The sequence below is a fragment of the Sulfitobacter sp. TCYB15 genome, assembly GCF_040435955.1.
In the GTDB taxonomy this organism is placed as follows: domain Bacteria; phylum Pseudomonadota; class Alphaproteobacteria; order Rhodobacterales; family Rhodobacteraceae; genus Sulfitobacter; species Sulfitobacter pontiacus.
Genome location: NZ_CP159193.1, coordinates 1,252,256 through 1,367,168, shown reverse-complemented (window position 1 = coordinate 1,367,168; position 114,913 = coordinate 1,252,256). Strand labels below are relative to the sequence as shown.

Below are 114,913 nucleotides of genomic sequence, written 5' to 3'. Positions count from 1 at the left end.
CAAGGGCTTCGTTGATGACCAGCATCGCGTCATAGTCGGCTGGATCAAAGGGGTCGTCTACCGCGACGACCTCGCGACCAAAGAGCCAAGACAAACGGCCCGCGTCCAGATTGCCCCTTTCGAACGGCTGGTCGCCAAAGGCTTCCCACAGCGCGCGCATAAAGGCCGTGTCAACGCGACGGTCCGCCGCCTTGCGGTCGGAACGGCGTTCGCGACGGGTCAGCGGGGTGACCCCACGCGGATTGGCGCGACGGATAACGAACTGATAGTCTGATCCGGGCATACGCCCCGGAAAACCGCGATGTTTCAGCATGATACCCCCCAGACTGCGAGGGCGATGCGCGGTGCTACCCCTGCGTTACATGCCGCAGAGGGGTTGGAGACAGGCGCAGAGGCCTGTCCCCGACAAGCATTACTTGTACTTGCCTGTGTACACGGGCTCAACCGAGATGGGCTCGGGTGCGACCACGACATATTCTTCTTGCTGCTTGGGTGCGCATGCCGCAACGGCTGCGATAAGGCCGAATGCGGCCAGCATTGTGATGCTCTTGGACATCTAAGTCTCCTGTCACTGTTTAAAGGGCCCGGCACTGCCTCATGCCAATCAGACCCCGATGTTAAAGTAAGAAATACGTCGGTATTCCCCGCCGCGACATTATCGCAGTTCATTGGCGTTGCATACGGTGTGCTTTCCAATGCGGCCAGATGTGACGCCAAAGCCGCAGTTCGGCGCGCTGGTGCCGCAGCGCTCGCAAGATGTTGTGGGTGCATCAAAGGCCCTCCCAGATACAGGTGTCGTTGCTCAGGCGAAATGCCTCGAAAAACTGTGTGGCATCGGGGTCGGACACCCCGAATTCCGTGACGCGATCAGCCAAAGAGATCACGATGACCTCTCCGTCCAGCGCATGTTGCGCCATGTAGGGAATGGCCAGCGCGTCGCACAGATAGGTCATATCGGCCCCAACCTGCGCAAAGTCCACAGCGCCCGTATCGCGCGCGATATAAGGGGCCACAAAACGGAAGCGCAGCCATGTCTGCACCCCCACCTCGTCTATCAGCACCTCTTGCAATTCGATGCTTTCGCCCGACGGCACCTCGACCGGCTGCGCCGCGGCAGAGGCCGTGGCGAAAGCTGCGCAAACCGCAAGCCACTTCAGTGCCGCACCCGCTGGATGCAGCCCGAAGGGCAATGACGCGGAAAGAGAGGGGTGATCGGTAACCAAAGCGGTCTCCTGCCCCTCGCGGTGCCCGCAAAGGCCCCGCGAGGGATATGGATTAAACGACGTTAGAGCGGGATGTTGTTATGCTTTTTCCAAGGCATCGCGGCTTTCTTGTTGCGCAGTGAGGCAAAGGCGCGGGCAATCCGCTTGCGCGTGGTGCGTGGCTGGATCACCTCGTCGATAAAGCCACGCTCTGCCGCGACAAAGGGGTTCGCGAAACGCTCTTCGTAATCGGCGGTATGGCGCGCGATCTTTTCGGGGTCGTTCAGATCGGCACGGTGGATGATCTCTGTCGCGCCCTTGGCCCCCATCACGGCAATCTCGGCTGTGGGCCACGCATAGTTGAAGTCGGACCGCAGGTGCTTGGACGCCATCACGTCATACGCGCCGCCATAGGCTTTGCGGGTGATGACCGTCACCATCGGCACCGTCGCTTCGCCATAGGCGAACAGCAGCTTGGCACCGTGTTTGATCACGCCGCCATATTCCTGCCCCGTACCGGGGAGAAAGCCGGGCACGTCCACCAGCGTCAGGATCGGAATTTCGAACGCATCGCAGAAGCGCACAAACCGCGCCGCCTTGCGCGAGCTGTCGATATCGAGGCAACCCGCCAGCACCATCGGCTGGTTCGCGACCACACCCACGGTGCGCCCTTCGATACGGATAAAGCCCGTCAGGATGTTCTTGGCAAAGTCCTCCTGAATTTCGTAAAAGTCGCCTTCATCCGCAAGCTTGTGGATCAGCTCTTTCATGTCATAGGGCGTGTTGGCGTTGCTGGGCACCAATGTATCAAGCGACGCCTCGATCCGGTCGGGTTCGTCAAAGAACGGGCGCACAGGCGGCATGTCGCGGTTGTTGGCGGGCAGGAAATCGACCAGACGACGCACCTCGGCCAGTGCTTCGACGTCATTTTCAAACGCGCCATCCGCAACGGAGGATTTGCGCGTGTGCGTCGTCGCGCCGCCCAATTCCTCTGCGGTGACCTGTTCGTTGGTCACGGTTTTGACCACGTCAGGGCCTGTCACGAACATATAGGACGTGTCTTTAACCATGAAGATAAAGTCAGTCATCGCAGGGGAATAGACCGCACCGCCCGCACATGGCCCCATGATCACGCTGATCTGCGGGATCACACCGGAGGCTTCGATATTGCGCTGGAACACCTCGGCATAACCCGCGAGGCTGTCGACGCCTTCCTGAATACGCGCACCGCCGGAATCGTTGATCCCGATGACAGGCGCACCGTTCTGGATCGCCATATCCTGAATCTTGCAGATCTTCTGCGCGTGGGTCTGGGACAGCGATCCGCCAAAGACCGTGAAATCCTGACTGAAGACATAGACCAGACGGCCGTTGATTGTGCCCCAACCGGTGACAACGCCGTCACCTGCGGGTTTTTGCTGCTCCATCCCGAAGTCGGTGCAGCGGTGGGTAACGAACATGTCGAATTCTTCAAACGACCCATCATCAAGCAACAGGTCGATCCGCTCGCGGGCGGTCAGCTTGCCACGGGCGTGCTGCGCATCAATGCGCTTTTGCCCTCCGCCCAGTCGGGCGTCGTCGCGGCGGGTTTCAAGCTGTTCCAGAATATCTTTCATCACGCACCTCTATAAGATTTCCGCCACCGTAACGCCGCCCCCGCGCGAACCAAAGCGCATTTTTGCAAATTTGCAAAAACTATACACCCATCTCTTTGCTAATTGAAAACTTGCAAATCGTTTGGTTACCGTATGGTTCTGGATAGACAAGATGCAACCGCAGGCATACTGATATGCAATGATCAAGGATAACCCCGTCCGTTTTCTGGATAAAACATCCCCCCCGCATATTTCCACGCTGATCCTTCTGTCGGGGATCGGGGCGCTGGCGATGAATATGTTCTTGCCAAGCCTTCCCGCAATGGCTGAATATTTCGACGCCGATTACGCTGTGATGCAGCTTTCCGTCCCGCTTTATCTACTGTGCAGCGCGGTATTGCAGGTGCTGATCGGCCCGATTTCGGACAATCTGGGCCGCCGCAATGTGCTGCTGTGGGGGCTGGCGATATATATGGTCGCGACGGTGGGCTGTATCTATGCCCCCACGACGGCTGTGTTTCTTGCCTTCCGCTGCGTGCAGGCCATCGTCGCCGTGTCGATGGTGCTGAGCCGCGCCGTGGTGCGCGATATGTTTGCCCAAGACAAAGCCGCCTCGATGATCGGCTATGTCACGATGGGCATGGCGCTGGTGCCCATGATCTCCCCCGCTGTGGGCGGGTTGCTGGAACAATCCTTCGGCTGGCAGGCGACCTTCTGGGCGATGTTCTGGATCGGGGCGCTGGTACTGGCGATCACATGGTTCGACCTTGGCGAGACCCACGTCGCGTCAGGGCGCACGCTGACCCAGCAATTCGCCGAATACCCCGAGCTGCTCGGCTCTCCGCGGTTCTGGGGGTACTCGATGGCGGCGGCCTGCTGCTCGGGTGCGTTCTTTGCCTACCTTGGCGGCGCGCCCTTTGTGGGCAGCGTCGTTTTCGGCATGGAACCGGCCGAGCTTGGCATCTATTTCGGCGCGCCCGCCGTGGGCTATTTCCTTGGCAACTTTATCACGGCCCGCAAGGCGACCGTGGTCGGCGTCAACACGCTGGTGCTTTGGGGCTGTCTGGCCAATGCGATTGGCGGGTCGGTGTCGATGATGATCTTCCTGCTGGGCTATGGATCGCCGCTGTCGTTCTTCGGGATGATGACGCTGGTGGGCCTTGGCAACGGGCTGTGCATCCCCAACGCCACCGCGGGCCTGTTGTCTGTGCGCCCGCATCTGGCGGGCACGGCATCCGGGCTTGGCGGCGCGATCATGATTGGCGGTGGTGCGGGGCTGAGCATTTTGGCCGGTGCCCTGCTGAGCGAAGAAACCGGAGCCTATCCGCTGCTCTGGATCATGCTGGCTACCGCCGTCGCGGGCGTCGCGTCGATCTTGGTCGTGATCCGCCGTGAACGGGCGCTTGGCATTGCCTGACGGGCCTTGCCGCCGTTAGTTTGCAAAGATACGGTTTGCAGAACTAGAAACTTTGCAAAGGCCCCACCCCGATGGCGATCCAAAAGCTATACGCTGGCGCAAAACTGCGCGAGCTGCGCACCAATCTGGCTCATACCCAGAAAGAATTCGCCGCGCGCCTTGGCGTATCCCTCCCGTACCTTAACCAGATGGAGAACAATAACCGACCCGTCAGCACCACGGTCGTGTTGGCACTGGCGTCTGAATTCGGGATGGACGTCACCGAACTGTCGAGCGGGGACAGTGAACGGCTTGTCAGCGACATGCGCGAAGTCCTGTCCGATCCGGTGTTCGAGGGCGATGTGCTGCCACTGGCCGATGTGCAGCTTGCGGCCTCCAACGCGCCGGGGTTGGCGCGGGCGTTCATCAAGCTGCACCAAAGCCACCGCCAGACCCAGGAACGGCTGGCCTATCTGGACGAAGCCTTGGGCCGCGAAGATGCCCGCCCCTCCCCCAGTCCGTGGGAAGAGGTGCGCGACTTCTTCCATTATTGCGACAATTATCTGGATGCCGTGGACCGCGCCGCCGAGTATTTCGCCCGCGACACCGGCACCGGCCAAAGCCTGCGCGACACCACGCTAGAGGCGCTGTCCAGCGCAGGGATCACCGTCGCCTTCGACGAGACAGATGCCCTGCGCCGCTATGATCCAGCCAGCGGCGTGTTGCATGTCTCGGCCCGCGCCTCGCAGGCCACTCAGACGTTCCAGATGCTGCTGCAAGTTGCCCTTGTGCGCCAGAACGACCTGCTTGAGGCAACCTTGGATTTCGCGCGTTTCAACAGCCCCGCGGCCCGTGACATCGCGAAGATGGGGCTGGCGAACTACTTTGCCGGGGCCGCGCTGATGCCCTACGCCCGGTTTCTGGAGCGCGCCCAAAGCTGCCGCCACGACCTCGAGGTGCTGGCCTCTGATTTCGGGGCTTCGATCGAACAGGTCGCGCATCGGCTGTCGACGCTGCAACGCCCCGGGTCAAAGGGGATTCCGTTCTTCTTTGTCCGTGTGGATCAGGCGGGCACGATCACCAAACGCCATTCGGCCACCCGTCTGCAATTCGCGCGGTTTGGCGGAGCCTGCCCCCTGTGGAACGTGCACAGCGCCTTTGAAACGCCGGGCCGCTTCCTACGCCAGCTGGCCGAAACGCCGGACGGGGTACGCTATATCTCGTTGGCGCGGGACATCTCGAAACCGGCGGGGCGGTTTGGCGCGCCGGTGCGGCGCTATGCGATTTCACTGGGGTGCGAGGTGCGCCATGCGCCCGCGCTGGTCTATGCCGACGGGATGGACACCACCCGCGCCTCTGCGTTTGAACCCATCGGTATATCTTGCCGTATCTGCGAGCGTAAACATTGCCACCAGCGCTCTGTGCCGCCGCTGGAACGCCAGCTGGTGGTGGACCCGAACCTGCGCGACGTGCTGCCCTATCAGGTGGATTGACCGCTCACCGCCTGGCCGCCCGCCATCCGGCGGCACGCGCTTGCGCCGCGCTGCAGAACCAGCGTTCGCCCTTGTCGGTGCGGATCACGGTCCGGTCATAGTCGTGCTGTCCGGGCATGTGAAAGATCCGCGTGCCCTTGCTGCTGACATTCCCCTTGATCACACATCCGCCCGGCCCCGATGACGCAACGGGCTTTGGCGCTGCTTTAGAGGCTTTGCGATAGGCATCGGGGCGCTGCGTTTCATAGGCATGTACCCCGCGTCCCGCCCGCTTGGCCGCCGCTTCATGCGCGACATAGGCGCGGCTGTAGCGCGCGTAGGAAAAGGCCAGCCCCGACGCGACCAAAGCTTGCCCCATATCCTGCCCCAAGGCGGCACAGCGCGCGACAATCCGGCCATAGCGGTCGGTATCCACCCGCTGGCAGTCAGCCCGCTGACCGTCATAGCTGGCGCGCACCTGCGCCGTCACCCAAGCGCCGCAGTTCAACACGCGCCCATCCGAGCCACGGCAAGGCTGGTCCCCTTCGACCGCATCGATGCCGAAAAGCCGGATCCGCGTCTCACCCAATGCGATCGTATCGCCGTCGATCACCCGGATCTCGCCCGTCAGGCGCGGTTCGACCGCCGCAGCGGGTTGCGTGAAAACGGCAAGCAAAGCCGCTGCGAAACATGAATGAAGGATGGGTTTCATATCCCGTTGATTGGGGCGTTTCCACGCCCCAATCAACCAGAGATATTAACCAAGGTTAACTTTCGTTAACACTTGTGGCCTCTCGACCAACGGGGCAGCCCCTTAGCGCTGCGCGGTTTCCCAGTCGGGGTGGATCCAGGGCACGTCATTCGCCGCGGCCAATGGATCAAGCCCCAGCACATGGTCCGAGATTTTCTCGCCCACCATGATCGACGGGGCGTTCAGGTTGCCATTGGTGATCCGCGGGAAGATCGAGCTGTCGGCGACGCGCAGCCCCTCTACCCCGATCACACGGCCCTGCGGATCGACCACCGCCTGCGGGTCGTCGGCGCGGCCCATGCGGCAGGTACCACAGGGGTGATAGGCGCTTTCGGCATGTTCGCGAATGAAGGCATCAAGTTCCTCGTCGCTTTGCACATCGGCCCCCGGCTGGATTTCGTGTTTGACGAAGGGTTTGAAGGCGTCCTGCGCAAAGATCTCCCGGGTGAGGCGAATACAGGTCCGGAATTCCTCCCAATCCTTGTCTTGCGACATGTAGTTGAAAAAGATCTTCGGCGCGTCGGCCGGATTGCCCGAGGCCAGCGTGACAGACCCGCGCGAGGTCGACCGCATCGGCCCCACATGCGCCTGAAACCCGTGGCCTTCGGCGGCGGCCTGCCCGTCATAGCGCACGGCAATCGGCAGGAAGTGATACTGGATATCGGGATATTTAATCCCCGCCTTCGACCGGATGAAAGCCGCGCTTTCAAACTGGTTCGACGCGCCCATGCCGGTTTTGGTAAACAGCCACTGCGCGCCGATCACGGCCTTGGAAAAGATGTTCCAGTGCTTGTACAGCGTAATCGGCTGGCTGGCGGCCATCTGGATATACAGTTCAAGGTGGTCTTGCAGGTTCTGGCCCACACCGGGGCGGTCCGCGATCACCTCGATACCATGCTCTGCCAGATGGGCCGCAGGGCCGATGCCCGACAACATCAGCAGCTTGGGCGAGTTGATGGAGGACGCCGCGACGATCACCTCGCCGCTGGCACGCAGCACCTCGGTCTTGCCACCGCGCAGCACCTCGACCCCGACAGCGCGACCGTCTTCGATCACGATCCGCTGCGCCAAGGCGCGGACGAGTTCGACGTTGCCGGTCTTTTGCGCGGGCCGCAGATAGGCGTTGGCCGCGGACCAGCGACGGCCCTTCCAGACCGTCTGCTCCATCGGGCCGAAGCCTTCCTGTTTCTCGCCGTTATAATCGTCGGTCGCCTCATAGCCCGCTTGTTTGCCCGCCTCGACAAAGGCTTCGAACAAGGGGTTTTCACGGGGGCCACGGCTGACATGCAGCGGACCATCGGTGCCGCGCCAGTCGGGGTCGCCCCCGTGGCCGCCATCGTGCCAGCTTTCCATGCGTTTGAAATAGGGCAGCACATCGGCATAGCCCCAGCCGTCGGCCCCCTGCTCTTCCCAGTGGTCATAGTCCATCGCGTGCCCGCGCACATAGACCATCCCGTTGATCGACGACGATCCGCCGATCACTTTGCCACGCGGGGTCGCCAGACGACGGTTGTTCAGATGCGGTTCGGGTTCGGACTGGAACCCCCAGTCGTAGGTTTTCATGTTCATCGGATAGGACAGCGCCGCCGGCATCTGGATGAACGGGCCCGCATCGCTGCCACCATGTTCGATCACCATCACCTTGCGCCCTGCCGTGGCCAGGCGGTACGCCATCGCGCAGCCCGCGCTGCCCGCCCCTACGATAATAAATTCAGCTTCCATCCTATCGCCTTCCTTCCGTGAGTCTTGCGCGGGTCAAGGAGGCCGCAGGCCCCGCGCCCCCGGCGCGGCGTGTCCTTGACGCGCGCAAGTCTCGCATCCCAACATTGTCGAGGTGACTTGAGGATCAGACCGATCCCTCAAGCACCTCTCAGCATATTCCGGCACGCCCTGCCCAAGCCCCCTTTGTTGCCGAAGGAAAGCTTGGGCCGGATGCGCGCCCATCTATCGCATGCGCGTCAGCGCAGCGTTGGATCAGCGCCCTAGAAAGGCGCTTCCATATCGCCCATGCGCACATAGACGGTTTTCAGCTGGCTATAGTGATCAATCGCCGCCTTTGAGTTCTCGCGCCCCACGCCCGAATTTTTCATGCCTCCAAAGGGGGCCTCTACCGGGGCGTCGTTATAGGTGTTGATATAGCAGGTGCCCGCCTCGAACCCCGCCGCGACGCGGTGCGCGCGCGACAGGTCTTTGGTGAACACACCGGCGGCGAGACCGAATTCGGTCGCATTGGCGCGGGCCATCACCTCTGCCTCGGTCTCGAAATCCAGCACCGACATGACCGGCCCGAAAATCTCTTCGCGGGCGATGGACATGTCGTCGGTCACATCGGCAAAGACGGTGGGCTGCATATAGAAGCCATCGCGGTCGATTGCTGCCCCGCCATAAACCAGACGCGCGCCTTCGGCCTTGCCCTTTTCGACATAGCCAAGCGCGATCTCCATCTGACGTTTTGACACCATCGGGCCAAAGCTGGTGTCAGGGTCCATCGGGTCGCCGATCACGGCGGTGTCCAGACGTTCGGCCAAGCGTTTCAGGAACGCCTCTTTGATGTCGCGGTGCACGAAGACGCGGGTGCCGTTCGAACAGATCTGGCCCGAGCTGTAGAAATTGCCCAAGATCGCGCCGCTGATGGCGTTTTCGATATCGGCGTCCTCGAACACGATCATGGGGGACTTGCCCCCCAGTTCCATCGTGACATGTTTGATGCCTTCCGCGGCCGCGGCATAGACCTTGCGGCCCGTGGGCACAGAACCGGTGAGAGAGACTTTGTCGACGCGCGGGTCGGTCACAAGGGAGGCCCCCACTTCGCCCATGCCTTGCACAACGTTATAAAGACCGGCGGGCAGCCCTGCCTCTACCAGAATTTCCGCGACTTTCAGCGCGCAAAGCGGCGTCGTCTCGGACGGCTTGAAGATGATCGAGTTCCCGCAGGCCAGCGCCGGTGCGCCTTTCCAGCAGGCGATCTGCGTCGGATAGTTCCATGCGCCGATGCCGACACATACACCCAGCGGTTCGCGGCGGGTATAGACCCAGTCTTCGCCCAGCTGGATATGCTCCCCCGTCAACGAGGCCGCCAGACCGCCGAAATATTCCAGCGCATCGGCACCACTGGTCGCATCCGCAACCGAGGTTTCCTGATAGGGTTTGCCGGTGTCATACGTCTCGAGGATCGACAGATCGTGGTTGAGTTCACGCATGATGTCAGCAGCGCGGCGCAGGATACGGCCCCGTTCGGTGCCGGTCATCGCGGCCCAAGCAGCCTGCGCGTCCCGCGCGGCGGTGATGGCTTTCTCGACGATCTCCGGCGTGGCGGCATAGACGGTCGCGATGACCTCGCCCGTGGCCGGATAGATCACCTCGATCGGGGTGCCGTTGGTATCTTCGACATATTCGCCGTTGATGAAATGGCTGGCGGTGGGTTGCGTTTGCATAGGTCTCTCTTTTCGGTTGGGCCCCGCCCGTATGGCGGGGCCGCTTAGGTTTAAGGGTTATTCGGCCGGGATATTGGCGTTGCCATCCAGCCCGTGCAGGTGACGGCGTTTGACAAAGAACATATAGCCAAGCGCCAGCAGGTAGATGCCGATCACGATGGTCCCGACCCACTGGATCTGCAGCCATTGGCTTTGGAACAGCAGGGTCAGCACAAACAGGCCGATGGCGTTGGCCAGCACGTAAGACACCGTGCCAAAGCGTTCGGTCGTGAAGTTGAGGTTATCGGTGTAGAGCCGGATCAGACTGTCGAAAGAGTTGATCACGAACACGATGCCCACGATGGTCATGGCCCAATTCGGGAAGCCCGCGGTGCCGATGCCGTTCAGGTGGTAGTAATACAGCACCGAGAACCACAAGCCCAAGGGGATCGACGGGAACACCAGCAAGGACGCCAGCAGTTGCCATGTCTTCAGCCCGCCGACAAAGCGGCTGACGAACTGCCCGATCATGATCGACCAGGCGAACCACCAGAACAGGTAGAATTCGTGGTAATCCGTCAGCGGGATGATGAACTTGTGGATATTCGCGAAATAGCCGCCAAGGTTGCTGGCGCTAGAGGCAAATTCGCCCAATCCCATGCCGGCGTTCAGCCACATGTAAGCGATCAGCGCCAGAAACAGCAGGGTCGAGCTGACCGACAGCACACGCACGAACTTCAGATCGGTGGAGCTGAAAGCCGCAATCAGGATCACGAGGAAGCAGATCAGGTAGAAGACCGGCAGGATCGTCTCTCCGTCGCCGACCTCGGCGATGTAATAGGGCATATAGATCAGGAACAACGCACCGGTGAAGGCACAGGTGGTGATGATGACGATGTTGTTCAGCAGTTTGATCGCGGGGATCTCGAAGAACTTCACCCGCGGCTCGATAGCGCAGAAATAGAAGGTCGTCAGGAAGTAGAACGTCCAGATCAGAAAGCCCCAGAACCCGAATTCAAGCGCCAGCGGGTTGGTGAACCCGTAGGCTGGCTCGGTCGCCGTATCCGCATAAAGCGGAAAGTCGAAGGCCAGCGGGAACATGATCAGCCCCACGTCCAGCCCCGACGTGAAGAGGATCGCGATAAAGGTGAACAGCGGCACCGGCGTCACGCCGGTCAGCGGCAGGTTCCACCACTTGATCGTACAGAAAATAGTTAAGCCCAAAGCCAGTATGACCCCGAACGAAATGATGGTCGTTAACATTGTGTCCCTCCGTGTTGGGGGTGCATTATTGGTTTGGTTGCCCGCACCCCTTGGGCAGTCGTTCTATTCGCCGCGCGGAAAACGTTTGTTCTCTTCCAGCACGTTCAGATCCATGTGGTTGCGCATGTATTGCTCTGACGCATTGCGCAGCGGCTGGTGATCCCACGGATAGTACCCGCCCTTGCGCAGCGCCTCGTAGACGACCCAGCGGCGGGCCTGGCTTTTGCGCACATCGGCATCGAAGGCGGCCAGATCCCAACGGGCGTCGGCCTTGGCCGACAGGGTCAGCCGCGTGCCCTGATGGGCAGGTTCTTCGGCAAGGTTGGTCAGCTCGTGCGGATCGGTTTCCAGATCGAACAGTTGGTCAGGATCAAGGGCGCAGCGGTTGAACTTCCACTTGCCGTAGCGCAGTGAGACCATCGGCGCGTAAGACGCCTCTGCCGCGTATTCCATCGCAACGGGTTCGGTGCGTTCCACCCCCTGCCCCATGGGCACCAGCGATTGCCCCGTGGTCCATTCCATCACCTCGTCCATGGACACGCCTGCCAGATCACAGACGGTGGGGCACACGTCGATATTGCTGACCGGCGTGGTCTGCAAACCGGGTGCCATCTGCGGGGCGGCGATCATCATCGGGACGCGGGACGACCCTTCAAAAAAGCTCATCTTGAACCAGAGCCCCCGCTCGCCCAGCATATCGCCGTGGTCCGAGCAGAAGACGATGATCGCCTCTTGGCGCGTGTCTTCTAGCGTTTGCAGGATCTCACCGATCTTGTCGTCAAGATAGCTGATGTTGGCAAAGTAAGCCTGACGCGAACGTTTGATGTCGCGTTCGGTGATGTCGAAACTGCGCCAATCGTTCGCGTCAAAGATACGTTTCGAATGGTTGTCCTGATTTTCATACCCCAGATCGGGCACCTCGGGCAGCAGGTGGTCGCAATCGTTGTACAGATCCCAGTACTTCTTGCGTGCGACATAGGGGTCATGGGGGTGTGTAAAGCTGGCGGTCAGACACCACGGGCGCGGATCCAGACCGCGGGACAGGTCGTAAATCTTGCGCGTCGCCTCATAGGCCACGGCGTCGTCATATTCCATCTGGTTGCTGGTTTCCGCCACACCTGCGCCGGTCACCGACCCCATATTGTGATACCACCAGTCAATGCGTTCCCCCGGCTTGCGGTAGTCCGGCGTCCAGCCGAAATCGGCGGGGTAGATATCGGTGGTCAGGCGTTCCTCGAACCCGTGCAACTGATCGGGGCCGACGAAATGCATCTTGCCCGACAGGCAGGTCTGATAGCCCGCACGCCGCAGATGGTGGGCGTATGTTGGCACGCTCGACGCGAACTCTGCCGCGTTGTCATAGACGCCCGTAGCCGACGGAAGTTGCCCCGACATGAACGCCGCCCGCCCCGGCGCGCACAGCGGGCTGGCGGTATAGGCGTTCTTGAAGCGCGTCGACCGCGCCGCCAGCTTTTTGAGGTTCGGGGCATGCAGCCAGTCAGCTGGGCCGTCGGGAAACAGCGTGCCGTTCAACTGGTCGACCATCAGGATCAGGATATTGGGCTGGGTCATTCTTTGGTCTCCACAAGCATATGAAGCACCGACAAGGCGCGGTCACTGGCGGCGCGGGCGCTGCCCTCGTCCGACAAGGCGGCACGCAGGTAAAGCCCGTCGATCAGGGCGGCCAGCGTATCGGCATCCCCTGCCGGATCATCCGAGATCGGGCGCAGCGCATAGGTCAGGTTCGACCGCAGCCGCTTTTGATACACCACCAGCAAACGGTAGGTTTCGGTATTGGTCCGCGAGGAGGCATAGAGCGTCATCCAGGCGCTGACCGTTGCCGGATCGAAATAGCTTTCGTCAAAGCTCGCGCGGATAATCGCCTCGGCCCGTCCCAGCGGGGATTTGTTCAGACGCAGCTCGCGGCGGACCTCGGCGCTGTATTCCGTCAGGATATAGCGCATGGCCGCCAGAAAGATCTGGTCCTTACCGCCAAAATAGTGATGCGCCAGCGCCGAGGACATCCCCGCGCGGCGCGCGATCTGGCCGACCGTCACATCCAGTGACTGGGCAGCACCGATTTCGGCAATCGTCGCTTTGACCAAGGCGTCGCGTCGAATAGGCTCCATTCCGACTTTGGGCATAAAGAATCCTTAGTGGTTTGATAGCGTCTGGCCATCAAACCTACGTTCATTGACTGACAAGTCAATAAAAACCTGAGAGCGGATCAACTCAGGGTATAGTCATTTTCCAGCCGGCGGCGTCGCTAGAATTTCGTCGCCGGCGTAGCGGGGGTAATCTGACGTTTCAGCATCGCCTCGCGCCATGTGATAAAGGTCACCGACCCCAGGATCACCGCCCCGCCAAGAACGACCCAGATATCAATGGGTTCAGCAAAAACGACAGCACCTAGCGCCGTGGCCCAGACCAGTTGCAGGAAGGTCACCGGCTGGGTCACCGTCAGCGGTGCCGCGGCAAAAGCCAGCGTCATGGTATAGTGGCCTGCGGTTGCAAAACAGGCGACAGCGGCGAGGATTCCGATCTCTTCCCACGTGGGGGTGATCCAGTTGGCAAGCGCGAAGGGGGCCAGAAACAGCGTCACGAACAGCGACATCATCGCGACGACGACCGACGGGCGCACCTCATCCGCAAGCACCTTGGCCAGCAGATAGGCCCCGCCAAACACCACCGCTGCGATCAGCATCGCGAAATGCCCGCCGGTCAGCTCTCGAAACCCCGGTCGCAGGATGATCGCGGCCCCGACGAGCCCCAGCACGACCGCAATGATCCGGCGCAGGGCCAAGCTCTCGCCCAGAAACAGCGCGGCCCCGATGGTGACATAGATCGGCGCAAGATAGTTCATCGCCGTCACCTCGGCGATAGAGATACGGGTCATGGCGTAGAACCACAGGATAACGCCCACCCCATGCAGCCCGCCGCGTACCGAAAAAAGCGCCCATTGGCGGCGCGACAGCTTCGCCTCGCGCAGCGCGCCAATCGCGGGCAGCAGGAACACCAAGCCAAAGCCATAACGGATAAAAGCAGCTTCGGAGGACGGCAGGCGCGGGCCCATATGTTTGACCAAGGCGGTCACGCAAATGAAACACAGGCCGGTCACGACCATCCAGAAGATACCGGTGACGGGGCGTTGGGGATGTGCAGTTGTCATGGGCGCAACATTCCCCAACCCTTCCCCAAGGGCAAGGTCACATCAGCAGAAGTTTCAAGGCAATTGCCCACATGGTCAGCGCAATCACACCATCCAGAATTTGCCAGCTGCGCGGCTTGCTGAAGAACGGCCCCAACAGGCGCGCGCCGTAGCCCAGGCTGAAAAAGAAAACAAAGCTCGCCGTGACCGCACCTGCCCCGAAGGCAAGGCGGCTGTCATATTGCGCGGCGATAGACCCCAGCAGCACGACGGTATCAAGATAGACATGCGGGTTCAGCCAGGTCAGCGCGAGCAGGGTCAGGATCGTGCGGCGCAGGCTGGTTTGCGCGGCCCCGTCAGCGGCGAGCGCATGTCCGCCCTGCCAAGCCGATCGCGCATTCTGGAAGCCGTACCAGATCAGGAACGCCGCCCCGCCGTAGCGCATCAGTGTTTCGAACCACGGCACCGCCGTGGCCAGCGCACCGAACCCCGCCACCCCTGCGGCGATCAGCACGGCATCCGACAAGGCGCAGGTCAGGCAGACCCAAAAGACATGCTGCAACCGCAAGCCTTGGCGCAAGACAAAGGCATTCTGCGCGCCGATGGCCAGAATCAAGGTCAAGCCCAAGGCAAAGCCGGGAAAGAAGGCGGTCATATGTCAAAAGCTCCGTCGGGAATCTGGGCCGGTCTCGGGCAAGATGCACCGCCGGACCCCACCCAAAAATAAATTTTCATCCCCTGCAACCCCAACTTTATTGTTGCGGCCGCGAAACATTTGCGTGATTGGGCCCGTTACTACTAGCGAACCACAGATACAGCGCCTATCTGACCCGCATACAACCAAGGAATAATGTCATGTTCGACGACAAACAGAAGCTGGAAATCAGCCAAGATGAATTGGCGCTTATCGAAGCAGCCCTGCACACACAGTCCAAGATCCTGAGCGTTCAGGCAAGCGCAGGCGGATCAAAGGCCCTCGGGCACCTGAACGAGGTCAAACGCGTCCTCGCCTCTATCTCGCAGCAACGCGTGCGCGACACCACGGCCAAACCGGCCTGGGGTGGTCTTTTTCGCATGGCGCGCCTTTTGGGATAAATTCGGCCCCAAACGCTGACACAAAAAAACCGCCCCGCTGCTAAGCCAGGGCGGTTTTTTTGTGTCTCGCGGGCGCGTGACGCACCCGCCCCTGCCAAAGCAAAGCCCCGCCGCGACGTGGGTCGCTGGCGGGGCGTAAATGTTACAGCTGCTCCATCACCTCGTCAGAGGCTTCGAAGTTCGCGGTGACCCGCTGCACGTCGTCGTCGTCTTCCAGGGCGTCGATCAGCTTCATCAGCTTTTCCATCCCTTCCAGATCCATTTCGGTCGTGGTGGTCGGACGCCAGACCAGCTTGGTGCTGTCGGATTCGCCCAACTCGGCCTCCAGCGCGGTGCTGACATCGTTCAGGTCGGTATCCATGCACCAGATCACATGCCCGTCATCCGAGCTTTCGACGTCTTCCGCGCCCGCTTCGATGGCGGCCATCATCACGGTGTCGGCATCGCCAACGCTGGCGGGATAGGTGATTTCGCCCTTACGGTCGAACATGAAGCCGACGCTGCCTGTCTCGCCCAGATTGCCACCGTTCTTGGTGAAGGTGGACCGCACGGTCGACGCGGTGCGGTTGCGGTTGTCGGTCATCGCCTCGACGATGACGGCAACACCATTGGGGCCGTAGCCTTCATAGCGGATTTCTTCGTAATCCTCGCCCTCGCCGCCGACGGCTTTCTTGATCGCGCGTTCGATGTTGTCCTTGGGCATGGACTGACCCTTGGCCTCTTTCACCGCCAGACGCAGACGCGGATTCTTGTCCGGATCGGGTTCGCCCATCTTCGCCGCGATGGTGATTTCTTTGGAGAGCTTGGAAAACACCTTGGCGCGCAGTTTGTCCTGACGGCCCTTACGGTGCTGGATATTTGCCCATTTTGAGTGACCTGCCATGGTGACCTCACATGCTAAAATTCTCGGTTGGCTCTCTATACGGCAGCCCACGCGCCTGAACAAGCCACCGCGCACGACCGCGCACGCGGGCGGTATGGCCGGGTTTGGGGCAGACAGGCGCGCGGGCGGCTGCTAGGGCTTTGGTCGCAGTTCACGCAAGGTACGCCCACATGACCACCGATCAAATCATCCTGTTCACCCTGTTTGCCGCCGTGTTCGGCATGCTCTTGTGGGGGCGGTTCCGCTATGACCTTGTCGCCTTTGCCGCGCTGATGGTTGCCGTGGTCCTGGGTGTGGTCGACAGCAAGGATGCCTTTGCGGGCTTTGGTCACCCTGCGACGCTGGTGGTCGCGCTAGTGCTGATCGTATCGGCGGGGCTGACGCGGTCTGGCGCGGTGTTGCTGATCACCCGCACGCTAGTCGATGCCTCGCGTAGCCTTGGCGGGCATATCACGCTGATGGGGGTCATCGGCGGGGTGCTGTCAGCCTTCATGAACAACGTCGCGGCCCTCGCGCTGCTGATGCCGGTCGACATCCAGACCGCCCGTAAAGCGGGTCGGTCACCGGGGTTGAGCCTGATGCCGCTGAGCTTTGCCACGATCCTTGGCGGCATGGCGACGCTGATCGGGACGCCGCCCAATATCATCATCGCCTCGATCCGACAGGAATCCCTTGGCGAACCGTTTCGCATGTTCGATTTCGCCCCTGTGGGCGGGATTGCAGCGGCGGCGGGGCTGGCCTTTGTCGCGCTGATCGGCTGGCGTTTTATCCCGCAGCGCGAAAACAACGTGCTGGGCCCCGAAGACCTGTCCCCCTATCTGGCAGAGCTGACAATTCCTGAAGGCAATGCCCAGATTGGCAAACGTCTGGCAGAGCTTCAGGACGCTGCCGAGAAGGCCGATGTCGCCATGCTGGGGGTGATCCGGGACGGCAAGCGCCGCTACGGCCAGTCACGCAACCTGCCCCTGCGCGCAGGCGACGCGCTGGTGCTTGAGGCAACACCCGACGCGCTGGACGAATTTCGCAGCACGCTGGACCTGCATGTCGCAGACGCCGACCGCGAAGACCGCCTGCGCGCCGATGGCGAAGGGGTCGAGATCATCGAGGTCGTGGTCACCAGCGATTCCCGTCTGAACGGCCGGTCGGCTCAGGCGGTTGGCCTGTCGTGGCGGCAGCGCTCCGTGCTGCTGGGGGTATCGCGGCGCGGCAAACGCATCACCTCGCAACTGCGCAAGACCGAGCTGCAGGTGGGGGATATTCTGCTGCTGCTCGTGCCCCGCGATACCGCGTCCCATGTGGTCGAATGGCTGGGCGTGCTGCCCCTTGCTGACCGCGGGTTGGCAGTGACCGAAAACCACAAGGTCTGGCTGGCGATCGGCCTGTTTGGCGGCGCGGTCACGGCGGCGAGCTTTGGGTTGATCTACCTGCCCGTCGCCCTGGGGCTGGTCGTCATCGCCTATGTGCTGGCGCGGATCGTCCCGCTGTCGGAGCTGTACACCCATATCGAATGGCCGGTCGTCGTCTTGCTGGGGTCTATGATCCCGCTGGGGGCGGCGCTCGAAAGCTCTGGCGGGACGGAGCTGATTGCCGGTGCGCTTGTCGGATTAACCCAAGGGCTGCCCGCATGGGTGGTGCTGACGGTGCTGATGCTGGTCACCATGACCCTGTCGGATGTGCTGAATAACACCGCCACCACCATCGTCGCCGCCCCCGTGGGCATCCAGATGGCGGCAAGCCTTGATGTCTCGCCCGACCCGTTCCTGATGGCGGTCGCCGTCGCCGCATCAAGCGCGTTCCTGACGCCCATCGGGCATAAGAACAACACGCTGATCCTTGGTCCCGGGGGCTATAGCTTTGGCGATTACTGGCGCATGGGCCTGCCGCTCGAGATCATCGTCGTCGCGGTGTCCATTCCGGCTATTCTGGTCTTCTGGCCGCTTTAGAGGCAGAGCCAAGGAAAGGAGCCGGGGGCCAGCCCCCGGACCCCCGGGATTTTTGCCATTTGGAAGCGCGGGTCCGGCGCTACCAGAAGAGCGGGATCATCATGGAGACGAGCAGCGACATCGACAGGTTGAGCGGAATGCCGATGCGCATGAAGTCGGTGAAACGGTAGCCGCCCGGCCCATAGACCAGCGTGTTGGTCTGGTAGCCGATGGGGGTTGCAAAGGCGCAAGACGCCGCGATCATCACCGCCACGACCAAGGGGCGCGGGTCCATGCCAAGTGCGGACCCCAGGCTGATGGCAATCGGTGTCATGATCACCGCCACCGCGTTGTTCGACACGATCTCTGTCAGGGTTGTCGTCAGCAGGAACACCGCGAAGATCACATAGAAAGGCGACAGCGTGCCGAGGAAGGGTGCGATATTGTCAACGATTAGGCTGATCGCGCCGGAGTTTTGTAACCCTGCCCCGACCGCAAGCATCGAGAAGATCAGTGCCAGCAGCCGGCCATCGACAAAGCTGAAGGCCTCTTCCGCGTCGATACAGCCCGTGACCAGGACCAGCGCCACGGCCAGCACGGCCAGCAGCAGGATCGGCGCGACGTTCAGCGCGGCCAAGACCACGATCCCCACCAGCGCCGCGATGGCGATCGGGGCATGCCCCCGCCGGAAGGCCCGTGCCGACGGCTGCGAGACGTCGACCATATCCATATCCGAGGCAAGGCGCTGGATATCCTCCATCGCGCCTTCTAGCAGCAGCGTGTCACCGACCTTGACGATGAGGTCGTCAAGCTGGCGACCGATGTTCTGGTTCCGCCGGTGTACCGCCAAAGGGTACACCCCATAGCGTCGGCGCAGACGCAGCGCCCCGAGCGTGCGGCCCACCATCTTGCAGCCCGGCGTGATCAACACCTCTACGGTCGAGGTTTCCACCGCCGACACCTGATCGACGCGCTTGAGCTCTTTATTCGCCTGAAGGCTGAGCAGTTCCGTCATCTGGGTCCGCAGAACCACACGGTCACCGACCCGCAGTTCGACACTGGCCAGATCGCGGCGCAACGACTGATCCCCGCGCACCACGTCGATCAGCCGCACGCCTTCGCGTTTGAATAGCTGCACGTCAAGCACCTCGCGCCCGATCAGGTTGGAGTCGGGCGGGATCACGGCTTCGGTGAAGAACTTCATCTTGGAGCGGTCGGACAGCATATTCGCCATACTGTCGCGCGCGGGCAGCAGTTTGGGCGCGAAGACGGCCATATAGATCAGGCCCCAGGCGCAGACGACCAGACCGATGGGCAGGATTTCGAAAATTCCAAACGGCTCTAGCCCTTGCGACCGTGCGACACCGTCCACCAGAAGGTTGGTCGAGGTCCCGATCAGCGTCAGGGAGCCGCCCATGATCGCCGCATAGCTCAGCGGGATCAGCAGTTTGGAGGCTTTGGTGCCAAGCGTCTGGCTGAGCTGCACCACGACCGGAATCATCACCACCACCACAGGCGTGTTGTTCATCACCGCCGAGGCCGCCATGACCGCCACGATCACGCCCACCACCGCCGTTTTCGGATGCGTCTTGGCATAGCGTTCAGCCATGCGCGTCAGCACATCCAGCGCGCCCGTGCGCACCAGCGCGCCCATCACGATGAACATCGCGGCAATGGTCCAGGGGGCAGAGTTCTGCAGCACCGCCTGCGCATCGTCATAGGGCAAGATGCCAAGCGCCAGCATGATGGCCGCCCCTGACAGGGCCACGACCTCGGTCGGGAGGGATTCGCGCAGAAACATGACGAACATGATCACAACGACGGTCAATGCCAGGATGGCAGAGGTGCTATCCGACAGGTTTAGAAAGTCCATTCAGGTATATCCGGCCTTGGGCAGATGAAAATCAAACTGCAGTGTCGTTGATTGCAACGTCCACGGCAAGCGTCGCCTTGGGGCAAGCGTCAGATGCGCCTGCCCTGCGCTATTCCGGATACGGGTCTAAAGCGCGCCAGCCGCAACGCGGTCAGGGCGCGCTTTGCTGCAACTTGCCGCCCTGACGCACGGGCACGATACGGGTCGCCTTGCCGGTGCGGTCGTCGGTTTCGATATAGACGCCGGAGAGGGTCGCTTCCTCGTTGGCGGGGGTGAAGCGGTCTTTGGGCATGCCGGTGATGAAGCGGCGCAAAGGCTCTGTTTTCTCCATCCCGATCACCGAATGGTAATCGCCGCTCATGCCTGCATCTGTCAGATAGGCCGTCCCGCCCGGCAGGATCATCGCGTCAGACGTGGGCACATGGGTATGCGTGCCCACAACAAGGCTGGCGCGGCCATCACACCAATGCCCCATCGCCATCTTTTCCGACGTCGCCTCGCAGTGCATATCGACAATCACCGCCGATGCCATGCCGCCCAGAGGGTGGGTCTTGAGCACGGGTTCAAGCGCCGAGAACGGATCGTCAAAGGGGCGTTTCATAAAGACCTGACCAAGCGCCTGGGTGACCAGCACCTTGCGCCCGTTCTTGGCGGTGAACAGGCGCGCGCCCTTGCCCGGTGCGTTTTTCGAAAAATTCAGCGGCCGGATGACACGCGGCTCCTGCTCGATAAAACTCAGCATGTCTTTTTGGTCAAAGGCGTGGTCGCCCAGGGTCAGACAATCGGCCCCTGCGTCCAGCAGCGTTTTGGCGTGGCTGCCAGACAGCCCCATGCCAGAGGTGGCGTTTTCACCGTTCACCACCACAAAATCCAGCTTCCATTCCGTCCGCAAACGGGGAAGGTTTTCGCTGATTGCGCGGCGGCCCGCGCGGCCCATGACATCGCCGAGGAAGAGTATTTTCATGCCCCAAGCGTTAGGCTGCGCAGCGCCCGAGGGCAAGGGGCGGAGCTGCGGTTTTTGCGCGCGGGGTGCGGGCGCGCCTAGGCGATCTCGATCACGCCCGTCTCTGTCACGATCAGATCAAGCGGCTGGTCGGTGGGTTCAAGCGGCAGATCGTCAACCTCTTGCCCCGCAAAGGCAAAACCGATCGCCAAGGTCGCCCGCCGCTCACGCAACTGTTCCAGCGTGCGGTCATAAAACCCGCCGCCATACCCCAGACGCCCACCAGCGCGGTTGAACGCCAGCAGGGGTACGATCACGATTTCAGGGTCAAAGAAATCCTCGACAGCGGGGATCTGAGCGCCAAAGGCACCGTCCACCAACGGGGTATCCGGGGTCCAGCGCGAAAACCGCAAAGGCTGCGCCGCCCCCATGATCACCGGCACGCCTACGGGGCCGTGGGCCGCCGCCTCGGCCATGGCGGGGCGCGGGTCAATCTCTGTGCGTATGGGTAAAAAACCGGACAGCGGGACGCCGCGATACCCCGCGAGCACTTCGCTCAGATAGCCGGCTTGCGCGGCGTTGGCACCATCAAACAGCGGCTTGCGACGGGCAAAGGCCGCCTTGCGCGCTGCCGCCTTGACCGCCGCCATATCCTTCACAGCAAGACCGCCGCCGCCAGCCCCAGAAAGGCGAAGAAGCCTACGACATCCGTCACCGTGGTCACAAAAGCACCAGAGGCAAGGGCCGGATCCACGCCAAAACGTTCCAGCAGGATCGGGATGCCCGTCCCCGCAAGCCCCGCCACGACCATATTGATCACCATCGCCGTCGCGATCACATAGCCAAGCGCGGGTGACCCGAACCACAGGATCCCGACGATCCCCATGATGATCGCGAAAATCAGGCCATTCACCAGCCCCACAAGACATTCACGTCGGATCACGCGCCAGACGTTCGATCCGGTCAAATCCCGGGTCGCGATGGCGCGCACGGCCACGGTCAGACTTTGCGTACCGGCATTCCCCCCCATAGAGGCCACGATGGGCATCAACACCGCCAACGCCACGATCTGCGCGATCGCTGCCTCGAACTGCGAAATCACCATAGAGGCCGCGATGGCCGTCACCAGGTTCACCGCCAGCCAGGGCAACCGCTGCTTGGTTGTCTCGATCACACGGTCAGACAGCGACCCTTCGCCAACACCGGCCAGACGCAGGATGTCTTCTTCGTGTTCCTCGTCCAGCACCGACATGGCGTCATCAATGGTGATCACCCCGATCAAACGCCCCTCGTCATCGACAACGGGCGCAGAGATCAGGTGATACTGGTTGAACGCATAGGCGACATCGCCCTCATCTCGCAGGGCGGGAATGACCTGAAACGTATCCTCCAGAATGTCGCGCATGGGGGTGGCGCGTTTGGACCGCATCAGCTTGCCAAGGGTGACATTGCCCACAGGGTGCAACCGCGGATCGACCATGACAATGTGATAGAACTGGTCCGGCAGGTCTTCCTCGGGCGTGGCGCGCAGGTGATCAATCGCCTCGCCCACGGTCCAGTGTTCGGGGGCCATCACGACTTCGCGCTGCATCAAACGACCAGCGGAATATTCGGGATAGGTCAGCGCCTGTTCGACAGCGACCCGGTCCGCGTCTTCCAGGGCCCCCAGAATGGTCTCGGCCTGCGCATCCTCAAGGTCTTCGATCAGATCGACAACATCATCGCTGTCCATGTCGCGCACGGCGTCCGACAGCACCTCGGGCGTCAGAATCGCAACGACTTCCTCGCGGATCGATTCGTCGAGCTCCGACAGAATCTCGCCATCGAACTCGCGGTCATAGAGCCGGATCAGCTTGGTCCGTTCAAAGGCGCTGATCTGTTCCAGAAGGTCGGCGATGTCGGCCGCGTGCAGCGGCTCCATCAGTTCTGTCAGCTTGGCGGCGTCATCGATTTCCACCGCATAGAGAATGGACGCCACGGCCTTCTTGTTCAGCCGATATGCCTCGCCTTCATCCTCGGCGTCGGGGGAGAGTTCAAGTTCCTGTGCGTCGTCAACCATGGCTGCCCCCACTTGCGATTTTGCGCAGACCATAAGCGTGCCACAGCGCGGATACAATGGCGCGAAACCCTGCGCTATCGGATTGTCGGCACGGCGGGCTGCGGTTAGACAGGCGGCATGAAAACACAAACACTCCTCCTCGGCCAAACGCTCCGGTTTACGGGCAATCCCCTCTCTGACCCGTGGGAGGAGACGGTTCATATCGACAGCGACGGTGGCGTGCTGATTGAGGGCGCGCAGATCAAGGCCGTGGGCCGCGCCGACGACCTGCGCAAGGCGCACCCGCAGGCAAGGGTGCAGGACTATGGCGACCGGCTGATCTGCCCGGGGTTTGTGGACGCCCATGTGCATTATCCGCAGACCGCCATCATCGCGAGCTGGGGCAAACGGCTGATTGACTGGCTCAACAGCTATACCTTCCCCGAGGAAATGCGCCTGTCAGACCCCGCCTATGCCCGCGACATCGCCGGGCGCTATCTGGATCTGACCCTGACCAACGGCACGACCACTGTCTGCTCTTTCGCCACCATCGCCCCCACCAGCGTCGACGCGATATTCGACGCGGCAGCAGAGCGTGGTCAGCGGATCGTGGCGGGCAAGACCTGTATGGACCGCAACGCCCCCGACGGGCTGCGCGATACGGCGCAATCGGCCTATGACGACAGCAAGATGCTGATCGACCGCTGGCACGGCAAAGGCCGCGCCAGCTATGCGATTACGCCCCGTTTCACGCCGACCTCGACGCCGGAGCAACTCGCGGCCCTGGGTGCGCTCTGGACGGAGCGCCCCGACTGCCTGATGCAGACGCACCTGAGCGAACAGATCGACGAGATTGCTTGGGTCCAAGACCTTGTCCCCCACGCCCGCGATTATCTGGACACCTACGAGGAACACGGGCTGGTGCGTGATCGCGCCGTCTTTGGCCATGCCATCCACCTGACCCCGCGCGAGATCGACCGCCTTGCCGACAGCGGCGCATCGGTGGTGCATTGTCCCACTTCGAACACCTTCATCGGATCGGGACTGTTCGACATGGCGCATATCGCCGCGCAGCAGATACCGATTGGCTTGGCCACGGACACCGGCGGCGGATCGTCGTTCTCGATGCTGCGCACAATGGCTGCGGCCTATGAGATCGGCCAACTGCGCGGCACCCCCACCCATGCGGCGCAGTTGATGTGGCTTGCCACCGCCGGCTCTGCCCGCAGCCTGCATCTGCACGAAAAGATCGGCACACTCGCCGAAGGCTTCGAGGCCGATATCACCGTGCTCGACCTCGCCTCCACCCCCGCGATCAAGCAGCGCAGCGACAATGCGCACAGCATATGGGATCAGCTTTTCGCCACAATCATGATGGGCGACGACCGCGCCATCAGCGACGTCTGGGTCAACGGGGTGCGCCGAGGCTGACGCCAGCCTCCTTCATTTTGCCTTTAAACTCCCCGCGGCGCGTCCCGTAGGCGCGCCTTGCGAGACGGCTTCGGGCCCATCCTAACAGGGTGCGGCCAGAACCATTGCCCAAATCCGGTCCGGCCCCTGAAACAGGCCAAAACCCGTGGCATTCCGGCTCATCATATTGCGATAATGCGGTGCCGACTGCGCCCATCCCCGCATGACCTGCGTCAGATCCCCCTGCCCCTTGGCAAGATTCTCGGCCACATAGCACCAGCGATAGCCCTGCGCCCGCACCCGATCACCAGCACCAGACCCATCGCGCCCCGTGTGCGCGAAATATCCGTGCCGCGCCATGTCCAGCGCATGTGCCCGTGCGGCGGCCTCTAGCCGCGGTGCATAGGACAGCGGGGCCACCCCCTGCTGCGCGCGCATGGCATTCAACATCTGAACCGCCTGTGGGTCAGCGCGCAAAGGCGATATCGCGGCAATCAACAGAGCCACGGCCAAAGCCAGCCTTCGCAGAATATTCATACCGTCAACTCCCCCCGCCTTCGCGCTACCCGCGCCTCTACTTCCTCCCAAGACCGAGGCACGCGTGTTTATATCGCGTCCCGCAGCGCCCGCGCGAGCTTGTTTTGCTGCGCGATCTGCGCGGGCAAATCTATGGTCACGACCTGCCCGTCCCGCACGACGCTGCGCCCTTCAACAAGCAAATCGCGGACCGTTGTCGGCCCCGCAAGCAACAGTGCCGCAGGATCCCAGCTCCCGGCGCTTTCAATCCCGCTCACGTCCCAGATGGCGATGTCTGCCCGCGCCCCCACTTCGATCCGCCCGCATTCGGGGCGGCCCAAGATGTCTGCACCGCCGCGCGTGGCAATCTCGAGCGCTTCGCGTGCGCTCATCGCATCCGCCCCGCCAGCAACGCGCTGCAAAAGCATCGCCTGCCGAGCCTCTGCGACAAGATTACCGGCGTCATTGCTTGCGGATCCATCGACCCCGAGCCCCACGGGAACCCCGGCATCTCGCATCGCACGAAGGGGCGCGATCCCCGAGCCCAAGCGGCAGTTCGAACAGGGGCAATGTGCAACGCCAGTCTTGGTCTGCGCGAATAACGCGATCTCGCTCGGGTCGAGCTTCACGCAATGGGCATGCCAGACATCGGGCCCGACCCAGCCCAGATCCTGCGCATATTGACCCGGACGACAGCCGAATTGCGCCAATGAATAGGCGATATCCTCGTCGTTCTCGGCAAGATGCGTATGCAGCATCACGCCTTTGTCCCGCGCCAACAGCGCTGCGTCCCGCATCAGGTCACGACTTACCGAGAAGGGCGAACAGGGCGCGATGCCAACCCGACACATGGAAGAGGCCGATGGGTCGTGAAAACCGTCGATCACACGAATGCAATCCTCCAGTATCGCAGCCTCGCGTTCCACCAAAGCATCAGGTGGCAACCCACCGTCGCTTTCCCCGATGCTCATCGCGCCGCGCGTGGGCTGAAACCGCATCCCGATCTCTGCCGCGGCGTGTATTGTATCCTCCAACCGGCTGCCGTTCGGATACATATACAGGTGGTCCGAGCTTAACGTGCAGCCGGACAAGGCAAGCTCTGCCAACCCCACCTGAGCCGAGACATACATGTGATCCGGCGTAAACCGCGCCCAGATCGGATAAAGCGTTTTAAGCCAGCCAAACAGCAGCGCGTCCTGCCCCCCCGGCACCGCCCGCGTCAGACTCTGATAAAGGTGGTGATGGGTGTTCACCAACCCTGGCGTCACAACGCACCCTGATGCTTCTATCACCTCCCCTTCAGTTGTCAGGTTTTGTCCCACCGCCACGACAACCCCATCGCGCAGCAAAACATCAGCCGATACCAATTCGCGCCGCGTCTCATCCATCGTCAAAAGATAATCAGCGTTGCGTATCAGCAGTTCGGTCATATCGGACAATTCCTAACAAACTCTAAAGCTTCGGCGTGAATATCGGCATTGGCCGCCGCGATAGCGCGTCCCCCATGATGGGCGGGGCCGCCATCCCAGTCGGTAACGATGCCACCGGCGGCCTGGACAAGGGCGATTGGTGCTTGAATATCATAGGGTTGCAGGCCCGCTTCGATGACCAGATCGACCTGCCCCGAGGCCACCAAAGCATAAGCATAGCAATCCATCCCAAAGCGCGCCAAACGCGCATGTCGCGCCACCTCGGCAAAGGCGGCCCCTTCGGATGCCGTCCCGACTTCTGGGAAAGTAGTGAAAACGGTCGCCTGTGACAGTGCACGCGCCCCCCGCGTCCGTAGTGGATGAACGCCAGACGGGCCCGACACCTCTGCTTGGCCGCTATGCCCAACAAAACGCTCGCGAATATAGGGCTGGTCGATGATCCCGAAAAACGGCCCATCCGCATTGCTGACCGCGATCAACACGCCCCAGGTCGGCGTGCCGGAGACAAAACCCCGCGTGCCGTCAATGGGGTCCAAAACCCAGGTGAGCCCGGAGGTCCCTTCCGCGATACCATATTCTTCGCCTAGGATGGCGTCGTTGGGGCGTTCGCGCGCCAAGATATCGCGCATGGCCCGTTCGGCCGCACGATCGGCTTCAGTGACGGGATCATAGCCCGACTGGAATTTGTTGTCCGCAATCAGATCTGCTTGACGAAAATGCGGAAGTATCGCGGCACGGGCGGCGTCCGCCAGCAAATGGCCCACACGCAATATATCGGGATCGGAGTGCATATTTGGTATCATAGCTACCGATCTGACACTTTCGCCAGATCCTTGCAAGATAACACTTCCCGCTAAAGGTTAAGCAACATCACTGAGGACACGCGCCAATTCGAACAGGCGGCGACGCTGGTTTTCGGGGATCGCATAGTAAGAGCGGATCAAATCCATCGCCTCTTTATCTCCGCTCAGATCGGCGGGGATATTGTCCAAGGCCTTTTCGGGTTGAGGCTTTTCGGCTTCCAGACCTTCAAAGAAATGGGCGACGTCCACGTTCAGGGCAAAGGCGATGTCCCAAAGTCTGGACGCGCTGACACGGTTTGCACCGGTTTCATACTTTTGGATTTGCTGGAATTTTATGCCAACAAGTTCTGCTAAGCGCTGCTGTGTCATGCCTGTCAGCCAACGGCGTTGCCGTATTCGCTGACCAACATGAACATCTACTTTATGAGGCATCACGATCTTCTTTCTAACTCAGCGCCCATAATTTCGACGCTTGTATTTGTGGAGAGGAAGTGACCAATTCACGTGGTCATTTCCGACAAAACGTGCTACTTGCAAATATACTCACTATGCGCAAATAAAATGAAAATGGACATACGTTCAGTTATCATTCCAATCAGCGCCAGCACTTAATCAAGCGTTGTTTCTGCGAGAAAAATACCCCTTATACGCGAATTGAACGTAGCAAGCGTTCGGGAACTCGCAAAACTTTTTACCTGAGCCGAGCACCATAAATTCGCCGCAATGCTGTGTGTCAGCATTTCCAACACATTGAGACCTGCCCCTCTCACGCTCAAGAATACCATATTTGTCAGTAAGATAGCCCCGTCCCTCAGCTTCGCCACTACATTCTGCGCGGGTGCGCGATGTTTTGCTCACGGCACCCAAATACCGCCTGATTAGCGCAAATAACGAAAACGTTACGGCACAATTGCGCATATCACGGGGAAGAATCATCCTTTTCATGGGCAAAAGGCTTGCAGTCTAAACCTTAAAATACCGTTCAGAGCCGCGAGAACGACGCAGCAAAGCGCCGCGACGCAAAATTCGCAAACGCGTTAGGCAAATCTTCATATCCCTTCTTTAGCTCATTCATCACGGACACGCAGATGAGCAACCGAAAGGCTGCGTGTTCCGACGGAAGAAATGCCTATGTTGCGCCACATTTGGCAAAGCAAAACGCCAATAGTGCCCGCTGCGCTAGAATTGGATGCGAAAGCTCTTGAAAACAAAGACGTGTGTGCCGATATTTGACCCAATACCGAGGTCGGAGAACCGACTTTGCAACACGTCTATTATTTGGAGGATATTCATGGCCGACGTGAACACAATCCGGTCTGCGGCCGGATCCCGCGCCGCCGCTATCGATGAAGGGCTGCGCACCCATATGAATAAGGTGTATGGCACCATGTCGATTGGCATGTTGATCACCTTTGCAGCGGCTTGGGCCATTTCCGGCCTGGCCGTGACGACCGATCCTTCCGGCGCGGTTGCGCAGATTGGCACGGACAAATACCTGACCTCCTTCGGCTCTGCGCTGTATATGTCGCCGCTGAAATGGGTCGTGATGTTTGCACCGTTGGCGTTTGTCTTCGGCTTGGGTGCCGCGATGAATAAAATCTCGGCCGCGACTGCGCAGACATTGTTCTATGTTTTCGCTGCCGTCATGGGCGTTTCGATCAGCTCGATCTTTCTGGTCTTTACGGGCTATTCCATCATCCAGATTTTCTTGATCACCTCGATCGCTTTCGCGGGCCTCTCGCTGTGGGGCTACACCACGAAAAAGGATATCTCCGGCTGGGGTAGCTTCCTGATCATGGGCGTCATTGGCTTGGTTGTTGCGTCGATCGTGAACATCTTCCTCGCCTCCCCTGCCCTTGTGTTCGCGATCTCGGCTATTGGTGTTCTGATTTTCGCTGGCCTCACCGCCTATGACACGCAGAACATCAAGAACACTTACTTGGCGCACGCACATCACGGTGACCAAGAATGGCTGCAGAAGTCCGGTATCATGGGCGCGTTGAGCCTGTACCTGAACTTCATCAACATGTTCATGATGTTGCTGCAATTGTTCGGCAACCGCGAATAACAGACTTCCCCACGACGCGGGGAATACCTAAGAACGAGCGCCCATCGACATCCGTTCGGTGGGCGCTTTCTTTTGTCCTAGGTGTGATCACAACCGTCGGCCCGACTACCTAATCTGCCCGCGACGCTTCCGTATAACTGCGATCCCCCTTAAGCAGTCCGTTCAGTGACATTCGGTTCTACAAGCGTGCCGACACGACCTTGCGACTGTACGTCTTCCAGTCGGGCGCGCAGAAAAGCACCCCCGCAGAGGAGCGAACCTCCTCTTGAAATGCTCACAGAAGTGATGATTTCAAAGGTCTCAGCTTAGGCGCCAGCTCACCCCCGACCAAGCTAAACCGCAACGTGGAAAGCTTGCCCCAACGCAGCGGTCACGGCCATCGCAAGCGCGCCCCAGACCACCGCACGGATAATCGCCGAACGCATGGGCGCACCGCCAAGCCGTGCACCGCCGCCGCCAAGCAGTGCCAGAGCGAGCACAGCGGTCACGGCAATCGCGATCAAAGCGTATCCGGCAGAGGCGACAAGTGCTGCGATCAACGGAAAGGCCCCACCCAGAGCGAAGGCAAGCGCGGAGGCCCCGGCGGCCTGCAGCGGATTCGCCTGCCCTGCCAGGCCAAACATACCGAGCTCCTCGCGCGCATGCGCACCAAGAGCGTCGTGGTCGGTCATCTGCGTGGCAACCTTGACGGCGAGCGCGGCGTCGACGCCGCGGTTCTCCAACCCTTCGGCAAGCTCTTCCAACTCGTAGTCCGGGTCTTCCTCCAGCGCGATACGCTCACGCTCCAGATCGGCGGCTTCCACATCGGCCTGCGCCGAGACAGAGACATACTCCCCCGCGGCCATGGACAGTGCGCCCGCGGTCAATCCGGCGAAACCGGTCAGGGCGACATTTCCGTTCGCCATCCCCGCCGAGGTAACGCCGACCAGAAGGCTAGAGATGGAAACAATCCCGTCATTCGCCCCCAGTACAGCGGCGCGTAACCAGTTGCTCCGGTTGATGTAATGGCCTTCTTTGGGCATTGCCCGTCTCCTTGCGATCACATCCGGTACTTAGCCGCGACAGCAGGACTGTTCCCATGTCCGAGGTAGAAAAACGCAAAAGGCCGCGCACGAGGCGCGGCCTTCATATCGCGTCGACGGTAAGATCTTACTTGATCTTGCCTTCTTTGTATTCAACGTGCTTACGAATAACGGGGTCGTACTTTTTGATGACCATTTTCTCGGTCATGGTACGTGCGTTTTTCTTGGTTACGTAGAAATGGCCTGTGCCCGCGGACGAGTTCAGACGGATCTTGATCGTGGTTGGCTTCGCCATAGTCGTTCTCCTGCAACGACGAGCAGGCCGCTGATCGACCGCTCGTGAAATCCTGAGTTTTGGGTTCTAGTCACGCCTGCGCCTGAGTCAACCGCTATTTCCTGCCCATAGCCCAAACGAACCGGAAAAATTGAAGTTTTCCGGACCAAGCCCCCGAAGAACAGGGATAAAGACCATGATTATGCGCGGAAGGCCTATAAGCCGGATTTTGTCCCCGTCTTGCGACAGGGGATGACCATTCCTCTGACCATGCAGTTGCCTGCACAGCTACAGCTGCCAACCCGGACCTGCTGGGGCAGAAGTGGCCCCGCCTTGCCTGTTGCCAGGCGCGACGCGCGGTCCCTATTTGGCATTGCTCCCGGTGGGGCTTGCCTTGCCAGAGATGTTACCACCTCCGCGGTGCGCTCTTACCGCACCGTTTCACCCTTACCTCCCCGGTGGTATCGGTTGCCCGACCCGTCGAAGCGGCGGTCTGTTTTCTGTGGCGCTTTCCGTCGGGTTACCCCGCCCGGGCGTTACCCGGCACCGTTTCTTCTGGGAGTCCGGACTTTCCTCGACCTTGTTGCCAAGACCGCGGCCATCCAGCCTTCCGCGCGCTGCACGCCTAGCGCCTAACTTCAGGTGGGGTCAATCAGTTTCACCCGCCGCGATGCCTTCGGCGAGGATTTTTACCATTTGGAAACCGGTGTGGTGCTAGAGATCATGCCCGAGGGACATATCCGCGGCGCAGAGCGGCCCCTTGCGCCAGGGGGCATACCGCAGACGCGTGCTGTGCAGCAGGAGATCAATATCATCGGTGGCGGTGTAGCCTGCCGCATGTGCCGCCGCGATAAAGGCCGCCGGTGTGGGGTCGGATCCGCGGTCGTTTTCCGCGTACCGACTGCCTTTGCCGGCAAGGTTCTGACGCGCCAGACGTGGCCAATCGAATCGCGGTCCGGGGTCGATCTTGCGCCCAGGGGCCATATCCGAATGGCCGATGACCCCTTCGGGCGGGATCGACCACCGCTCCATGATCCCGCGCAGCAGGGTTTCGAGCGTGACCATCTGCGGTTCCGAGAAGGGGTGATTGCCGCGGTTATCCAGCTCTATCCCGATAGAGCGTGAATTGATGTCATCCTGACCCCGCCACTCCCCCGCTCCGGCATGCCAGGCACGCTGGTCTTCCGGGACAAGTGGTACAGCCTCGCCCTTGCACGTGATCAGATAGTGGGCGGAGACTTCGGCTGCAGGGTCGCAAAGGCGCGCGCAGGCCGCTTCTGCGCTGTCCATCGCGGTATAGTGGAGCACGATCAAAGAGGGCCGCAGCCCGTTGCGGCGCGGCCCATGGTTCGGGGAAAGGTAGCGGTCAGGCGCGTCTGCCATAGGGCCTAGCCCTGCACCCCTTTGCGATAGGGGCTAGGGTCCCAGTTGCAGGCGTATCCGTCGCCGTCAGGGTCCATGCCGGAGCGGTCCTTTTCAGGACCGCCCGCACTGAGGAAGGCGATCTGCGCCTGATCCGGGTGCGAATACTGGGCGCAGGCCCGTGCGAATTTGCGCTGCTTGTTGAACCCCCGACGGGTGTAGATCGGGGTGCCGACCGCGTGATTGTTCTGCAAAGCATAGGCCACGATATTGGGGCCGGCATCGGCGCGATCCGGCAGGGCTTCGGGTTGCACCACACGGTATTGCGCGCGGTTGGCCGCGATGCGGGCCGCGTCGCCTTCGATGCTGCGCTCATCAGCCACGGCGTCAAAGTTGTTCTCTTGCGAAATTCCCCCTGCCCCCAGCACCGGTGGCGCAGGGTTGGACGGGCTGGCGTTCACAGGGGCCACACCCGAATTGGTCGCGGCATCATTGCCAAGCCCACCGGGGCGCGTGGCATCCAGGATGCGTGCCGTTTCCGCAGCCGTCGCCGCAGCGGAGCCATCATCGACAGCGTCCAGCGGCGTGGCGTCCACCGTGGCGGGTGCTGGCATCGTTGCCACCGCCCCGCCTGCCAAAGCTGTATCCCGCTGGGATTGCGCGGCGTCGAACGACCCGTCAAAACCGACACCCCGTCCACTGTCGGGGATTGCGGGCTGGCAGGCCGCCAGGGCGAGCCCCAAGGCTGCAACAATTGAACAACGTATCATCATCGGACCTGCTTTATCTGCTCTGGTTTATCGGCGGGGGTTTACCACCATTTCTGCGGCTTGGCTACAAAGCCCGCCGCCTGCTCCAGCGCATAGGCGGTAGACAGCAGATCGGCCTCTTCCCATGGGCGGCCGATCAGCTGCAAGCCAAGCGGCAGGCCGGTCTCGCTGGTGCCGGTGGGCAATGCGATACCGGGCAGCCCCGCGAGGTTCACGGTGACCGTGAAGACGTCATTCAGATACATCGCCACAGGATCCGTATCCGTCATCTCGCCCAGACCAAAGGCCGCCGAGGGCGTGGTCGGGGTCAGGATGCTGTCGATACCGGCCGCAAAGGCGTCTTCGAAGTCTTTCTTGATCAACGTGCGGACCTTGCGCGCCCGGTTGTAGTAGGCGTCGTAGAAGCCCGCGCTTAGCACATAGGTACCGACCATGACACGGCGCTGCACCTCGGCCCCGAAGCCTTCGGCGCGGGTCTTTTCGTACATCTCGGTGATGCCGTCGCCGTGATCCAGCTTGGCGCGGTGACCATAGCGCACCCCGTCATAGCGCGCGAGGTTCGACGAGGCTTCCGCCGGTGCGATCACGTAGTAGGCAGGCAAGGCGTATTTCGTATGCGGAAGAGAGATATCAACGATCTCGGCCCCGGCATCGCGCAGCATGGCGATACCGTCCTGCCACAGCTTGTCGATCTCGGCAGGGATACCGTCGATGCGGTACTCCCGCGGGATGCCGATCTTTTTGCCACGGATGTCGCCGGTCAAGGCGGCTTCGAAATCAGGAACCGCCAGCTCGGCAGAGGTGCTGTCCTTGGGGTCATACCCCGCCATGGCTCCCAGCATAATCGCCGCATCGCGCACGGTCTTGGTCATCGGGCCCGCCTGATCCAGCGACGAGGCAAAGGCCACGACGCCCCAGCGGGAGCAGCGGCCGTAGGTCGGCTTGATCCCCACGGTGCCGGTAAAGGCCGCAGGCTGGCGGATCGAGCCGCCGGTATCGGTGCCGGTGGCCGCAAGACAAAGATCCGCCGCCACAGCTGCCGCCGACCCACCCGAAGATCCGCCGGGTGTCAGCGCTGTCTCATCGCCCGAACGCCGCCACGGGTTGACGGCATTGCCATACACGGAGGTTTCATTGGACGATCCCATCGCGAATTCATCCATGTTGAGCTTGCCCAGCATGACGGCCCCGCTGTCCAGCAGGTTCTGCGATACGGTGCTTTCATACTCGGGCAAGAAGCCTTCAAGAATGCGCGACGCAGCTTGCGACGGCACCCCTTTGGTGCAGAACAGATCCTTGATACCGATGGGCAGACCACACATGGCAGGGGCATCGCCGGATTTGATCCGCGCATCGGCTGCCTTGGCCTGATCCATCGCCAGATCACCGGTGTGGTGGACAAAAGCGTTCAGCGCGCCCGCGCCTTCGATCGCGCTCAGACATGCCGCCGTCAGCTCGGCCGAGGTCACATCCCCCTTGCGCAGCGCGTCACGTGCATCGGCAAGGCCCAGTTTATTCAGATCAGCCATTATTCAACCACCTTCGGAACCGCAAAAAATCCTTCGCGCGCGTCGGGCGCATTGGCCAGCACCTTGGCCTGTTGGTCGCCATCGCGCACCACGTCCTCGCGCTTTTTCAACACCTGTGGCGTGACTGATGTCATCGGCTCTACCCCGTCGACATCGACTTCGTTCAACTGCTCGATAAAGCCGAGGATATTGTTGAACTCTTGCGCCAGCGCGGGCAAGGCGTCGGGTTCGACCTTGATGCGGGCCAGTTTCGCCACCCGTGCGGCTGTGGACTCGTCAATGGACATGGGCGCTCCTTCATCTGATTGGGTGCCGTTTATCGCCCCCTGCCCGCCCCCGCAAGTCTGGGGGCTGCCTCTGACCCGCAATCGCGCCGGTTGATCCTTCATTTTGCCAAATAAACTCCCGCCGGAGGCTCCCCAAAGCGGCATCACGCGCTACAGTCCGCTAAAGACACGGAATAAGGGAGACCCAAATGGATATCATCTGGCTAGGCCACGGCAGCTTTCGCATCGAGATCGAGGATCAGATTCTGCTCATCGACCCCTGGCTCACCGGCAATCCGATGCTGGACGACGCGCAGCACGAGGCCGCATTGGCAGGCGTGACGCAAATTCTGGTGACCCACGGGCATTTCGACCACACCCAGGACCTCAAGATGGTGGCCGAGAAAACCGGCGCGCCGGTTGCAGGCATGGTAGAACTGATGGGCTATTTCAGCGCGCAGGGCGTGGAGAACACCACCGGCTTCAACAAAGGCGGCACCATCCGCTGCGGCAAGGTCAATGTAACCATGGTCCCTGCGTCACATTCCTCTTCCGTCGATGGGGACGCGGGGCCTGTCTATATGGGGGCCGAGATCGGCTTTATGATCAAAGGCGAAGGCCGCACGATCTATGTCTCGGGCGATACGGATATTATGGCGGATATGGATTGGATGGGCGACTACCATAAACCCGATATCGGCATCCTCAGCGCGGGCGGCCATTTCACTATGGATATGGCCGGTGCGGCCTATGCGGCGAAACGGTATTTTGACTTCAAGACCGTCATCCCCTGCCACTACCGCACCTTCGACGCGCTTGAACAATCGGCGCAGGTGTTGATCGACGGCTTGCCCGGCGTGGATGTGATCGAGCCCGAGGTGCTTAAACCGATCAGCCTGTAAAACGGCCTAGTTCACAAAACCGGCGCGATCCCCGATGAAACAAAGGGTGTCGTTGGCGCGCAGGGCGATGGCGTCTTGATCAAACGCAGCTTTGCGCGCCTCTGCCGGGTCAAGCGCCAGTGTGGCGCAGACCTCGAACGCGGTATCGCTGAGGCGCTGATAGGCGTAAGGCGCGCCCGTTGCAGGGTCGCCTTGGGTCAGCACATCGCGCAATCCGGGCCGCATGCCGGAACAATAGCTGTCATCCGCAAGCGCTTGCGGCAATGGTTTGCCCGGGTGACCAAGGCACATCAGATGCGTGTGCAAGGTCCGCAGATCGCTGAGGCGCTGACTGTCCTGCTGGGCGAGCCTTGCGTGCTGCGGGCCACCCACCACGACCAGGCCGCCAATGATAGCACCGCCAACCAGCACAGACATGCACATCAGCAGCACCTTGTTCACGCCGGGGCCTCTTCGCGCAGATCGCGCAGATAATAGGCAAAGATGCCCCCGGCGACGACCAGCACCACCAGCGCCTTGAGCACGAACTGCGCCGTCAGATCACCGGTCAGCAGCGCATAGATGGTGGCAATCGAATCCCCTAACATCGTCAGCGCGGCCAAAAGCAGGCCGATGTAGATCATCCATTTGCGGATCGCAGAGCGGTACAGCGCAGGGTCGCGCGCCAGTTTCCGCCGCTCGCGCAAGGTCAGCCACAGATACATCGGTCCGGTCACGATCAACACCGCAACACCCCAGCGGATCGACCGGTCGCTGCCGCCGTCGCCCGTGGCAAAGACCACATCGACCAGCGCCTGTAATACGACAACCAGATTGAACGCGCCAAGGATCAAGACGCAGAACGTCAGCGCATAGGTAAAGAAGTCCCGCGCAGACACCGTCGCCACAGGCCGCGGAATGGGCGGAGAGAACGGCATCTCGTCCCAGCCGTTCAGCGCATCCTGCACCTCGGCGCTGCGCCAGCCCGCATGGGTCAGCGCGGCTGTGATCTCGGCCCGTGACTTGCCTGCGGCCAAGGCGTCGCGCACGAAAATGCTCAGCTCGTCCCGTTGGGCCATATGGGTCTATCCTTTTCGTTTTTCTGCAAAAAACGCCTTTAGCAGATCTTCGCTTTCGGGCGCTGCGATGGCGTCATAGACGTCGGGGGCATGGTGACATTGCGCGTGGGAAAACACCCGCGCCCCCTGCGCCACACCGCCAGACTTGGGGTCTGACGCACCGTAGTACAAGCGTGCCACCCGCGCGGCAGAGATCGCGGCGGCACACATGGCGCAGGGTTCCAGCGTCACATAAAGCGCGTGCCCGCCCAGCCTTTCGGACCCCGCCGCCGCACAGGCAGCACGGATCGCCAACACCTCGGCATGGGCGGTGGGATCGTTCAGCTCGCGCGTCCGGTTGCCCGCCTGCGCGACGACCTGTCCGTCGGGGGCCACGATGACCGCGCCCACGGGCACTTCACCGCGGGCAGCGGCGGCGCGAGCCTCTTCCAGCGCTTGGGACATATAGGACGTAAACCTCATACACCTCTCTTGCCCGCAAACGCCGCCCTTTCGCAAGCGCGGGAAACAGGGTAAGCGCTGAAGTATGAGCGCAGATACACCCTCCCAGCCCCCGAAATCCGGCACCCCTCCCGGTGACCGCATTGCCAAAGTCCTGTCCCGTGCCGGCATCGCCAGCCGCCGCGAGGCCGAACGCATGATCGAGGCCGGTCGCGTGCGCGTCAACGGTGCGCAGATCGATTCGCCTGCGTTGAACGTGACGCCTTCGGACGCGATCACCGTCGACGGCAAACCGGTGGGCGAGCCCGAACCGCCCCGCGTCTGGCTGTTCCACAAGCCCACGGGGCTGGTCACCACCAACCGCGACGAAAAGGGCCGCGGCACGATCTTTGACGATCTGCCCGAAGACATGCCCCGCGTCATGAGCATCGGTCGGCTTGACCTCAACTCCGAAGGGTTGCTGCTGCTGACCAATGATGGCGAGGTCAAGCGCCGCCTCGAACTGCCCTCGAACGGGTGGCTGCGCCGTTACCGCGTGCGCGTCAATGGCCGCCCCACCGACGATATGCTCGAACCGCTGCGCAAGGGCATCGCCGTGGATGGCGAGGATTTTCAGCCGATGACGGTCACGCTGGACCGGCAACAAGGGGCGAACGCCTGGCTGACCGTCGGGCTGCGCGAAGGCAAGAACCGCGAGATCCGCCGCGCGATGGAGGCGGTGAACCTGTCGGTGAACCGGCTGATCCGCACCAGCTATGGCCCGTTCCAGCTTGGCGAGCTGAAAACCGGCGAGGTCGAGGAACTCAAGCGCAAGGTGGTCCGTGACCAGCTGGGCCTCGAGATTGCCGATACCACCGGCACCGCGATCAAGAAAAAGCCCGCGCGCATTATCAAGCGCAAGGCCCGCAAACCCGGAGAGCCGGGCCCTGGTCGCCCCGGTCTGCCCAAGGAACCCGGCGATAAGACCGCGACAGGCAAGACCATCCCCGGCAAGCCCAAGCCCGGCTATGGCAAGTCCAAGCCCGCACGCCCCGCGTCCGACCCCGCGCCGCGCAAGTTCGGCACCCGCGTAAAATCCACCCGTAAACCCTGATTTCTGTGGGTTTACGGCCCTTTGGCCGCTACTTTTGCGTGCGTGACCCTAGCGGGTGGCGGGCACTGCGACTATATGTCGTGCAAAGGAAGGTCCGATGGGTCGATTGCTTGTCTTTGTCGCCACGCTGGCGCTGATTGTTGCGTTTGTCGCCGTTTTGGTGACAATCATCGCAAGGATTCTGGACGCGGGCCGTCGTGCATCGACACCAGCGCATGGACAGGAGGTTTATCGCCCCATGGCACCGACACCGTTTCAGAAAATCACCTATGCCGCGCTTGTTGTCTTGCTGTTCGGTGTCTCTACCGGCTGGCTCGGGGGGCTTTGATCCATGGCACAGCGCTTTGGCGGTAAATACAGCAATCATGACACGAACGGCAGCACGCCGCCTCCGCAGGGCACCCGTGCCAAACGTATAGAGGTCGACCCCGCAAGCGGGCGGGCCAAAATCTTGTTCATCCCCGCCATTCCGCTTGTGTTCATGTCGTTGAACGACGGGGCGCAGGGGCTTGCATTGGGGCTGCTGGCGGCGGCGACGTTGACCGGTGCCGCATGGATGCTGCGCGAGGGGCTGAAAGCCGAAGCCGCTTATACCGCGCGCAAGGTTGCCGAACGCCCCGCCCTGCCGCGCAAGATCATCGCCAGCCTGCTGACCGGTGCCGGCGTGGCGCTTGCAGCCTACAAGAATGACCCCGGACTGGCGGCCCCTGTGCTTTATGCGCTGGCCGCGATGGGGCTGCATGTGTCGGCCTTTGGCATCGATCCGCTGACATCCAAAGGGATGGAGGGCGTGGACAGCTTCCAGAAAGACCGCGTCGCCCGTGTCGTGGACGAGGCGGAAAAACACCTTGCCGCGATGAACACCGCCATTGCACGCGCTGGCGACCGCAAGGCGCGCGACCGGCTGGCGCAGTTTCAGGACACCGCCCGCACCCTGATCCGCACTGTGCAGGATGATCCGCGTGATCTGACCGGTGCGCGTAAATACCTGTCGGTCTATCTGCTGGGCGCGCGTGACGCGACAATCAAGTTTGCGGATATCTACGCCAGCACCGGCGATGCGCAGGCACGCGCCGATTATCTGGCTTTGCTCGATGATCTGGACAAAAACTTTGCCGCGCGCACCCAAAAATCGCTATTGGAAGACAAGACCGACCTGAACATCGAAATCGACGTGCTGCGCGAGCGGCTTTCCCGAGAAGGCGTGCGTCTCGACTGACGCGCCCCGCCCCAAGAGCATAGGAATACTTGAAACATGTCTGATACCGTTCGTGACAAAGCGACCCAATCCGTAGCACTGGTGGAAGAGGTCAACGCGCAGATCCTGCCCGACCCCGCCCCTGCGGATGCCGTCGTCTCGCTTGAGAAAGCCGATGCGCCACAATCGGCAGAGATCAAAAGCCGCATGGCAGAGATCGACATGGGCGACACGCAGTCGATCATCGGTTTCGGGTCCGGCGCTCAGGCCGAGTTGCAGGAGATCAGTCAGGCGATGTTGCAGGACGTGCGCAACAAGGATGTGGGCCCCGCCGGTGACAGCCTGCGCACGATCGTGACAACCATCCGCGGTTTTTCCGTGTCCGAGCTGGACGTACGCCGCGAACGCAGCTGGTGGGAACGTCTTTTGGGCCGCGCGGCCCCCTTTGCCAAATTCACCACCAAGTTCGAAAAGGTACAGGGTCAGATCGACCGCGTCACGGACGAGCTGCTGACTCATGAACATACGCTGCTCAAGGATATCAAATCCCTTGATATGCTGTACGAAAAGACGCTGCAGTTCTATGATGAGCTCGCGCTTTATATCGCCGCGGGCGAGGCCAAGCTGGCAGAGCTTGACGCGACCACAATCCCCGCCAAACAGACAGAGGTCGACGCCGCACCAGAGGCGGATCAGGTCATGGTCGCACAGGAACTGCGCGACATCCGCGCCGCGCGGGACGATCTGGAACGCCGTGTGCATGACCTGAAACTGACCCGTCAGGTGACGATGCAATCGCTGCCCTCGATCCGCTTGGTGCAGGAAAACGACAAGTCGCTGGTGACCAAGATCAACTCGACCCTCGTGAACACCGTGCCGTTGTGGGAAACCCAGCTGGCGCAGGCGGTCACCATCCAGCGCAGCGTCGAAGCCGCCGCCGCCGTGCGTGACGCCAATGACCTGACGAACGAGCTGCTGACCTCTAACGCGCAGAACCTGCGCGAAAGCAACAAGGTCATCCGGACCGAGATGGAACGCGGCGTCTTCGACATCGAAGCCGTCAAACAGGCCAATGCCGACCTGATCGGCACCATTCAGGAATCGCTGCAGATCGCCGACGAAGGCAAGGCGCGCCGTGCCTCTGCCGAGAAAGACCTGCAAGAGATGGAGGCCAATCTGCGCGACACGCTGGCCTCTGCCAAAGCGGCCAAGCCAGCGTCCCCTGCGGCATAACCCCGTCACAACCTGGAGCGCGCGATATGGTATGGCAACGGTTGGGGCGAACAGGATGGATCGGCACGGCGGCTGTGGTCGCCGCGCTGGCCGCCTGCACCCCGCAGCCCCCTGTTGAACCGACGCTGAAACCCATCGCGCGCCCCGACACGCCGCCGGCCCCGCCCCCCGTGGTGGCCAAGCCCACGTCGCAAAAAAGCGCCAAGCTGCGCAGCTATTTCAACCAGGTGCAGCAGGCCCAGTTGAGCCAAGGATTGCTGCGCCGGGATGGTGGCGGGCAGGACACGCCCTTTACAGCCGACATGCTGGTGCGCAACTTTGAACAGATCGCTTTTTACAACGAATATAACGCCACCCTGACCGGACGGGGCGATAAGACCCCCATGCGCCGCTGGGAACGCCCCGTCCGGATGGAGGTCGTCTTTGGCGACAGCGTTCCCCCGTCCGAACGTGACCGCGATGCGGCCTCGATCCGCGACTATGCCACCCGCCTCGCCGCCACGACGCAGCATTCCATCACCGTCGGCGGCAAGCCGAACTTTATGGTGATTATCGCGGGCGAGGATGACCGCCCCGCCGCCCTTGCCCAAGCCGCCGAACGCATCCCCGGTGTGACCGCCGAAAGCCTTGCCGCGCTCAGCGATCTGCGCCGCGATACCTATTGCATCGTCGCCGCATATGCCGGTGGCGCGGACCCAAGCACCTATACCGCTGCCGTCGCCGTCATCCGTGCCGAGAACCCCTCGCTTATGCGGCTGTCGTGTATCCATGAAGAACTTGCGCAGGGTCTTGGCCTTGCCAACGACAGCCCCACCGCACGCCCGTCGATCTTTAACGATGACGATGAGTTCGCGCTGCTCACCCGTCACGACGAGCTGCTGCTGAAAATGCTCTATGACCCGCGCTTGCACGCCGGCATGACCGCCGAAGAGGCAACCCCCGTGGCCCGCAAGATCGCGTTCGAACTGATCGGCGGGCCCGTTTAACCCGCCACCGACCTCCCCCGAAAGGACCAAGACATGGGTATTCTCGATTTTCTCTCTGGCCAATTTATCGACGTTATCCATTGGACGGACGACACCCGCGACACGATGGTGTCCCGGTTCGAGCGCGAAGGCCACGAGATCAAATACGGGGCCAAGCTGACGGTGCGCGAAGGGCAAGCCGCTGTCTTTGTCCACGAAGGTCAGCTGGCGGATGTGTTCACGCCCGGCCTTTATATGCTTGAAACCAACAACATGCCGATCATGACATCGCTGCAGCATTGGGATCACGGCTTCAAAAGCCCTTTCAAATCCGAGATCTATTTCGTCAACACCACCCGTTTCAACGATCTGAAATGGGGCACCAAGAACCCGATCATCGTGCGCGACCCTGAATTCGGCCCCGTGCGCCTGCGTTCATATGGCACCTACTCTGTCAAAGTGTCGGACCCCGCGCGGTTCCTGACCGAAATCGTGGGCACCGATGGTGAATTCACCATGGACGAGATCAGCTATCAGATCCGCAATATCATCGTGCAGGAATTCTCGCGCAGCATCGCGCTGTCTAATATTCCGGTCATGGATATGGCCGCCAACACCCGTGAACTAGGCAAGCTGGTGAGCACCGAAATCTCGGCCACCATTGCAGAATACGGGCTGACCATCCCCGAACTTTATATCGAAAACATCTCGCTCCCCCCCGCCGTGGAGGAAGTGATGGACAAACGGTCGTCGATGGGGGTGATCGGGGATTTGAACAAGTTCACGCAGTTCCAGGCGGCAGACGCATTGGGCCGCGAGGGCGCTGCGGGCGCAGCAATGCAGACCGGTCTGGGCGCCGGATTGGGCATGCAGATGGGCCAAGCTGCCGCCGCGCAGGCAGGCCCGTGGGGCCCGCGCCCCGCGGCTGCGGCCCCCGCTGCACAGACGCCCCCGCCCCCGCCGCAACCTGAAAAGGTCTGGCATCTGGCAGAGAACGGCCAGACCAAGGGCCCGTTTTCAAAGGCCGCATTGGGCCGCATGGCCACGGATGGCGGGTTGACCCGCGAGACCTATGTCTGGACCCCCGGTCAGGATGGCTGGCTTAAAGCAGACGATGTGGCCGAGCTGGCGCAGCTCTTTACCGTGCTGCCGCCCCCGCCGCCTCCTGCGTAAGGCTCTGTGAAACTTGGAACGGGCAAGGCGCGTGTCTAGGCTATGACCCCACGCCGTCGCCCCTTGCTGCCCCACCGTCGGACCCTGATGAAGCTTTTGCATTGGGGCATGGTGCCGCTGTTTGTCTGGTTCCTGCTGGTGCAGCCGGCGGATGTGGCGCGGATCGGGCCTGCGGCGGTGCGGTTCCATTCGGTCATGGGCTTGGTCTTTGTCAGCGCGGCCCTGCTTTGGTGGGTGTCCTACATGCGGCGCGGCTTGCTGGGACGCCCCGGCCCCAAGCTTGCGGGCTGGGCCCGTTGGCTGCATCCGGTGCTACATAAGACCCTGATCTGGGGTATCTTTGGCGTCGCCCTCACAGGGCTGCTGATCGGGGTGACCTCGACCGTGCAGCTTTGGGCCGGTGGGATTGTCCCGATTGCCGTGCCTCTTGATATGCCACGCGCCAACGACCTCGTCGGGCTGATCCACAGCATCGAATTCTACGCTCTTGCAGGCATCGCGCTGGCCCATGCCGCATTTCACATCTGGCGTCACCTTCGCCTGCGCGACAACGCCCTGCGCATCATGGCCCCTAAAGTGCTGCACCGTTTTTTGTGACCCTGCTCTGGCGGCAGGGGGCGCACTGCCCTATGTCTGGGGCAGGCCTGACCAAAGGACAGCTCTATGCCCGCCAGCACCGGCTTTGACGACCCCGACCTGCCCCCCCCACCGACCGAGGAACACCGGTTCCCCTGTGACACCTGCGGGTCCGATCTGCGGTTTGATCCTGAAAGATATCTGCTGGTCTGCGACCACTGCGGCAATACCGAAGAGATTTCAGGCACGCGCGGCCTGCATACCCCGATCGCCGAGCTGGATTTTCAAGCCGCACTGGCCAGCGCTCTCCCCCAATCGCAGATGGAGGATACACGGGTCACAACCTGCCCCAACTGCGCCGCACAGGTAGAGTTCGACCCCGGCAAACACGCCACCGAATGTCCGTTCTGCGCGACCCCTGTTGTGATCGATACAGGGGTGAACCGCCATATCAAACCCCGCGCCGTGCTGCCCTTTGGCCTGACCGAGGATACAGCACGCGATGCCATGACCGACTGGCTGGGCAGCCTGTGGTTTGCCCCCAATGGCCTGCAGGAATACGCGCGCAAAGGCCGCAAGATGCAAGGCATCTATGTGCCCTACTGGACCTATGACGCCGACACGCGCTCCAGCTATTCGGGCGAAAGCGGCACGGTCTATTACGTCACCCAGACCGTCATGCGCGACGGCAAACGCGTGCAGCAGCAGGTGCCGAAAATCCGCTGGCGGGCGACTTCGGGTCGGGTGGCGCGGTTCTTTGATGATGTGCTGGTGCTGGCGTCGAAATCGCTCCCCAAACGGTTCACCGATGCGTTGGCCCCGTGGGATCTGGCGGCCCTTGAACCCTATGCCCCGGAATACCTCGCCGGGTTTCGCGCCGAAGCCTATGCGGTGACGCTTGATGAAGGCTATGCGCAGGCACGCGAGGTGATGGACGCGATGATCCAGCGCGATGTGCGTTTTGATATCGGCGGCGACCGTCAGCGCATCCACAATATCCAGACGCAGGTCAGCGATGTGACGTTCAAACATATCCTGCTGCCGGTCTGGCTGGCAGCTTACAAGTACCGCGGCAAGACCTATCGTTTTGTGGTCAACGGCCGCACAGGCAGCGTACAGGGCGAACGCCCCTATTCCGCTGTGAAAATCACCTTTGCCGTGATCCTTGGCCTGATTGTCGCCGGGGTCTTTGGCTATTTTATGGCGCTCCAGAAATGACCCAGATCGATACATTCACCGACATCCTGCGCGCGCGTTCTTCGTGCCGCGCCTTTCGCCCCGATCCGGTCGACGACGCGCTCATCACCCGTATCGTCGACGCAGCGCGCCACGTGCCGTCGTGGTGCAATGCGCAGCCTTGGCAGCTCACCATCACCAAAGGCGCCGCGACCGACCGCTTCCGCGACGCCTTGGCGCTAGAGATTGCGAAGGGCACACCCCCCGCCCCCGATCTGGACTGGCCGACCTCTTACAGCGGCGTCTACGGCGACCGGCGGCGGACCTGCGGGTTCCAGCTTTATGACGCCGTCGGGATCGAGAAATCGGACCATGCGGGCCGCATGGCGCAGATGATGCGAAACTATGCGTTGTTTGACGCGCCCCATGTGGCGATCGTGACCTCCCCGGCCGAGCTTGGGGCCTACGGGGCGATGGACAGCGGCGGCTTTGTCACGGCATTTACACTGGCGGCAACGGCGTTTGGGGTGGCCACCATCGCCCAGGCCGCTATCGCTGCCTATGCGCCCACCGTGCGACAGCATTTCGACCTGCCGCAAGACCGCCTGATCCTTTGCGCGATTTCCTTTGGCTATGCGGATGACGCGGCACCGATCAACCGGTTCCGCACGCAGCGGGCCGCCCCTGAAGACATCATTGATTGGAAATCCTGATATGCGCGCACTCCTACAACGCGTCAGCAACGCCTCCGTCACTGTCGACGGCCAGATCATCGGTCAAATCGAACACGGGCTGCTGATCTTCGTCTGCGCCATGCCCGACGACACACATGCGACCGCGCAAGGACTGGCACAAAAGATCGCCAAGCTGCGTCTGTTCAAGGATGATGCTGGCAAAATGAACCGCAGCCTGCCGGATACGGGCGGCAGCGCGCTGATTGTCAGCCAGTTCACCCTTGCCGCCGATACCTCCCGCGGGACCCGCCCCGGTTTCTCGCGCGCCGCCAAGCCCGATCAGGCCAAAACGCTATATGAAGATTTCGTCGCCTGCGTCGACGCCCTTGGCATTCATGTCCAAACCGGTTCATTCGGGGCCGATATGTCCGTCGCGCTCACCAACGACGGCCCCGTCACCCTCTGGCTCGACACAGAAAACCCCTGACCTTCCAAATGGAAAAAATCCTCGGGGGGTCAGGGGGGCAGACAGCCCCCCTTGTCCCGCCTACGGCTCCCGAAACGCCTCTTTGGACTTGTAAAGCGGCTTCAACAGATACTGCAAAACCGTCTTTGACCCTGTGTGCAACTCCACGCTTGCCTGCATGCCGGGTCGGATCTGCAAAGACGCCTGCCGCGGGGTGAGGTGTTCTGTGTCCACCTGCAACGTGACCTTATAGTGCGGATCCCCATCCGGCGCGCGGGATCGTTCGTCCTTGAACGTATCCGCCGAGATCAATTTGACCGTGCCTTTCAACGTGCCATAGATCGTATAGTCATAGGCCGACAGCTTGACTGTCGCCTCTTGGCCGGGGCGCACGCCGGCGATGTCTTCGGGCTTGACCCGGGCCTCGACGAAAAGCTCTTCGTCCAGCGGGATGATCTGCAAAATCTCCTCGCCCGGGCGCACGACGCCGCCGATGGTGGTCACGCTCAGGTTGTTGACGATGCCGCGCAGGGGGCTGACAAGGACGGTGCGGTTCAACTGGTCCGTGCTCGCCTTGAGGTTCTGTTTCAGCGTCGCCAGCTCTTTAAGCACATCGGAATATTCCTGCGCACGGTCCAGCTCTGTGCCGGTGACGATCTCGTCCAGCTTGATCCGCGCATCCGCATGGGTCTTGCGCGCGCGCGTCACCTCGATCAGCGAAACGATCTTTTTCTTGAGCATATTCTCAAGCAGCTCACGCTCTTTCGTGGCTTCGGTCAGCACCCGCCCCGCCCCTTCGGAGCGCGAGACAAAGTCCGATTGCCGCGCTTTCAGCAATGCCCGTTCAGAGGCGACGATATCTGGCGTGCGCGTGGCATAGGCGTCGGGCACGTCAAAGTCGTACTGTCCGGCCAGCTCTGCCTCCAGACGCAGACGGCGGATTTCAAAGGCGCTGATCTGGTCGCGCAGGTCGTCCACGGCAGATTGGAACTGGGTACCATGCAGACGGGCCAACACGTCGCCCTTCTCCACATGATCGCCCTCGCCGACGGCAAGCTCTGCCAGAATACCGCCTTCAAGGTTCTGGATGATCTGGGGTCGCGAGCTGGAAATCATCGACCCTTCGGCACGCACGATTTCGTCGACCCAAGCAAAGGCAGCCCACAGCAGGAAGACCAGCACCGATGCACCGCAGAGCCAGATCACCATGGACGGCCCGCGCATCTGCCCCGTCATCTGCGCGCCCAGTGGCGTGGTGCTAAGACTGCTCATGCGACGTGCCCCTTCTGTCCCGCCAGATGGGCAAGCACTTTTTCCTTAGGCCCGTCGATGGTCATGCGGCCATCCTGCAGCACCAGCGTGCGTTCGGTCAGCGCAAGGATCGGGGCGCGGTGGGTCGCGATGATCGCGGTGCGCCCTGCCATCCAGCTTTGTAACCGCGAGACCAGCGTTGCCTCCAACCTTTGGTCCAGCGCTGCTGTGGGTTCGTCCAGAAGGCAGATCGCCGGATCCTGCAACCACAGGCGCGCCCAACCGATGGATTGACGCTGCCCGATGGACAGGCCCGCGCCCGCGTCCTTGATCTCTAGGTCCAGCCCCTTGTGGTGGTTGCGCACGAAAGGCCCCAGACCTGCGAAATCAAGGGCGGCGTGGAGGCGGTCGTCGTCGCGTTCCAGCATGGTGAGGTTCAGGTTGTCGCGCAGCGTGCCCGAGAACAGGCGCACGTCCTGTCCCAGATAGCCGATCAGCCGGCGCAGATCGCGCGGCTCAATCTGGCCCAGCTCTGTGCCGTCCACCAGAATGCGCCCTTCGGTCGGGGCATAAAGCCCGCTGAGCATCTTCAGCAGTGTCGATTTGCCCGATCCATTGGCCCCCAGCACGGCGACATGCTGCCCCGGCTGGATCAACATGGCTTTGATGTCCACCGTCGGGGCACCGTCATCCTCGTAGCGGAAGATCACGTCGCGCAGTTCGAACTGGCCTTTCAGCTTTTCACGGCGCAGATAGGTGCGCGCCTCTGCGGTGTCCTGCGGCGCGGCGACAATCGCGTCGAGCCCGTCAAGCGCGCCTTTGACATTGCCCCACCGCGCCATCGTGCCCGACAACTGCGTCAGCGGCCCCAGCGTCCGGCCCGTCAGGATACCGACCGCGATGATCGACCCCACGGTAAACTCCCCCGCGAACACCAGATAGGTGCCCACGATGACCGCCGCGACATAGGTGGCCTGCTGAACCCCTTGGCTCCAGAACGTGAGGAAGGACGCGAGCTTGCGTTGCTCTGACGATTTGACGGACGACAGGGTGTTCAGCTCGGTCCACAGGCGCAGCACGCGGTCCTCTGCCCTTTGGGTCTTGACCGTATCAAGCTCGAATATCGCCTCGTGCAGCAGCCGGGAGGATTTGGTCGACGCGCCTTGGGTCTCCTGCGTCAGTTGGATCGCTTTCTTTTGCAGAAAGAACCCCGGCACAAGCATCAGGATACCGCCAAGCACCAACACCCACACAACATTCCCCGCAATGCTGGCCACGAGGAAGAGGAACACGAAGATAAAGGGGATATCCGCGATCGTGCCAATGGTCGACGCGGTAAAGAATTCACGCACCGATCCGAATTCGCGCATCGCGGAAAACAGCTGGTTCGGGGCTTGGCCGCGCGTGTCGGACCGCATCCCCAGCAACCGGCGCATCAGGATGTCCTGCACCGACAGCTCGATCTGCCGCCCTGCCCCATCCATCAAACGCGCCCGCGCCATCTTGAGGAAAGCTTCCATGAGCAACGCGAGCCCCGCACCGGCGGCGAGCACCCAAAGCGTCGCTTCGGACTGATGCGGGATCACGCGGTCATAGACCTGCAAGGAAAACAGCGCCACAGCGACGGCCAGCAGGTTGGCCACGAAAGACCCCGTCGCGACCTCTATCAGCTGGCGACGAAAGCGCGGGAACTGCCCCCAGAACCAATGCGCAGGCGCGCCATCGGTCTTATGGGTTTCGGCCACCGTTTTCAGCGAGGCTTCGGCCCGCAGGATCAGCCCCGCAAAGAAGGGTTTGAAATCGCTGATCGGCACCATCGCGCGATTGTCGGTGCACGTCGTGTCATACAGGATCAGATCGCCACGCTGCTGCCCCATGACAAGCAAGACCTGCCCCGAGGTCATATAGGCCAGCGCAGGCCACATATCCTTAGAGATCCCCCGCGCCCGGCTGACTTGTGTCACCAGCCCTGCGCTTTCCATCCCGCGGGCCAGTGCTTCGGCTTCTACCTGCGGATCATTGCCCTGCAAGGGGGCGGTGGCGACGATTTCAAAGATGTCGCGTGGCGCGGTGGTGACGCCCAGCAGTCCGGCATAGATCGCGGCCAGTTTGGCCCGCGCCATCAGACGGTCTTCGGGGCGGTTGGCGTTCTCTGCCTTGGGCCGGGCTGCATCCGCCGCCGCCATCCGACCCTGATTGCCGTTGGTGATTGTCAGCGTAAAGGTCGGCTTCTGGGTCAAATCGCGCTCCCGTCCGCCAACACGCCCTGTATCTGCGCCATCTCGATCTTCAGACGCACGGCCTCGTACTTGAGGCTGATCTGCGACTGCTGCTGACGCGCATAGGTCTCGTAGACGCCGACGACATCCATAACCTGACGCTGACCGGCGTCATATTGTTCCTGAAACAGGTCAAGGTTGCGTTTGGCCTGCGCCGCAAGGGTCGCGGCCTCGGCAGCCTGACGGGTCTTGGCGCTCAGCTGTTTCTCCAGACGGCGCAGCGCGCGGTTGGCATCCTCGACCGATTGCCGGACCTTGCGGGTCGCGGTTTCCTCGGCCATGGACGATGCATCAAGCGAGGCTTTGGTGCCCAGACCCAGAAGCTGATCCGATTCAAGGGTCAGCCCTGCGCCGCCCCCTTCACCGATGGTCGCACCCGCCGACAGCCCCGGCAGCAATCCGGCGCGTTCCACCTTGGCGGCGGCGATGGCGCGGGTCTTTTCGGCCTCGGCACGCACCACGGACAAAGGCGCACCGGCAAAGCTGTTCACGGGCACTTCGGGCAAGCCGTGCAGCGTATCCAGCGGGCGGATCGACATGGCGTTCAGCTCGGACATCGACGTGGCTTCGCGTTCGACGGAGGCATCAAGCGTGGCGCGGATTTCAAGGAGCTTCTGGCGCAGGATCGTCAGGTCGGACACATCGGACACGCCGCCTTTGACCCGTTCCTGCATCACCCATTCGAAATGCGTCATATCCTTAAGCGCGATACGGTTCAGCGCGGCGGTATCGCGCGCCTCGATCGCATTGGTGTAGAGCTTCAGCGCGGTCGCCACGCGGTCGTTCGTATCTTGCGCCAGCGACACGGCAGCGACCTCGACATCGGCCACGGCAAAGGCGCGTTCACCCGCACGGCGGCCATTGTCAAACAGCACCTGATCCACCACCAGATTGGCCGCCAGCGACCCCAAGGATGTCAGGCTGACCTGCGGCCCGATCTTGGGCAACCAGTTCTTGCTTGCGGCTTCCGAGCGGAGGGTGGCGGCGCGCAGCTCTGCCTCGGCGGTGCGGCTGTTGGCGGCCAACACGGCAGAGGCCACCTGATCCGACACGGTGTCATCGGGCAAAACAGAAGACCGCAGCGCCAGACCCTGGATGATCTGGCTGTCTGCGGTGATTTTTTCGGCGTAGGTGGGTTTGATCGCCTGCGAGGCATCGGGGGTGCGGAACCGGGTAACGATGTCAGATTGCATCAGGTCACCGGGCATCATGCCGCTGCCGAAATCCGACATGCAGCCGGATAGGGCCAGCGCTGCTGCGCACATGCCCCCTGCCCGTTTTACACTCTGCCTCATTATCCTGCCCTTAACGTGCCGGTTTTTTTATTCTGGAAACGCCTGCGGTCGTTGCCGCCTGCGTGTGCCAACCGCGCGCCCTAGAACAGAGGGCGCGGTGCAATCTTTAGACGATGACGTTGATATCGTTGTCGATCATCAGCGTGGCTTCGTCGCCCAGAGTATAGATGTCATAGGTTTGATCCCCACGCACCTCTGAACCGCCACGTACCGCGCCTGTGATCGTCACGGTGTCGTCGTTATGCCCGTCGATGATCAGCTCGTTCGTGTTGCTCGACAGGTTGACCAGCGCGGTTTCCGTGATCGTCAGATGCGCCTCTTCGGCGAACTGCAGATCAACGGTTTCGATGTTGTAGTTTCCCAGGTTCGGGTTGGTCAGGGTCAACTGCGTGTTCGCCGCTTCATCATCCAGCGCCAGATACGTGCCGGAAAAGTTTCCCGCAGCGTCCGTGGCCGTGACAATCAGGTCGGACCCGTCTGGCACATTGCTTTCGAACTGGAAGTTACGCTCGCCAATGGCGTCGATGTCAAAGCTGGTGGATTCCACTTCCGAGATGGAGCGGTCTGCGTTCACCTGATGCACCTCAAGCGTATCGGGGCTGATCTCGGTCGAGATGCCACGGATACCGTCGCCATCGCGGGTATAGGACGCGATGACCGGACCTTCGGGCGCGTAGGTATCGATTGCGAGCGTGTCGGTGATCGACGCGATGTTGCCCACATGGTCCGTCGCGGTGACAGAGATGTCGGCGTCATAGGTGCCCTGACGGATTTCCGAAGGCGGGATCGTGACCGACCAGTTGCCCGCGCCGTCCACAAACGCGGTGTAGTTGGTGCCGTCAAAGTTGACCACTACGCTAGATCCCGCTTCGACCTGACCGTTCAGATCAATGCCCGTCTGGGCTTCACGTGCGCTGACCACAGCGTCGCTGCCGCCCGCTTGGTTCATGTCGAGCGGATCCACGACCGTGTCGATCAGCACCGCGTGGCTTGCCGTGGCAGAGTTGCCCGCGGCATCCGTTGCCTTGACCGACACGGTGGTGTTGATCGTGCCCTCGGGCACTTGACCCGGCGCAAAGGTGACGGACCAGTTGCCATTCGCATCCACCGCGCCGTTCACCGATGCCGCACCAAGCGACACGACGACGGACGAGCCGATTTCAGAGGTGCCGGTGACCAGAACGCCGCCATTCGCCAGACGCTCTGCCCCGCTGATGATGTCATCGCCTTCGACGGTGTTCAGCGACAGGTTGTCGACGCGGGTGTCCACGCGCACGCTGTCAGAGGCGCTGCGGCTGTTGCCCGCCGCGTCGGTCGTGGTTGCGGTGATGTCGGCGGTATAGACGCCTTGAGCAACTTCGCCCGCGGCGTAATAGGCGGTCCACTGACCGTTGCCATTTGCCACAACCGTATGGGTGACCCCTGCCAGCGTGACCTGCACAACGGCACCCGCATCGGCGGTGCCCGAGATGGCCACACCGTCGCTTGCCTCGGCCGCGTTCACCACGTCGTCGCCCTCGACGGGCAGCGGGCTGATGGTCAGCGAACCGGCTTCGGTATCGACTGAAACAGACTGCGATACGCTATCAACGTTACCTGCCGCGTCGGTGGCGGTGGCGGTCATTGTGCTGGTGTAGGTGCCTGCGGGGATGTCGCTGGGGGCGAAGCTGACGGTCCATGTGCCGTCCGCCGCAACCGTGGCCGCACGCGACACTTGGCCAAGCTGGACCATAACAGTCGAGCCGGGTTCAACTGTGCCGGTCATCACGATGCCCTGCGCCGCCTCTGCCGCGTTCACGACCCCGTCGCTGCCGCCGGTCTGGCCGGTGAAGGCAAGGTTGTTGACCAAAGTATCGACATCGACTTGGCCGGTTGCGGTAGCCGTGTTGCCCGCCGCATCGGTCGCGACTGCGGTCACGGTCGCCGTAGTCTCGCCGGTTGGGATTTCGGAGGCCGCGAAATCTGCGGACCAGTTGCCGTTTGCGTCAACCACCGCGTCACGGGTCACACCCCCAAAGGTGACCTGAACGGTCGACCCGGGCTGCGATGTGCCGGTCAGCGTCACGCCGTCGCCACGCTCTGCCGCGTTGATCACGCCGTCGACTTCGACAGTATCCGCCGCAATCGCGACTTCAGAGACGGTATCGACGACCAGCTGCTCGGTCGAGGTGGAGCTGTTGCCGAAAGCGTCGGTGGTCACGATGGTGACATCGCTGACGTATTCGCCTTCGGGCAAGGTGCCCGCCTGCCATGTCGCGGACCATGTGCCGTTGTCGCCCACAGTTGCGGTGCGGGTGATGCCACCGATGGTCAGTTGCACAGTCGAACCGGGCTCCCCCGTGCCGTTCAGGGTGACACCGTTGCCAAACGATGCGGCATTATAGCTGTCGCCCACGGATTGCGTGCCCGATGTTACAGCGACGGTCGGTGCGATGGTATCAACCACCAGCGTTTCGGTGGTGGTGGAGGTATTGCCGTATTGATCGGTGGTCTTGATCAGCACCTCTGTCTCGTATTCGCCCCCCTCCAGCGTACCGGGTTCGAATGTGACGGACCATGTGCCGTCTTCGCCGACCGTGGTGCTGCGCGTTACATCCGCGACGGTCACGTCAACGGTCGCGCCCGCTTCACCGTTCCCGGTCAGCGTGACGCCATTCGCAAAGGAGTCACCGTTAAAGAAGTCGCCGACACTCTGCGTGCCTTCGGACATGGTGACCGTGGGGGCTGTGGTGTCGATGACGAAGCTCGGCCCGTCAAGCACGATCTCATTGCCGTCCGTGGTCACGACGACCTCGGCTTCATAGGTGCCGTCGTCGGGGAAGTTATCGCCTTCGAACACGGCTTCGAATGTGCCGTCGTCACCAACTGTTGTTGTGACTTCTTTATCGCCGATGGTGACCACGACCTCGGACCCAGGCTCGCCGCCGCCGGTGACAACGACCTGCTCTACCGCGCCGTCGCCGCCGACCGTGCCGGTTGCGTCGGGCTCATTCACGAACGGAGGTGCGACCGAAGGGCTGCCGCCATTGCCGCCACCACCGCCGCCACCGATGACAGCTGCCCCGCCGACAACCGCCGCACCGGCTGCTGCCGCGGCACCACCACCGCCAACGACGCCGCCCAGCAAGGGCGCTGCCAACATCGACACTTCGTCGTCACCCGCGCCCGGCATGACACCGCCCGGCACCGACGCCACATCGCTGCGGCCCAGATAGATCAGATCGTCAGAGGGGCTCCATTTGCCCCACTGCTCGGTCGGGCCGTATTGCGCATAAAGCCCGCCGCCTTCGGCCTCGACGAATGCGACTTCGTTCAGATAGCCATCTGACGAAATGAACAGGCGGTTCGCGGCACCGGTTTCGTTAAAGTAATTCTCGATGGTGATGACCGACCCGTCATTCAGCGTGAGCACAAGGTCGTTGCCCGACCGCTGATGCGATTGAAAATCGGTCTGACGCAGGTTCAGCGAGATTTCCTGACCTGATGTCGCTTGGATAACATGGAAGTTTGCGTTTTCCGCAACCGTGCCACGCTGCAATGCGCCCGCTTGATCGCGAACGACGAAATCTATCGTCTTCATAATATCTGCTCCACCTCGGTGCGCATTCTGCGCGCGACACCTGAGAAATTTTATGACCGCCAACGCGTTGATCGCATCGTGCAGCCGCCTGATTATGTCCGTCGTAAAAAACGAAACGTATTATTGAGGCAGAAGGTAGCCGCTTAGACACATAAAAGCCAAGGTTAAAGTGGAACGCCACATTCTTGCCTTATTTCAACAGTGCAACACGGCCACAGTTTCCACCACTGCGGGAAAGCGTTAATAATAGTTAACGTTGCCAGATAATTAACCACCTCATTTCACTCAGGAAAAATCCCCATGGGTGCCACACCGCAAGCCCGTGCAAACGGTTGACAATATTGGGCTCCCCCCTGACCTTTGCGGCATGGATACCGCCCAGAACACCCCGCTACCACTGATCGAAGACCCCGACATGGGCATCACCCTCTCGGATGGGTGCCGGCTTTCCGCACGAGTCTGGCGACCTGAAAATTCCGATACCGCCCCCGTGCCCGTGATTCTGGAATACCTCCCCTACCGCAAACGCGACGGCACCACCGCACGGGATGCGCTGACCCACCCTTGGTTTGCCGAACGCGGATATGCCTGCGTGCGGGTCGATATGCGCGGCAATGGCGACAGCTATGGCGTGATGGAGGATGAATACACCCCCCAGGAACAGGCCGACTGCATAGAGGTGATCAACTGGCTTGCCGCGCAACCTTGGTGCAGCGGGACTGTGGGCATGATGGGCATCAGCTGGGGCGGCTTTAACGGGCTGCAGGTCGCAGCCCATGCGCCAGAGCCGCTGAAGGCGGTGATTACGCTATGTTCCACCGTCGACCGCTTTGCCGATGACATCCACTATAAGGGCGGGTGCCTGTTGAACGAGAACCTTGGCTGGGGCGCGACGATGTGGGCCTATTCCAGCCGCGCGCCCGACCCTGCCCTGCGCCCCGACTGGCGCGAAATGTGGCTGGAGCGGCTAGAGGCAGAACCGTTTCTTCCCGCGCTTTGGCTGCGCCACCAATCACGCGACGCCTATTGGAAGCAGGGGTCGGTGATCGAGGAGTATAGCGCGCTCAAGGCCAAAGTGCTGGCGATTGGCGGCTGGGGCGATTCCTACAAGAACGCGGTCCCGCAGTTGGTTGAAGCCTTGCCCGGTGCGAAGGGGATCGTTGGGCCTTGGGTGCATAAATACCCGCATTTCGCCATTCCAGAACCTCGTATCGGCTTTCTGCAAGAGGCGCTGCGCTGGTGGGACCGGTGGCTCAAGGGGATCGACACGGGCGTCGAGGACGACCCCGATTATCGCGCGTATCTGATGGACGGCATGCGCCCTGCCACGTGGACCCATGAACGCCCCGGCCGGTGGATCACCGAACCCACAGGCGCGACATCGCATCTGCCCGTCAAGACGTTGCATCTGACGGATGAGGGCCTGCAGGACACAGCGGCCCCGCTGGACCGCAGCGTCGCCTCCCCCGCGCATTGCGGCGCGGATGGCGGGGAATATTGTGCGATCTGGCTTGGCCCCGAAATGCCCGGCGACCAAAGACAAGATGATGCGCTGTCGGTCTGCTTTGACAGTGGGCCCCTGGCGCAGCAGATGGATATCCTTGGCGCGCCGCGTCTGCGCCTGCGTCTGGCCTGCGACAAGCCACAGGGCCAGATCGCGGTGCGGTTGAACCATATCCACCCTGATGGGGCCTCGGCGCGGATCACCTATGGCGTGCTGAACCTGTCCCATCGCGACAGCGCCGAACATCCGCAGGCGATGGCGCCCGGCATCATGACCGACATCACGCTGGACCTTGACCACATCGCCTATCGCATCCCCAAGGGGCACCGGCTGCGGGTGTCGATCTCTACCGCCTATTGGCCCCTGCTCTGGCCTGCGCCCGAAGCGGCAGAGGTCACGCTGTCGTCCGGCCAGATCGACCTGCCGCAGCGCCCGACCAGCGGCGGGGACGAATACAGCTTTGCCCCGCCCACCTCTGCCGCGCCGTGGGAGACAGAGACACTGCGCCCCGAAAACCACATCCGCCGCCAAGAGATCGACCGCGTCACGGGCATCGTCTCTTTGATCATCGAGGATGACTTCGGCAAGCTGCGCGATGCCGATCACGGGCTGATCGCGGGCTCTGTCGCGCGGGAGGTGTGGCGCATTCACCCCGACGATCCGCTGTCCGCAAAAGGCACCTGTCACTGGACCGAAGAGCTGGAGCGGGACGACATCATCCTGCGCACAGAAACCCGGTCGCAGATGTGGTCGGACGCGACCCATTTTCATCTGACGGCCCGTCTTGAAGCGTACGAAAACGACAAATTGATCTATGAACGCGACGTGACGGAAGACATTAAGCGACACTTTATGTAACAAACTCGTCACATGGCCGCCGGTATTACCACTTGCGACACGGGCCGAAATGCTTAACGTTGTGCCACCAGTCAATAAAAAAACCTGCGCACGAATGCGTGGAAGTATCACCTAAAACAGGGAGTTCTCATCATGGATGATCAACTGAAACATATGACCGGCCAAGTGGCCAAGGGCACTATGACACGCCGCGAATTCGTCGGGCGTGCCGCTGCTTTGGGCGTGACAGCCGCCGTCGCCAACTCGATGCTGGCGAACCACGCGCAGGCTGCAGCCCACGAAGCACCGATTCGCGGTGGCACACTGAAAATCGGGTCGTCGGGCGGTGAATCCACCAACACGCTTGATCCTGCGCTGACCGCCTCCGAAGTGCCGCTGAACAACCTGCGCCACCTGTACGAAAGCCTTGTCGAGGTCGATCCCAACGGGGAAATCGAAAACCGCATGGCCGAAAGCTACGAGGCCTCGGCCGACGCGAAAACCTGGGCGTTCAAGATCCGCAAGGGCATCCAGTTCCACAACGGCAAGGAAATGACACCCGAAGACGTGCTGAAAACCATGCAGCGCCATTCGGATGAAAACAGCCAATCCGGTGCCTTGGGCATCATGCGCGGCATCGAGAACATGAAGGTCGATGGCGACAACTTCATCGTTGAACTGGGCGTCGGCAACGCTGACCTTCCCTACCTGCTGGCCGACTACCACCTGATGATCCAGCCCGATGGCGGCATGGACAACCCCGGCGCGGGCATCGGCACCGGCCCTTACACGCTGGAAGTCGACGAGCCCGGCGTGCGCCACGGCTTCAAGCGTAACGAAAACTACTGGGACGCCGACAACCGCGGCTTTACAGATTATAACGAGGTGCTGGTACTGAACGATGCCACCGCACGGACCGCGGCGCTGCAGTCGGGTCAGGTCAACATGATCAACCGCGTTGATCCCAAGGTTGCCGCCCTACTGGACCGCGCGCCCAACCTGACGGTGAAATCCGTTGCCGGTCGGGGCCACTATGTGTTTATCGCCCATGTCGACACCGCACCGTTCGACAACAACGACCTGCGTCTGGCGCTGAAATATGCGATCAACCGCGAGGAAATGGTCGACAAGATCCTGCGCGGCTACGGCACCATCGGGAACGACATGCCGATCAACGCCTCTTATCCGCTGTTCGATGAATCGATCCCGCAGCGCGAACATTCCATCGAGAAGGCGAAAGAGCATTACGCCGCCTCCGGTCACGATGGCAGCCCGATCATCCTGCGCGTTGCAGACGGTGCCTTCCCCGGTGCGGTCGATGCGGCATCGCTGTTCCAGGAATCCGCCAAAGCCGCCGGTATCCCGCTTGAGATCAAACGCGAGCCCAACGACGGCTACTGGTCCGAGGTCTGGAACAAACAGCCGTTCTGCGCCTCTTACTGGGGTGGCCGTCCGGTGCAGGACCAGATGTATTCGACCGCCTATCTGTCGACCGCGGACTGGAACGACACCCGCTGGAAGCGCCCCGAGTTCGACGAGATGCTGCTGTCGGCCCGCGCCGAACTAGACGAGGCCAAGCGCAAAGAGACCTACTCCAAGATGGGTCAGATGATCCGCGACGAAGGCGGGTTGATCCTGCCGATGTTCAACGACTTTGTGGATGGTGTCGCCAACAATGTCGGCGGCTGGGTCGAAGATCCCAACGCGGAACTGTCCAACAACAAAGCCGGGATCAAATGCTGGGTCAAAGACGCATAAGGTAAACCCAGCTTATGCATCCCATCGTCAAACTGATCGCCCAACGCTTAGCGTTGGGCCTTCTTCTCCTTTTTGCCGCGTCGATCCTGATCTTCGTAGGCACCTCGATTTTGCCCGGCGACGTGGCACAATCCATCCTAGGTCAATCCGCCACGCCCGAAGCGCTTGCGAACCTGCGCCGAGAGCTTGGCATGAACGATCCCGCCATGACCCGCTATTTCGCCTGGCTGGGCGGCGTGCTTCAAGGAGACTTGGGCACCGCGCTGACCAATGGCCGCGACATCGCAGAAAGCCTTGGCGGGCGTCTGAAGAACACGCTTTTCCTTGCCTTCTGGGCTGCTGCAATCTCTGTGCCGCTGGCGATCTTTCTGGGTCTGCTGGCTGTGCGCTACAAAGACCGCTGGCCCGACAAGCTGATTTCGGCCGTCACGCTGACCACGATCTCTATCCCGGAATTCATGATCGGCTATGTGCTGATCTATTGGGTGGCGATCAAATGGCGGCTGTTTCCATCGGTGGCGATCATCAACGACAGCATGAGCCTCGGGGCCAAGCTGAACGCGATTGCCATTCCGGTGATGGTGCTGACGCTGGTCGTATTGGCGCATATGATGCGCATGACCCGCGCCGCGATCCTGAACGTGATGCAATCGGCCTATATCGAAACAGCCGAGCTTAAGGGCTTGGGCATGCTGAAGATTATCCGCAAGCACGCCTTCCCCAACGCCATCGCCCCGATCGTCAATGTGGTGATGCTGAACCTCGCCTATCTGGTCGTCGGCGTCGTGGTGGTAGAGGTCGTCTTTGCCTATCCCGGCATGGGGCAATATCTGGTCGATCACGTCTCCAAGCGCGACGTGCCCGTGGTGCAAGCCTGCGGTCTGATCTTTGCCGCCGTTTATATCGGGTTGAACCTTGTGGCCGACATCGTGTCGATCCTTGCCAACCCGCGCCTGAGGCATCCCAAATGAGCGCCGCGCATCTCCCCCCGAGGCAATGCGCGACGCACGGGGCCGCAGTTCAGCTTCGCATCAACGCGACCCCCTGCCGCAAGCCCGTATCGCCACCTGACGTTGACCCATTCATTTGTTTGGGAGCGAACCCATGAAAAACATTCCAATCTCCGCCATGATCGGCCTGTTCTTTACCAGCGTCTATTTCATCATGGCCGTCTTTGCCCCGTGGCTCGCCCCCTATGGCATGGCTGAAATCGTCGGCGACGTGTGGGAACCTTCGTCGTCGGAGTTCCTGCTGGGCACCGACAGCATCGGGCGCGATCTGCTGTCGCGCATGATCTACGGTGGGCGCACCACAATCTTTATCGCCACTGCAGCCACCATCCTCAGCTTTACGCTGGGGTCCATTCTGGGCTTCTTCGCAGCCGTCTCCGGCGGTTGGGTCGACCAAGCCATTTCGCGCTTTGTCGATCTGATCATGTCGATCCCGTCGCTGATCTTTGCGCTTGTCGTGCTGTCGGTGATGCCGACCACTGTGCCGATCCTGATTATCCTGATGGGTCTGCTGGACAGCACCCGTGTCTACCGTCTGGCGCGCGCTGTGGCCGTGGACATCACCGTGATGGACTATGTCGAGGCCGCCCGCCTCCGCGGTGAGAAGATCGGCTGGATCATTTTCCGTGAAACCCTACCAAACGCGCTGTCGCCGCTGATCGCCGAGATGGGCCTGCGGTTTATCTTTGCGGTGCTCTTTGTGTCGACACTGTCGTTTCTGGGTCTGGGCGTGCAGCCCCCTCAAGCTGACTGGGGCGGCATCGTGAAAGAGAACAAGGAAGGCATCAACTATGGTATTCAGGCGGCGCTCTATCCGGCCTATGCCATCGCCACGCTTTGCATCTCTATCAACCTTGTTGCGGACTGGATTTTGAACCGCACCACATCGCTGAAAGGGGGCCGCGGATGACCGAGCCACTTCTCAAGGTACGCGGCCTGAAAATCGGCGCGACCGCCTATCCGCCCGGCGAAAAGCCGATTGATATCAAAATTGTGCACGGTGTCGACTTTGATCTGCAACCCGGCAAGGTGCTGGGGCTCATCGGGGAATCCGGGGCCGGCAAATCCACCATCGGGCTGGCCGCTATGGCCTATGGCCGCGGCGGGGTAGAGATCACCGGCGGCGAGGTTTGGGTCAACGGGCGCGACATCCTCAAGGAGCGTCTGCGCGCCGTGCGCCGCCTGCGCGGGGCCGAGGTGACTTATGTCTCGCAATCCGCGGCGGCGTCTTTCAACCCCGCGAAAAAGATCATGGATCAGGTGACCGAAGCCGCGATCTATCAGAACAAGTTCACCAAGGCCGAGGCCGAGGAACGCGCGGTTGATCTGTTCCGCAAGCTTGGTCTGCCGGACCCTGAAACCATCGGCAACCGCTACCCGCACCAGGTGTCTGGCGGGCAGTTGCAGCGCTGCATGACCGCGCTGGCACTGTGTCCGCAGCCCGATCTGGTGGTCTTTGACGAACCCACCACGGCACTGGATGTGACCACGCAGATCGACGTGCTAGCCGCCATAAAAGAAGCCATCGCCGCCACCGGCGTTGCCGCGCTCTATATCACCCATGACCTCGCGGTTGTGGCACAGGTCAGCGATCATATTATGGTGCTGCAACAAGGGGATATGGTCGAATACGGCACCGTTGACCAGATCATCAACGCGCCCAAGGAAGACTACACCAAAGCGCTTGTGTCAGTCCGGTCGATCCGCCACGAGGAAAAGACGCCGACCGATACCCCTGTTCTACGGGTCGAAAACGTCACCGCCCGCTATGCCGGCACGGATTTTGATGTGCTCAAGAAGATCAACGTCGATATTCACCCGGGCCAGACATTGGCTGTCGTGGGGGAATCCGGCTCGGGCAAATCCACGCTGGCCCGCGTGATCACCGGCCTGCTGCCCCCAAGCGACGGGACGATCACCTTTGACGGGCGCGAGCTTGCCCCCGCCCTGGCGCAACGCCCCATCGAAGACCTGCGCGAGATGCAGATGATCTACCAGATGGCCGATACCGCGATGAACCCGCGCCAGACCGTGGGCACCATCATCGGCCGCCCGCTGGAGTTTTATTTCGGGCTGAAAGGCAAGGCAAAGCAGAAGCGTATTCAGGAACTGCTGGACGAGATCGAATTGGGCGACGGGTTTCAGGACCGCTATCCGGCAGAGCTGTCGGGCGGGCAGAAACAACGTGTCTGCATCGCCCGTGCGCTGGCCGCCAAGCCCAAGCTGATCATCTGCGACGAGGTGACAAGCGCGCTTGACCCGCTGGTGGCAGATGGCATCCTCAAGCTACTGTTGAACCTGCAAAAGATCGAGGATGTCGCCTATCTGTTCATCACCCATGACCTCGCGACGGTAAAAGCCATCGCAGACAGTATCGCTGTGATGTATCAGGGCGAAGTTGTGCGGTATGGCACCAAAAGTCAGGTGCTGTCACCGCCCTTTGACGATTATACCGACCTGCTGCTGAGCTCTGTCCCCGAGATGAAGATCGGCTGGCTGGAAGAAACCATCGCACATCGCAAAATGGAAAGTGCTGGCAATTAAGCCTGTCGGCAACGAGGCGGATTGTATCGGACAAATACAAGCGCTGTGGCCGGCCGAAAAGGTATCGACATGAAGAACAAGCTGCTTTTGATCATCCTAGACGGTGTGCCCTACCGCAATTTCCGTCGGCTGTTCGGCAATCTGGAAGGCTGGGTCGATAGTGGCGAGGCGCGGGTCTGGACCCAGCGTGCGGTGCTGCCGTCAATCTCTGCCTCCTGCTATGCCTCGATCCACACGGGTGTGGCACCGGCTGAACATGGCTGCACCGGCAACGGAAATGTGTTCCGGCTGAAGCACAAGGACGTCTTTGCCCAGACCCGTGCTGCAGGCGGTGTGACAGGGGCCGTGGCCCATTCTTTCTGGTCGCAATTCTTCAATCGCCACCCCTTCGACTATGTGCGCGATGTGGAATACGACGAACCCGATAGCGACACGATCAACCACGGGCGGTTTCACACGATGACCGGCTACGGGCTGGTGAACCAGATGACCCCTTCGGATGTGGATCTGTTTGGCTCCCTCACCAATCTGGCGCTGCGGTTCGGGCTGAACTACGGAATGCTGCACACCTGCACGCTGGACAGCATGGGGCATCGCTTTTTCCACGACTGTCAGGAAATGGACCACGCCTGCGCCGTCATGGACGAGATGCTGGCCCCCTTCATCCCGAAATGGCGCGCCTTGGGGTATGAGGTGATCGTCACAGCCGATCACGGGCAGGACGAGCGCGGGCACCACGGCGGACGCAGTGCCTTACAGCAGGAAACCGCGCTGTATTACTTTGGCGATGCCGAAGGGCCGTCCGAAGATACGGTGATCGACCAGCTGCAGCTCGCGCCGACGATCCTTGGCCGGTTGGGTGCGCCTGTGGCCGATACCATGAAGGCGCAGTCTTTCCTGAAATGATACCGTTTCTTAGGCCGTGCTGATCGCAGGCCACTGCCCTGCCCCGACAGCGCCGATCGCCGCTGTCACTTGATCAAAGAACGCCGCCGCCTTGCGTGACATCACCCGCGCGCGCAGACAGCCGTGGACAAGGCCCGCGGCCTCGTGCCAATGGGCCTGCCCGCCTGCCCCGTTGATCGCGGCGGCATAGGCTTCCCCGTCGCTCGACAGCGGGTCACAGGCGACCGTGAGGATCACCGTAGGCGGCAGGTCGGTAAAATCGGTATCGTGCAGCGGGGCGTAGCGTGGATCGTCCACAGGCGGTGCCCCACCGGATCGCACCTGCTGGTAAAACTCCATATCCGCAACCGTCAGCTGCGGCGCGTTGGCGTGGGTGATATAGCTGCCCCTGCTGCGATCTCCGCCCAGTCCGGGATAGATCAGAACCTGACCCGCTATGCGCCCGTCATGAGATCCTCGCGCGGTATGGGCGACGGCGGCAGCAAGATTGCCGCCCGCACTGTCCCCCGCCAATACAACCCTGCCGTCATATGCGGCTGCAATCGCCTGAAACGCGGCCCATGCGTCGTTGAAGCAAGCGGGAAAGACGGCCTCGGGCGCGAGCACGTAGTCGACAGAGATCACACGGTAGCCGGTCGCGGCGCAAATTTCGGCGCAGACATCATCGTGACTGTCGAGCCCGCCAACAACAAACCCGCCGCCGTGATAGTAGACGACCGTGATCGCGGATGTCTCGGCCTCGTAGACGCGACATGGGACGCCGCCGAAGGCTACGTCCCATGTGCGGACCCCATCAGGGTGGGGTTGGTGAAAAGCAGCGCACATCCGGTTATAGACAGCGCGCTGCTGGTCGATGGTTAATGACACCGCGTCCGGTGGATAGAAACTGTCCGAGCGGTCCATATAGGCCCAGATTTCCTCATCCAGTAGAACGCGGTAGTCGGGTTGGATCACGCGGCCTCCCAACCGAAGGTAAAGACGTCCAGCGATGCGCCGACATCGGCCTCGCTTGCGCCGTTCATGGCGATTTGCGCAACCAGACCGCGTTTCTTGTCATCGGTGACAGAGGCAACACGCGCGGGCAGACCGGCGGCTTCCAACGTCTCGTCATAGACGCGCGTGATCGCGTTTTTGCGCAGGTCGGGCTTGAAGATCTTACCGACGGCGGTTTTTGGCAGCTCGCTCATGATGGTCATATGCTTGGGCTGCGCCGCGCGTTCCTGCACGTGCTCTTTGCAGAACTCCAGCAGTTCGGCTTCGGTGATCGACGCACCTGCGACCAGTTCGACAAAGGCGCAAGGTACCTCGCCCGCGTGGGCATCCGGCTGGCCGATGGCACCGGCAAAGGCGACCGCCTCGTGACCCAGAAGCGCCTCTTCGATCTCGGCGGGGTCGATGTTGTGACCGCCACGGATGATCAGGTCTTTGGCGCGGCCTGTGATCCAGAGGTATTTGTCGCTGTCGATACGGCCCAGATCCCCTGTGCGCAGGTGCGTGCCCTGATAGTAGAGATCCTTGTTCTTATCGGCTTCGGTATAGGTGTTGCCCGCATAGACGCCGGGGTTCGAGATACAGATCTCTCCGATCTCGTCGACCTCTGCCTCGACCAGCCCGTCGCTGGTGCTTTTGACAATCTTCACATCCGTATAGGGGAAGGTGATGCCAATACTGCCTACCTTGCGCACGCCGTCCGTCGGGTTCGACGACACAAGGCAGGTCGCCTCTGTCAGGCCGTAGCCTTCGATCAGCGTGATGCCGGTGGCCTTTTCAAAGCGGCGGAACAGTTCCAGCGGCAAGGGTGCCGAGCCGGAGAAGGCGGTTTTCACGGTCGAGATATCAGCGTTGATCGGGCGCTGCATCTTGGCGGAAATCGCCGTAGGCACGGTGATGATGAAAGTGATTTTCCAGCGCTCGACCAGTTTCCAGAAGTTGTCGAACACCCCGTCCCCGCGATAGCCCTGAGGCGTCGGGAAGACCACATGCGCACCGGATTTCACCGCGGCCATAAGGATCACGTGGCAGGCAAAAACGTGGAACAACGGCAGCGGACACATGATGTTGTCGTTTTCCGTATACAGCAGCGTATGCCCAAGCCAGCCGTTATAGACCATGCCGGAATACTTGTGCTGCGCCACTTTCGGCATGCCCGTTGTACCGCCGGTGTGGAAGTAGAAGGCGACGCGATCCTCTTGCGGATCGTCGAATGTCAGCTCGGCCGATTGCTTGGCGATTTCGGAATTGAAGTTCTTGTAGGTCGCCTGATTGGTGACCTTCAACTTCGGACGGATCAGCGGCACGATCCAAGACTTTGGCGCGGTCAGATAGCGGCACAGGTCCACTTCGAGCACGGTCGTGACATTCGGTGCCAGCTTGACCGCCTCGGCGGTTTTCTCGGCCACATCCGTCTTGGGGAAAGGCCGCAGGGTCACAACGACCTTGGCATTGGTTTCACGCAGGATCGATCCGATCTGCTCTGCCTCGAGCAGCGGGTTGATGGGGTTCGCGATCCCTGCGACGGCACCGCCCAGAAGCGTGATGACCGTCTCGTTACAGTTTGGCAGGACATAGGCGACCACATCGGTCGGCCCCACACCCAGCGACCGGAACAGATTGGCCGCACGGCCCACCTGCCCCCGCAGCTGCGACCAGCTTAGGGTTTCCGCGTGATCTTTCGGCCCAGAGAAAATCTGGTAGCTGATCGCGTCGTGGCTTGGAAACTTTCCGGCGGTTTCGCTCAACATGCTCCAAAGTGTTTTGGGCACGTCGCGGTCAGCCCACGGCATTTCTGCTTCGATTGCATTACGGTCTTCTACACCGGCAAATGACATTATGTTCCTCCCTTAGTGGTGCGGTTTGCCCGCATCCCGTTATTCCCTGTTGTCAAAGATGATTGCTAATTTCAGCTTTCGCAAGCATTTGCAGGCGCTCAAACGCTGCGTTCAAGCCCACTGACCCAACGGAAGGCTCGAAAAAGAGCGGCAGACGCCGCCTGCCGCTCTCTTTTATGGGGTAAAAGCGCGTGGCACACCCCTTATGTGTGGTGCGATTACTTGGCAGGAATACGCAGCATCTGACCGGGATAGATTTTATCGGGGTGGGTCAGCATGGGTTTATTCGCTTCAAAGATTTCTTCATAGCGCGCGCCATTGCCAAGGGTCTTGGCCGCAATAGCCCAAAGCGTGTCGCCTTTTTCAACGGTGTGGAAGGTGCCGTCCCCCTCGCCGCCGTCCATGTCTTCTTCAACCGCGGCAACGCCTTCGACGTTCCCAACAGCCAGAATGACCTTTTCTTTAATCTCTTGGCTCGCCGCCTTGCCCGAAACCTTGACCTTGTCGCCTTCGACAGAAATATCGAGCCCTTCGGCATCAAGCCCTAGGTCTTTCAATTCATCCTGAAGCGCGGCTCCGGTGACTTCGGTATCATCACCGCCGCCAAACACTTTCTTGCCGGCGTCTTTTACGAAACTCCACAAACCCATGTTGTTCTCCTTCTGGATCCATTCGGGTGTGATTGTTTCCATTTAACCGTGAAATTCACAAGGTTTTTTATACGTCCGCGCGCCCATCAGTGAATTGCAGCCGCGCCAGGCGCGCATAGAGCCCGCCCTTGGTGACCAGCTCGTCATGGGTGCCCATATCGACGATCCGCCCTGCTTCCAGCACGACAATGCGGTCGGCCTTTTTCACCGTCGCCAGACGGTGCGCGACGATCAGGGTGGTGCGATCCGCGCTCAACCGATCCACGGCGGCCTGCACGGCGCGTTCGCTTTCGGCATCCAAGGCGCTTGTGGCTTCGTCCAGCAGCAGCACCGGCGCGTCGCGCAGGATGGCGCGGGCGATGGCGATACGCTGCTTTTGCCCGCCCGACAGCATCACCCCGCGTTCGCCCAGATAGCTGTCGTAGCCGTCGGGCAATGCGCTGATGAACCCGTGGGCGGCGGCGGCCTCGGCGGCGGCGTCAATCTCGGCGTCTGTGGCGTCGGGGCGGCCAAAGCGGATGTTCTCGCGGGCAGAGGCGGCGAAGATCACCGGGTCTTGCGGCACCAAGGCGACCGACCGGCGGAAGGCCGCACGCGAGACATCGCGCAGATCGACCCCGTCAAGGGTGATCCGTCCCGAAGCAGGATCATAGAACCGCAGAATCAACTGGATGATCGTGGTTTTGCCTGCACCCGAGGGCCCGACGAACGCGACCGTTTCACCGGGGTTGATCGACAGGTTGACCCCGTCCAGTGCCTGCACATCGGGTCGTGCGGGGTATCTGAAATGCACGTCCTCAAAGGCAATCCGACCGGCGACAGGGCTGGGTAGATCAATGGCCGCAGCGGGGTCTTGCACAGTGTCTTCGGTCCGCAACAGCTCTACCAGACGTTCGGTGGCACCGGCGGCGCGTTGAAGTTCACCCCAGATCTCGGACAGCGCCGCGACCCCGCCTGCCACCATCACGGCATAGATCACGAATTGCACCAAGGCACCGGGGGTCATCTGGTCGGCACGCACATCCCGCGCGCCCATCCACAAAACGCCCACGACGCCGGCAAATACCAGAAAGATCACAATAATCGTCATCAGCGCGCGGGTCTTGATCCGACGCTGCGCCGCATCATAGGACGCCTCGGTCATCTGTGCGAATTGCGACTGGCTGGCGGCTTCGTTGGTAAAGGCCTGCACGGTCTGCACCGCGCCCAAACTCTCGGACGCATTGCCCGAGCTTGCCGCGATCCAGTCCTGATTTTCACGGCTCAGCACCCGCAAGCGCCGCCCCAGAACAAGGATCGGCACAATTACCGCTGGTACGATCAACAACACCATCGCCGTCAGCTTGGCCGAGGTGAACAGCATCAGCACCAGCCCACCGGTCACGATCAGCATATTGCGCAGCGCGATGGACACGGACGACCCGATCACCGACAGGATCAGCGTAGTGTCCGTGGTGATCCGGCTCAGCACCTCGCCGGTCATCAAGTTCTCGTAGAACGCCGGGCTCATCGAGATCACGCGATCGAACACCGCCTTGCGGATATCGGCAACGACCCGTTCGCCAAAGCGCGTCACCAGCGCATAGCGCAGCCCCGTGCCCACGGCCAGAAGGGCCGCGATGATCAGGGCGGCAACGAAATACTGGTCCAGCAGTTCGGCCTCGCCGGTGCCGAAGTTATCGATCACGCGGCGCACGGCCAGCGGCAGCGTCAAAGAGATCATCGCCGTGAGGACCAGCGCCAGAATGGCCGCGATCATCAGCCCGCGATAGGGTGCAAGAAACGGCAGCAGCGCGCGCAGGGCCCCCAACTCACGCGATTTTTCGCGTTCTTCGGTGCCGGGGCCGGGCGTCGGGGTACGTGCCATGAGATATCCTTTGGAGTGCTGCCGTGTCATCGCCCGCACATCGCGCGGGGTCAAGGGCTGCACCCCTAAGGCGCTTGCGACAAAAGCGCATTGATCCAGCGCAAATAGCCAAAATCAAAAGGATGTCGGGAAAGGAGTGGAGCGGGCGGCGGGAATCGAACCCGCGTCTTCTGCGTGGAAGGCAGAGGTCTTACCATTACACAACGCCCGCGCTACGGGAGGAGGGGTAAGTCATACGCTGCGGGTCGTCAAGGCCGTCTGCACGCGCGAAATGCAGCAAAGATCAAAATGCGCCATTTGCCGCCCTTTACCTGGCCCTGCCGATGGCGCAAATTCCGCGCTACCAAAGGTCAGAAGGAGACGACGATGCCCAACCCGCTTTACGACGCTTTATTCGGTCGCCACATCGGGCAAAACACGCCGTTCCTGATCCTGCCGGACGGGCGTACGATCACCCATGACCAATTCATCCGCTCTGCCGCGCGCTATGCCAATGCGTTTTCGGACAAGGGGCTGACAGCGGGCGACCGTGTCGCGGTGCAGGTCGGCAAATCGCCGGATGCGCTGGCGCTTTATGCCGCTTGCGTGCAGGCAGGGCTGGTGTTCTTGCCGCTCAACCCCGGCTATACCGCGTCCGAGGTGGATTATTTCGTCGGCAACTCGGGCGCGCGGCTGCTGGTTTGCGATCCTGCCGATGTTACCGAACTCACGCCGGTCGCTGCCGCCGCCGGTGCTGCGGTAGAGACGATGGACAACACCGGCCGCGGCACGCTGCGCGATCTGGCAGCCACCCTGCCCGACACATTCGATACCGTCGACCGAGCGGCCGAGGATCTGGCCGCCTTCCTCTATACCTCGGGCACCACGGGCCGATCAAAAGGCGCGATGCTGAGCCAGCGAAACCTGCTGAGCAACGCCGAAACGCTGGTTGATGTCTGGCAATTCACCAAGGCCGATGTGCTGCTGCATGCGCTGCCGATTTTCCACACACACGGGCTGTTCGTGGCGACCAATATCATGCTGCTTAGCGGTGGCGCGATGGTGTTCCTGCCCAAGCTCGATATCGATCAGCTGATCCGTTTCATGCCGCAGGCCACCGCGTTGATGGGCGTGCCGACCTTCTACACCCGTTTGCTAGGCTCTGATGACTTCACCGCCGGGTTGACGGCGCATATGCGTCTGTTCATCTCGGGCTCTGCCCCCTTGCTGGCCGAAACGCACAAGCAGTTCGAGGAACGCACAGGCCACCGTATTCTGGAACGCTACGGGATGACGGAAACCAATATGAACACCTCGAACCCCTATGACGGGCCGCGGCGCGGCGGTACCGTCGGCACGCCCCTGCCGGGGGTCGAGCTCAAGATTTGCGACCCCGATACCGGCGAAACCCTACCACAGGGAGAGATCGGCGTCGTCGAGGTCCGCGGGCCGAATGTTTTCCAAGGCTATTGGCAGATGCCCGAAAAAACCGCCGCTGAACTGCGCGCGGACGGGTTCTTTATCACCGGTGATCTCGGGCTGATTGACGAAGACGGCTATGTGCAGATCGTCGGGCGCGGCAAGGATCTGATCATTTCCGGCGGCTATAACATCTATCCCAAAGAGGTCGAACAGGTGCTGGACGATCAACCCGGCGTGCTGGAAAGCGCCGTGATCGGCGTGGCTCATGGGGATCTGGGCGAGGCACCGGTTGGTGTGCTGGTCGCCGATGGCAGCCGTGATCTGGACCTGGAGACGCTGTCGCAGACCGTCGCGCAATCGCTGGCACGGTTCAAATGTCCGCGCAAGCTGGTGGTGGTTGATGCCCTGCCCCGCAATACGATGGGCAAGGTGCAAAAGAACCTGCTGCGCGAAACCTATGCGGATCTGTTCAAGGGCTGACTACGGGTGCGGATCGCCCACACAGGGCGTGCCGCCTGCCACCCAGATCGCCAGTGCCTCCTGCATCTCGGGGATGCTACCGGGGGCCGCCGCGCGCCCTGCGCCGGGGTCAAAGCCCCATGCCACAAAGGCCGACGTTCGCAGGTGATCGGACAGGTCTTCGGGCGTAAAGGCACCGTTGCTGTCGGGGTCACGCAGTTGTGCGCATATCTCGGCGCTGGTCTTGCCTTTCCACGCCATCTCAATCGGGGGAAGCCGCCATGCGTCCGCAATCATCGGCGGCGCGTGCGGGACGTTGTTTTCCGACGCGGCGCTGATGTGACAGGTACGGCAGGGCATCGTCTCGGCCCCGATGCGGCTTTCATCGGCAAGGATGTTCATGCCGTGCACGGGCGCTTGGTCGCCAGCCTCCTCGTGGCCCAACCCCTCCCAGAGCGGCACGCCAGCGGGGCCCACGTGGCAATTGGTACAGCGCGGATGCGAAACGACCGTGTGGATATCATCCCACGCCGCCAGCGCCGCCGCGCGATCGGGTGCTTCTTGCGCAAAAGCACCGCCCGCGTAGGCCAGCGCGATGATCCCGCCGATGATCGCCCCGCGAAGGGAGATCATACAAAATCAATCGACTTGGACAGCGGCAGTTCGCGGATACGCTGCCCCGTCGCGGCAAAGATCGCATTGACCAAAGCAGGTGCTGCGGGGGGGACGGCGGGTTCACCGATGCCCCTGATCTTGTCGCCATTCTCAAGCCCGCGCACCATGATCAAAGGCGTCTGGTGCAGGCGCATCCCTTCGTAGGCGTGGTAGTTATCCTGCTCTGCCACGCCGTCGCGGTAGGTCAGCTCGCAGTTCATCGCGTGGCCCAAGCCAAAGATCACACCGCCTTGCAGCTGCGCCTCAAAGTTCACGGGGTCCAGCACGCGGCCCACATCGGCGGCGACGAACACCTTGTCGATACGGATGCCGTCGGGGGTGTTGGTGACCTCGACCACCTCGGCCACGGGCACGCCAAAGGCCAGCGTAAAGGCCAGCCCCCGCCCCCGGTTCGGCCCCAGATCGCTGCCCCACTCAGACATCTCGCCCACGGCCTCCAGCACCTTGCGCGATGCGTCGTGCCAACACAGGCGCAGCCGCTCTTGCAACGGGTCTGCACCCGCGGCGTGGCACATCTCGTCCATGAAGCTTTCGTGCATGAACCCGTTGCCCGATGCCCCGACCGACCGCCAAGAGCTGATGGGCACCATCGCTGGCGTGCGGTAGCCGGTGACGCGGTAGTTGGGGATCTGGAACGGCTGGTCCCAGGCCCCCGCGACAATCGCCACATCAGGGCCGAAGGCGGGCTGGTTCAACCTTGCGAGCGACGATTCAGCGACCGAGGGGGCCGCGATCGACAGATCAAACGTCGCGATACCGGCATCCGCCACAGCACCGCGCCCGCGCGCAATGGCCAGCGGGCGGGGGAAATCATGGGTGAAGTCTTCCTCGCGCTGCCAGATCATCTTGATCGGCGTGTCAGGCATCTGCATCGCGATCTCGACCGCTTGGGCGATATAATCATCCTCAAGGCGCCGGCCAAAGCTGCCACCGGACATCAGCACATGCACGTGGATGTCATCCCCGTCCAACCCTGTCAGCCGCGCCATATTCGCCTTGACGAAACGGGGGATTTGCGTGCCGGTCCAGATATCCAGCCGCCTCTCGGTCAGCTTGACCACGACGCTCATCGGTTCCATCGGGGCATGGGCCAGATAGGGGATGCGGTATTCCGCCTCGACCACCGAGGCATCTTGCAACGCCTCTTCTACATCGCCTTCGTCCTTGAACCGGCTGTCGCGGTGATCCTCGGTGAAAGAGGCCGCCACAGCGGCAAACTGATCGGCGCTGTCACCGATATAGGGCGACGGGCCCCAGTCACATTCAACCGCCTGCGCCGCCTGAAACGCGCGCCATGTGTTATCCGCCACCACAGCGATGCCGCCGGTGATAGGCAAGACCGCGCTGACCCCGCGCATCTGGCGTGCGGCCTCGGCGTCAAAACCGTTCAGCCCGCCGCCAATCGCAGGATTGGTGCGGGTCGTGGCGATCACCATACCGTCCATCTGCATGTCGATGCCGTAGATCTGCCGACCGGTGGATTTCGCCACGATGTCGGTCCGCTTCTGCGGCTTGGTCAGATAGCGCCATTCCGACGGATCACGCAGGGTGACATCCTGTACCGGCTCGATCTCGGCGGCGATGCTGGCAAGGTCGATGTATTCGATCTTCAACCCATCGGGCAGAACGATGCAGCCGTTCTCTGTCCCCAGTTGGTCGCGCGGCAGGCCGGTCTGCTTCATCGCGGCCTTGATCAGCGTCTCGCGTGCGACGGCACCGGCCATGCGCAGGCGGTCATACATATCAGGCACGGTGGACGAGCCGCCGGTGATATGCAGCCCCATCAGCTTGCCCATGACATCGACCGCACCGCGCCCGCCGCGTGCCAGCATCGTGTCAGAGGTCGCGGCGATCGGCAGCGCCTCTGCCCCGACAACGCCGTTGTAGTAAATCGCATCCGCCGGACCGGGCGACAGCTTGGCGCTGCGTGGGTCAATGTCGAGCTCTTCGGCGATCATATGCGCCTGCATCGACCACGCGCCCTGCCCCACATCCGCGCGCGGCGTGATCAGCGTGATCCCTTGGGCGTCGATCTTGACGTAGGGGGTGATCGCGGTTTCGCCGGGTTTCAACCCGTCGAGCAGCGGGTTCTCGCCCTCGCGTTTGTAAAGATAGGTGCCAAAGACGACGCCGCCTGCGACAGCGGCAGAGCCGATCAGGAAGCTGCGGCGGGCAATTGTTTTCACACGTCCCATATCACACCGCCTTCAGCTTGATCGCGGCGGATTTCACCGCCTCGCGGATACGGGGATAGGTGCCGCAACGACAGAGGTTCCCGCTCATCGCGGCGTCAATCTGGTCATCCGTAGGGGTCGGGTTCAGCTCGAGAAAAGAGGCGGCCTGCATGATCTGCCCCGATTGGCAGTAGCCGCATTGCGCGACCTGCAGGTCGATCCAGGCCTCCTGCACCGCATGGCGCACCGCCGGAGAGCCCAATCCTTCGATGGTGGTAATCTCGCCCTCGACATCGCCCGCGGCCAACTGGCACGACCGGACCGCGATCCCGTCCATATGCACGGTGCAGGCCCCGCATTGCGCGATCCCGCAGCCGTATTTCGGGCCGGTGATCCCCAGAACGTCGCGCAAGACCCAGAGCATGGGCATGTCTTCCTCGACGTCCACATCATGGGTCACGCCATTCACTGTAAGTTTCATGCCTTGTCTCCCGACGTTCACTCTATAAATACCAGCGGGATCGGGGTGGTAAACCCACTCTATCCCGCATCCCTTCGTGCCCTCACGTCAAAACATCGTGTCACGAGGGGTTTCAGAAAACATAAAACGCCGCCCCCGTGAGGACGGCGTTTGTCGCAAGTTTTACGAATGCGCGCCTAGAATTCAACGACGGCGCGAATGGATTCACCTTTGTGCATCAATTCGAACCCTTCGTTGATCTGGTCCAGCGTCAGCTTGTGGGTGATCATCGGGTCGATTTCGATCTTGCCGTTCATGTACCAATCCACGATCTTGGGCACATCGGTGCGGCCCTTGGCCCCGCCGAATGCCGTGCCTTTCCAGACGCGGCCCGTGACCAGCTGGAACGGACGGGTCGAGATTTCGGCCCCCGCCGGTGCGACGCCGATAATGATCGACTCCCCCCAGCCCTTATGCGCGGCTTCAAGCGCCTGCCGCATGACCTTGGTATTGCCTGTGGCATCAAAGGTGTAATCCGCGCCGCCTTTGGTCAGCTCGACCAGATGCGCGACCATATCGCCCTCGACCTTGGTGGGGTTCACAAAGTCGGTCATGCCGAAGTAGCGGCCTGTCTCTTCCTTGTCGTCGTTCAGGTCGACGCCGACGATCTGGTCGGCCCCCGCCATGCGCAGGCCCTGAATGACGTTCAGCCCGATGCCGCCCAGGCCAAAGACCACGCAGCGCGCGCCGATCTCTACCTTGGCGGTGTTGATCACCGCGCCGATGCCCGTGGTCACACCGCAGCCGATATAGCAGATCTTGTCAAAGGGCGCGTCCTTGCGGACCTTGGCAAGGGCAATTTCAGGGATGACCGTGTGATTGGCGAAGGTCGAACAGCCCATGTAGTGGTGGATCGGCGTGCCATCCATCATCGAGAACCGCGTGGTGCCATCGGGCAGCAGCCCCTGGCCTTGGGTCACGCGGATCGCCTGACAGAGGTTGGTTTTACCCGATAGGCAATATTCACACTCGCGGCATTCGGGCGTGTAAAGCGGGATCACGTGATCGCCGACCTCGAGCGTGGTGACGCCCTCGCCGACTTCAAGCACGACGCCTGCGCCCTCGTGGCCCAGAATGGCCGGGAAAATCCCTTCGGGGTCGTCGCCCGAACGGGTGAATTCATCGGTGTGGCACAGGCCGGTGGCCTTGATTTCGATCAGGACTTCACCCCGCTTGGGGCCTTCGAGATTTACGTCCATCACTTCAAGCGGTTGCCCTGCGGCAACGGCGACGGCGGCGCGTGTTTTCATCATAGGAAGCGTCCTTTTGCTGTTTCGGCCAAAAGGACGAAAAAGCGCTGCGATGTCAAGGTCAGGGGCGGGGCGGACAGGCCTAAGGGGGCGCTGCCCCCGGTGCCGCTTTGCGGCCCCTCCCCCGGGATTTTTAGCCATTTGGAAGGGCGGATATGCGTTTGCGCGCCGCGTGTTTTTCCTGTCCAATCGGTAGCGCGACAATGAACACCCACCGTGACCGAGGAGAAGAACATGGCCGACCGAACCGAGATCGGTATGACCACCCGCCGCGCCGTTTTGGGCGATGCCCATGTGGACCGCGCCGAAGCCGCCAAGACCGAGCTGGACGCGCCGTTCCAAAGTCTGATCACCGAAAGCGCCTGGGGCACTGTCTGGGCCAGCGACAAGATCAGCCGCCGCGAACGATCCATGCTGACGCTGGCACTGCTGGCGGCGACCGGCAATTTCGAGGAAATCCCCATGCACATCCGCGCCACCGCCAATACCGGTGCCAGCAAATCCGATGTGATCGAGGCGTTCCAGCATGTTGCCATCTATGCGGGGGTGCCAAAGGCGAACCATGCACTTAAACTCGCCAAACAGACCTATCAGGAAATGGAAGCCGCCGAATGACCGATCAGAACGGAGCGTTCTTTCACCGTGACCGTAACTGGCACCCGCCCGCGCTGGCACCGGCCTATAAGACATCGGTGGTGCGGTCGCCGCAAAAGGCGCTGATCTCGATGAATACCACGCTGAGCGAGCAGACCGGCCCGGTCTTTGGCCACAATATGCTGGGGGCGCTGGATAATGACCTGATCCTCAACTACGCCGCCGAGGGCGAGATGGCGATTGGCCAGCGGATCATCGTGCATGGTCGTGTGCTCGAACAGAACGGGCGCGGTGTGCCTGGTGTGTTGCTTGAATTCTGGCAAGCCAATGCAGGGGGGCGCTATCGCCACAAGAAAGAGGGCTATCTTGCCCCGCTCGACCCCAATTTTGGTGGGTGTGGCCGCACGGTGACCGATGCGAACGGCGGCTATAGCCTGCGCACAGTCAAACCGGGTGCCTACCCCTGGCCCAACGGGGTGAATGACTGGCGCCCTGCGCATATCCATTTTTCCGTTTTCGGACAGGGTTTTGCGCAGCGCTTGATCACGCAGATGTATTTTGAGGGCGATCCGCTGATCTGGAAATGCCCGATCGTACAGACGATCCCGTCGCGCGCCGCGGTAGAGCAGTTGATCGCGCCGTTGGATATGGACAATACCGTGCCAATGGATGCGCGGGCCTATAAATTCGACATCGTGCTCAGGGGCCGCCGGTCCACCATGTTTGAAAACCGGATGGAGGGGAACTGATGCAAGAGCTGATCCAGTTGAACGAAAGCCCGTCGCAGACCGCAGGCCCCTATGTGCATATCGGCTGCGTGCCGAATTTTTGCGACATCACCGGCGTCTACCCCGAGGATCTGGGCGCGCGTATGGTCAATGCCAAGACCAAAGGCGAACGGATCACGGTGAAGGGCACGATCTATGACGGCACCGGCACGCCGCTGAAAGACGCGCTGGTCGAGATCTGGCAGGCCGATGCGGCGGGGCTGTATCCGGGCAATGACCCCCGCGGGGCCGCCGATCCGAACTTTACCGGATGGGGCCGCAAGGCGGGCGATTATGACACCGGCGAATGGCAGTTCGACACCATCCGCCCCGGTGCCGTGCCCTTTCCCGACGGGCGTATGATGGCCCCGCATATCAGCTTGTGGATCGTCGCGCGCGGGATCAATATCGGCTTGAATACACGTATGTATTTCCCCGATGCCGATAACAGCGCCGACCCGTTGCTGACCCGTATTGAACATCAAAACCGCGTAGCGACCCTGATCGCGGAGAGAGAAACCGATGGCGTCTATCGGTTTGATATTTACCTTCAGGGCGAGAAAGAAACAGTGTTCCTAGATGTCTGATCCATGCATTCTTTGCGTTGCCATCACCGGCAGCGTACCGACCAAAGCCGCCAACCCCGCCGTGCCCGTCACGATCACCGAGCAGATTGAAAGCACGCATGAAGCCTTTGAAGCCGGGGCAAGCATCTGCCACGCCCATGTGCGCAATGACGACGAGACGCCCTCCTCTGACCCTGAAAAATTCGCGCGGTTGAAAGAGGGGCTGGAGAAACACTGCCCCGGGATGATCATCCAGTTCTCGACCGGCGGGCGGTCAGGTGCGGGCAAGGCGCGCGGCGGCATGCTGTCACTGCGGCCCGATATGGCCTCGCTGTCGGTGGGGTCGAACAATTTCCCCACCCGCGTCTACGAGAACCCGCCGGATCTGGTGGATTGGCTGGCGTCCGAAATGCGCGCCCATGAGGTTGTGCCCGAGATCGAAGCCTTTGATCTGAGCCACATCCTACAGGCGATCCAGCATCACAAGGACGGCAAGCTGTTCGGGCGGCTTTATGTGCAATTCGTCATGGGGGTGAAAAACGCCATGCCAGCGGATAAAGAGGTTTTTGACTTCTACGTCGCGCAGTTGAAGGCCCGCGCGCCCGAGGCCGCGTGGTGTGCCGCAGGGATCGGGCCGAACCAGATCGTCGTAAACGAATGGGCGATTGCGGCGGGCGGTCACACGCGGGCCGGCCTGGAAGACAATGTGCGTCTGGACCGTAACACGCTCGCCCCATCCAACGCGGCGCTGATCAAACGCGCGGCGGATCTATGCGAGAAATACGAACGCCCCGTGGCGACCTGGCAGCAGGCGCGCGACATTCTGGGGTTGCGCAGCGTCTAAGACATCCGCTGCCGCCCCGGGCTTTCGGCGGGCGACAGCGCTTTCATCGGCTTTGCTGGATTTGCGACTGTAATTGACTGACGCTGACGGCGGCGTTGATCCGCACGACGGCGACGCCGAGCCTCAGTTCCGCACCACGGCCTTCGTCGATTGTGATGGTCGGGGCGGCCGGCCAGTCGGATAGGTCGAGCGTATAGTCGTCCTCCCATCCGGTAAGTGTCGTCACGCCGCCATACGCCACGTGGAAGGTCGCACGCCCTTTGCCGGGTTCAATCGTGTTGTGCCCGCTGCCGATATAGATCGTATCATCCCCGCCTGCGGATTTCACACGATTACGGCCGGGGCCGGTGTGGATTTCGGACCCGCCTTCGCCGTCGGAAATATCGTCATTGCCCGGCCCGCCGTAGATCTTGCTGCGCCCTGCCCCGCCACGGATCACGTCGTTGCCCGCGCCCCCGTCGAGGATGTCGCGCCCATTGCCGCCGATCAGCGTGTCATTGCCCGCGCCGCCGTAGAACAGGTGCACATCCTTGCCGCGCCCTGATTTGGCGATCAACATATCGTCGCCGGCACCGCCATAGAAGGTCGCGCCCGCGTATTTTGCACCGATCATCACATCGGCCCCGCGGCTTCCTTGGACGTCCACCGCGACCCTTTCGGAGGTTTCGAAGTTCATCGGGGTATCGGGATGCGCCACAACCGCAATGGGCTTGCCCTTCGAGGGGTCTTGCTCTTCCCGGGCGACAACGGTGGCGATGCGGATATTCTCGATATAGGCGGGCATATGCAGCACATAGTCATCTGGCCCCGCCATATACCACAAGGTGTCATTGCCGCCGTCCTCATCTTCCGAAATCTTTTCGGCATTGGCCCCATAGGCCCAATAATCATTATCCGCCGTGCCCCCCGCCAGCACCACAGAGCCGTCCAGCGCCATCATCGCATTGACCCCGCGCTGCGGGTTCTCGAACCCGCGCAGGTCAAGCCCGAGGTCGAGCGCATTATCCACCATCGTGCGGCGCAACACGTCGAGCGGGGCCGTTTCCACGATATTTGTCGTCTCGCCGGGGTCGGCGACCAGATCATAGATATGCTCTTCGCCGTTGGGGTAGCGGAAGTAGCGGTATTGGCTCAGATCGGGATCGGCGGCGCGCACCGATAGCGTGCCGAAAACGCTCGTCACCGGAGATTTGCTGCCGTCATACGATCCGAAACTGTCATCGATCAGCGGCAGCAGGCTTTGGCCCGACGTCCAGTCGGGGCGGTATGGCAGCCCTGCCAAATCCATGATCGTCTTGGGGACATTGTGCAGCGATACGGGCATCTCGACCACGCGGCCCTGCGTCATGCCTGCGTGCCAGATCCCCAGCGGCACATGGGCGGCGCTGTCCCACTGGCTCATCTTGTGGAAACTGTCGTGGGTGCCAAGGTTGAACCCATTGTCTGACAGCAACAGGACGGTGGTATTTTTCGCCAGGTCCGAGCCGCGCAAGGCGTCCATGAAGCGACCGATTTCCGCATCCACATGGCTGATGGCCGCGAAATAGGCGCGTACAACCTGTCGCCACGCATGATCGCCCGCCTTCTCCGGGGTCCAGGGACCGTTGGCGATATAGGCGGCCTCGTAGACGGCCATGCCCTCCTGCGGGCCAAAGTAATCCTCCGGCGCGGCAGAATTGGGCCAAACAATCTGGTCGGGATCATACTGCTGATAGAAGCGGTCGGGGCATTGCAGGTTGTAATGCGGGTGCTTGAAGCCCAGCTGGATCAGGTGCCGCCGCGCAGGGTCGGCCCGATCCAGATAGTCGATTGCGTTCTGCGCCACCCTATTGTCGTAGAAGCGGTCATCCTGGCTGCCATCGTCATCGGGATGGTTCACGCCCGCGATCCCCGGCCCCTTGTCGAGGTATTTCTTGACCTTGGATCGCCGCCCCGCATCCTTTGCCTCAGGCTGTTCATGAAAGAGGATACGCGCATATTCATGGGGCATGGGTTTGTAGTTGCTGTCGACCTTGCCCGTCGTGAACGTACGGAACCCGTTGCGGCGCAGATCGTATTGCCAGCCCGCCGTTGGCGGCAAGATATCGCGCCAAAACCGGTTGAGATCGACCAGCCCCGTGCGAAACGGTGACAACCCCGTCGCCAGTTCCGCCCGGCACGGCGCACAAAGCGGCACGGTGGCATAGGCATTGGAAAACCGCGTCCCCTCGGACATGAAGCGGTCGATATTGGGCGTGCTGATCTGCAGCCCGAAGGCCGTTCGCCACGTGAAAATATCGATCATGTCATCGATCCAGATGACACAGATATTGCCGCCAGCCGTGTCGGCTCTGGTAAAGCTCATGCGCGTTCCCCTGTGTTTCCGGGCGCTTCGGCATAGCGGCAAGCGCGCGCGACCTGTTCAAGGGCGGCGGGCGTGCTGGCGCCATGATCAAGCCAGACCAGCACGTCATGCACCACCGATGTGCCCAGGGTCTTGAGGATTCCCTTGCGGTGGGACCGGCAGCCGATGAACAGATCAGCCACACCGTTCAACTCTGCTGCCAGTTCAGCGCTTGGTCGGGTGCTCTTCTGCGGGATCGGAAACACATCCCCGACCGGTGCGGCGGTCAGGTGCAACTGCCCCTTGTCAAAACCTGCCAGCACCCAATAGTCCTTACCCGGTGCGGGGATAGAAACCTCGACCATACCTGCATCATCCCGCCAGATCAGCCGGCCCTCGCTTTCGCTGAGAAACAGGTAGTTGTCGCTGGCGTCGGGGTTCACCGTCAGGAGGCTACGCGCCTCTGCGTCGGGCGAAGTGACGCGGATGGCAAGGCAAAAGCAGTCCTGCTCTATCAGTGCCGCATCAACGACAAAGCCGCAGTTCACCCCGCGCGTGAATGCCACCCCGCCGCCCTCCAGCAGTGTGCCATTGTCGTCATTCGGATCGACTGGGCGCGCGGGCGAGCCAAGTCCGTTCTCGGCGGCCCATTGGGTAATCGCCTTTTGCGCAGTGAAGGTCATGGCGGGGGCATGGGCGTGGTACCAGATCGCCTGCGCCTCATTGGGGTGACAGGCGTCCACGACGCTGGCCCGAGCTGCGTCATCGCGCAACAAGGCACCTTCGGGCAGGTCGATATCGACATAAAGGGGGGTGAAATCTTGCATCAGTGCACCGGCAGCGCGGCTGGCAGCGCCCAACGGTGTAACATCTCTCCGGTTCGGCTGGCATAGCAGAACCCGTCGCGCAGCGCCCCTCGATTGGCGGGCATCCCGTCGTCGCTGGGTGCGGCCCCGATGGCATAACACAGCGTCAGCCCCGCCCCCGCCGGAGGCTTGTCACAGGTGATCAGCAGATCGTTACGGTCTTTGGCATCAACCTGCACGCTGGTAATCTTGGCACCGGCGCGATCCCCTTCCAGGCGGAAACCACAGGCACCACCGGCACTCAACGGGTCGGCGGCATCCAGCACAAAGGGGCCCATCCCCTCCCCACGGCAACGGATCACGCTGGGGTTGTCGGGCTCACGCTCTGCCAGCAGAAGAACGGGGCAGTTCCACGGCTGGTCGCTGTTGCGCGCCTCGATCGCGCAGGCCTCCATCTCGGCCATTTGCAGCCGCGCGATATCTGTGGGCCGGCCAAATTCATCCAGCGCGAACATATAGCCCGGTGCCGCGTAGACGTGATCGTGCCCGCCCTTGTTCCATGCCAAATCCCACTGCGCGCGCAGCACGTCCGAGTCCGATACATCCCGCGTCCCTGCATCAAAGACAGCCGTAAATAGCGGCTTGCGCAGTCCGTGGTCGGCGAAGATATCCGTGATACGGCGCATCAGCGCGTGCATGGCGGCGCACCATTCAGGTCCGGTGCTCAGAACATCTTCGAGCGTGAAATCAAGCCCCACAGACAGGACCTTGGCCGGTTTACCCAAAGCGCGCGCGGCGGCACAAAGGTTGGCGACAGTCTGATGAAAGCTGGTAAGGGCGGCCCCGTCGATCAACGCGCTGATGCTGGCGCTGCTGTCGGTTTCGGTGCGCGCATAAAGCAGTGGCAGGGCCCGGTGCTCCGCGTGCCTGCGACGCAGAATTTCGTCGGCGATCAGGCTGTCGCGGGTCTGTTCGGTCAGGCGCTGCATCAGGTCAGTGGGTGCCAGCGTTTCTGTCCCCGCAGCCCCAGCGGGCCCCAGGTCATCACCGGTGGTCACGACATGGTAGGGGAAGGACAGTGTTTCATCCACAGTCACCGCCCGCCGCGTGCCCCCGATGGCCAGAACACCAAAGACCGCACCCGACGTGTCGGCGATAATGTCAGGCGCGCTGGCGTCCGGGGCAGCGGTGATCTTGCGCCGGAATTGCCGCGTGCCTTGGGCACCGGGCAGGTTCGCGTCAAACACGTACCATTCCCCCTGCTCTCGAAGGTTCCACGCATCGACATCGCCCAACACAGCCGCATCGACGGGCAGCGTCTGCGCTCCGGCAGGCAGGCGACGATGGATATCCGCGATCACGCTGTCCGAGAGGTTCAGGCGCAGGCCCGTTTCGTCAAAGCCGATCACGTCGCCGTTCTTTGCCCGAAGAAGGACACCGCGTTTACTGGGGGCGTGGTCTGGCATTTGATACGTTCCTATTGGCGGGTCGGGCGCCGTTTCGCGCCCCCTTCAGCATCGTTTATGTCACCATCCCCGAGGCGGCAAAAGCACCGCAGTCGCCACCCCCTTCGGGAAAGCCGTCTCAGGTCGCATGGGCAGCCTGCTTTGGCTCGATGATAACAAACTCGGGCATGCTTTGGTCCTGGTCGGGCGAAAGGCTCGGGTCTTTGACCTTGCTCCGTTGCGCGTGGAACGCGGCCACGGCAGGCCCGAACAACACAACACGCGTCACAGTGCCAAGCGTCACCCGGCTAAGCAATCTGCCGCCCAGTTCCTCGTAGCTGATGCGCAGAACATCCGGCTGATGGTCCGCGATCATCTGGTTCACCCGCGCAAGGGTTTCGGCATCGTTGTCGCAGATCACCGGCGCGTTGATCATGGACAAACGGTCGCCCAGTTCAAGCGCGTTATGGTCCAGCACGTCGCGCATGATCGCCAACCGCGAGCTGTTATCCTCCTGCGCGAGGACCGTCGCCTCTGACACCGTTTGCGCGGCATGAATCGACAGAAAACCGATCCCCGCACCAAGGTCGAGCACCTTTTGGCCATCCTCGACCATACGCCCGGTCATGCGCGCCATGCGTCTTTGGTATTTGCCGCGCATCACAAGCTCGAGCGTGCTTTGCGCAAAGATACGTACATCCGCAGGCAGGGCGATATCGTGGTTGGGCACCCAGTCCACCGCCGTTTGAACTGATACGTCAATGTCGCCCGGAACGAACCCGTCGCCGCCCTCTGCGACATCCGCGAACGCGGCTTCCGGCACGCTACGGCGTTCCTCGGCGGGGCGGTCGGCGACGTTTTTCTCGACCTGAGACATCAGCTTGGCGATCTCTTCGGGGTCGCGGGCCTTGGGCGGCTTGGCCACGATCTGCGTGATCGGCACCTCGGATGCCTCAAGCAGCGATTGCTTCAGCTCTGCATAGGCGTCGGTCGCGCGGTATTCTTCAAGCCGCGCCTCGACCTTTTCGATGGCGGCATAGTGGAGACGCGACAGAACCGGATCAGTCAGCAGCTCGTCCATGATCTGCTTGCGCCGTTCGGTATAGCGCAGGATCTTGTCATCATAGACCTCGTTTCGGTCCTGCAATGACCAATAGTCGGCGTTATACTTGTCTTTCTTGTTGTTCACATTGCCGCGGAACTTGCGGATCGCATAGCTGTCGATCGATTTGACCGCATAGTGGTTCATCTGTGCCCATTGATAGCCCACGGTGCGCCGGATCGACCGCCAGCCGCGAAACTTGAAGTAATCCTCCATCGGCTGGCCGGATCCGTTGAGCCATTTCACAGTATCGGGAAAGCCGGTTTCCAGATGCTTGTTCTTGATCGACGGGCGATGGATGCCGATCTTCCACTTGTCAGGGTCAAACTTGAACAGCGTCTTGACGCCCCAGCCCTTGTTCCACGTGGGCGGGGCCGCATAGAGGTATTGTTCGGTCACCGGATCGCGGGACCAGTCGACCACATTGCCAGAGCCGAAGATGCGCCAGGTGATCACGATGCCGTTGGCATCCCCCGCCGCGTCCAGCATCGGGTCCAGCGTGCCGTCACCATAGTTGATGCAGAGGAATTCATCGGCATCGAACATCAAGATCCAGTCGGCCTCGGCGACTTTGGGTTCGGCCTGCGCGTATTTCATCGCCGATGGCTGCGGCTTCACACCTTCGGGGATGTCGTTGCGCCGGTGGTAGCCCAGACCCAGCTCTTCAAGCCGGATCAGCATGTCATCGGTGCCATCGGAACAATCGTTTGTGTAAACGAGTATCTTGGTGAACCCCACGGCAAGGTGATGGGCATACCACTCCAGCAGGAATGGTGCCTCGTCCTTCATCATAGAGATGGCCAGCAGCTTGCCGTGCCGGCTGGTGTGCGGTTTCAGATTGATGGCAAAGGCCCTCTGTAACGCGGCTTAGCGCAGCGCTTTGGACGGGTCGATCCCGATCTTCTCGCACATCCGCGCGGCATAGGAACCGGGCAGAGGTTCGTTCTTTTCCCACCACGGTTTCGTGCCATTGGTATAAAGGTGCACAGATAGGGTTTTGTCGGTGAAATGCCCTTCAACGCGGCCATGCGGGTCATAGAAGATGTCGTTCAACTGGAACGGCACCGGATACAGCACCTCGCGTTCGCTGGCTTTTTCATACTGGCCGGTCTGCTTGGCGAAATAGGTGAACGCCTGCGGGCCAAAGGCCGTACGCTCGGCATTATAGATGCGGTGCGCGTGGGTCAGTTTGGGGTCTTGGCGGTCGTATTTTTTGCGCTGGTTCTTGTTCCACCATGCGGGATAGTCCGGCAGGTTATCGTAGTAATCCAGCAGTTGATCCATCAACTCGCATTCCTGCGGCAGCCCCACCACACCACAGTTGAGCGCGCCAGACATGCCGTGGCGGCCAAAGATATATTCCTGATCCTCGGGGAAAGGCTGGTGGCAGAAAGCGTCGCAGTCGATCCAGATCGCGCCGGTCTTCTGGATCATCTTGTAGCGGAACACATTCGACAGGAAAGACGCGCTGGTCGCGGCGACCAGCTCGCGGTCAATATCCATGATCTCGGACGCGGGGCGAACCTCGACCCCTTCGGGGGCGTTGTCCACTTTATCGGCGCAATACAGGATCGTTTTATGACCCGCAACGACATGGGACTTGAGGCAAAGCTGGTTCAGATAGTGAAGCTTTTCGCCAATCCAAAGGGAGGCGACAGGGCGACGGGTGTTCATGATATAAGGGGCCTCTCTGGTGGCGCGAAACGCGGGGCTGAAATGCACCGTGGTGGTTTCAAATACATTGGCAGAACGATAGCTTAGCCGACCCGGGCTTGTAAACAATCCTAAGCCGGCGCGGCACGGCCCTTGGCAAAGATTGACTTGCCCTGATCCGCATGAGAGTCATTTGCCCAGTCTTTGCCATCCTGACCCAAGGGACCGCCCGCCCGTGACACGTATCCTTGCCGTAACCTGCATGCGCAACGAAGGGCCCTATTGCCTTGAATGGATCGCGCATCACCGCGCGGCGGGGGTGACGGATTTTCTGATCTTTACCCATGATTGCACCGATGGCACGCCGGCCCTGCTGGACCTGCTGGATGATGTGACCCATGTGCCCTTCACCCCGGAGGGCGACACATCGGTGCAATGGCAGGCCATGCGTCTGGCCGACCGCCATGACCTGATGAAACAAGCCGATTGGGCGCTGTTTTTTGACGCGGACGAGTTTCTAACCCTCGCAGCTCCGATGCGTGGGCTGCCCGATCTGATCGCCTCTGTCCCCGCGGATACCGACGCGATTGCCCTGCCGTGGCGGTTTTTCGGCGCGGACGGGCAAGAGGCGTTGCAAGATATGCTCACCCCGCTGCGGTTTCGCCATGCGGCCCCTGATCCGTTCTTTCTGCCTGCGGGAAGCTTCTTCAAGACCCTGCACCGGCCCGCTGCCTTTCAGAAGCTCGGCGTGCATCGGCCCAAGAAAAAGCGCGGTGTCAGCCCGCTGTGGAACCTCGGCGGTGCTCAGGCCGCCCCCGGGGGCTTTGCCGAAAATGATAACCGGATCAACCTGTTCGGCGTGATGCAGACCCAAGCGCGGGCGCGGCTGAACCACTATTCCCTGCGCTCGGCGGGCGAGTTTATGGTCAAACGCGGGCGCGGCCTGCCCAACCGGACGACAAAGCGGCTGGATCTGCATTACTGGGCGGAGCGTAATTTCAACACCGTCGCTGACACGATGATTGACCCGATGCTGGACGCCACAATGGCAGAGGTCACCCGCCTGCGCGCCCAGCCCGATGTGGCCGACGCGCACGCGCAGGCGGTGCAGTGGCACCATGACAGCTTTGCCGCATTGATGACCGATCCGGCAGAGGTGCAATTCTACTGGCATCTGCTGTTGCTGGGCGGCAGCACCCCGCCCACGGCAAAGCAGGCACAGGCCCATCTGCTGCGCCACGCGGGCAGCTAAGCCCCGTTACATTGACACCACGACATAAAAAAGGGCGCGACCGGATACCGGCCGCGCCCTTGGCACTCGTTACCTACCCTTAGGCGAGGTCAAAACGGTCGAGGTTCATCACCTTGGTCCAGGCGGCGATGAAGTCGGTCACGAATTTGTCTTTCGCGACATCACCTGCATAGACCTCTGCAATCGCGCGCAGCTGCGAGTTCGACCCGAAAAGCAGATCAACAGCGGTCCCGGTGTGCTTCAGCTCACCCGTGGCGCGGTCGCGGCCTTCATAGATGTCGTCCGTCGCGGTCTCTTCCGCCTTCGACCACACGGTGCCCATATCCAGCAATGTGGTGAAGAAGTCGTTGTTCAGCGTGCCGGGCGCATCGGTGAACACGCCGTGTTTGGCGCGACCCACGTTCACGTCCAGTGCACGCATCCCCCCGACCAGAACCGTCATCTCTGGCGCCGTCAGCGTCAGAAGCTGGGCGCGGTCGACCAGCAGCTCTGCCGTGGTGACCGAATAGCGGGTCTTGGCAAAGTTGCGGAAACCGTCGGTGACGGGCTCAAGATAGGCGACGGAGTCAACCTCGGTCTGTTCAAGCGAGGCATCGCCGCGGCCCGGTGCGAAGGGCACGGTCACGTCGTGGCCCGCGTCCTTGGCGGCTTTCTCGATCCCGGCGGCACCGGCCAGCACGATCAGGTCAGCGACAGAGATTTCTTTGTCCCCCGACTGCGCGTTGTTGAAGTCTGCGCGGATCGTTTCCAGCACGCCAAGCACTTTGGCCAATTGATCGGGTTCGTTCACCGGCCAGTCTTTCTGCGGTGCCAGACGGATGCGCGCGCCATTTGCACCGCCGCGCTTGTCGGACCCGCGGAAGGTCGCGGCAGAGCCCCAAGCGGTGGCCACCAGCTCCTGAACGCTCAGCCCCGACTCCAGCACTTTGGCTTTCAGCGATGCCACATCTGCGTCATCGACCAGCGTATGCGTCACGGCGGGGATCGGGTCCTGCCAGATCAGCTCTTCGCTGGGGACATCCTTGCCCAGATAGCGGGCAATCGGTCCCATGTCGCGGTGGGTCAGCTTGAACCATGCACGGGCAAATGCGTCTGCAAATTCCTCGGGATTCTCGTGAAAGCGCTTCGAGATTTTGAAATATTCGGGGTCTTCGCGCAGCGCGAGGTCAGAGGTGAACATGATAGGCGCGTGACGCTTGGACGGGTCATGCGCATCCGGCACGGTGCCTGCGGCGTCGCCGTTCTTTGGGGTCCACTGCACGGCACCGGCAGGGCTTTTGGTCATTTCCCAGTCGAGCCCGAGCAGGTTGTCGAAATAGGTCATGTCCCAGCTGATCGGGTTCTGCGACCATGCGCCTTCAAGCCCGCTGGTCAAGGCGTGGATGCCGTGGCCGGTCTCGTGCTTGTTGGTCCAGCCGAAGCCCTGTGCTTCCAATGGCGAGGCTTCGGGATCGGGGCCGGCATTCTCGCCACCCACGGCACCATGCGCCTTACCAAAGGTGTGACCACCCGCGATCAGCGCGACGGTTTCATAGTCGTTCATCGCCATCCGGCCAAAGGTGTCGCGGATGTCATTGGCAGAGCCTTGCAGATCGGGTTTGCCGTCCGGCCCTTCGGGGTTCACATAGATCAAGCCCATCTGCACAGCGGCCAGCGGGTCTTCCAACGCGCGTTCCTGGCTGTAGCGTTTGTTGCCCAGCCATTCGTCCTCGGGGCCCCAATAGACATCCTCTTCGGGTTCCCAACGGTCCACGCGGCCACCGGCGAAGCCGAATGTTTTCAGCCCCATCGATTCCAGCGCAATATTGCCGCACAGGATGATCAGGTCACCCCAGGAAATCTGGTTGCCGTATTTCTGCTTGATCGGCCACAGCAAGCGGCGCGCCTTGTCGAGGTTGGCGTTATCCGGCCAGCTGTTGAGCGGCGCGAAACGCTGCGTGCCCGTGCTGGACCCGCCACGGCCATCCGCTGTCCGGTAGGTGCCTGCCGCGTGCCATGCCATACGAATGAAAAACGGGCCATAGTGACCATAGTCCGCAGGCCACCAGTCTTGCGAATCCGTCATCAGCGCATGCAAGTCAGCCTTGACCGCGTCAACGTCGAGCTTCTTGAACTCTTCGGCATAGTCAAAGTCTGGCCCAAGCGGGTTCGAATCAATGGTGTTCTGGTGCAGCAGCTTGAGGTTCAGCTGGTTCGGCCACCATTCGTTCAACGACCGCGCACCGCGCTTTGAGTTGCGGCCGTGGCTGCCGACGACCGGGCATTTGCTGATGTTTTCGACGTCATTTCCGTCCATGGTGGTCTCCGATGTTATCTGTCTGGTGCGCGGCTTTGCACCGCGTCACGGGGGATGGATGTCGGGGGCGCGATACAGTCTGCCCCGTCTTTCTGGAATTGTTCTAACAGCAGTTATTGATTAGTTTAAGTTGGCATTTCCTATCAGTTTGATAAAAATAAACTATGACCAACATCACCCTGAAACAGCTTCGCTACTTTGAAGCCGTAGCCCATCACCGTCACTTTGGCCACGCCGCCGAGGCCTGCGCGATTTCGCAGCCCGCCTTATCCGTTCAAATCAAGGAGTTGGAGCAGAACTTGCAAACGCCCCTCTTTGATCGCGGCGGGCGGAATATCACGTTGACCAGCTTTGGCGTCGATTTCGCGCCGCGCGCGCGGGCGATCCTGCAGGGGGTGGACGAGCTTCAGGATATGGCGCGCGCCTCCAAGGACGGGCTGATGGGCCGGCTGAGAATCGGCATCATCCCCACCATCGGCCCCTATCTACTGCCCTCGATCATCACCAAGCTGACCCGGATGAACCCCGCGCTGGATATCCACGTGCGCGAAACCATGACCCCGCGACTGATCACCGAGCTGACGGAGGGGCGCATCGACACTGCCATCGTCGCCCTGCCCGTGTCAGAACCCTCGCTCACCGAAGTCACCCTGTTTGACGAGAAATTCATGCTGGTGCGCCCCGAGGCTGATCGCGGCAAGCCGATCCCCAGCAGCGCACATCTGAACGAGATGAAGTTACTGCTGCTTGAGGAAGGGCATTGCTTTCGCGATCAGGCCCTGTCGTTTTGCGATATGCAGTCGGAAACCGCGCGCGAGGGGCTGGATGCGAGCTCCCTGTCCACGCTGGTGCAGATGGTCGGCGCGGGCATCGGCGTGACGCTGATCCCCGAGATGGCCGTCGCCGTGGAAACGCGGTCGGCGCAGGTGGCGGTCAACGCCTTCCCCGCGCCCGAACCGACGCGCCGTGTGGGGATGATCTGGCGCAAGACCAGCCCGCTGGCCAGCAAACTGTCCGAAATCGCCGATCTGATCCGCCCGAGCTAAGCGGGCGGATCATCGTTTCATCGCGCTATCAGCCCAACCGCGCCAGCAGCGCGCGCGACGGGTCGCCGGTTGCGGGCAGCCCCTGGCTTTGCTGATAGGCGGTGATCGCCTTGCGGCTGTTCGGGCCGATCACACCATCGGTGCCGTCTGTGTCAAAACCGCGGGCGGTCAGCCGTTCTTGCAACGCCTTGCGGTCGTCAATGGTCAGCCCGTATTTATCGGGGCCAAAGCTGGCCTGAATAGGCCCGCCCCCTGCGATACGATCCGACAGATGCCCGACGCCAATCGCGTAATTGTCCGAATTGTTATAGCGCTTGATCGCCTTGAAGTTGTTAAAGATCGCAAAGCGCGGCCCGCCTGCATCCGGCTGGAGGATCTGCACCGGCGTAGCAGAGCTTGCCGCCGCGGTGCCCATCTCTGCGCCCCATTTCTGGCCGGACTTCCAGCCCGACTTCGCCAGATAGGCGGCGGTGGAGGCAAGTGAATCCGACGGGTCGTCAGACCAGATGTCGCGTTTGCCGTCGCCGGTGAAATCTACCGCAAAGGATTGATAGGATGTGGGGATGAACTGCGTGTGGCCCATGGCGCCGGCCCAGCTGCCGGTCAGACCGGCAGCCGAAACATCGCCGCGCTCAAGGATACGCAGTGCCGCAATCAGTTGTTTCTCGAAAAAGGCCCCGCGACGACCGTCATAGGCCAGCGTCGATGTCGCCGACACGACCGGCACATTCCCGCGCCGTTCCCCGTAAAAGCTTTCCAGCCCCCACACGGCGGTGACGACTTCGGCAGGCACGCCGTAGCGCGCCTCTATCTGGCGCAGCACGCCTTGGTGGCGCGCGAATGCTGCGCGCCCTTTGGTGACACGTTCGTCCGATGCCGCAATGGCAAGGTAATCTTCAAGCGAGCGGCTGAATTCCGTCTGGTTACGGTCCCGTTTGACCACCCCCGGTAGATAGCCCGCCCCCGCAAAGCCACGACGCAGCGTGCTGTCGGAAATGCCCTGCGCCGCAGCGCGTGACTTGAACGCCGAAACCCACGCGTCATAGCCCGCGTTCGGTTGGGGTTGCAGGTCCGGTGCCAGCCCCGCATCGCTGCGCGGCGCAAAGCTGCCTGCCCTGTTGCCGGTGCTACAGGCCGCAAGACCCAATGCTGCCACTCCGACGGTGAAACTTCTTCGAGAAATGCTCATACTGCCCGCGCCCTTGTTTGTTATGACTTCGGCATAGAATAGCCGAAGCATGGGGGCGGGCAAAGCGGATGATACGCCTTGGCAAAGCTTTGCCTATTTGGTCGGTACGTAGAGCGGCACGGTCGACATCGACATTTTGGCAGACCCGTTCTGCACATCGCGCGCGTGGCTGATATAGACCAAGGTGTTGTTTTCCTCGTCGAAAATCCGTTTGACCTTCAGCGTCTTGAAGATCACGGACCGGCGTTCGCTGAACACCGTCTCGCCCTCGTCATCGCGCGAGATGTCCCCAATCTCGATCGGGCCGGTCTGGCGGCAAGAGATGGAGGAATTCGACGGATCCTCGAACCAATTGCCCTTTTGCAGCCGGTCGATCAGGCCGCGTTCAAAATAGGCCAGATGGCAGGTGACCCCCTTGACCTCGGGGTCTTGGACCGCCTCTACCACGATGTCATTGCCCAGCCAGTCCACATCGACATTGCCCACCACATCAGCGGTAGCTGCAAGAGGAAGGGCAAAGCCAAGGGCGGCAATGGGGGCGAAGGCGGCGCGTTTGAAAATACTCATGCATCCATACGCGCGGCGTGCCTGTTGGTTCCCGCGTCGCCGCAAGAAAAGACCCAGCACGCGCAGATCAGGTGACCCGCGTCCAGAACCCCGCCTTATGGGCATAGCGTTTGCGCAGGCGCCGGACAAAGGCGTCGTGGCTTTCGAAAGCTCCGTAATCCTCGATCTCGATATCCGCGGCGGCGCAATCCATCAGGTGATCTACCGCCTGCGCGTACCGCGACTTGGCGCTTTCCCACAGCGCGGCTTCGATCATGGCGCGCCAACACAGCGCTGCCGCTAGGGGATAGCGCGCCCGCAGCGCATCGGCGGCATCAGAGAGCGGGGCGACATGGGTGCCGTTCAACGTCTCGGCGCGCGCTTCGATCATCGCTGCAAGCCCGCGCAGGTCGGGCCACGCGAGGAAAAAGGCGATCGTCGCGTTGAGATCCTTGAACGTGGCCGCATGGGCCTTGGCGGCCTCCTCCACCTCAAGATCATCGAAATCCGGGAGCTGTTTGAGGTGCGCCCGCAGCATCTCGGGGTCGAGCGTTTCGGTAAAACAGCGCCAGCGGTGGGCTTGCGCCTCGTCCTCGCGCCCCGATGCGATCAGCGCGTGGATATAGGCCGCGTCCCACGCCTGCCGCCCCGCCTCTTTCCCCTTGGGGCGCGCGCCCTCAAGAACATCAAGCGCGGCATCGTGATTGCCAGCGGCCGACCAGAGCGCCGCCACCTCGACCGCGACGGTGGGCCGCGCCAGATCGCTGGGACAGAACAGCGAGATGTAGGTCTCCGTATCGCCCTGCGCCAAAGCCACCTCGCGCAGGTGCATCTGGACAAAGCGTTTTTTGCGTTGTGCGGCGTAGTTTGCATTGCCCCCGCGCAGTTCACGCAGGAATTGCAAGGCGGGGTGATCCTCTGTCGCGTCCAGCGGCGCGGCCTCGAATATCTGGATCAGCTCCTTCAGATGTGCGAGTCCCCTGTCGCCCAAGGACGGGGCCATGCGCGTGATAATCCCGTCAAAAGCGCCATCCGTATTCCCCTGCACCGCCTCCCACGTGCGTTCCGCCAGCGCGATCGGGTCTAGCGGGGCGCGGGCGGCAATCTGGCTGATCTCAGCAAGCGCATCGGCAAAGACGGCCCCCACGTCCCCCTTGCTGTCGTCCACCCGATCCATGACCGAAGGGGCGAGCGCTAGAAACTCCCACAGCAGGTCGAAAGCGTCGGCGGGGGCGTCTGGGGCGATCTTGTCGATGATCATCGCGGATTGGGTGCGCAGGTCTTTGATCAGCGCCGTCCGCTTGCGCCACCCGACATAGCTTTTGGCCCGCCGGATCGTGACCAGCCGCTTGCGCACATCGCGCGCGAGTTCAGCGGGGCCGAGGTTGTGGCTCAACTCAAGCCGCAGACGACGTTTCATATCGGCGCTGCCGGTGCTGACCTCGATCAACAGTTCGGCCAGCCGCTCCGCCCCTAGGGCGGCAAGATTTGCGGTGTTCAGGGTCTTTTTCGACATGGGCCCTTGCTACATCGGATTTGCGGCCGGTCAAAGGGGGCGCGCGGCTCGGACGCGTCAGGCAAAGAGATAGACGGTGACGCCCCAGCCCGCCAGTTCGGCCAGTTTCTGCATCGCGCCGATCACGTCGCCGGTCTGCCCGCCGATTTGCCGCAGCGCCAGCGCGGCCACCAGCGCGGTGGCCACGACGACCCCCGCAAAGATCACCGCCGCCGCGCCAAAGCCCAAGGGCAGCAGCCCAATCAAGCCAAAGGCGACCGCGATATAGACGCAAGTCGCCGGCACCTGCGCCGCGCCGTGCCCCAGCCCGTCGGCCCGCGCGGCAGGCATCCGCGCCAGCCAGAACGGCAGCATCGCGCGGCTGGCCATCGACAGACCAAGCGCGGCAGGCACGACCAGTGCAGGATGATCCAGCCGTGTGATCAGCGCCACCTGCAGCGCCACCGTCAGGATTAGCGCCATCACCCCGTAGCTGCCAATGCGGCTGTCGCGCATAATCTCGAGCTTGCGCGCGCGGGTCTGCCCGCCGCCGAACCCGTCGGCCATATCGGCCAGCCCGTCTTCGTGCATCGCGCCGGTCAGCAGTGTCGTGGCAAAGATCAGACCAAGGGCCGCAACCGTCGGGCCAAAGCCCGCCGCGTGCAGCGCCCAGTAGATCAGAGCGGCTGGCAGCATCGCGACCGCCCCCGCCAAAGGCCAGCCCCAGGCCGAGGCTCCTGTCGCGGGGATCGGATCGCGCAGATATCCCACGGGGATACGGGTCAGCAGCAGCATCGCCAGCCGCGCCTCTGCCACCCGGGCGCGCAGCATCAGCCGTCCGCCACGCCGGCTTCGGCAAAGGTCGCCATGCCGCTGTGGCACGCCAGCGCCGAGCGCAGGATACCAAGCGCCAGCGCGGCGCCCGATCCTTCGCCCAACCGCATGTCGAAATCAAGCACGGCCGTCTTGCCGATCGCATCCAGCAGACGTTTATGCCCGGGCTCGACGCTCAGGTGCCCGACCAGACAATGGTCCAGCGCCGCAGGGGCCAGCGCGAAGAGCGGTGCGACAGAGGCGGTGCAGATGAACCCGTCAAGGATCACCGGAATGCGCCGTTGCCGCGCGGCCAGCACCGCGCCGCAGATCGCCGCCTGCTCGCGCCCGCCCAAGGTCATCAGGATAGACGCCCCATCCTGCGGGATGGCGGCGTGGCGGGCAAGTCCGCGGGTGATGGCGTCGACCTTGCGGCGCAGACCTTCGTCGTCCGAACCGGTGCCGCGTCCGACCCAATCTTGCACAGCCCCTCCAAAGACCGCCGCCGTCAGCGCTGCGGCGACGGTGGAATTACCGATCCCCATTTCGCCCAGGATCAAGACACTGGCCGCGGGATGCAGCGCCGCCGCCCCTGCGTTAAGGGCCGCGACACAGTCCGCCTCGGTCATCGCGGGGGCTTGCGTGAAATCGGCCGTGGGGCGGTCAAGGTCCAGATCAATCACCGACAGCTGCGCGTCATTGGTGCGGCACAACTGGTTGATCGCAGCGCCCCCCGCCTTGAAGTTCTGCACCATCTGGGCTGTCACCTCTTGCGGGAAAGGGTTCACCCCCTGCGCGCAGATCCCGTGGTTACCGGCAAAGACGAGGGCCTGCGCCATGTCGATCTGCGGCACCGCCTGTTGCTGCCACCCCGCCATGAACACCGCCAGTTCCTCCAGCCGGCCCAGTGATCCGGGCGGTTTGGTCAGCGCATTCTGCCGGTCGCGCGCGGCGTCTTGGGCGACGGCATCAACCTGAGGCAAATCGCGGGTCAGCGCGTCAAGGTCGGACAGGGAAGTCAGGGGAAAAGTCACATGCGCCATGCAAAGGGGTCTCTTTCGTTTGGAAATCTATCGTATGTCGGGATCATGGGTCAGGCAAGCGAGGCCGGAGCCTGCGCACTGCCCTTCAGCGTCAGGGGCAGACCACAGCTGACCAACACGACATGCCCCGCCACCGCTGCAATGCGCTGGTTCATCAGGCCCGAGGCATCGCGGTAGCGCCGGGCCAGCGCGGACATCGGCACGATGCCCCCGCCCACCTCATTCGTGACCAGCACCACCGGAGAGGACTGTGTGCGCAAGCTGTCCAGCACTTTTTCAAGCTCCGCCTGCCAGTCGCGTTCGGCATGCATCACGTTGGACAGCCACAGCGTCATACAATCGACCAGACGCGCGCCCGCCCCATCGGTGCGCATCAGCGCGCCGCATAGATCAAGCGGCTCCTCCACCGTGTCCCAACCGTCACCGCGTTGCACCTTATGTGCGGCGATGCGGTCCTCCATCTCGGGATCGAAGGCCTGGCTGGTGGCAATATAGACCAGCGGCAGCCCGTAGGCGCGCAGGTGGTTTTCGGCAAAAAGGCTCTTGCCCGATTTTGCTCCGCCGGTGACCAGCGTGATCTTGTCCATGATATCCGCCCTTTGCCAAGCGGGGCGCGGGCGAATGCCCTGCCCCGGTGGCGATCAGAATTCCACACCGGCCTGTGCGGCGATACCCTGTTTGCGGAAAGGATGTTTAATTTCCTTCATCTCGGTCACCAGATCCGCAATCTCGATCAAGGCGTCGGGCGCGTTGCGGCCAGTGATCACCACATGAGTCATATGCGGCTTCTCGGCCTGCAGGAAATCGACCACATCCTGCACGTCGATATAGCCATAGCGCAGCGCGATGTTGAGCTCGTCCAGCAGCACCATGCGGTTGTTGGGGTCGCGGATCAGCTCTTTGGCTTTTTCCCATGCGCGTCCGGCGGCGGCGATGTCGCGTTCGCGATCTTGCGTGTCCCAGGTAAAGCCCTCGCCCATCACATAGACCTGACAGATATCGCTAAAGCGGTCCTCAAGCAGTTGACGGTCCGCGGACACCCGTGCGCCCTTGATGAACTGCACCAGCGCGCAGGGGAACCCGTGCCCGATGCAGCGCATGATCATCCCGAAGGCAGAGCTGCTTTTACCCTTGCCGGTCCCGGTGTGGACGATGATCAACCCCTTGGTCACGGTCTTTTCCGCCATCATCTTGGCGCGGGCCGTCTGGACCTTCGCCATCTTTTCGGCGTGGCGCTTGTTCTGGTCTGGGGTGCTGTCGGTCATCTGTTATCTCTCCTCGTGGCGTATCTGGTTGCCTGCCCTGCGTACGTCTTGCACCGCCCGCAACGCCAGCGGCGTGCCGCAGACCCAATCGGGCGAGCTATACACCATTCTTCCGGTCTTGGCGTATTGTGCGAGCGCAGGATGTAGCATGATCTCTTCGGATCGGGAACCTCCGGGATAGGGGGTCGTGGTGACCAGCACATCGGGGGCGTTCATCACCAGGTCTTCCAGCGCCAGACGCCCGCTGTTCCGGCGTCCGAGTTTCTCCGAGAGGTTGCGCAGTCCGCCGGTGGTCACGATGTCGTGGCCCAAAGTATCCACCCCCAGCGAATAGCCGTTCGGGTAATAGAACGCCGCAACAGGGGCATCGGAGGCCAGTGCGGGCTGCGCGGCCAATGTCTGTTCGACGTCGCGGGCCATCGCCTCTGCCCGCGCGGGCTGTTGCAAGAGGTCGCCCATCCACCGGATCTGCGCGGGAATATCGTCAAGCGCCTTGGTGATCGGCATCTGCTCTACCCGGAGACCAAGGTGGCGCAGCATCGCGAGGGTCGCTTTGTCGGAGTATTGCCCCGCCAACACCAGATCCGGCGCGGAAAGGTATATTTCTTCAGCACCGCCCGCGTTCTGCGGATGTGCCGAGGCTTCCAGCGCTAGGGACGACGATCGCGGATCGCGCGCCAGACGAGAAAGGGAGGTGATTTGATCAGGATCCGCCAGCAGCAGCACCATCTGGTCCGTGCATAGGTTCATCGACACCACACGGGGCAGGTCTGCGGCGCTGGCTGACGTGACGGCTATCAGGGCGGCTATCAGGGCGGCCACCAGCCCCAGCAGCACCCGCCGCCCTGTCAGAGTGATCCGCCGGATCACGCGCCGTCTTTCAACGCGGTTTCGAGCCGGGCCCAATCACCGGCCGGTCCGGGCAGGCCCAGACGGATCCAGCTGTCGGAATAGGGGAAGATCCGCGACCAGATGTGATGTGCGGCCAAGGCGTTTTGCGCAGCCGTGGCATCCGGCGTCGCGTAGGTGCGAAACAGCGGGGTGCCGCCTATCAGCCTCCACCCTGCCCGCACCGCCATCGCATCCAATTGCGCCGCCTCGCCTTGCAGGCGCGCGGTGGTCTGCGCCGCCCAATTCGTGTCGTTCAGCGCGCGCAAGGCGACCTCTATCGCCATGCCGGAAACGGGCCATGGCCCCGTCATCGCGCGCAGCCTTTCGGCCAAAGGATCTGCCGACAGCACAAAACCCAAGCGCAGCCCCGCCAGCCCGTAGAACTTGCCAAAGGACCGCATCACAAGGATATTTTTCGGCAGTTCGGCCCCGCCGCGGACCAGCGACACCTCTGGATCAGGGTCGGCAAAGCTTTCATCCACGATCAAAAGTTCGACCGTTTCGGCAAGCGCGCGCAAGGTGTCAGGGGCGTGGCGCTGCCCGTCGGGGTTGTTCGGGTTGACCACCACGGCAAGGGCATACCCTTCAAGCGCGGCAAGATCCGTGGCTTCGGTGACCTGCCAGCCTTCGGCCCGTAGCGCGGCGGCATGTTCGTTATAGGTGGGCGACAGGATCGCGGCTTGCCCGGGCGCGATCAGGCGCGGCACCAACTGGATCGCCGCCTGCGCCCCTGACACAGGCACAACAGCACAGTTTGCGTCATAGGCCCGCCGCGCGGCGTCTTCCAACACGCCAAGGGCACTGCGTTCGGGCAGACGGGTCCATGCCTCTGGCGAGATCGGCCCCACCGGATAGGGCACCGTGTTGATCCCCGTGGACAGGTCGATCCAATCAGCGCGGTCGCCGCCGAACGCCTTGATCGCCCCATCCAGATTGCCGCCGTGGTCCCGCATCGCTTGCCCCTGTCAGATCAGCGCCACCAGCGCCAACACGACTGCTAATACGAACATGGCGCGAAGGTAAAGCGTCAGCGCCCGTCGCAGGGTGGTTGCATCGGCCTCGGCCCCTTCGGCATTGAGCCATGGTTCATCAGCGATCTCTTCGCCGTACACACGCGGGCCGGACAGGCGCACGTTCAGCGCACCGGCCATTGCCCCTTCGGGCCAACCGGCATTGGGGGACCGGTGGTGGCGCGCATCGCGCAGCATCACGGCGGCCGCGCGACGTGGCTGGCCCGAGACGATCACGAACAGCAGCCCCGTGGCCCGCGCCGGGATCAGATTGACCAGATCGTCGAGCCGCGCAGCCACCATCCCGTAGTGACGGTAGCGTGTGGACCGGTGCCCGATCATCGAATCCATCGTGTTGATTGCCTTATAGGCCACCAGCCCCGGCAGCCCCAGCAGCACGCCCCAAAACACCGGAGCCACCACCCCGTCCGAGGCATTCTCGGCCAGGCTTTCGATCGAAGCACGGGCAATCGCGGCAGCGTCCAGCTGATCAGGATCGCGCCCGATGATCATCGAGACGGCATAGCGTGCCCCTGCAATATCTCCCTGTATCAAAGGCGTAGCGACGGCCTGAACGTGGTCGAACAGCGACCGCGGTGCCAGAAAGGGCCACGCCAGCAGCCCGCCGACAACGTAGCCCGCCCAGCCAGACGGCAGCAACGCGGCAACCACAATCGCAGGCAAGACCGCAAGCGCAAGCACGAGGCAGACCCCGACACCGCCCAACAGGCGCAACCGTGCGGGCGATGTATCGGCGCTATTCAACCGCGCCTCGATCGTGCGAATGGCGTGGCCGATCCAGGACACCGGATGGCCGATTTTCGCATAAAGCGGCGCGGGCCAGGACAAAGCCGCCTCGATCACAAACCCCAGCAGGATGCCCGCCGCACCGATCATGCGTCCCCTCCGGTTGTGAACCGCATCGCACCGGTGAGCCCGTGGTCTGACAACAGCTGTTCAGCATCATCGGGGGCGGTGCCCGGCGCAAAGATGAACGCGCGCGCGGACCCTGTGTGCGCACGCGCATAGCCCAAAGCACCGAGCCGCTGCGCCAGTATCGTGCTCGGGTCGTTCAGAGGGCCGCGCAACGCGGTGGTGCGGTCTGCGCTGATGCGCGCCAATCGCGCCACCTGAGGCAAATCACCCTGCGCCACGGCGCTTTTCCAGGCTGGCAACAGGTCGGCAATATCCGCAAAACCGCTATCCGCCGCATCGGTCCGGATCGGCTCGCCAAAGTAGCCGCCGATGATGTCAGCCCGTGGCGGCGCGCCCAGCGCGCCCTTACTTTGCGCCAACCGCGAGGCCCAGATCACGCGGTCCGGATGCGGTAACATTAACGGATCGGTGGCCCCTTCCACCGCCAGACACAGCGACGGCAAACGGTCCTCGGCAATGCCCGCAGCCCGCGCCAAAGCCACCAGCGCCGCAGTGGATGCACCTGCCCCAACCCCGACAGGAAGGTTACCAGACAAGGTAAAACTGCCCCCATTTTCCCCTGCGGCCTCTAGCAGGTGTCGAAGCTGCGCGAGGCTGACCGCTGCGGGTTCACCCTGCGTCAGGCCCAATGCCCCCCCGGGGGCAAACTGCGCCCTCACCCCATGTGCACGGCACAGCATCGTGACCAGAACCACAGGGCCCTCCTGCCCCAACCGCCCCTGTACCCATTCACCGAAGTGACCGAAAACAGGTGGAGTTTCTGCAGACGCCCCTGATTTGTCGAAAATTGTCTGCAAAATACTGGCTTTCGTGCGGCGCGAGAGAATTGGTGCCGACATATTCACCATCCGCGGGCAAACGGCAACAGAGCAAGGGCCTATGGATTAAAGGCTTTTCCGCATCTCGCCGCCTACCGATTCTGGGTGGGACGCTCTCGAAAGTATAGGGCGCTATTCTGGAAGGCAGGGGGATTGTACCTGCGCAGTGTCGCTCGCGTTAACCTTGTATGAGAACTTTAGACATATCCCGGGGGGCAGGAAAGACGGCGAGGTCGTCTCCGGCCAATGTACAAGGTGTTTGGGACACCGCAACAAGAGGTCCGTCTGATGTCGATTTCAAAGTTAACCTTTACAACACTGAATTGTGCTGCCGCTTTGGCGGCTTTGGTCGTTACAGGCTCCGGCAAAGCTGATGCCGGCGAGTTCGAACTTGATTGGGGCACATACGACTGGCCCGGCGGCAATCTTGGCCCGCTGACACGCACCTTGCGGGACCAATACGGGTTCGAGGTTGACCTGACCTTTGAACATACAGGCAACTACACCGCCTTCAGTGGGGAAGGGACACCCAACGATTCTGCTATCTTTGGGGGCAATGTGGAATCGCTCGTGGTCATTTCCAACGCGCCGCGAAACCGCGGGCGTATCGGGGATGCGCGGACAACGTCCTCCATCTCCTCCAGTTCGGGCGGGGTCGCCTTTCCGATCGACAATCTGCAGGTCGACATTTTGGATATTGACGCCAGCGATAGCAACGCCGGGTCTGACCGATGCGATCTTGTGACCGCCTTTGGCGATAACGGCAATCCGACGCTGGCACCGGTTAGCGCGGCACCCGCACTTCTGGTCGGCCCCGGTCCCGGGTCTGGCTTCACCGGCACCATCGGCGCGAACCAGGCCCAATGTATCTATGTCGAAGGGTTCGGGGCCTCGCCCACATCGAACAACGATGACACCGGCACCGTGCGCGCGACCTTCCCCGACAGCACCTCGACGGTCACCTTCTGGTATGATGAATCTATTGCCGACGTGCGCAATTATAACCAGTTCACCAATTATGACCCCGCCCCGCGGGGTATCGGGATGTTCGGTGCGGCAACGTTCAACGTGGATCAAAGCATTTCACTGACACGTACCGCCAGCCCCAGCACAGGGACGCAGGGTGAGACTGTGACCTATACTTACACGGTCACAAACACCGGCGCGCTGCCATTCAACACCGGGCAGGACATTGTGATCGACGACGATCTGCTGGGGCCTGTGCTCTGCCCCGCGATCACCACGCCTGTCGCCCCGGGTGGAACGGTCGTCTGTCAGGAGGACTACACCATTCAGGCGGCCGATGTGCTGACAGGGTCCGTGGACAGCAACGCGGTTGCGGGCATTGGCCGTATCGGCCAGCCTTTTGTTTCACGGTTGCAGTCGAATTCTGAATCCCTGTCCATCGTCAGCAGCGTGCTGTCAGGCGAGACCGGTTCGCAAAGCTGCACGCCTCAGTCCGTCTTCCGCCAGCCATCGACCCAGTTGGCAGGGTCCGGCAGCCGGACGAATGTAACCCCGTCAGACATCTTCCTGTTCGACGACGTGACAACCGATATAAACGGCAACCCGATCGATGTCGTCATGCAGGTCACCAGCATCAATAATGCGACCGCGCTTGAGCTGGACACCTCGCTTGAGGCGCGCATGACGCCAGAGGACGACGCATACATCACCTACCGTCTGCGACTGGTACAGGATGGCACGGCCACGGCGGCCAACCCGCAAGGTCTGGCCATTGACCAAAGCCGCATCAACGGGGTCATTGTACAGCAAACGGATGTCGACAGCCGCGGCGAGGGCGATGACTCTTCGGATGTGGTGGGCTCGCTCACCAACCCGACGGTGACCTCTTTCTTCAACACCGCGCCCTTATCCTCCTTTCCCGCCGGACCGAACGCGATCGCGATGGATCCTGCAAAGGTGGGCGACCCGTTTGATTGGGAAGACGAGCCGAATGAATCGAGCTTTGACAACTACGCCACCTATGAATTCAACACCTTCGTAGAAGCTGAATTTATCCACGGCTACACAGGGTCATCCGACCGTCGCGCGACGCGGGGGTCCGGCATCCAGCTTTGCGCAATCTCGAACACCTCGCCCGATATTGTGGCGCAAGACGACGACTACACCGCGTCGCCCGTGAACACCTTGCTGGGCGGCACCGCAGGCGAAGTCATGTCGAATGACACAATCAACGGCCTGCCCGCCGCCTTCCCGACCGCGACGCTGACTGTACTGACCGAAGCCGTGCCGCAGAACACGGGCGATCCTGTGCCGGTTCTGGAAACAGCCGGTGCCGAAGCCGGTCGCGTTATTGTGCCCGCGGGCGTTCCCGCTGGCGTCTACACCATCGAATACCAGCTGTGCGATGCGCTGGATCCCGCTGATTGTGACCGCGCGTTGGTCACGGTGGCGGTCTTTGCAGGGCTGGGTGTGGATTTTGGCGATGCACCGCTTAGCTACCTCACACCGACCCACGGCGTTGATGCCTCTCCGGGTGTGTATTTGGGCCTGATCGAGCCGGATATCGAACTGGTTGCACAATCGGATGCGACGGCAACAGCGGATGACCTGATCGGAACCGACGACGAAGACGGGATCACCTTTCCCGTCCTGACCCAGGGCACGATCAGCACGCTCGACGTGACCGTAACAGGCAATGGTAACCTGCAGGCCTGGATCGATTTCAACGGCGACGGTCTGTTCGAAGAGACACTCGGCGAGCGTATCGCGCTTGACCTCAAGGATGACGGCACGCAATTCGACAATGTCGCGGGCGATGGCGTGATCCAGATCGACGTTACCGTGCCGTCGGATGCGACCACATCGACCACCTACGCGCGCTTCCGCTACGGCTCCGAGACAGGGTTAAGCACATCGGATTTTGCCGTGGATGGCGAGGTAGAGGATTATTCGCTGGTCATTGCGGCTGCTGATCTGTCCGACCGCGGCGATGCGCCCGCGACCTATGGCGATCCGCGTCACATTGTGGTCCAGGACATCTATCTGGGTGCCGGCGAACCTGACACCGAACAGACCCCTCAGCATAGCCCCGATTCCGATGCGGATGACCTGTCGGGCTTTGACGACGAGGATTCCATCGCGGTATTTCCCATCCTGGAGGCCGGCACAACCGTGCCCCTGACCATCGTGACCCATGAAACCCTGAGCGCTCAACTCGCCTTGGGCATTCCGGTAACCGCGGGGATCACGAACCTGCAGCTTTGGGTCGATTTTGACCAAAGCGGCACCTTCGATCCCTCAGAACACATCGCGGTCGACTACCGTGATGGGGGCGCGGGCGATACAGATGGGGTGTTCAACAACCAGATCACCCTGAACATCCCTGTCCCTGCGAATATCAGCAGCGGCTTTACCCATGCACGTATCCGCTGGTCGACCTCTAGCGCCGTCGCGGCGGACCCTTTTGATGGTCTGAATTTCGATGGCGAGGTCGAGGACTACAAAGTGATCCTCTCGGCCGGGGCGGTGCCCTTTACCTGCGATGGCTCGCTCTACCGTGTGACGCAGACGGATACGCAGCTGCAGCGGCTCAGCTTCGCGGAAAGCGCTGGCGTGTACAGCATCACCGCGACCGACATCGGTGCCCCGGCGGGCGTGCAGTATGACGGCGGCTGGGGCTATAATGCGCTCGACGGGTTGTTCTACGGGGTGCGCGCTGCAACGCGCGAGCTGATCCGCCTGGACTCCACCGGCAACTACGAGGTCGTCTCGACCCTCCCCGCGTCGGCGGCGGTGGGCTCCACCGCGGGCGACATCCTGCCCAACGGGGTGATGGTCTATCGTGTGAACGGGGCCAACGCGTTGCAACTGCTGGATCTTTCCGATCCGTCCGCGCCCGTTGATCTGGGCTTGATCACGCTGTCGGCTGCGGTTGAACCGTCGGACATCGCCTATAATCCGAACGACGGCATGTTGTACGGTGTCAACGAGGCCTCTGACCGTCTGTTCTATATCGACCCTGCGGATGGTACGTCGGGCACCCGCGCGCCGGTTGAATTCGGCCCGACCGCCTGGACAGGTTCCTATGGCGCGGTGTGGTTCGATTTCTACGGCCGCATGTACATCAACCAGAACGTCACAAACGAGGTCTATGAGGCCGATGTGGGGCTTCAGGGCTCCGGCTCGGGCGGGGGGCAGTTGATCAATACGGTACCTGTCGGCGAGGGTGGCCTGAACGACGGTGCCGCCTGCCCTTCGCGCTTTGGCCCGCTGCCGCCCGAAGGTGACCTGTCCGGCGTCGTCTACCGCGACACCAACTACTCGGACAGCTACCAGCCCGGTGAAACCGTGCTCAGCGCCGTGACCGTGTCCCTGTACGACGACAATGGCACAGCCGACACCGCGGATGACACGTTCCTGACCAGCGTAGAGACAGCCAGCAACGGCACCTATCTCTTCTCTGACCTGTCTGCCACAGCGACCTACCGCGTAGAGGTCGACGCAGCCGATCCCGACATGCCCCCCGGGCTTGTGGCCGGTACCGTGAACCCGCAGACGGGCGTATCAATCACCGCCGGCAGCGTGCGCACCCTTGATTTCGGGTTTGTGAACGGCGGGGCGACGGCGGACCTGTCCCTGACCAAGGGCGTGTTCGACACCAGCGGCCAGCCGGTGACCCAAGCGGGCCCGGGCACAGAGCTTGATTTCGTGCTCACCGTAACAAACGACGGCCCTGACGGCACCACCGGTGTGCGGGTCCGTGACCTGATCCCCGACGGGTTCACCTTTGTCTCTGCCACACCGGCGGATGGCACCGATACCTATGACGCCAACACCGGGACATGGGACGTCGGCGAGGTGGCCAATGGCGCGAGCGAAACCCTGACCGTGCGCGTCACGATGAACGCCACAGGCGAGCATACCAACGTGGCCGAGATCATCGCCTCTGACCTGCCGGATCCCGATAGCGATCCGCTCGTGGGTCCGCTGACGGACGATCTGGGCGACGGGGTTGCCGATGACGACGAAGCCGCCGTGAGCGTGAGTTTTGCCGGGGCCGGCCCAAGCTTGTCTGGTAAGGTCTTTATCGACAATGGTGCAGGTTCCGACACAGCCTATGACGCGCTGCAAGGGGCCTCGGAAGCCGACACCGGTGCGGCGGAAGTCCGGATCACCGATAGCAGCGGCACGTTGATCGGGTCGCCGCAGGTTGCCAGTGATGGCAGCTGGAGCCTGACCCTGCCCGAAGGCTTTGCCGATGACGTCACCATCACCGTGGTCCCGGACAACGGCTTGCTCACCGTGTCCGAAAACCCCGGTGCCCTGCCCGGCCTGGTCAACCCGGCCAGCGGCGATGGCACCTTTACCTTCACGCCTGCGGCAGGGACATCCTATCCTGATCTGGATGTCGGCCTGATCGAGGACGCCCGGCTGAGCGAAAGCCAGCAAAGCGCGATCCGTCCGGCACAGGTGGTGACCCTGCGGCATGAATATCTTGCCGATGCAGAAGGCTCTGTGGTGTTTGACACCGATATCCAGTCGATCACCGCGCCGGGGCTCTTTTCCGTCGCCCTGTTCGAGGATGCCGCCTGCGACGGGACGGCCACCAGCCCCATCACCACCGCCCTGCCCGTGACCCCTGACACGCGTATCTGTCTGGTGGCGCGTGTCGCCGCCTCGGGTGCGGCGGCACCGGGATCGACCATCGCCTTTGATGTGGTCGCCGACACGACCTATGGCGCGACCGGCGCGACCGAGCAGGACCGCAACACCGATCTGGTGCGGGTAGAATCCTCCGAAGGGATACTGAAACTGCGCAAGACGGTCCGCAACGTCACCCAAGGCACGCCCGAAGGCGTCAGCAACGGTGCCGCTGCGGGGGATGTGCTTGAATATCGCATCTTCCTCGACAACCCTGGCGAACTGCCCGCGACCAACATCGTGATCCACGACCGCACGCCGCCCTACACAGAACTGGCATCCGCCATCCCAAGCCCCGTATCCATCGGCGGCGATGTGATCTGCACGATGACCACGCCCGGGGCAGATACGGCGGGCTATGCGGGGGCGCTGCAATGGGACTGCACCGGATCACATGAACCGGGTGCAACGGGGTCTGTGTCCTTTGAGGTGCGGATCGCCCCCTAAGGCGGCGCTTATGGTCAGGCGCGGACGGGGGTGCTGCCCTCTCCCCATACGAACGAAAATCCCCCCGTACCGCGGATGCGGCGCGGGGGGACTTGCAATAGGAATAGGCTTCAATTCCGCTGAGCAGGTGCCAGAATATCACCCGAAGAGGCGTACCAGCATCCAAAGCCCCATGCCCAGCATCATCACGTTCTCGGTCAGGGACACAAAGCCAAGCGGCACATTGCTGCTGCCGCCCACGCAGGCGCATTTCAGCTCGCGTTTGTCGATATAGACCGCCTTGATCACCGAGATCGCCCCGATACCACCGATCACGATCGCGATCGGTGCTGCCAGCCACAGCAGCGCCCCTGCGGTCATGGCGATGCCTGCAAAGGCCTCTCCGAACGGGTAGACCTTGCCGTAGGGCACCCAGCGTTTTGCCAGCAGGTCATAGTTCAGGAACATGGTCGAGAAACTCTCGATATCCTGCAACTTCTGCACGGCGAGGAAACACATGGAGATCGAGATAAACCACTGGAACGCCTGCACCGTAAAGATGCTTTCAAAGGCAAACCACGACAGGCCAAGCGCCATTAGAAAGGCGACCGAAAAGATGGCGATCACCGGCTGGTACGACGTGTCAGATTGCTGATCCTTGGGTTTGTCCAAGCCAAAATAGACCCGCAGATCGTCATAGCCGCCGATCCGTTCCCCGCCGATAAAGCTCTGCGGCGTCGTTTCGACATCATGCTCCGCCTTGAACGCGTCTGTCTCTTCGCGCGTTGTCAGGTGATGATCCTCGACCTCGAAGCCCTGACGCTCCAGCAGGTCTTTGGATTTCAGACCGTAGGGACAGGTATGGTCAGGCATCACCATACGGTAGAGTTTTGCCGGTTGTGTCTGCTGTTGCGTCATTATGTCCTCACTTCCCGTCGATTTCCGGTGTTGCGGTTGGCCCGCCTTCAAGATCCGCGATCAGGGCCTTCATCTCGTCGATCTCAAGCCGTTGCGCTTCGATGATATCATCCGCCAGCTTGCGCACCCGCGGGTCCGAGATATTGGCACGCTCGCTCGTCAGGATCGCAATGGAATGGTGCGGGATCATCGCACGCATCCACGCCGTATCATCGACCGTGGACTGGCTGCGCACCAGAAACAGCGACACCGCAAAAACCAGCGCGCTGCCTGCAAAAATCGCGATATTCACCCCACGGTTGCTGTACATCCCCAGCATGAACGCCAGCATGATGACCGCCATCACCGCGCCCATATACAGCGCCATATAGCTGCGGGTTTCGCTAAAGAACACGTGATCGATTGCGTAGGTGTTCAGATACATTAAGCCGAACATCACCACGGTAGAGGTGATGATCATTGCAAAGAAGCGCCAGTATGACATGAGAAGACCTTTCGTGATGTTGCTATGACAACAAAACCGCCTTCCCGCGCAGGAGGGTTCCCGCCGACCTGCATTATTTGACATATCTTGCGCTGATGACTGCGGGCGAAAGCCCTGCATTCGCCCGCAGAACAGACTTGGGATTAGCTATATGCACCGGCGGAATAGGTCAGCTCGTAGCTGTGGCTGTACAGCTCGAACACGATGCCAAAGGGGTCTTCGACATAGACCATGCGATAGGGTTTATCGTCGGGGAAGTATTCGCGCACCGGCATCCGCTGCTTGCCCCCTGCCGCGACAATCTTGGCCAGCAGATCTTCGAGGTTGGGATCCTGAATGGCGAAATGGAACGTGCCGTGCTGGCGGAAGTTCAGCGGGTCTGCGGGCGCGTGGTTGCCGTCAAATTCAAACAATTCGATCCCGATACGGTCTGCCGTCGCAAGATGCGCGATACGCAGGCGGCCCCAGCCTTCGCCAAAGACATCGGTACACATCTGCCCGATATCGCTGCCGTCTTCGACAATCTCTGTCGGTTGCATGATAACGTAGAACCCCAGCACGTCGGCGTAGAATTTTACGGCTTGGTCCAGATCCGGCACGGAAAGCCCGATATGAGAGAAACTGCGTGGTGTCGGTGTCATGGTCTATCCTTTGTTCTGTGATACCCCCGTGATTTAGGTGGACCGCGCGCAAACATAAAATTATCATATGGAATTAAATTGATAACTTTATGGAATGATCCGCGTGTTAAACGCCTCATGGCTCGAAACCTTCACCACCCTATGTGACATCGGGCATTTCACCCGCACCGCAGACCGGTTGGCCATGACCCAGCCGGGGGTGTCGCAGCATATCCGCAAGCTGGAACAACAGGTCGGCCAGCCGTTGATCCTGCGCGAGGGAAAGTCCTTTACCCTCACCCCCGCCGGAGAAGAGCTGCTGTCGATCGGACGTGCCCGCCGGACAGAGGAGCGCGCCCTGCGCGAAAGGATGCAGCGCGATGACCCTTTGTCAGGCACGGTCAGAATCGGCTGTTCTGGCAGTTTTGCGTTACGGCTGTATCCGCATCTGATCGCGCGGATGCAGCAGGCCCCGAAGCTGGAAATGCACCTCAGCGCCGCCCCGCAGACGCGTATTCTGGCGGATATACTGGCAGGGACGCTTGATCTGGGCGTGGTGACCGCGGTGCCCGATATGCCCCGTGTTCAGGCCACGCCCCTGTCGCAAGAGGAACTTTGCCTCGTGCTGCCCGCCACATTTAACGCGGCGGATCTGACGCTGCAGAAGCTTGATGACTTGGGGTTCATCGCGCATCCTGATGGCAATGCCTATGCCGATGATCTTCTCGGGCGCAACTTTGATGACTACCGCGGGGCAGAGCATTTGCGGCTGCGCAGTTTTATCAACCAGATCGGGCAAATCCCCCTGCCCGTGGCCCAAGGACTGGGCTATACCATCCTGCCGCGATCAGGGGTGGAGGGGTTTGCGCACCGCGACGCACTGGCGGTGCATACCCTGCCCCAACGGCGGTTTCACGACCTCTGGCTGATCGCACGTAAAGACCGCGCTGCATTCGCCCGCGTCGCTGCCACCGCCGACGGCATACTCGGGCTGCAATAGCGCGTTGGCGGTGCCCCGACCTATCTGACCACATGCACCGCGCATTTGGCGTGACGCACCACATATTGCGCGACCGACCCCAGCAGGATGTCAGACAACGCGGGCTGATGCGACGCGATCACGATACAGTCGGTCCCGTTTTCCTCGGCCCAGCGTGTCGCCCGTGGCCCGGCGCGCCCGTCCGCAATCGCTGTCGCGGCCCCCGGCACGCTTAGCGCCAACGCATCCAGCCGCGCCTGTACTGCTTCACGCGTGGAGGTCACGATGTCGGTGGGGATGTATTCGGCGACATAGACCGGCACCGCCTCTATCACATGCAGCAGGGTCAATCTGGCGTCCGGTGCCGCCAGCGCCTGCGCCGCATCAAAAGCGGTCTGGGTGATCTCGGGGGTCTCGAAAACAACGGGGATCAGGATATTCTTGTACATGCTGCACTCTCCTATGAAGGTGCAGACAGTGAACGCCTTGGGGTGCCCTGCGTCGTTGATACAGATCAAATCAAAGGGAATATTTCCCTAGTCGCAGTCGTCGCCCGAGGCCGCGTGCAGCGCGTCCACATCGGCCACGCGGAAACGGCGAGGGTCGACGAAGCTCAGGATACCCTCTTTCTTCATCGCGCCAAGCTGGCGGCTGACCGTTTCAAGCGTAAGCCCCAGATAGTTGGCGATCTCGTACCGTGTGAGAGGCAAGACCAGCTCTTGCCCAGGGGTATCCGCATTGGCCAATTGCTGCCGCCGCGCCAGCATTTCAATGAAGGTCGCGATCTTTTCGCGCGCGGTTTTGCGGCCCAGCAACAGCATCCAGTCACGCGCCGCGTCCAGTTCATCGAGGGCCATCTCCATCAGCCGTTGGGCGATATGCGGCGTGGTTTCGATCAGCGCCTCGAAGGGTTTGCGCTGGAAGCAGCAAAGCGTCACATCGGTAACGGCGACCACGTCAAAATCAATCGCCGCGCGGCCCGGACGGCCGATGAAATCCGACGGGAAAAGCAGCCCCACCATCTGCGTGCGCCCGTCCTCCATCGTTTTGCCAAGGCTCGCGACGCCCGACACGACCGACGCAACATAGGTCAGCCCGTCGCCCCGCCAAAGCATCGGATCACCCGCCTTGAACGACCGATAGGTCTTGATTTGCTCCAGCATCAGCAGTTCATCATCATCGCAACGCGCACAAACGGCGCGGTGGCGGATCGGGCATTCACTGCATTTCGGGCGCGACTGAAGATCAAGCATGGCCTGATCATAGCGTTCATTCGCGCGGACCACCATCACCAAGACGCACCGCCACCGCGCTGTGTCCCGATGTCGCTTGGCCCTTCAGGTCACGTCGCGCTTCTGGTGATACTCGGGCCGGTCCCAACTGCGGGTCGCAAGGATGTCGGCAAGGATGTCGACCGCGCCGCGTACGTCGTCTTCGTCGATGTACAAGGGCGTGAAGCCAAAGCGCATGATGTCAGGCGCGCGGAAATCACCGATCACGTCGCGTGCGATCAACGCCTGCATCACCGCATACCCGTTCTTTGACGCGAAAGACACCTGACTGCCGCGCTGGTTTGCATCCCGTGGGCTGGCCAGCACAAGCTCGGGGCATTTTTCTTCGACCAGCGCGATGAACAGCTCAGCGAGCGCGACAGACCTCTCCCGCAGCTCGGCCATATCCACCTCGTCCCAAAGCCCAAGCGCATGTTCCAGCGCGGTCATCTGGATCACGGGGGGCGTGCCGACGCGCATGCGCTCGATGCCCGCTGCGGGGCGGTATCCGGTCTCGAAGGCGAAGGGCGCGTCATGCCCCAGCCATCCGGCCAAAGCGGGCTGGATGTCCGCGACGATATCGGGGCGCGCATAGATGAACGCAGGGGCCCCCGGCCCGCCGTTGAGGTATTTATAGGTGCAGCCGACGGCGAATTCCGCGTTGCAGGCAGCCACATCGACGGGCACCGCGCCTGCGCTATGGGCCAGATCCCACAGCATCACCGCCCCTGCCCCATGGGCCGCCGCGGTCACTTGCGCCATGTCATGCATGCGGCCCGTGCGGTAGTCGACTTGGGTGATCATCGCGACAGCCACGTCATCGGTCATGGCGCTGGCGACATCCTCGGGGGCAACGATGCGCAGCTCGTAGCCTTGCCCCAACTGCTGGATCAGCCCCTCGGCCATATACAGGTCCGACGGGAAGTTGCCGCTGTCCGACAGGATCACCCGCCGGTCGGGGCGCATCTTGAGAGCGGCAGACAGGGCCTGAAACACTTTGACCGACAGCGTGTCGCCCATGGTGACCGACCCCTCGGGCGCGCCGATCAGGCGGGCAATACGGTTGCCGACACGTGCGGGCTGCGCCATCCAGCCGTCAAGGTTCCAGCCCTTGATCAGATGCGCGCCCCACTGCGCCTGCACCACGTCCTGCACCTTTTCGGCCGTCCCCACAGGCAGAGGCCCAAGCGAGTTTCCATCAAGGTAGATCATGCCGTCGGGCAGGGAAAAGCGGTCTTTCATCGGCAATCGGGTCACAGGGCACCTCGTACGTTCCAGAGTTCGGGAAAAAGTTCGACCTCGAGCATCCGGCGCAGGTATTTCACCCCAGACGTGCCGCCCGTGCCGCGTTTGAAGCCGATGATGCGTTCCACCGTGGTCACATGGTTGAAACGCCAGCGGCGGAAGTAGTCTTCGAGATCGACGAGCTTTTCGGCCAGCTCGTACAGCTGCCAATGGGCGCGCGGGTCTTGGTAGACGCGCACCCATGCCTGCATCACCGCATCATCCGCCGCATGAGGCGTGTCCATCGCATAGGCCTGCGGGTCAAAGCTTTGCCCCGTTGCCTCTGCCAGCAGATCAAGCGCCACATGGTACAGGGATTTTGCCCCCAGTTCCTGCGTCAGCATGCGGTGCAGTTCGGGGCGATGTTCATGCACTTTCATCATCGCGCTGTTGCGGTTGCCGAGGATGAATTCGATCAGCCGGTATTGATGCGACTGAAACCCCGAGGACGCGCCAAGGTCGTCGCGGAAATCGCTGTATTCACTGGGGGTCATGGTGCGCAGCACATCCCACGCGCTGTTGAGCTGTTCAAAAATGCGCGCCACACGGGTCAACATCTTCATCGCAGGCGCAAAATCACCCGCCGCGAGATGGGTGCGCGCCGACGACAGCTCGTGCAGGCACAGGCGCATCCATAGTTCTGAGGTCTGATGCTGGATGATGAACAGCATCTCGTCATGGGCGTCGGATTTGCAATTCTGCGCCCCGAGGATCGGGTCGAGCGACAGGTAATCGGTATAGGACATATCCTTGGCAAAGGACATTTGTGCCCCTTCGTCAGCGGGGTTGTAGCCGGTCATGCGAGGGTCTCCGATTGGGGGCCGAGGGTTCTTGCAAAGGGTGAATGGGCAGGCATCAGCGTCGAAAGCTCCTCGAAGGCGGCGATGCTCAGACCGGTGTGATGGCGAAAGGCCGCAAGCGCCGCCGCCGGATCATGATCAACTGCTGCCTGATAGAGCGCGCGATGCGGCTCTAGCGCCATACCGGCAGAGAATACCTCTGCCGCTTTGGCCGCCAGCGGGGGCGCGCTTTGGGTCAGATCGCGCAGGCCCGCCTGAATAAAACGGTGGTAGCGTCCCAACTGATCCTGCAACTGCCCCGCAAACCGCGCCATCCAATCAGAGCGCGCCCCCGCCACCAGTGCCTGATGAAAGGCCAGATGCCGCCGCGTCCATTGCGCCAGTGCCTCGTCATTATGGATCACCGAAGGCACGGGCGTTTGCGACAGATGGTGATAGGCGCCGATCACCCCTGCCTCCCACGTGTCATCGGCGTGGCTGACGGAATGGGCCAGCATCGCGCCTTCGATGGCATCGCGGCTGCGTTCCAGGTCCAGAAGATCGGCACGGGTCAGCGGGGTGACGCAAAAGCCCTTGTTATGCTCGGGCATGACAAGCTGTTCAGCCGCCAGCCGGTTCAGACATTCGCGCAGCGGCGTCAGGCCGATGGCATAGCGTTCCGACAGGGCCGGTAGGCGCAGCGCCATGCCCGGTGGCAGATCCAGCGACAGGATATCACGGCGAAGCCGGTCGAATAGAATGTCCGATTTCGATTGCCGAAGTGTCATGATGTGCCCCTTTCGAAACACACCATGACAAATAAATACGATCATGTAAATCGTATACGATTTTTTTCGCGTAGGTCCGCATTGAGTTCTTCGGACCCCTTCTAGACTAGAGCGCGTTCGGCGGGGACTCTCCACGGAAGAACGCGTCAAGATTATCCAGTGCCTTGAACCCCATCGCATCGCGGGTCTGCACCGTGGCGCTGCCCACATGGGGCATCATCATCACGTTGTCATAAGACGCGAAGGCCGGATTGCCCCCCGGTTCGGTGACAAAGCAATCCAGCCCCGCCGCCCCGATATGCCCCGCATCCAGAGCGTCGACCAAAGCGGCCTCGTCGATCAGATTGCCACGGCCCGTGTTGACCAGAACCGCCCCTTTGGGCAGCTGCGCCAAACGGTCGGCGTTCATCAGCCCGACCGTCTCGGGCGTCGCGGGGCAATGGAGCGACAGGAAGTCGGACACGGCCAGCAGGCTTTCCAGCGTCTCGTGATAGATCGCGCCCGCTTCATCCTTGGGCGAAAGACGGCTGCGGTTGTGATAGTGGATCTCCATGTCAAAGCCGCGCGCCTTGCGGGCAAAGGCACGACCCACACCGCCCATCCCCACGATCCCCAGCCGCGCACCGGTCAGCTGTTTGCCCACCAGAAAGGCCGGCGACCAGAAATCCCATGTGCCGGACCGCACAGTCCGGTCCCCCGCGACCGCATTGCGCGCAGCCCCCAGCATCAGCATCATCGCCAGCTCTGCCGTGGCATCCGACAGCACATCGGGCGTATTGGTGACGACGATCCCCTTGCCGCGCAGCGCGTCCAGATCGCAATGATCCACCCCGACCGAATGGTTCGCGACGATTTTCAGCCGCGGGTCGAGCTGCGCCACCACATCTGCGCTGAAATGTTCGGAGTGGCACGGGATGATCCCGTCGACGGATGCGCTCATCCTGATGATATCCTCGGCGCTGCCGGGGGTGTCGGCGGCATTCCAGATCACCTCGTAGTCGCGGCGGGCGCGTTCCAGCGTGGCATTCGACAGGGTGCGGGTGATCCAGATCACGGGTTTGGACATCGGCTAGTCTTTCTTGTTGCGACTGGAGGTGAACAGATCAAAGGCGATGAACGCCAGCGTGATCGCCACGATGATCACCAGATCGGGGCTGGGCACCTTGACGGCCAGGATCAGCAGAAAGGTGGTGATGGTCGCAAACGCCACAAGTGCGAGAAGTCGGTTCATATCAGATATCCTTTATGCAGAGGCACCAGCGGCCCAGTCGGTCAGCCATTGTGCCGTGCGCAGCAACCGCGCGTCATTGTGGCGCGCGCCGACCAGCTGGACGCCCATGGGCAGCCCTTCGGTCGAGGTGAAAAGCGGCAGGTTGATGCAGGGTGTGCCGCAGAAGGTCCACAGCCCGTTGAACACCGGATCGCCCGTGGTTTCCAACCCTTTGGGGGCCGGACCGGGGGCCGAGGGGCAGAGGATCACATCGCAGCGGGTGAACATCTCGTCCAGTGCGGCGTTCAGCACCTTGGGCATGTCGCGGGCAGACAGGTAATCGCGGGCAGGCACGGCGTTGCCTTGCTCTATCGCGTCGCGGGTGATCGGCCCCAGCTTGTCCGCGCCCCGGTGCCAATAGGGGTAGTAGTGATAGGACATCTCGGCCAGATTGATCAGCTTGCGCTGGTCTGCTGCCGTGTCGAACACCGCGGGCAACGGAAGCTCGAACGCCTGATCGCCAAGCGCGTCCATCAGCTCGGCAAAGGCCTCATGCAGTTGCGGCTCCGCATCCTCCCATCCCGGCGGGCGGATGAAGCCGAATACGGGCGGCAGCGGCGGGGCCGAAGTCGCCGCCGCATGCAAGGCGGGCGCGGCGCAAAGCGTGGTCGCGCTGTCTTCGTCATCCTGCCCGAAAAGCACCTCGGCCAGAAGTGCTGCCCCTGCGGGATCGCTGGCAAAGACCCCGATCGTATCAAGCGAGGGCGATTGCGTCAGCACCCCCCGCCGCGGGATCGCGCCGAAGGTGGGTTTATATCCGGTCACCCCGCAGAAGGACGCCGGGCGGATCACCGACCCGCCGGTCTGGGTGCCGATGGCAAGCGGGACCATTCCGTCCGCCACCGCCGCGGCAGAGCCTTGCGACGATCCGCCGGGCGTATGCGCCAGATTATGCGGGTTCGCGGTCTTGCCGGGCTGCATGAAGGCAAGCTCGGTCGTGACCGTCTTGCCCATCAGGATCGCCCCTTCCTTGCGCAGCCTCTCTACCACAAAAGCGTCGCGCAGGGGCACGCGCCCCGCATCCTGCGCGCAGCCGTTTTCCGTGGGAATGCGTTGGGTGTCGATCACGTCCTTCAGCGCGACCGGCAACCCGTGAAGCCGCCCCAAGGGACGCCCTGCCCGGCGATGCGCATCCAGCGTGCGGGCCTGTGCGCGCGCGAATTCGGGATCGAACCACGCCCATGCACCGACCTGCGGCTCGCGCGCCTCGATCCGCTTGATATAGCTGTCGACCAGCGCCAGCGCATCCAGCGCGCCGGACGCCAGCCTGTCACGCAGTAGTGTCACGCTGGGGGTGCCGTCCACCCCGTGACCCGTCATCCGATTACCGTCCATAAAACAGATCCGGCAAATAGAAGACGATCTGCGGGAAGACATACATCAGCACCATCGACAGGATCACGCAGAAGAGGAACGGCATGACCCCCTTGAAGATCTGCGTCAGCAGAAGCGACGGCGGCGCGATGCCCTTAAGGTAATAGGCCGACATCGCCATCGGCGGGGTCAGGAAACTGGTCTGCAGGTTCAGCGCCACGAGGAT

Annotated in this window: 103 protein-coding genes, 1 tRNA gene and 1 other RNA gene (2 of these 105 cut by a window edge); 32 read left to right on the top strand and 73 right to left on the bottom strand. The window is 61.8% G+C overall.

Annotated elements, in window-relative coordinates; all coding sequences use genetic code 11:
* From ABM428_RS06495 to ABM428_RS06480, 4 genes are all read right to left on the bottom strand, one after another.
* Positions 1–313: the 5' portion of a hypothetical protein gene (locus tag ABM428_RS06495; RefSeq protein ID WP_005852325.1), read on the bottom strand. 35 nt of this gene lie to the left of the window's left edge; the window shows 313 of its 348 coding nt (coding positions 1–313); the start codon lies at positions 311–313; the stop codon falls past the left edge of the window.
* Positions 314–412: 99 nt separating this feature from the next.
* Positions 413–556: a hypothetical protein gene (locus ABM428_RS06490; RefSeq protein WP_005852323.1), complete on the bottom strand. Its 144-nt coding sequence runs from the start codon at positions 554–556 to the stop codon at positions 413–415.
* A 214-nt stretch (positions 557–770) separates the two neighbouring features.
* Positions 771–1,223 carry a DUF6497 family protein gene (locus ABM428_RS06485; RefSeq protein ID WP_235183764.1) on the bottom strand — a complete coding sequence of 151 codons (453 nt, stop codon included), beginning with the start codon at positions 1,221–1,223 and terminating at the stop codon, positions 771–773.
* A 62-nt stretch (positions 1,224–1,285) separates the two neighbouring features.
* Positions 1,286–2,818 (bottom strand): acyl-CoA carboxylase subunit beta, encoded by a 1,533-nt coding sequence (locus ABM428_RS06480; protein WP_037943769.1) that lies wholly within the window; start codon positions 2,816–2,818, stop codon positions 1,286–1,288.
* 178 nt (positions 2,819–2,996) lie between these two features.
* Here ABM428_RS06480 and ABM428_RS06475 point away from each other — a divergent pair, with 178 nt between their 5' ends.
* Together ABM428_RS06475 and ABM428_RS06470 are read left to right on the top strand one after the other, a co-directional pair.
* Entirely contained in the window at positions 2,997–4,214 is a 1,218-nt protein-coding gene (locus tag ABM428_RS06475; protein WP_005852318.1) for a multidrug effflux MFS transporter, read from the top strand.
* Positions 4,215–4,285: 71 nt separating this feature from the next.
* Positions 4,286–5,686, top strand: coding sequence for a short-chain fatty acyl-CoA regulator family protein (locus ABM428_RS06470; protein ID WP_005852316.1), 1,401 nt, complete (start codon positions 4,286–4,288; stop codon positions 5,684–5,686).
* 4 nt (positions 5,687–5,690) lie between these two features.
* Here ABM428_RS06470 and ABM428_RS06465 read toward each other — a convergent pair whose 3' ends face one another.
* The 8 genes from ABM428_RS06465 to ABM428_RS06430 form a co-directional block, all read right to left on the bottom strand.
* Positions 5,691–6,377 (bottom strand): thermonuclease family protein, encoded by a 687-nt coding sequence (locus ABM428_RS06465; protein WP_184582621.1) that lies wholly within the window; start codon positions 6,375–6,377, stop codon positions 5,691–5,693.
* Positions 6,378–6,479: 102 nt separating this feature from the next.
* A complete protein-coding gene (betA, locus tag ABM428_RS06460) occupies positions 6,480–8,138 on the bottom strand; it encodes a choline dehydrogenase (RefSeq protein WP_353628303.1) in 1,659 nt (552 codons plus the stop codon).
* A 260-nt stretch (positions 8,139–8,398) separates the two neighbouring features.
* Positions 8,399–9,850 (bottom strand): betaine-aldehyde dehydrogenase, encoded by a 1,452-nt coding sequence (betB, locus tag ABM428_RS06455; protein ID WP_353628302.1) that lies wholly within the window; start codon positions 9,848–9,850, stop codon positions 8,399–8,401.
* A gap of 57 nt (positions 9,851–9,907) precedes the next feature.
* Positions 9,908–11,092 carry a choline transporter gene (locus ABM428_RS06450; protein ID WP_005852309.1) on the bottom strand — a complete coding sequence of 395 codons (1,185 nt, stop codon included), beginning with the start codon at positions 11,090–11,092 and terminating at the stop codon, positions 9,908–9,910.
* 63 nt (positions 11,093–11,155) lie between these two features.
* Complete coding sequence (gene betC / locus ABM428_RS06445; protein WP_037943766.1) at positions 11,156–12,664, bottom strand: choline-sulfatase; 1,509 nt, start codon at positions 12,662–12,664, stop codon at positions 11,156–11,158.
* Complete coding sequence (betI, locus tag ABM428_RS06440) at positions 12,661–13,236, bottom strand: choline-responsive transcriptional repressor BetI (protein ID WP_037943764.1); 576 nt, start codon at positions 13,234–13,236, stop codon at positions 12,661–12,663. Before betI ends, betC begins: the two co-directional genes overlap by 4 nt.
* A gap of 122 nt (positions 13,237–13,358) precedes the next feature.
* Positions 13,359–14,261: a DMT family transporter gene (locus ABM428_RS06435; RefSeq protein ID WP_005852306.1), complete on the bottom strand. Its 903-nt coding sequence runs from the start codon at positions 14,259–14,261 to the stop codon at positions 13,359–13,361.
* A 37-nt stretch (positions 14,262–14,298) separates the two neighbouring features.
* Positions 14,299–14,895 carry a LysE/ArgO family amino acid transporter gene (locus ABM428_RS06430; protein ID WP_009826496.1) on the bottom strand — a complete coding sequence of 199 codons (597 nt, stop codon included), beginning with the start codon at positions 14,893–14,895 and terminating at the stop codon, positions 14,299–14,301.
* Positions 14,896–15,095: 200 nt separating this feature from the next.
* Here ABM428_RS06430 and ABM428_RS06425 point away from each other — a divergent pair, with 200 nt between their 5' ends.
* On the top strand, positions 15,096–15,335 hold the full coding sequence (locus ABM428_RS06425; protein WP_005852304.1) for a hypothetical protein: 240 nt from the start codon (positions 15,096–15,098) through the stop codon (positions 15,333–15,335).
* Positions 15,336–15,477: 142 nt separating this feature from the next.
* Here the strand turns inward: ABM428_RS06425 and ABM428_RS06420 are convergent, their stop codons facing one another.
* Complete coding sequence (locus tag ABM428_RS06420; RefSeq protein ID WP_005852303.1) at positions 15,478–16,218, bottom strand: YebC/PmpR family DNA-binding transcriptional regulator; 741 nt, start codon at positions 16,216–16,218, stop codon at positions 15,478–15,480.
* A 170-nt stretch (positions 16,219–16,388) separates the two neighbouring features.
* Between ABM428_RS06420 and ABM428_RS06415 the strand changes: the two genes are divergently transcribed.
* Entirely contained in the window at positions 16,389–18,161 is a 1,773-nt protein-coding gene (locus ABM428_RS06415) for an SLC13 family permease (protein WP_037943760.1), read from the top strand.
* A 79-nt stretch (positions 18,162–18,240) separates the two neighbouring features.
* Here ABM428_RS06415 and ABM428_RS06410 read toward each other — a convergent pair whose 3' ends face one another.
* The 4 genes from ABM428_RS06410 to mgtE form a co-directional block, all read right to left on the bottom strand.
* Positions 18,241–20,013, bottom strand: a complete 1,773-nt coding sequence (locus tag ABM428_RS06410; RefSeq protein ID WP_009826493.1) for an SLC13 family permease — start codon at positions 20,011–20,013, stop codon at positions 18,241–18,243.
* 151 nt (positions 20,014–20,164) lie between these two features.
* Entirely contained in the window at positions 20,165–20,977 is an 813-nt protein-coding gene (locus ABM428_RS06405; protein WP_009826492.1) for a TIGR00282 family metallophosphoesterase, read from the bottom strand.
* 77 nt (positions 20,978–21,054) lie between these two features.
* Positions 21,055–21,606, bottom strand: a complete 552-nt coding sequence (locus ABM428_RS06400) for a 5-formyltetrahydrofolate cyclo-ligase (RefSeq protein ID WP_348348661.1) — start codon at positions 21,604–21,606, stop codon at positions 21,055–21,057.
* 5 nt (positions 21,607–21,611) lie between these two features.
* On the bottom strand, positions 21,612–23,015 hold the full coding sequence (gene mgtE / locus ABM428_RS06395) for a magnesium transporter (protein WP_005852296.1): 1,404 nt from the start codon (positions 23,013–23,015) through the stop codon (positions 21,612–21,614).
* Between the two features lie 117 nt (positions 23,016–23,132).
* Here mgtE and guaD point away from each other — a divergent pair, with 117 nt between their 5' ends.
* Entirely contained in the window at positions 23,133–24,425 is a 1,293-nt protein-coding gene (guaD, locus tag ABM428_RS06390; RefSeq protein WP_132996904.1) for a guanine deaminase, read from the top strand.
* An 81-nt stretch (positions 24,426–24,506) separates the two neighbouring features.
* Here the strand turns inward: guaD and ABM428_RS06385 are convergent, their stop codons facing one another.
* The 4 genes from ABM428_RS06385 to ABM428_RS06370 form a co-directional block, all read right to left on the bottom strand.
* Positions 24,507–24,941, bottom strand: a complete 435-nt coding sequence (locus ABM428_RS06385; RefSeq protein ID WP_132996905.1) for a CAP domain-containing protein — start codon at positions 24,939–24,941, stop codon at positions 24,507–24,509.
* A 68-nt stretch (positions 24,942–25,009) separates the two neighbouring features.
* Positions 25,010–26,350 (bottom strand): 8-oxoguanine deaminase, encoded by a 1,341-nt coding sequence (locus tag ABM428_RS06380; protein ID WP_184582642.1) that lies wholly within the window; start codon positions 26,348–26,350, stop codon positions 25,010–25,012.
* A complete protein-coding gene (gene hisN, locus ABM428_RS06375; protein ID WP_132996907.1) occupies positions 26,347–27,141 on the bottom strand; it encodes a histidinol-phosphatase in 795 nt (264 codons plus the stop codon). The genes ABM428_RS06380 and hisN overlap by 4 nt, the downstream gene beginning before the upstream one ends.
* A 69-nt stretch (positions 27,142–27,210) precedes the next feature.
* Positions 27,211–27,585, bottom strand: coding sequence for a helix-turn-helix domain-containing protein (locus ABM428_RS06370; protein ID WP_132996908.1), 375 nt, complete (start codon positions 27,583–27,585; stop codon positions 27,211–27,213).
* A gap of 859 nt (positions 27,586–28,444) precedes the next feature.
* Here ABM428_RS06370 and ABM428_RS06365 point away from each other — a divergent pair.
* The gene (locus tag ABM428_RS06365; protein ID WP_005852283.1) at positions 28,445–29,221 is read left to right on the top strand and encodes a Bax inhibitor-1/YccA family protein; all 777 of its coding nucleotides are present in this window, start codon (positions 28,445–28,447) and stop codon (positions 29,219–29,221) included.
* 332 nt (positions 29,222–29,553) lie between these two features.
* On the opposite strand, the gene ABM428_RS06360 is transcribed toward ABM428_RS06365, so the two are convergent.
* The 7 genes from ABM428_RS06360 to gatC all read right to left on the bottom strand — a co-directional run bounded on the left by ABM428_RS06360 (position 29,554) and on the right by gatC (position 34,465).
* Entirely contained in the window at positions 29,554–30,243 is a 690-nt protein-coding gene (locus ABM428_RS06360; RefSeq protein WP_132996909.1) for a VIT1/CCC1 transporter family protein, read from the bottom strand.
* 127 nt (positions 30,244–30,370) lie between these two features.
* The gene (rpmG, locus tag ABM428_RS06355) at positions 30,371–30,538 is read right to left on the bottom strand and encodes a 50S ribosomal protein L33 (protein WP_005852281.1); all 168 of its coding nucleotides are present in this window, start codon (positions 30,536–30,538) and stop codon (positions 30,371–30,373) included.
* 181 nt (positions 30,539–30,719) lie between these two features.
* Positions 30,720–31,131: RNase P RNA component class A (gene rnpB / locus ABM428_RS06350), an RNA gene on the bottom strand.
* Positions 31,132–31,231: 100 nt separating this feature from the next.
* Positions 31,232–31,900, bottom strand: coding sequence for an N-acetylmuramoyl-L-alanine amidase (locus tag ABM428_RS06345; RefSeq protein WP_353628301.1), 669 nt, complete (start codon positions 31,898–31,900; stop codon positions 31,232–31,234).
* Positions 31,901–31,905: 5 nt separating this feature from the next.
* Complete coding sequence (locus ABM428_RS06340; protein WP_074635520.1) at positions 31,906–32,652, bottom strand: hypothetical protein; 747 nt, start codon at positions 32,650–32,652, stop codon at positions 31,906–31,908.
* Between the two features lie 38 nt (positions 32,653–32,690).
* The gene (gene gatA, locus ABM428_RS06335) at positions 32,691–34,178 is read right to left on the bottom strand and encodes an Asp-tRNA(Asn)/Glu-tRNA(Gln) amidotransferase subunit GatA (RefSeq protein WP_064217402.1); all 1,488 of its coding nucleotides are present in this window, start codon (positions 34,176–34,178) and stop codon (positions 32,691–32,693) included.
* Positions 34,178–34,465: an Asp-tRNA(Asn)/Glu-tRNA(Gln) amidotransferase subunit GatC gene (gene gatC, locus ABM428_RS06330; protein ID WP_005852277.1), complete on the bottom strand. Its 288-nt coding sequence runs from the start codon at positions 34,463–34,465 to the stop codon at positions 34,178–34,180. The genes gatA and gatC overlap by 1 nt, the downstream gene beginning before the upstream one ends.
* A 188-nt stretch (positions 34,466–34,653) precedes the next feature.
* Here gatC and ABM428_RS06325 point away from each other — a divergent pair, with 188 nt between their 5' ends.
* Complete coding sequence (locus tag ABM428_RS06325) at positions 34,654–35,346, top strand: metal-dependent hydrolase (RefSeq protein WP_289091240.1); 693 nt, start codon at positions 34,654–34,656, stop codon at positions 35,344–35,346.
* A 6-nt stretch (positions 35,347–35,352) separates the two neighbouring features.
* On the opposite strand, the gene ABM428_RS06320 is transcribed toward ABM428_RS06325, so the two are convergent.
* Genes ABM428_RS06320 through ABM428_RS06310 form a run of 3 tightly spaced genes read right to left on the bottom strand, consistent with a single transcriptional unit; the run spans position 35,353 to position 36,866 of the window.
* Positions 35,353–35,787 (bottom strand): hypothetical protein, encoded by a 435-nt coding sequence (locus tag ABM428_RS06320; RefSeq protein ID WP_353628300.1) that lies wholly within the window; start codon positions 35,785–35,787, stop codon positions 35,353–35,355.
* Entirely contained in the window at positions 35,784–36,404 is a 621-nt protein-coding gene (locus tag ABM428_RS06315) for a DUF5671 domain-containing protein (RefSeq protein ID WP_168592421.1), read from the bottom strand. The genes ABM428_RS06320 and ABM428_RS06315 overlap by 4 nt, the downstream gene beginning before the upstream one ends.
* A 6-nt stretch (positions 36,405–36,410) precedes the next feature.
* On the bottom strand, positions 36,411–36,866 hold the full coding sequence (locus ABM428_RS06310; RefSeq protein WP_353628299.1) for a nucleoside deaminase: 456 nt from the start codon (positions 36,864–36,866) through the stop codon (positions 36,411–36,413).
* Positions 36,867–36,930: 64 nt separating this feature from the next.
* Between ABM428_RS06310 and ABM428_RS06305 the strand changes: the two genes are divergently transcribed.
* The 10 genes from ABM428_RS06305 to dtd all read left to right on the top strand — a co-directional run bounded on the left by ABM428_RS06305 (position 36,931) and on the right by dtd (position 45,420).
* Positions 36,931–37,938 carry a pseudouridine synthase gene (locus ABM428_RS06305; protein ID WP_353628298.1) on the top strand — a complete coding sequence of 336 codons (1,008 nt, stop codon included), beginning with the start codon at positions 36,931–36,933 and terminating at the stop codon, positions 37,936–37,938.
* A gap of 97 nt (positions 37,939–38,035) precedes the next feature.
* Positions 38,036–38,266: a hypothetical protein gene (locus tag ABM428_RS06300; RefSeq protein ID WP_005852271.1), complete on the top strand. Its 231-nt coding sequence runs from the start codon at positions 38,036–38,038 to the stop codon at positions 38,264–38,266.
* Between the two features lie 3 nt (positions 38,267–38,269).
* Positions 38,270–39,157 (top strand): 5-bromo-4-chloroindolyl phosphate hydrolysis family protein, encoded by an 888-nt coding sequence (locus tag ABM428_RS06295; protein WP_009826473.1) that lies wholly within the window; start codon positions 38,270–38,272, stop codon positions 39,155–39,157.
* A gap of 36 nt (positions 39,158–39,193) precedes the next feature.
* Positions 39,194–40,369: a toxic anion resistance protein gene (locus tag ABM428_RS06290; RefSeq protein WP_353628297.1), complete on the top strand. Its 1,176-nt coding sequence runs from the start codon at positions 39,194–39,196 to the stop codon at positions 40,367–40,369.
* A 26-nt stretch (positions 40,370–40,395) separates the two neighbouring features.
* On the top strand, positions 40,396–41,355 hold the full coding sequence (locus tag ABM428_RS06285) for a DUF2927 domain-containing protein (protein WP_050766222.1): 960 nt from the start codon (positions 40,396–40,398) through the stop codon (positions 41,353–41,355).
* A gap of 33 nt (positions 41,356–41,388) precedes the next feature.
* Entirely contained in the window at positions 41,389–42,507 is a 1,119-nt protein-coding gene (locus ABM428_RS06280) for an SPFH domain-containing protein (protein ID WP_132996916.1), read from the top strand.
* A gap of 42 nt (positions 42,508–42,549) precedes the next feature.
* Complete coding sequence (locus ABM428_RS06275) at positions 42,550–43,104, top strand: cytochrome b/b6 domain-containing protein (protein WP_132996917.1); 555 nt, start codon at positions 42,550–42,552, stop codon at positions 43,102–43,104.
* A gap of 66 nt (positions 43,105–43,170) precedes the next feature.
* The gene (locus ABM428_RS06270; RefSeq protein WP_132996918.1) at positions 43,171–44,301 is read left to right on the top strand and encodes a TFIIB-type zinc finger domain-containing protein; all 1,131 of its coding nucleotides are present in this window, start codon (positions 43,171–43,173) and stop codon (positions 44,299–44,301) included.
* Entirely contained in the window at positions 44,298–44,972 is a 675-nt protein-coding gene (locus ABM428_RS06265; RefSeq protein WP_132996919.1) for a nitroreductase family protein, read from the top strand. The genes ABM428_RS06270 and ABM428_RS06265 overlap by 4 nt, the downstream gene beginning before the upstream one ends.
* A 1-nt stretch (position 44,973) precedes the next feature.
* Complete coding sequence (gene dtd, locus ABM428_RS06260; RefSeq protein ID WP_132996920.1) at positions 44,974–45,420, top strand: D-aminoacyl-tRNA deacylase; 447 nt, start codon at positions 44,974–44,976, stop codon at positions 45,418–45,420.
* Between the two features lie 60 nt (positions 45,421–45,480).
* Here the strand turns inward: dtd and ABM428_RS06255 are convergent, their stop codons facing one another.
* The 4 genes from ABM428_RS06255 to ABM428_RS06240 all read right to left on the bottom strand — a co-directional run bounded on the left by ABM428_RS06255 (position 45,481) and on the right by ABM428_RS06240 (position 53,804).
* Positions 45,481–46,671, bottom strand: coding sequence for an HlyD family type I secretion periplasmic adaptor subunit (locus tag ABM428_RS06255; protein WP_353628296.1), 1,191 nt, complete (start codon positions 46,669–46,671; stop codon positions 45,481–45,483).
* Positions 46,668–48,890 carry an ATP-binding cassette domain-containing protein gene (locus ABM428_RS06250; RefSeq protein WP_353628295.1) on the bottom strand — a complete coding sequence of 741 codons (2,223 nt, stop codon included), beginning with the start codon at positions 48,888–48,890 and terminating at the stop codon, positions 46,668–46,670. The genes ABM428_RS06255 and ABM428_RS06250 overlap by 4 nt, the downstream gene beginning before the upstream one ends.
* Positions 48,887–50,194 carry a TolC family protein gene (locus ABM428_RS06245; protein ID WP_373276852.1) on the bottom strand — a complete coding sequence of 436 codons (1,308 nt, stop codon included), beginning with the start codon at positions 50,192–50,194 and terminating at the stop codon, positions 48,887–48,889. Before ABM428_RS06245 ends, ABM428_RS06250 begins: the two co-directional genes overlap by 4 nt.
* Positions 50,195–50,330: 136 nt before the next feature.
* A complete protein-coding gene (locus tag ABM428_RS06240; RefSeq protein ID WP_353628293.1) occupies positions 50,331–53,804 on the bottom strand; it encodes an Ig-like domain-containing protein in 3,474 nt (1,157 codons plus the stop codon).
* Between the two features lie 367 nt (positions 53,805–54,171).
* On the opposite strand from ABM428_RS06240, the gene ABM428_RS06235 reads away from it, so the two are divergent.
* From ABM428_RS06235 to ABM428_RS06210, 6 genes are all read left to right on the top strand, one after another.
* Complete coding sequence (locus ABM428_RS06235; protein ID WP_353628292.1) at positions 54,172–56,166, top strand: CocE/NonD family hydrolase; 1,995 nt, start codon at positions 54,172–54,174, stop codon at positions 56,164–56,166.
* Positions 56,167–56,298: 132 nt separating this feature from the next.
* A complete protein-coding gene (locus tag ABM428_RS06230; protein WP_037943738.1) occupies positions 56,299–57,903 on the top strand; it encodes an ABC transporter substrate-binding protein in 1,605 nt (534 codons plus the stop codon).
* Positions 57,904–57,917: 14 nt separating this feature from the next.
* Complete coding sequence (locus tag ABM428_RS06225; protein ID WP_005852247.1) at positions 57,918–58,874, top strand: ABC transporter permease; 957 nt, start codon at positions 57,918–57,920, stop codon at positions 58,872–58,874.
* 133 nt (positions 58,875–59,007) lie between these two features.
* Entirely contained in the window at positions 59,008–59,823 is an 816-nt protein-coding gene (locus ABM428_RS06220; RefSeq protein ID WP_009826461.1) for an ABC transporter permease, read from the top strand.
* On the top strand, positions 59,820–61,457 hold the full coding sequence (locus ABM428_RS06215; RefSeq protein ID WP_005852242.1) for an ABC transporter ATP-binding protein: 1,638 nt from the start codon (positions 59,820–59,822) through the stop codon (positions 61,455–61,457). Before ABM428_RS06220 ends, ABM428_RS06215 begins: the two co-directional genes overlap by 4 nt.
* A 69-nt stretch (positions 61,458–61,526) precedes the next feature.
* Complete coding sequence (locus ABM428_RS06210; protein WP_037943735.1) at positions 61,527–62,363, top strand: alkaline phosphatase family protein; 837 nt, start codon at positions 61,527–61,529, stop codon at positions 62,361–62,363.
* 9 nt (positions 62,364–62,372) lie between these two features.
* Here ABM428_RS06210 and ABM428_RS06205 read toward each other — a convergent pair whose 3' ends face one another.
* The 5 genes from ABM428_RS06205 to ABM428_RS06185 all read right to left on the bottom strand — a co-directional run bounded on the left by ABM428_RS06205 (position 62,373) and on the right by ABM428_RS06185 (position 67,919).
* Positions 62,373–63,317 carry an alpha/beta hydrolase gene (locus ABM428_RS06205; RefSeq protein WP_132996927.1) on the bottom strand — a complete coding sequence of 315 codons (945 nt, stop codon included), beginning with the start codon at positions 63,315–63,317 and terminating at the stop codon, positions 62,373–62,375.
* Positions 63,314–65,191, bottom strand: a complete 1,878-nt coding sequence (locus ABM428_RS06200) for an acyl-CoA synthetase (RefSeq protein ID WP_005852236.1) — start codon at positions 65,189–65,191, stop codon at positions 63,314–63,316. Before ABM428_RS06200 ends, ABM428_RS06205 begins: the two co-directional genes overlap by 4 nt.
* A gap of 218 nt (positions 65,192–65,409) precedes the next feature.
* On the bottom strand, positions 65,410–65,841 hold the full coding sequence (lysM, locus tag ABM428_RS06195) for a peptidoglycan-binding protein LysM (RefSeq protein WP_206338390.1): 432 nt from the start codon (positions 65,839–65,841) through the stop codon (positions 65,410–65,412).
* 67 nt (positions 65,842–65,908) lie between these two features.
* A complete protein-coding gene (locus ABM428_RS06190) occupies positions 65,909–67,708 on the bottom strand; it encodes an ABC transporter transmembrane domain-containing protein (protein WP_132996929.1) in 1,800 nt (599 codons plus the stop codon).
* Between the two features lie 137 nt (positions 67,709–67,845).
* Positions 67,846–67,919 (bottom strand) — tRNA-Gly (locus tag ABM428_RS06185).
* A 155-nt stretch (positions 67,920–68,074) separates the two neighbouring features.
* Between ABM428_RS06185 and ABM428_RS06180 the strand changes: the two genes are divergently transcribed.
* Positions 68,075–69,589 (top strand): malonyl-CoA synthase, encoded by a 1,515-nt coding sequence (locus tag ABM428_RS06180; protein WP_353628291.1) that lies wholly within the window; start codon positions 68,075–68,077, stop codon positions 69,587–69,589.
* On the opposite strand, the gene ABM428_RS06175 is transcribed toward ABM428_RS06180, so the two are convergent.
* The 4 genes from ABM428_RS06175 to ABM428_RS06160 form a co-directional block, all read right to left on the bottom strand.
* Positions 69,590–70,201, bottom strand: coding sequence for a hypothetical protein (locus ABM428_RS06175; protein WP_353628290.1), 612 nt, complete (start codon positions 70,199–70,201; stop codon positions 69,590–69,592).
* The gene (locus ABM428_RS06170) at positions 70,198–72,438 is read right to left on the bottom strand and encodes a molybdopterin cofactor-binding domain-containing protein (protein WP_353628289.1); all 2,241 of its coding nucleotides are present in this window, start codon (positions 72,436–72,438) and stop codon (positions 70,198–70,200) included. Before ABM428_RS06170 ends, ABM428_RS06175 begins: the two co-directional genes overlap by 4 nt.
* Position 72,439: 1 nt before the next feature.
* Entirely contained in the window at positions 72,440–72,898 is a 459-nt protein-coding gene (locus ABM428_RS06165; protein WP_005852225.1) for a (2Fe-2S)-binding protein, read from the bottom strand.
* A gap of 176 nt (positions 72,899–73,074) precedes the next feature.
* Positions 73,075–74,187, bottom strand: a complete 1,113-nt coding sequence (locus ABM428_RS06160; RefSeq protein WP_005852224.1) for an S-(hydroxymethyl)glutathione dehydrogenase/class III alcohol dehydrogenase — start codon at positions 74,185–74,187, stop codon at positions 73,075–73,077.
* Between the two features lie 234 nt (positions 74,188–74,421).
* Here ABM428_RS06160 and pcaC point away from each other — a divergent pair, with 234 nt between their 5' ends.
* From pcaC to ABM428_RS06140, 4 genes are read left to right on the top strand one after another with little or no spacing between them, the layout of a single operon-like run.
* The gene (pcaC, locus tag ABM428_RS06155; protein ID WP_037943728.1) at positions 74,422–74,802 is read left to right on the top strand and encodes a 4-carboxymuconolactone decarboxylase; all 381 of its coding nucleotides are present in this window, start codon (positions 74,422–74,424) and stop codon (positions 74,800–74,802) included.
* Positions 74,799–75,530, top strand: coding sequence for a protocatechuate 3,4-dioxygenase subunit beta (pcaH, locus tag ABM428_RS06150; protein ID WP_132996933.1), 732 nt, complete (start codon positions 74,799–74,801; stop codon positions 75,528–75,530). Before pcaC ends, pcaH begins: the two co-directional genes overlap by 4 nt.
* Positions 75,530–76,135, top strand: a complete 606-nt coding sequence (gene pcaG, locus ABM428_RS06145) for a protocatechuate 3,4-dioxygenase subunit alpha (protein ID WP_132996934.1) — start codon at positions 75,530–75,532, stop codon at positions 76,133–76,135. Before pcaH ends, pcaG begins: the two co-directional genes overlap by 1 nt.
* Positions 76,128–76,958, top strand: a complete 831-nt coding sequence (locus tag ABM428_RS06140) for a 3-keto-5-aminohexanoate cleavage protein (protein WP_005852216.1) — start codon at positions 76,128–76,130, stop codon at positions 76,956–76,958. Before pcaG ends, ABM428_RS06140 begins: the two co-directional genes overlap by 8 nt.
* A gap of 43 nt (positions 76,959–77,001) precedes the next feature.
* Here the strand turns inward: ABM428_RS06140 and ABM428_RS06135 are convergent, their stop codons facing one another.
* The 5 genes from ABM428_RS06135 to ABM428_RS06115 form a co-directional block, all read right to left on the bottom strand.
* The gene (locus tag ABM428_RS06135) at positions 77,002–79,302 is read right to left on the bottom strand and encodes a sulfatase-like hydrolase/transferase (RefSeq protein WP_132996935.1); all 2,301 of its coding nucleotides are present in this window, start codon (positions 79,300–79,302) and stop codon (positions 77,002–77,004) included.
* On the bottom strand, positions 79,299–80,108 hold the full coding sequence (locus tag ABM428_RS06130; protein ID WP_353628288.1) for a hypothetical protein: 810 nt from the start codon (positions 80,106–80,108) through the stop codon (positions 79,299–79,301). The genes ABM428_RS06135 and ABM428_RS06130 overlap by 4 nt, the downstream gene beginning before the upstream one ends.
* Positions 80,108–81,553 (bottom strand): hypothetical protein, encoded by a 1,446-nt coding sequence (locus tag ABM428_RS06125; protein WP_132996937.1) that lies wholly within the window; start codon positions 81,551–81,553, stop codon positions 80,108–80,110. Before ABM428_RS06125 ends, ABM428_RS06130 begins: the two co-directional genes overlap by 1 nt.
* Before the next feature lie 118 nt (positions 81,554–81,671).
* Entirely contained in the window at positions 81,672–83,426 is a 1,755-nt protein-coding gene (locus ABM428_RS06120; RefSeq protein ID WP_353628287.1) for a glycosyltransferase family 2 protein, read from the bottom strand.
* Between the two features lie 75 nt (positions 83,427–83,501).
* A complete protein-coding gene (locus ABM428_RS06115; protein WP_037963241.1) occupies positions 83,502–84,308 on the bottom strand; it encodes a hypothetical protein in 807 nt (268 codons plus the stop codon).
* Positions 84,309–84,522: 214 nt separating this feature from the next.
* Here ABM428_RS06115 and ABM428_RS06110 point away from each other — a divergent pair, with 214 nt between their 5' ends.
* The gene (locus ABM428_RS06110; RefSeq protein WP_353628286.1) at positions 84,523–85,539 is read left to right on the top strand and encodes a glycosyltransferase family 2 protein; all 1,017 of its coding nucleotides are present in this window, start codon (positions 84,523–84,525) and stop codon (positions 85,537–85,539) included.
* A gap of 79 nt (positions 85,540–85,618) precedes the next feature.
* Here ABM428_RS06110 and katG read toward each other — a convergent pair whose 3' ends face one another.
* Positions 85,619–87,835, bottom strand: coding sequence for a catalase/peroxidase HPI (katG, locus tag ABM428_RS06105; RefSeq protein ID WP_353628285.1), 2,217 nt, complete (start codon positions 87,833–87,835; stop codon positions 85,619–85,621).
* A 164-nt stretch (positions 87,836–87,999) separates the two neighbouring features.
* On the opposite strand from katG, the gene ABM428_RS06100 reads away from it, so the two are divergent.
* Positions 88,000–88,881, top strand: a complete 882-nt coding sequence (locus ABM428_RS06100; RefSeq protein WP_009826441.1) for a hydrogen peroxide-inducible genes activator — start codon at positions 88,000–88,002, stop codon at positions 88,879–88,881.
* A gap of 28 nt (positions 88,882–88,909) precedes the next feature.
* On the opposite strand, the gene ABM428_RS06095 is transcribed toward ABM428_RS06100, so the two are convergent.
* The 11 genes from ABM428_RS06095 to ABM428_RS06045 form a co-directional block, all read right to left on the bottom strand.
* Positions 88,910–90,070, bottom strand: coding sequence for a lytic murein transglycosylase (locus ABM428_RS06095; RefSeq protein WP_132996940.1), 1,161 nt, complete (start codon positions 90,068–90,070; stop codon positions 88,910–88,912).
* Between the two features lie 93 nt (positions 90,071–90,163).
* Positions 90,164–90,637: a CreA family protein gene (locus ABM428_RS06090; RefSeq protein ID WP_005852196.1), complete on the bottom strand. Its 474-nt coding sequence runs from the start codon at positions 90,635–90,637 to the stop codon at positions 90,164–90,166.
* A gap of 67 nt (positions 90,638–90,704) precedes the next feature.
* Positions 90,705–92,132, bottom strand: coding sequence for a DUF6880 family protein (locus ABM428_RS06085; RefSeq protein WP_132996941.1), 1,428 nt, complete (start codon positions 92,130–92,132; stop codon positions 90,705–90,707).
* 57 nt (positions 92,133–92,189) lie between these two features.
* Entirely contained in the window at positions 92,190–92,942 is a 753-nt protein-coding gene (locus tag ABM428_RS06080) for an adenosylcobinamide-GDP ribazoletransferase (protein WP_005852193.1), read from the bottom strand.
* Positions 92,942–93,967: a nicotinate-nucleotide--dimethylbenzimidazole phosphoribosyltransferase gene (gene cobT / locus ABM428_RS06075; RefSeq protein WP_132996942.1), complete on the bottom strand. Its 1,026-nt coding sequence runs from the start codon at positions 93,965–93,967 to the stop codon at positions 92,942–92,944. Before cobT ends, ABM428_RS06080 begins: the two co-directional genes overlap by 1 nt.
* Positions 93,968–94,017: 50 nt before the next feature.
* Positions 94,018–94,554 (bottom strand): bifunctional adenosylcobinamide kinase/adenosylcobinamide-phosphate guanylyltransferase, encoded by a 537-nt coding sequence (gene cobU, locus ABM428_RS06070; RefSeq protein WP_132996943.1) that lies wholly within the window; start codon positions 94,552–94,554, stop codon positions 94,018–94,020.
* A 54-nt stretch (positions 94,555–94,608) separates the two neighbouring features.
* Complete coding sequence (gene cobO, locus ABM428_RS06065; RefSeq protein ID WP_037943712.1) at positions 94,609–95,232, bottom strand: cob(I)yrinic acid a,c-diamide adenosyltransferase; 624 nt, start codon at positions 95,230–95,232, stop codon at positions 94,609–94,611.
* A 3-nt stretch (positions 95,233–95,235) separates the two neighbouring features.
* On the bottom strand, positions 95,236–96,102 hold the full coding sequence (locus ABM428_RS06060; RefSeq protein ID WP_304949995.1) for an ABC transporter substrate-binding protein: 867 nt from the start codon (positions 96,100–96,102) through the stop codon (positions 95,236–95,238).
* Positions 96,099–97,076: a threonine-phosphate decarboxylase CobD gene (gene cobD, locus ABM428_RS06055; RefSeq protein ID WP_353628284.1), complete on the bottom strand. Its 978-nt coding sequence runs from the start codon at positions 97,074–97,076 to the stop codon at positions 96,099–96,101. Before cobD ends, ABM428_RS06060 begins: the two co-directional genes overlap by 4 nt.
* Before the next feature lie 12 nt (positions 97,077–97,088).
* Positions 97,089–98,030 (bottom strand): adenosylcobinamide-phosphate synthase CbiB, encoded by a 942-nt coding sequence (gene cbiB, locus ABM428_RS06050; protein ID WP_353628283.1) that lies wholly within the window; start codon positions 98,028–98,030, stop codon positions 97,089–97,091.
* Positions 98,027–98,764, bottom strand: coding sequence for a hypothetical protein (locus ABM428_RS06045; RefSeq protein ID WP_353628282.1), 738 nt, complete (start codon positions 98,762–98,764; stop codon positions 98,027–98,029). Before ABM428_RS06045 ends, cbiB begins: the two co-directional genes overlap by 4 nt.
* A 411-nt stretch (positions 98,765–99,175) precedes the next feature.
* Here ABM428_RS06045 and ABM428_RS06040 point away from each other — a divergent pair, with 411 nt between their 5' ends.
* On the top strand, positions 99,176–105,001 hold the full coding sequence (locus ABM428_RS06040; RefSeq protein WP_353628281.1) for a GEVED domain-containing protein: 5,826 nt from the start codon (positions 99,176–99,178) through the stop codon (positions 104,999–105,001).
* 138 nt (positions 105,002–105,139) lie between these two features.
* On the opposite strand, the gene ABM428_RS06035 is transcribed toward ABM428_RS06040, so the two are convergent.
* The 3 genes from ABM428_RS06035 to ABM428_RS06025 form a co-directional block, all read right to left on the bottom strand.
* Complete coding sequence (locus ABM428_RS06035) at positions 105,140–105,898, bottom strand: glutaredoxin family protein (protein ID WP_132996948.1); 759 nt, start codon at positions 105,896–105,898, stop codon at positions 105,140–105,142.
* Between the two features lie 7 nt (positions 105,899–105,905).
* Positions 105,906–106,382: a DUF305 domain-containing protein gene (locus ABM428_RS06030; protein ID WP_037943706.1), complete on the bottom strand. Its 477-nt coding sequence runs from the start codon at positions 106,380–106,382 to the stop codon at positions 105,906–105,908.
* Between the two features lie 143 nt (positions 106,383–106,525).
* Positions 106,526–107,023: a lactoylglutathione lyase family protein gene (locus tag ABM428_RS06025; protein ID WP_005852172.1), complete on the bottom strand. Its 498-nt coding sequence runs from the start codon at positions 107,021–107,023 to the stop codon at positions 106,526–106,528.
* Positions 107,024–107,117: 94 nt separating this feature from the next.
* Between ABM428_RS06025 and ABM428_RS06020 the strand changes: the two genes are divergently transcribed.
* The gene (locus ABM428_RS06020) at positions 107,118–108,002 is read left to right on the top strand and encodes a LysR family transcriptional regulator (RefSeq protein WP_206338391.1); all 885 of its coding nucleotides are present in this window, start codon (positions 107,118–107,120) and stop codon (positions 108,000–108,002) included.
* A gap of 20 nt (positions 108,003–108,022) precedes the next feature.
* On the opposite strand, the gene ABM428_RS06015 is transcribed toward ABM428_RS06020, so the two are convergent.
* The 9 genes from ABM428_RS06015 to ABM428_RS05975 all read right to left on the bottom strand — a co-directional run.
* Positions 108,023–108,430, bottom strand: coding sequence for a universal stress protein (locus ABM428_RS06015; RefSeq protein WP_037963283.1), 408 nt, complete (start codon positions 108,428–108,430; stop codon positions 108,023–108,025).
* A gap of 87 nt (positions 108,431–108,517) precedes the next feature.
* Positions 108,518–109,270 carry a transcriptional regulator FnrL gene (gene fnrL / locus ABM428_RS06010; RefSeq protein ID WP_132997199.1) on the bottom strand — a complete coding sequence of 251 codons (753 nt, stop codon included), beginning with the start codon at positions 109,268–109,270 and terminating at the stop codon, positions 108,518–108,520.
* A gap of 48 nt (positions 109,271–109,318) precedes the next feature.
* Entirely contained in the window at positions 109,319–110,494 is a 1,176-nt protein-coding gene (gene kynU, locus ABM428_RS06005; RefSeq protein ID WP_132997200.1) for a kynureninase, read from the bottom strand.
* 11 nt (positions 110,495–110,505) lie between these two features.
* Positions 110,506–111,336, bottom strand: coding sequence for a tryptophan 2,3-dioxygenase (locus tag ABM428_RS06000; protein ID WP_132996950.1), 831 nt, complete (start codon positions 111,334–111,336; stop codon positions 110,506–110,508).
* A complete protein-coding gene (locus ABM428_RS05995) occupies positions 111,333–112,103 on the bottom strand; it encodes a GntR family transcriptional regulator (protein WP_132996951.1) in 771 nt (256 codons plus the stop codon). The genes ABM428_RS06000 and ABM428_RS05995 overlap by 4 nt, the downstream gene beginning before the upstream one ends.
* Positions 112,104–112,209: 106 nt before the next feature.
* A complete protein-coding gene (locus ABM428_RS05990) occupies positions 112,210–113,169 on the bottom strand; it encodes a D-glycerate dehydrogenase (protein WP_353628280.1) in 960 nt (319 codons plus the stop codon).
* 3 nt (positions 113,170–113,172) lie between these two features.
* Positions 113,173–113,334, bottom strand: coding sequence for a hypothetical protein (locus ABM428_RS05985; RefSeq protein ID WP_005852160.1), 162 nt, complete (start codon positions 113,332–113,334; stop codon positions 113,173–113,175).
* A 12-nt stretch (positions 113,335–113,346) separates the two neighbouring features.
* Positions 113,347–114,693 (bottom strand): amidase, encoded by a 1,347-nt coding sequence (locus ABM428_RS05980; protein WP_353628337.1) that lies wholly within the window; start codon positions 114,691–114,693, stop codon positions 113,347–113,349.
* 4 nt (positions 114,694–114,697) lie between these two features.
* Positions 114,698–114,913, bottom strand: partial view of a TRAP transporter large permease subunit gene (locus ABM428_RS05975; RefSeq protein ID WP_005852158.1) — the 3' end only. It continues 1,203 nt past the right edge of the window; the window shows 216 of its 1,419 coding nt (coding positions 1,204–1,419); the start codon falls outside the window, past its right edge — the gene reads right to left on this strand; the stop codon is at positions 114,698–114,700.

Excerpts from the sequence above, each read along its gene's own strand:
- betC (WP_037943766.1), bottom strand. The coding sequence starts at position 12,664 with ATGACCCAGCCCAATATCCTGATCCTGATGGTCGACCAGTTGAACGGC.
- ABM428_RS06215 (WP_005852242.1), top strand. The coding sequence starts at position 59,820 with ATGACCGAGCCACTTCTCAAGGTACGCGGCCTGAAAATCGGCGCGACC.
- betA (WP_353628303.1), bottom strand. The coding sequence starts at position 8,138 with ATGGAAGCTGAATTTATTATCGTAGGGGCGGGCAGCGCGGGCTGCGCG.
- cobT (WP_132996942.1), bottom strand. The coding sequence starts at position 93,967 with ATGGCGCATGTGACTTTTCCCCTGACTTCCCTGTCCGACCTTGACGCG.
- betI (WP_037943764.1), bottom strand. The coding sequence starts at position 13,236 with ATGCCCAAAGTCGGAATGGAGCCTATTCGACGCGACGCCTTGGTCAAA.
- ABM428_RS06240 (WP_353628293.1), bottom strand. The coding sequence starts at position 53,804 with ATGAAGACGATAGATTTCGTCGTTCGCGATCAAGCGGGCGCATTGCAG.
- ABM428_RS06435 (WP_005852306.1), bottom strand. The coding sequence starts at position 14,261 with ATGACAACTGCACATCCCCAACGCCCCGTCACCGGTATCTTCTGGATG.
- ABM428_RS06280 (WP_132996916.1), top strand. The coding sequence starts at position 41,389 with ATGGGTATTCTCGATTTTCTCTCTGGCCAATTTATCGACGTTATCCAT.
- ABM428_RS06315 (WP_168592421.1), bottom strand. The coding sequence starts at position 36,404 with ATGGCCCAACGGGACGAGCTGAGCATTTTCGTGCGCGACGCCTTGGCC.
- pcaG (WP_132996934.1), top strand. The coding sequence starts at position 75,530 with ATGCAAGAGCTGATCCAGTTGAACGAAAGCCCGTCGCAGACCGCAGGC.
- ABM428_RS06165 (WP_005852225.1), bottom strand. The coding sequence starts at position 72,898 with ATGAAACTTACAGTGAATGGCGTGACCCATGATGTGGACGTCGAGGAA.
- ABM428_RS06380 (WP_184582642.1), bottom strand. The coding sequence starts at position 26,350 with ATGACCGAACTGCTGATACGCAACGCTGATTATCTTTTGACGATGGAT.
- ABM428_RS06400 (WP_348348661.1), bottom strand. The coding sequence starts at position 21,606 with ATGGCGGCGGTCAAGGCGGCAGCGCGCAAGGCGGCCTTTGCCCGTCGC.
- guaD (WP_132996904.1), top strand. The coding sequence starts at position 23,133 with ATGAAAACACAAACACTCCTCCTCGGCCAAACGCTCCGGTTTACGGGC.
- pcaH (WP_132996933.1), top strand. The coding sequence starts at position 74,799 with ATGACCGATCAGAACGGAGCGTTCTTTCACCGTGACCGTAACTGGCAC.
- ABM428_RS06140 (WP_005852216.1), top strand. The coding sequence starts at position 76,128 with ATGTCTGATCCATGCATTCTTTGCGTTGCCATCACCGGCAGCGTACCG.
- mgtE (WP_005852296.1), bottom strand. The coding sequence starts at position 23,015 with ATGGTTGACGACGCACAGGAACTTGAACTCTCCCCCGACGCCGAGGAT.
- ABM428_RS06265 (WP_132996919.1), top strand. The coding sequence starts at position 44,298 with ATGACCCAGATCGATACATTCACCGACATCCTGCGCGCGCGTTCTTCG.
- ABM428_RS06190 (WP_132996929.1), bottom strand. The coding sequence starts at position 67,708 with ATGGCACGTACCCCGACGCCCGGCCCCGGCACCGAAGAACGCGAAAAA.
- ABM428_RS06365 (WP_005852283.1), top strand. The coding sequence starts at position 28,445 with ATGGCCGACGTGAACACAATCCGGTCTGCGGCCGGATCCCGCGCCGCC.
- ABM428_RS06340 (WP_074635520.1), bottom strand. The coding sequence starts at position 32,652 with ATGATGATACGTTGTTCAATTGTTGCAGCCTTGGGGCTCGCCCTGGCG.
- ABM428_RS06450 (WP_005852309.1), bottom strand. The coding sequence starts at position 11,092 with ATGTTAACGACCATCATTTCGTTCGGGGTCATACTGGCTTTGGGCTTA.
- ABM428_RS06465 (WP_184582621.1), bottom strand. The coding sequence starts at position 6,377 with ATGAAACCCATCCTTCATTCATGTTTCGCAGCGGCTTTGCTTGCCGTT.
- ABM428_RS05990 (WP_353628280.1), bottom strand. The coding sequence starts at position 113,169 with ATGTCCAAACCCGTGATCTGGATCACCCGCACCCTGTCGAATGCCACG.
- ABM428_RS06135 (WP_132996935.1), bottom strand. The coding sequence starts at position 79,302 with ATGAGCTTTACCAGAGCCGACACGGCTGGCGGCAATATCTGTGTCATC.
- ABM428_RS06270 (WP_132996918.1), top strand. The coding sequence starts at position 43,171 with ATGCCCGCCAGCACCGGCTTTGACGACCCCGACCTGCCCCCCCCACCG.
- cbiB (WP_353628283.1), bottom strand. The coding sequence starts at position 98,030 with ATGATCGGTGCGGCGGGCATCCTGCTGGGGTTTGTGATCGAGGCGGCT.
- ABM428_RS05980 (WP_353628337.1), bottom strand. The coding sequence starts at position 114,693 with ATGACGGGTCACGGGGTGGACGGCACCCCCAGCGTGACACTACTGCGT.
- ABM428_RS06085 (WP_132996941.1), bottom strand. The coding sequence starts at position 92,132 with ATGTCGAAAAAGACCCTGAACACCGCAAATCTTGCCGCCCTAGGGGCG.
- kynU (WP_132997200.1), bottom strand. The coding sequence starts at position 110,494 with ATGAAAGACCGCTTTTCCCTGCCCGACGGCATGATCTACCTTGATGGA.
- ABM428_RS06090 (WP_005852196.1), bottom strand. The coding sequence starts at position 90,637 with ATGAGTATTTTCAAACGCGCCGCCTTCGCCCCCATTGCCGCCCTTGGC.
- ABM428_RS06040 (WP_353628281.1), top strand. The coding sequence starts at position 99,176 with ATGTCGATTTCAAAGTTAACCTTTACAACACTGAATTGTGCTGCCGCT.
- ABM428_RS06420 (WP_005852303.1), bottom strand. The coding sequence starts at position 16,218 with ATGGCAGGTCACTCAAAATGGGCAAATATCCAGCACCGTAAGGGCCGT.
- cobO (WP_037943712.1), bottom strand. The coding sequence starts at position 95,232 with ATGACCGACAGCACCCCAGACCAGAACAAGCGCCACGCCGAAAAGATG.
- ABM428_RS06360 (WP_132996909.1), bottom strand. The coding sequence starts at position 30,243 with ATGCCCAAAGAAGGCCATTACATCAACCGGAGCAACTGGTTACGCGCC.
- ABM428_RS06220 (WP_009826461.1), top strand. The coding sequence starts at position 59,008 with ATGAAAAACATTCCAATCTCCGCCATGATCGGCCTGTTCTTTACCAGC.
- ABM428_RS06370 (WP_132996908.1), bottom strand. The coding sequence starts at position 27,585 with ATGCCTCATAAAGTAGATGTTCATGTTGGTCAGCGAATACGGCAACGC.
- ABM428_RS06255 (WP_353628296.1), bottom strand. The coding sequence starts at position 46,671 with ATGAGCAGTCTTAGCACCACGCCACTGGGCGCGCAGATGACGGGGCAG.
- ABM428_RS06290 (WP_353628297.1), top strand. The coding sequence starts at position 39,194 with ATGTCTGATACCGTTCGTGACAAAGCGACCCAATCCGTAGCACTGGTG.
- ABM428_RS06285 (WP_050766222.1), top strand. The coding sequence starts at position 40,396 with ATGGTATGGCAACGGTTGGGGCGAACAGGATGGATCGGCACGGCGGCT.
- ABM428_RS06095 (WP_132996940.1), bottom strand. The coding sequence starts at position 90,070 with ATGAGCATTTCTCGAAGAAGTTTCACCGTCGGAGTGGCAGCATTGGGT.
- ABM428_RS06175 (WP_353628290.1), bottom strand. The coding sequence starts at position 70,201 with ATGATCTCCCTTCGCGGGGCGATCATCGGCGGGATCATCGCGCTGGCC.
- betB (WP_353628302.1), bottom strand. The coding sequence starts at position 9,850 with ATGCAAACGCAACCCACCGCCAGCCATTTCATCAACGGCGAATATGTC.
- ABM428_RS06475 (WP_005852318.1), top strand. The coding sequence starts at position 2,997 with ATGATCAAGGATAACCCCGTCCGTTTTCTGGATAAAACATCCCCCCCG.
- fnrL (WP_132997199.1), bottom strand. The coding sequence starts at position 109,270 with ATGGTGGTCCGCGCGAATGAACGCTATGATCAGGCCATGCTTGATCTT.
- ABM428_RS06125 (WP_132996937.1), bottom strand. The coding sequence starts at position 81,553 with ATGCCAGACCACGCCCCCAGTAAACGCGGTGTCCTTCTTCGGGCAAAG.
- ABM428_RS06405 (WP_009826492.1), bottom strand. The coding sequence starts at position 20,977 with ATGAAAATACTCTTCCTCGGCGATGTCATGGGCCGCGCGGGCCGCCGC.
- hisN (WP_132996907.1), bottom strand. The coding sequence starts at position 27,141 with ATGCACTCCGATCCCGATATATTGCGTGTGGGCCATTTGCTGGCGGAC.
- ABM428_RS06490 (WP_005852323.1), bottom strand. The coding sequence starts at position 556 with ATGTCCAAGAGCATCACAATGCTGGCCGCATTCGGCCTTATCGCAGCC.
- ABM428_RS06025 (WP_005852172.1), bottom strand. The coding sequence starts at position 107,023 with ATGACACCGACACCACGCAGTTTCTCTCATATCGGGCTTTCCGTGCCG.
- rpmG (WP_005852281.1), bottom strand. The coding sequence starts at position 30,538 with ATGGCGAAGCCAACCACGATCAAGATCCGTCTGAACTCGTCCGCGGGC.
- ABM428_RS06225 (WP_005852247.1), top strand. The coding sequence starts at position 57,918 with ATGCATCCCATCGTCAAACTGATCGCCCAACGCTTAGCGTTGGGCCTT.
- katG (WP_353628285.1), bottom strand. The coding sequence starts at position 87,835 with ATGGACGGAAATGACGTCGAAAACATCAGCAAATGCCCGGTCGTCGGC.
- cobD (WP_353628284.1), bottom strand. The coding sequence starts at position 97,076 with ATGCGGGACCACGGCGGCAATCTGGATGGGGCGATCAAGGCGTTCGGC.
- ABM428_RS06180 (WP_353628291.1), top strand. The coding sequence starts at position 68,075 with ATGCCCAACCCGCTTTACGACGCTTTATTCGGTCGCCACATCGGGCAA.
- ABM428_RS06470 (WP_005852316.1), top strand. The coding sequence starts at position 4,286 with ATGGCGATCCAAAAGCTATACGCTGGCGCAAAACTGCGCGAGCTGCGC.
- ABM428_RS06310 (WP_353628299.1), bottom strand. The coding sequence starts at position 36,866 with ATGAGGTTTACGTCCTATATGTCCCAAGCGCTGGAAGAGGCTCGCGCC.
- ABM428_RS06030 (WP_037943706.1), bottom strand. The coding sequence starts at position 106,382 with ATGTCATACTGGCGCTTCTTTGCAATGATCATCACCTCTACCGTGGTG.
- ABM428_RS06345 (WP_353628301.1), bottom strand. The coding sequence starts at position 31,900 with ATGGCAGACGCGCCTGACCGCTACCTTTCCCCGAACCATGGGCCGCGC.
- ABM428_RS06325 (WP_289091240.1), top strand. The coding sequence starts at position 34,654 with ATGGATATCATCTGGCTAGGCCACGGCAGCTTTCGCATCGAGATCGAG.
- ABM428_RS05985 (WP_005852160.1), bottom strand. The coding sequence starts at position 113,334 with ATGAACCGACTTCTCGCACTTGTGGCGTTTGCGACCATCACCACCTTT.
- ABM428_RS06275 (WP_132996917.1), top strand. The coding sequence starts at position 42,550 with ATGACCCCACGCCGTCGCCCCTTGCTGCCCCACCGTCGGACCCTGATG.
- ABM428_RS06100 (WP_009826441.1), top strand. The coding sequence starts at position 88,000 with ATGACCAACATCACCCTGAAACAGCTTCGCTACTTTGAAGCCGTAGCC.
- ABM428_RS06480 (WP_037943769.1), bottom strand. The coding sequence starts at position 2,818 with ATGAAAGATATTCTGGAACAGCTTGAAACCCGCCGCGACGACGCCCGA.
- ABM428_RS06415 (WP_037943760.1), top strand. The coding sequence starts at position 16,389 with ATGACCACCGATCAAATCATCCTGTTCACCCTGTTTGCCGCCGTGTTC.
- pcaC (WP_037943728.1), top strand. The coding sequence starts at position 74,422 with ATGGCCGACCGAACCGAGATCGGTATGACCACCCGCCGCGCCGTTTTG.
- ABM428_RS06410 (WP_009826493.1), bottom strand. The coding sequence starts at position 20,013 with ATGGACTTTCTAAACCTGTCGGATAGCACCTCTGCCATCCTGGCATTG.
- ABM428_RS06385 (WP_132996905.1), bottom strand. The coding sequence starts at position 24,941 with ATGAATATTCTGCGAAGGCTGGCTTTGGCCGTGGCTCTGTTGATTGCC.
- ABM428_RS06115 (WP_037963241.1), bottom strand. The coding sequence starts at position 84,308 with ATGAACACCCGTCGCCCTGTCGCCTCCCTTTGGATTGGCGAAAAGCTT.
- ABM428_RS06020 (WP_206338391.1), top strand. The coding sequence starts at position 107,118 with ATGATCCGCGTGTTAAACGCCTCATGGCTCGAAACCTTCACCACCCTA.
- ABM428_RS06200 (WP_005852236.1), bottom strand. The coding sequence starts at position 65,191 with ATGTCATTTGCCGGTGTAGAAGACCGTAATGCAATCGAAGCAGAAATG.
- ABM428_RS06305 (WP_353628298.1), top strand. The coding sequence starts at position 36,931 with ATGAGCGCAGATACACCCTCCCAGCCCCCGAAATCCGGCACCCCTCCC.
- gatC (WP_005852277.1), bottom strand. The coding sequence starts at position 34,465 with ATGTCCATTGACGAGTCCACAGCCGCACGGGTGGCGAAACTGGCCCGC.
- ABM428_RS06170 (WP_353628289.1), bottom strand. The coding sequence starts at position 72,438 with ATGGGACGTGTGAAAACAATTGCCCGCCGCAGCTTCCTGATCGGCTCT.
- ABM428_RS06035 (WP_132996948.1), bottom strand. The coding sequence starts at position 105,898 with ATGACGCAACAGCAGACACAACCGGCAAAACTCTACCGTATGGTGATG.
- ABM428_RS06300 (WP_005852271.1), top strand. The coding sequence starts at position 38,036 with ATGGGTCGATTGCTTGTCTTTGTCGCCACGCTGGCGCTGATTGTTGCG.
- ABM428_RS06235 (WP_353628292.1), top strand. The coding sequence starts at position 54,172 with ATGGATACCGCCCAGAACACCCCGCTACCACTGATCGAAGACCCCGAC.
- ABM428_RS06000 (WP_132996950.1), bottom strand. The coding sequence starts at position 111,336 with ATGACCGGCTACAACCCCGCTGACGAAGGGGCACAAATGTCCTTTGCC.
- ABM428_RS06230 (WP_037943738.1), top strand. The coding sequence starts at position 56,299 with ATGGATGATCAACTGAAACATATGACCGGCCAAGTGGCCAAGGGCACT.
- ABM428_RS06210 (WP_037943735.1), top strand. The coding sequence starts at position 61,527 with ATGAAGAACAAGCTGCTTTTGATCATCCTAGACGGTGTGCCCTACCGC.
- ABM428_RS06120 (WP_353628287.1), bottom strand. The coding sequence starts at position 83,426 with ATGATGAAGGACGAGGCACCATTCCTGCTGGAGTGGTATGCCCATCAC.
- ABM428_RS06160 (WP_005852224.1), bottom strand. The coding sequence starts at position 74,187 with ATGAAAACACGCGCCGCCGTCGCCGTTGCCGCAGGGCAACCGCTTGAA.
- lysM (WP_206338390.1), bottom strand. The coding sequence starts at position 65,841 with ATGGGTTTGTGGAGTTTCGTAAAAGACGCCGGCAAGAAAGTGTTTGGC.
- cobU (WP_132996943.1), bottom strand. The coding sequence starts at position 94,554 with ATGGACAAGATCACGCTGGTCACCGGCGGAGCAAAATCGGGCAAGAGC.
- ABM428_RS06245 (WP_373276852.1), bottom strand. The coding sequence starts at position 50,194 with ATGTGCGCAGCAGCGCTGGCCCTATCCGGCTGCATGTCGGATTTCGGC.
- ABM428_RS06430 (WP_009826496.1), bottom strand. The coding sequence starts at position 14,895 with ATGACCGCCTTCTTTCCCGGCTTTGCCTTGGGCTTGACCTTGATTCTG.
- ABM428_RS06425 (WP_005852304.1), top strand. The coding sequence starts at position 15,096 with ATGTTCGACGACAAACAGAAGCTGGAAATCAGCCAAGATGAATTGGCG.
- ABM428_RS06080 (WP_005852193.1), bottom strand. The coding sequence starts at position 92,942 with ATGCTGCGCGCCCGGGTGGCAGAGGCGCGGCTGGCGATGCTGCTGCTG.
- gatA (WP_064217402.1), bottom strand. The coding sequence starts at position 34,178 with ATGGCTGATCTGAATAAACTGGGCCTTGCCGATGCACGTGACGCGCTG.
- ABM428_RS06015 (WP_037963283.1), bottom strand. The coding sequence starts at position 108,430 with ATGTACAAGAATATCCTGATCCCCGTTGTTTTCGAGACCCCCGAGATC.
- ABM428_RS06295 (WP_009826473.1), top strand. The coding sequence starts at position 38,270 with ATGGCACAGCGCTTTGGCGGTAAATACAGCAATCATGACACGAACGGC.
- ABM428_RS05995 (WP_132996951.1), bottom strand. The coding sequence starts at position 112,103 with ATGACACTTCGGCAATCGAAATCGGACATTCTATTCGACCGGCTTCGC.
- dtd (WP_132996920.1), top strand. The coding sequence starts at position 44,974 with ATGCGCGCACTCCTACAACGCGTCAGCAACGCCTCCGTCACTGTCGAC.
- ABM428_RS06130 (WP_353628288.1), bottom strand. The coding sequence starts at position 80,108 with ATGCAAGATTTCACCCCCCTTTATGTCGATATCGACCTGCCCGAAGGT.